At 67.8% G+C, this 115,343-nt stretch carries 100 protein-coding genes, 1 tRNA gene, 1 rRNA gene and 1 riboswitch (1 of these 103 running past the window's edge); of the genes, 29 read left to right on the top strand and 73 right to left on the bottom strand.

Annotation, left to right across the window (positions count from 1 at the left end):
• Window positions 1-360 carry the final stretch of an epimerase gene (locus tag IMX13_RS16145; protein ID WP_262100238.1) on the top strand. Its footprint begins 573 nt before the window's first position, so 360 of the gene's 933 nt are visible here — the last part of the coding sequence; its start codon lies off the left edge, out of view; it ends in the stop codon at window positions 358-360.
• Here IMX13_RS16145 and IMX13_RS16140 read toward each other — a convergent pair.
• Complete coding sequence (locus IMX13_RS16140; protein ID WP_065174512.1) at window positions 351-1,163, bottom strand: TatD family hydrolase; 813 nt, start codon at window positions 1,161-1,163, stop codon at window positions 351-353. The genes IMX13_RS16145 and IMX13_RS16140 overlap by 10 nt on opposite strands.
• A 67-nt stretch (window positions 1,164-1,230) precedes the next feature.
• Here IMX13_RS16140 and hrpB point away from each other — a divergent pair, with 67 nt between their 5' ends.
• Together hrpB and IMX13_RS16130 are read left to right on the top strand one after the other, a co-directional pair.
• Complete coding sequence (gene hrpB / locus IMX13_RS16135; protein WP_193396726.1) at window positions 1,231-3,735, top strand: ATP-dependent helicase HrpB; 2,505 nt, start codon at window positions 1,231-1,233, stop codon at window positions 3,733-3,735.
• Between the two features lie 118 nt (window positions 3,736-3,853).
• A complete protein-coding gene (locus IMX13_RS16130) occupies window positions 3,854-4,243 on the top strand; it encodes a hypothetical protein (protein ID WP_053519564.1) in 390 nt (129 codons plus the stop codon).
• Window positions 4,244-4,302: 59 nt separating this feature from the next.
• Here IMX13_RS16130 and IMX13_RS16125 read toward each other — a convergent pair whose 3' ends face one another.
• The 3 genes from IMX13_RS16125 to IMX13_RS16115 form a co-directional block, all read right to left on the bottom strand.
• Entirely contained in the window at window positions 4,303-4,842 is a 540-nt protein-coding gene (locus IMX13_RS16125) for a pseudouridine synthase (protein WP_180876512.1), read from the bottom strand.
• A gap of 68 nt (window positions 4,843-4,910) precedes the next feature.
• Window positions 4,911-5,171 (bottom strand): hypothetical protein, encoded by a 261-nt coding sequence (locus IMX13_RS16120; protein ID WP_065174290.1) that lies wholly within the window; start codon window positions 5,169-5,171, stop codon window positions 4,911-4,913.
• 85 nt (window positions 5,172-5,256) lie between these two features.
• Window positions 5,257-6,114: a class I SAM-dependent methyltransferase gene (locus IMX13_RS16115; protein WP_193396725.1), complete on the bottom strand. Its 858-nt coding sequence runs from the start codon at window positions 6,112-6,114 to the stop codon at window positions 5,257-5,259.
• A gap of 170 nt (window positions 6,115-6,284) precedes the next feature.
• On the opposite strand from IMX13_RS16115, the gene IMX13_RS16110 reads away from it, so the two are divergent.
• From IMX13_RS16110 to IMX13_RS16090, 4 genes are all read left to right on the top strand, one after another.
• Window positions 6,285-7,241, top strand: coding sequence for an aldo/keto reductase (locus IMX13_RS16110; protein WP_180876485.1), 957 nt, complete (start codon window positions 6,285-6,287; stop codon window positions 7,239-7,241).
• Window positions 7,242-7,878: 637 nt separating this feature from the next.
• A tRNA-Gln gene (locus IMX13_RS16100) sits at window positions 7,879-7,952 on the top strand.
• Window positions 7,953-8,309: 357 nt separating this feature from the next.
• The gene (locus tag IMX13_RS16095) at window positions 8,310-9,434 is read left to right on the top strand and encodes a slipin family protein (RefSeq protein ID WP_193396724.1); all 1,125 of its coding nucleotides are present in this window, start codon (window positions 8,310-8,312) and stop codon (window positions 9,432-9,434) included.
• A 56-nt stretch (window positions 9,435-9,490) separates the two neighbouring features.
• A complete protein-coding gene (locus IMX13_RS16090; RefSeq protein ID WP_065181439.1) occupies window positions 9,491-10,711 on the top strand; it encodes an RtcB family protein in 1,221 nt (406 codons plus the stop codon).
• A gap of 48 nt (window positions 10,712-10,759) precedes the next feature.
• Here IMX13_RS16090 and IMX13_RS16085 read toward each other — a convergent pair whose 3' ends face one another.
• Window positions 10,760-11,662: an NAD(P)/FAD-dependent oxidoreductase gene (locus tag IMX13_RS16085; protein ID WP_193396723.1), complete on the bottom strand. Its 903-nt coding sequence runs from the start codon at window positions 11,660-11,662 to the stop codon at window positions 10,760-10,762.
• Entirely contained in the window at window positions 11,652-12,107 is a 456-nt protein-coding gene (locus IMX13_RS16080) for an Rrf2 family transcriptional regulator (RefSeq protein WP_053518119.1), read from the bottom strand. Before IMX13_RS16080 ends, IMX13_RS16085 begins: the two co-directional genes overlap by 11 nt.
• 184 nt (window positions 12,108-12,291) lie before the next feature.
• Between IMX13_RS16080 and IMX13_RS16075 the strand changes: the two genes are divergently transcribed.
• Window positions 12,292-14,412, top strand: coding sequence for a methyl-accepting chemotaxis protein (locus tag IMX13_RS16075; RefSeq protein ID WP_193396722.1), 2,121 nt, complete (start codon window positions 12,292-12,294; stop codon window positions 14,410-14,412).
• A gap of 92 nt (window positions 14,413-14,504) precedes the next feature.
• Here IMX13_RS16075 and IMX13_RS16070 read toward each other — a convergent pair whose 3' ends face one another.
• Window positions 14,505-15,407 (bottom strand): LysR family transcriptional regulator, encoded by a 903-nt coding sequence (locus tag IMX13_RS16070; protein ID WP_053518115.1) that lies wholly within the window; start codon window positions 15,405-15,407, stop codon window positions 14,505-14,507.
• Window positions 15,408-15,511: 104 nt separating this feature from the next.
• On the opposite strand from IMX13_RS16070, the gene IMX13_RS16065 reads away from it, so the two are divergent.
• Window positions 15,512-16,726 (top strand): MFS transporter, encoded by a 1,215-nt coding sequence (locus tag IMX13_RS16065; RefSeq protein ID WP_193396721.1) that lies wholly within the window; start codon window positions 15,512-15,514, stop codon window positions 16,724-16,726.
• Window positions 16,727-16,853: 127 nt separating this feature from the next.
• On the top strand, window positions 16,854-17,663 hold the full coding sequence (gene dkgB / locus IMX13_RS16060) for a 2,5-didehydrogluconate reductase DkgB (RefSeq protein ID WP_128989949.1): 810 nt from the start codon (window positions 16,854-16,856) through the stop codon (window positions 17,661-17,663).
• A gap of 116 nt (window positions 17,664-17,779) precedes the next feature.
• On the opposite strand, the gene IMX13_RS16055 is transcribed toward dkgB, so the two are convergent.
• The 3 genes from IMX13_RS16055 to mgtE all read right to left on the bottom strand — a co-directional run bounded on the left by IMX13_RS16055 (window position 17,780) and on the right by mgtE (window position 22,753).
• Window positions 17,780-18,481 carry an alpha/beta hydrolase gene (locus IMX13_RS16055; RefSeq protein ID WP_053518111.1) on the bottom strand — a complete coding sequence of 234 codons (702 nt, stop codon included), beginning with the start codon at window positions 18,479-18,481 and terminating at the stop codon, window positions 17,780-17,782.
• A gap of 76 nt (window positions 18,482-18,557) precedes the next feature.
• Window positions 18,558-21,284, bottom strand: a complete 2,727-nt coding sequence (locus tag IMX13_RS16050; RefSeq protein WP_053518109.1) for a bifunctional acetate--CoA ligase family protein/GNAT family N-acetyltransferase — start codon at window positions 21,282-21,284, stop codon at window positions 18,558-18,560.
• Window positions 21,285-21,382: 98 nt separating this feature from the next.
• Window positions 21,383-22,753 carry a magnesium transporter gene (mgtE, locus tag IMX13_RS16045; RefSeq protein ID WP_053518107.1) on the bottom strand — a complete coding sequence of 457 codons (1,371 nt, stop codon included), beginning with the start codon at window positions 22,751-22,753 and terminating at the stop codon, window positions 21,383-21,385.
• A gap of 317 nt (window positions 22,754-23,070) precedes the next feature.
• Here mgtE and IMX13_RS16040 point away from each other — a divergent pair, with 317 nt between their 5' ends.
• Window positions 23,071-24,858, top strand: coding sequence for a monovalent cation:proton antiporter-2 (CPA2) family protein (locus IMX13_RS16040; RefSeq protein WP_193396720.1), 1,788 nt, complete (start codon window positions 23,071-23,073; stop codon window positions 24,856-24,858).
• 87 nt (window positions 24,859-24,945) lie between these two features.
• On the opposite strand, the gene IMX13_RS16035 is transcribed toward IMX13_RS16040, so the two are convergent.
• The 26 genes from IMX13_RS16035 to IMX13_RS15910 form a co-directional block, all read right to left on the bottom strand.
• Window positions 24,946-28,290, bottom strand: a complete 3,345-nt coding sequence (locus IMX13_RS16035; protein WP_065174279.1) for an ankyrin repeat domain-containing protein — start codon at window positions 28,288-28,290, stop codon at window positions 24,946-24,948.
• Window positions 28,283-28,543: a YcgL domain-containing protein gene (locus tag IMX13_RS16030; protein WP_053518100.1), complete on the bottom strand. Its 261-nt coding sequence runs from the start codon at window positions 28,541-28,543 to the stop codon at window positions 28,283-28,285. Before IMX13_RS16030 ends, IMX13_RS16035 begins: the two co-directional genes overlap by 8 nt.
• Before the next feature lie 160 nt (window positions 28,544-28,703).
• The gene (locus tag IMX13_RS16025; RefSeq protein WP_053518098.1) at window positions 28,704-29,144 is read right to left on the bottom strand and encodes a hypothetical protein; all 441 of its coding nucleotides are present in this window, start codon (window positions 29,142-29,144) and stop codon (window positions 28,704-28,706) included.
• A gap of 55 nt (window positions 29,145-29,199) precedes the next feature.
• Window positions 29,200-30,438: a beta-ketoacyl-ACP synthase gene (locus tag IMX13_RS16020; RefSeq protein ID WP_065174278.1), complete on the bottom strand. Its 1,239-nt coding sequence runs from the start codon at window positions 30,436-30,438 to the stop codon at window positions 29,200-29,202.
• Window positions 30,438-31,169, bottom strand: a complete 732-nt coding sequence (locus IMX13_RS16015) for a 3-ketoacyl-ACP reductase FabG2 (protein WP_053518094.1) — start codon at window positions 31,167-31,169, stop codon at window positions 30,438-30,440. The genes IMX13_RS16020 and IMX13_RS16015 overlap by 1 nt, the downstream gene beginning before the upstream one ends.
• Entirely contained in the window at window positions 31,166-31,621 is a 456-nt protein-coding gene (locus IMX13_RS16010) for a hotdog family protein (RefSeq protein WP_053518092.1), read from the bottom strand. The genes IMX13_RS16015 and IMX13_RS16010 overlap by 4 nt, the downstream gene beginning before the upstream one ends.
• On the bottom strand, window positions 31,618-32,802 hold the full coding sequence (locus tag IMX13_RS16005) for a beta-ketoacyl-[acyl-carrier-protein] synthase family protein (RefSeq protein WP_065174276.1): 1,185 nt from the start codon (window positions 32,800-32,802) through the stop codon (window positions 31,618-31,620). Before IMX13_RS16005 ends, IMX13_RS16010 begins: the two co-directional genes overlap by 4 nt.
• Window positions 32,799-33,356, bottom strand: a complete 558-nt coding sequence (locus IMX13_RS16000) for a DUF3261 domain-containing protein (protein ID WP_053518088.1) — start codon at window positions 33,354-33,356, stop codon at window positions 32,799-32,801. The genes IMX13_RS16005 and IMX13_RS16000 overlap by 4 nt, the downstream gene beginning before the upstream one ends.
• Window positions 33,344-34,594, bottom strand: a complete 1,251-nt coding sequence (locus IMX13_RS15995) for an NAD(P)/FAD-dependent oxidoreductase (RefSeq protein WP_065181428.1) — start codon at window positions 34,592-34,594, stop codon at window positions 33,344-33,346. Before IMX13_RS15995 ends, IMX13_RS16000 begins: the two co-directional genes overlap by 13 nt.
• Before the next feature lie 52 nt (window positions 34,595-34,646).
• A complete protein-coding gene (locus IMX13_RS15990; protein ID WP_193396719.1) occupies window positions 34,647-37,001 on the bottom strand; it encodes an MMPL family transporter in 2,355 nt (784 codons plus the stop codon).
• Window positions 36,994-37,623, bottom strand: a complete 630-nt coding sequence (locus tag IMX13_RS15985) for an outer membrane lipoprotein carrier protein LolA (protein WP_065174273.1) — start codon at window positions 37,621-37,623, stop codon at window positions 36,994-36,996. The genes IMX13_RS15990 and IMX13_RS15985 overlap by 8 nt, the downstream gene beginning before the upstream one ends.
• Window positions 37,620-38,042 (bottom strand): acyl-CoA thioesterase, encoded by a 423-nt coding sequence (locus tag IMX13_RS15980; protein WP_053518130.1) that lies wholly within the window; start codon window positions 38,040-38,042, stop codon window positions 37,620-37,622. Before IMX13_RS15980 ends, IMX13_RS15985 begins: the two co-directional genes overlap by 4 nt.
• A complete protein-coding gene (locus IMX13_RS15975) occupies window positions 38,029-39,579 on the bottom strand; it encodes an aromatic amino acid ammonia-lyase (RefSeq protein ID WP_065181425.1) in 1,551 nt (516 codons plus the stop codon). Before IMX13_RS15975 ends, IMX13_RS15980 begins: the two co-directional genes overlap by 14 nt.
• Window positions 39,569-40,510, bottom strand: coding sequence for an acyltransferase (locus IMX13_RS15970; RefSeq protein WP_180876472.1), 942 nt, complete (start codon window positions 40,508-40,510; stop codon window positions 39,569-39,571). Before IMX13_RS15970 ends, IMX13_RS15975 begins: the two co-directional genes overlap by 11 nt.
• A 1-nt stretch (window position 40,511) precedes the next feature.
• Window positions 40,512-41,282, bottom strand: coding sequence for a glycosyltransferase family 2 protein (locus IMX13_RS15965; RefSeq protein WP_053518077.1), 771 nt, complete (start codon window positions 41,280-41,282; stop codon window positions 40,512-40,514).
• The gene (locus tag IMX13_RS15960) at window positions 41,272-42,957 is read right to left on the bottom strand and encodes an AMP-binding protein (RefSeq protein WP_193396718.1); all 1,686 of its coding nucleotides are present in this window, start codon (window positions 42,955-42,957) and stop codon (window positions 41,272-41,274) included. Before IMX13_RS15960 ends, IMX13_RS15965 begins: the two co-directional genes overlap by 11 nt.
• Entirely contained in the window at window positions 42,950-43,501 is a 552-nt protein-coding gene (locus tag IMX13_RS15955) for a hypothetical protein (RefSeq protein WP_053518075.1), read from the bottom strand. Before IMX13_RS15955 ends, IMX13_RS15960 begins: the two co-directional genes overlap by 8 nt.
• 22 nt (window positions 43,502-43,523) lie before the next feature.
• Complete coding sequence (locus tag IMX13_RS15950; protein WP_053518073.1) at window positions 43,524-43,781, bottom strand: acyl carrier protein; 258 nt, start codon at window positions 43,779-43,781, stop codon at window positions 43,524-43,526.
• Between the two features lie 17 nt (window positions 43,782-43,798).
• Window positions 43,799-44,056 (bottom strand): phosphopantetheine-binding protein, encoded by a 258-nt coding sequence (locus IMX13_RS15945; protein WP_053518072.1) that lies wholly within the window; start codon window positions 44,054-44,056, stop codon window positions 43,799-43,801.
• On the bottom strand, window positions 44,043-44,840 hold the full coding sequence (locus IMX13_RS15940) for a lysophospholipid acyltransferase family protein (RefSeq protein ID WP_053518128.1): 798 nt from the start codon (window positions 44,838-44,840) through the stop codon (window positions 44,043-44,045). The genes IMX13_RS15945 and IMX13_RS15940 overlap by 14 nt, the downstream gene beginning before the upstream one ends.
• Window positions 44,833-45,576, bottom strand: coding sequence for a beta-ketoacyl synthase chain length factor (locus tag IMX13_RS15935; protein ID WP_053518071.1), 744 nt, complete (start codon window positions 45,574-45,576; stop codon window positions 44,833-44,835). Before IMX13_RS15935 ends, IMX13_RS15940 begins: the two co-directional genes overlap by 8 nt.
• A 214-nt stretch (window positions 45,577-45,790) precedes the next feature.
• Window positions 45,791-46,804 (bottom strand): cytochrome d ubiquinol oxidase subunit II, encoded by a 1,014-nt coding sequence (cydB, locus tag IMX13_RS15930; RefSeq protein ID WP_065174269.1) that lies wholly within the window; start codon window positions 46,802-46,804, stop codon window positions 45,791-45,793.
• Window position 46,805: 1 nt separating this feature from the next.
• On the bottom strand, window positions 46,806-48,203 hold the full coding sequence (locus tag IMX13_RS15925) for a cytochrome ubiquinol oxidase subunit I (RefSeq protein ID WP_053518068.1): 1,398 nt from the start codon (window positions 48,201-48,203) through the stop codon (window positions 46,806-46,808).
• 175 nt (window positions 48,204-48,378) lie between these two features.
• The gene (locus tag IMX13_RS15920) at window positions 48,379-48,594 is read right to left on the bottom strand and encodes a hypothetical protein (RefSeq protein ID WP_053519921.1); all 216 of its coding nucleotides are present in this window, start codon (window positions 48,592-48,594) and stop codon (window positions 48,379-48,381) included.
• Complete coding sequence (locus tag IMX13_RS15915) at window positions 48,591-49,232, bottom strand: sigma-70 family RNA polymerase sigma factor (RefSeq protein WP_053519922.1); 642 nt, start codon at window positions 49,230-49,232, stop codon at window positions 48,591-48,593. Before IMX13_RS15915 ends, IMX13_RS15920 begins: the two co-directional genes overlap by 4 nt.
• A 37-nt stretch (window positions 49,233-49,269) precedes the next feature.
• On the bottom strand, window positions 49,270-49,599 hold the full coding sequence (locus IMX13_RS15910) for a hypothetical protein (RefSeq protein WP_053519923.1): 330 nt from the start codon (window positions 49,597-49,599) through the stop codon (window positions 49,270-49,272).
• 167 nt (window positions 49,600-49,766) lie between these two features.
• On the opposite strand from IMX13_RS15910, the gene IMX13_RS15905 reads away from it, so the two are divergent.
• Genes IMX13_RS15905 through hemF form a run of 4 tightly spaced genes read left to right on the top strand, consistent with a single transcriptional unit; the run spans window position 49,767 to window position 54,083 of the window.
• Entirely contained in the window at window positions 49,767-52,133 is a 2,367-nt protein-coding gene (locus IMX13_RS15905) for a S9 family peptidase (RefSeq protein WP_065181421.1), read from the top strand.
• Window positions 52,130-52,549 (top strand): NUDIX domain-containing protein, encoded by a 420-nt coding sequence (locus tag IMX13_RS15900; protein ID WP_164150441.1) that lies wholly within the window; start codon window positions 52,130-52,132, stop codon window positions 52,547-52,549. The genes IMX13_RS15905 and IMX13_RS15900 overlap by 4 nt, the downstream gene beginning before the upstream one ends.
• A gap of 27 nt (window positions 52,550-52,576) precedes the next feature.
• Window positions 52,577-53,137 carry a hypothetical protein gene (locus IMX13_RS15895; RefSeq protein ID WP_065174265.1) on the top strand — a complete coding sequence of 187 codons (561 nt, stop codon included), beginning with the start codon at window positions 52,577-52,579 and terminating at the stop codon, window positions 53,135-53,137.
• 49 nt (window positions 53,138-53,186) lie between these two features.
• On the top strand, window positions 53,187-54,083 hold the full coding sequence (gene hemF / locus IMX13_RS15890) for an oxygen-dependent coproporphyrinogen oxidase (RefSeq protein ID WP_053519927.1): 897 nt from the start codon (window positions 53,187-53,189) through the stop codon (window positions 54,081-54,083).
• Window positions 54,084-54,131: 48 nt separating this feature from the next.
• On the opposite strand, the gene IMX13_RS15885 is transcribed toward hemF, so the two are convergent.
• Together IMX13_RS15885 and polA are read right to left on the bottom strand one after the other, a co-directional pair.
• Window positions 54,132-54,614 (bottom strand): YetF domain-containing protein, encoded by a 483-nt coding sequence (locus tag IMX13_RS15885; protein ID WP_053519928.1) that lies wholly within the window; start codon window positions 54,612-54,614, stop codon window positions 54,132-54,134.
• A gap of 326 nt (window positions 54,615-54,940) precedes the next feature.
• Window positions 54,941-57,715, bottom strand: coding sequence for a DNA polymerase I (gene polA / locus IMX13_RS15880; RefSeq protein ID WP_193396717.1), 2,775 nt, complete (start codon window positions 57,713-57,715; stop codon window positions 54,941-54,943).
• 99 nt (window positions 57,716-57,814) lie between these two features.
• On the opposite strand from polA, the gene IMX13_RS15875 reads away from it, so the two are divergent.
• Window positions 57,815-58,099, top strand: coding sequence for a DUF2782 domain-containing protein (locus IMX13_RS15875; protein WP_053519930.1), 285 nt, complete (start codon window positions 57,815-57,817; stop codon window positions 58,097-58,099).
• 121 nt (window positions 58,100-58,220) lie between these two features.
• On the opposite strand, the gene IMX13_RS15870 is transcribed toward IMX13_RS15875, so the two are convergent.
• The 9 genes from IMX13_RS15870 to IMX13_RS15830 all read right to left on the bottom strand — a co-directional run bounded on the left by IMX13_RS15870 (window position 58,221) and on the right by IMX13_RS15830 (window position 67,022).
• The gene (locus IMX13_RS15870; protein WP_053519931.1) at window positions 58,221-58,667 is read right to left on the bottom strand and encodes a universal stress protein; all 447 of its coding nucleotides are present in this window, start codon (window positions 58,665-58,667) and stop codon (window positions 58,221-58,223) included.
• A 162-nt stretch (window positions 58,668-58,829) separates the two neighbouring features.
• Window positions 58,830-59,384, bottom strand: coding sequence for a hypothetical protein (locus tag IMX13_RS15865; protein WP_049433087.1), 555 nt, complete (start codon window positions 59,382-59,384; stop codon window positions 58,830-58,832).
• A 125-nt stretch (window positions 59,385-59,509) separates the two neighbouring features.
• Window positions 59,510-61,702, bottom strand: coding sequence for a DNA helicase II (gene uvrD / locus IMX13_RS15860; RefSeq protein WP_053519932.1), 2,193 nt, complete (start codon window positions 61,700-61,702; stop codon window positions 59,510-59,512).
• Between the two features lie 9 nt (window positions 61,703-61,711).
• Window positions 61,712-63,133 (bottom strand): FAD/NAD(P)-binding protein, encoded by a 1,422-nt coding sequence (locus IMX13_RS15855; protein WP_193396716.1) that lies wholly within the window; start codon window positions 63,131-63,133, stop codon window positions 61,712-61,714.
• 69 nt (window positions 63,134-63,202) lie between these two features.
• Window positions 63,203-64,621 (bottom strand): cardiolipin synthase, encoded by a 1,419-nt coding sequence (gene cls / locus IMX13_RS15850; RefSeq protein ID WP_053519935.1) that lies wholly within the window; start codon window positions 64,619-64,621, stop codon window positions 63,203-63,205.
• A gap of 118 nt (window positions 64,622-64,739) precedes the next feature.
• Window positions 64,740-64,988, bottom strand: a complete 249-nt coding sequence (locus IMX13_RS15845) for a hypothetical protein (RefSeq protein WP_128987629.1) — start codon at window positions 64,986-64,988, stop codon at window positions 64,740-64,742.
• Window positions 64,989-65,471: 483 nt separating this feature from the next.
• A complete protein-coding gene (gene rpmG / locus IMX13_RS15840; RefSeq protein WP_169411268.1) occupies window positions 65,472-65,639 on the bottom strand; it encodes a 50S ribosomal protein L33 in 168 nt (55 codons plus the stop codon).
• Between the two features lie 10 nt (window positions 65,640-65,649).
• Window positions 65,650-65,886, bottom strand: a complete 237-nt coding sequence (gene rpmB, locus IMX13_RS15835) for a 50S ribosomal protein L28 (protein WP_005411638.1) — start codon at window positions 65,884-65,886, stop codon at window positions 65,650-65,652.
• Between the two features lie 242 nt (window positions 65,887-66,128).
• Window positions 66,129-67,022 (bottom strand): LysR family transcriptional regulator, encoded by an 894-nt coding sequence (locus tag IMX13_RS15830; RefSeq protein WP_053517725.1) that lies wholly within the window; start codon window positions 67,020-67,022, stop codon window positions 66,129-66,131.
• A 107-nt stretch (window positions 67,023-67,129) separates the two neighbouring features.
• Here IMX13_RS15830 and IMX13_RS15825 point away from each other — a divergent pair, with 107 nt between their 5' ends.
• Window positions 67,130-67,519, top strand: coding sequence for a RidA family protein (locus IMX13_RS15825; RefSeq protein ID WP_065181415.1), 390 nt, complete (start codon window positions 67,130-67,132; stop codon window positions 67,517-67,519).
• A 34-nt stretch (window positions 67,520-67,553) separates the two neighbouring features.
• Here IMX13_RS15825 and IMX13_RS18935 read toward each other — a convergent pair whose 3' ends face one another.
• On the bottom strand, window positions 67,554-68,240 hold the full coding sequence (locus IMX13_RS18935) for a hypothetical protein (RefSeq protein WP_227255474.1): 687 nt from the start codon (window positions 68,238-68,240) through the stop codon (window positions 67,554-67,556).
• Window positions 68,241-68,383: 143 nt separating this feature from the next.
• On the opposite strand from IMX13_RS18935, the gene IMX13_RS15815 reads away from it, so the two are divergent.
• From IMX13_RS15815 to IMX13_RS15800, 4 genes are read left to right on the top strand one after another with little or no spacing between them, the layout of a single operon-like run.
• Window positions 68,384-68,719 (top strand): hypothetical protein, encoded by a 336-nt coding sequence (locus tag IMX13_RS15815; RefSeq protein ID WP_053517722.1) that lies wholly within the window; start codon window positions 68,384-68,386, stop codon window positions 68,717-68,719.
• Between the two features lie 56 nt (window positions 68,720-68,775).
• Window positions 68,776-70,029, top strand: coding sequence for a TolC family protein (locus IMX13_RS15810; protein ID WP_053517721.1), 1,254 nt, complete (start codon window positions 68,776-68,778; stop codon window positions 70,027-70,029).
• A complete protein-coding gene (locus IMX13_RS15805; protein ID WP_111187182.1) occupies window positions 70,026-71,231 on the top strand; it encodes an efflux RND transporter periplasmic adaptor subunit in 1,206 nt (401 codons plus the stop codon). The genes IMX13_RS15810 and IMX13_RS15805 overlap by 4 nt, the downstream gene beginning before the upstream one ends.
• Window positions 71,232-71,241: 10 nt before the next feature.
• Window positions 71,242-74,451, top strand: a complete 3,210-nt coding sequence (locus IMX13_RS15800; protein WP_193396715.1) for a CusA/CzcA family heavy metal efflux RND transporter — start codon at window positions 71,242-71,244, stop codon at window positions 74,449-74,451.
• A 123-nt stretch (window positions 74,452-74,574) separates the two neighbouring features.
• On the opposite strand, the gene IMX13_RS15795 is transcribed toward IMX13_RS15800, so the two are convergent.
• From IMX13_RS15795 to IMX13_RS15760, 8 genes are all read right to left on the bottom strand, one after another.
• Window positions 74,575-76,347 carry a DUF885 family protein gene (locus IMX13_RS15795; RefSeq protein ID WP_065174509.1) on the bottom strand — a complete coding sequence of 591 codons (1,773 nt, stop codon included), beginning with the start codon at window positions 76,345-76,347 and terminating at the stop codon, window positions 74,575-74,577.
• 158 nt (window positions 76,348-76,505) lie between these two features.
• Window positions 76,506-76,847 (bottom strand): lipid-A-disaccharide synthase N-terminal domain-containing protein, encoded by a 342-nt coding sequence (locus tag IMX13_RS15790; RefSeq protein ID WP_193396714.1) that lies wholly within the window; start codon window positions 76,845-76,847, stop codon window positions 76,506-76,508.
• Complete coding sequence (locus tag IMX13_RS15785; RefSeq protein WP_193396713.1) at window positions 76,847-77,569, bottom strand: glycosyltransferase family 2 protein; 723 nt, start codon at window positions 77,567-77,569, stop codon at window positions 76,847-76,849. Before IMX13_RS15785 ends, IMX13_RS15790 begins: the two co-directional genes overlap by 1 nt.
• A gap of 89 nt (window positions 77,570-77,658) precedes the next feature.
• The gene (locus IMX13_RS15780; RefSeq protein ID WP_180876449.1) at window positions 77,659-78,624 is read right to left on the bottom strand and encodes an NAD-dependent epimerase/dehydratase family protein; all 966 of its coding nucleotides are present in this window, start codon (window positions 78,622-78,624) and stop codon (window positions 77,659-77,661) included.
• Window positions 78,625-78,653: 29 nt separating this feature from the next.
• Window positions 78,654-79,577, bottom strand: a complete 924-nt coding sequence (locus tag IMX13_RS15775; protein WP_065174254.1) for a ParB/RepB/Spo0J family partition protein — start codon at window positions 79,575-79,577, stop codon at window positions 78,654-78,656.
• A complete protein-coding gene (locus IMX13_RS15770) occupies window positions 79,577-80,374 on the bottom strand; it encodes a ParA family protein (protein WP_053517712.1) in 798 nt (265 codons plus the stop codon). Before IMX13_RS15770 ends, IMX13_RS15775 begins: the two co-directional genes overlap by 1 nt.
• Window positions 80,375-80,485: 111 nt before the next feature.
• On the bottom strand, window positions 80,486-81,124 hold the full coding sequence (gene rsmG, locus IMX13_RS15765; protein WP_053517711.1) for a 16S rRNA (guanine(527)-N(7))-methyltransferase RsmG: 639 nt from the start codon (window positions 81,122-81,124) through the stop codon (window positions 80,486-80,488).
• 39 nt (window positions 81,125-81,163) lie between these two features.
• Entirely contained in the window at window positions 81,164-81,763 is a 600-nt protein-coding gene (locus IMX13_RS15760) for a 4'-phosphopantetheinyl transferase superfamily protein (RefSeq protein ID WP_111187180.1), read from the bottom strand.
• Window positions 81,764-81,847: 84 nt separating this feature from the next.
• On the opposite strand from IMX13_RS15760, the gene IMX13_RS15755 reads away from it, so the two are divergent.
• Complete coding sequence (locus IMX13_RS15755) at window positions 81,848-82,099, top strand: GlsB/YeaQ/YmgE family stress response membrane protein (RefSeq protein WP_005411656.1); 252 nt, start codon at window positions 81,848-81,850, stop codon at window positions 82,097-82,099.
• A gap of 36 nt (window positions 82,100-82,135) precedes the next feature.
• Here IMX13_RS15755 and xth read toward each other — a convergent pair whose 3' ends face one another.
• The 4 genes from xth to IMX13_RS15735 form a co-directional block, all read right to left on the bottom strand.
• A complete protein-coding gene (xth, locus tag IMX13_RS15750; RefSeq protein ID WP_193396712.1) occupies window positions 82,136-82,903 on the bottom strand; it encodes an exodeoxyribonuclease III in 768 nt (255 codons plus the stop codon).
• A gap of 80 nt (window positions 82,904-82,983) precedes the next feature.
• Window positions 82,984-84,393, bottom strand: a complete 1,410-nt coding sequence (locus IMX13_RS15745) for a coniferyl aldehyde dehydrogenase (protein WP_193396710.1) — start codon at window positions 84,391-84,393, stop codon at window positions 82,984-82,986.
• Window positions 84,394-84,653: 260 nt separating this feature from the next.
• Complete coding sequence (locus tag IMX13_RS15740) at window positions 84,654-86,318, bottom strand: MFS transporter (RefSeq protein ID WP_053517700.1); 1,665 nt, start codon at window positions 86,316-86,318, stop codon at window positions 84,654-84,656.
• A 94-nt stretch (window positions 86,319-86,412) separates the two neighbouring features.
• Window positions 86,413-87,834, bottom strand: a complete 1,422-nt coding sequence (locus tag IMX13_RS15735; RefSeq protein WP_053517699.1) for a DcaP family trimeric outer membrane transporter — start codon at window positions 87,832-87,834, stop codon at window positions 86,413-86,415.
• Between the two features lie 245 nt (window positions 87,835-88,079).
• Between IMX13_RS15735 and acs the strand changes: the two genes are divergently transcribed.
• A complete protein-coding gene (gene acs, locus IMX13_RS15730; RefSeq protein ID WP_065181408.1) occupies window positions 88,080-90,023 on the top strand; it encodes an acetate--CoA ligase in 1,944 nt (647 codons plus the stop codon).
• Between the two features lie 94 nt (window positions 90,024-90,117).
• Window positions 90,118-90,783 carry a response regulator transcription factor gene (locus tag IMX13_RS15725; RefSeq protein ID WP_005411662.1) on the top strand — a complete coding sequence of 222 codons (666 nt, stop codon included), beginning with the start codon at window positions 90,118-90,120 and terminating at the stop codon, window positions 90,781-90,783.
• An 89-nt stretch (window positions 90,784-90,872) separates the two neighbouring features.
• Here IMX13_RS15725 and IMX13_RS15720 read toward each other — a convergent pair whose 3' ends face one another.
• From IMX13_RS15720 to glyQ, 8 genes are all read right to left on the bottom strand, one after another.
• Window positions 90,873-91,328, bottom strand: coding sequence for a transposase (locus tag IMX13_RS15720; protein WP_193396709.1), 456 nt, complete (start codon window positions 91,326-91,328; stop codon window positions 90,873-90,875).
• A gap of 148 nt (window positions 91,329-91,476) precedes the next feature.
• Window positions 91,477-92,052, bottom strand: coding sequence for a manganese efflux pump MntP family protein (locus tag IMX13_RS15715; protein WP_065174245.1), 576 nt, complete (start codon window positions 92,050-92,052; stop codon window positions 91,477-91,479).
• Window positions 92,053-92,140: 88 nt separating this feature from the next.
• A riboswitch (yybP-ykoY riboswitch) is annotated at window positions 92,141-92,230 on the bottom strand.
• A gap of 138 nt (window positions 92,231-92,368) precedes the next feature.
• Window positions 92,369-95,827, bottom strand: coding sequence for a PAS domain-containing hybrid sensor histidine kinase/response regulator (locus tag IMX13_RS15710; protein ID WP_053517694.1), 3,459 nt, complete (start codon window positions 95,825-95,827; stop codon window positions 92,369-92,371).
• A gap of 137 nt (window positions 95,828-95,964) precedes the next feature.
• Window positions 95,965-98,112 (bottom strand): S46 family peptidase, encoded by a 2,148-nt coding sequence (locus IMX13_RS15705; RefSeq protein ID WP_193396708.1) that lies wholly within the window; start codon window positions 98,110-98,112, stop codon window positions 95,965-95,967.
• 115 nt (window positions 98,113-98,227) lie between these two features.
• Window positions 98,228-102,085 (bottom strand): translocation/assembly module TamB domain-containing protein, encoded by a 3,858-nt coding sequence (locus tag IMX13_RS15700; protein ID WP_193396707.1) that lies wholly within the window; start codon window positions 102,083-102,085, stop codon window positions 98,228-98,230.
• A complete protein-coding gene (locus IMX13_RS15695) occupies window positions 102,082-103,878 on the bottom strand; it encodes an autotransporter assembly complex family protein (protein ID WP_053517726.1) in 1,797 nt (598 codons plus the stop codon). The genes IMX13_RS15700 and IMX13_RS15695 overlap by 4 nt, the downstream gene beginning before the upstream one ends.
• Before the next feature lie 176 nt (window positions 103,879-104,054).
• Window positions 104,055-106,130, bottom strand: coding sequence for a glycine--tRNA ligase subunit beta (gene glyS / locus IMX13_RS15690; RefSeq protein ID WP_111187174.1), 2,076 nt, complete (start codon window positions 106,128-106,130; stop codon window positions 104,055-104,057).
• 84 nt (window positions 106,131-106,214) lie between these two features.
• The gene (glyQ, locus tag IMX13_RS15685; protein ID WP_053517689.1) at window positions 106,215-107,126 is read right to left on the bottom strand and encodes a glycine--tRNA ligase subunit alpha; all 912 of its coding nucleotides are present in this window, start codon (window positions 107,124-107,126) and stop codon (window positions 106,215-106,217) included.
• A gap of 83 nt (window positions 107,127-107,209) precedes the next feature.
• Between glyQ and IMX13_RS15680 the strand changes: the two genes are divergently transcribed.
• From IMX13_RS15680 to IMX13_RS15670, 3 genes are read left to right on the top strand one after another with little or no spacing between them, the layout of a single operon-like run.
• Window positions 107,210-109,045, top strand: a complete 1,836-nt coding sequence (locus IMX13_RS15680) for a GspE/PulE family protein (protein ID WP_053517687.1) — start codon at window positions 107,210-107,212, stop codon at window positions 109,043-109,045.
• A complete protein-coding gene (locus IMX13_RS15675) occupies window positions 109,017-109,763 on the top strand; it encodes a glutamine amidotransferase (protein ID WP_053517686.1) in 747 nt (248 codons plus the stop codon). Before IMX13_RS15680 ends, IMX13_RS15675 begins: the two co-directional genes overlap by 29 nt.
• A gap of 49 nt (window positions 109,764-109,812) precedes the next feature.
• Entirely contained in the window at window positions 109,813-110,724 is a 912-nt protein-coding gene (locus IMX13_RS15670; protein ID WP_053517685.1) for a BPSS1780 family membrane protein, read from the top strand.
• 43 nt (window positions 110,725-110,767) lie between these two features.
• Here IMX13_RS15670 and tatC read toward each other — a convergent pair whose 3' ends face one another.
• The 4 genes from tatC to IMX13_RS15650 form a co-directional block, all read right to left on the bottom strand.
• Complete coding sequence (tatC, locus tag IMX13_RS15665) at window positions 110,768-111,517, bottom strand: twin-arginine translocase subunit TatC (RefSeq protein WP_010482410.1); 750 nt, start codon at window positions 111,515-111,517, stop codon at window positions 110,768-110,770.
• The gene (gene tatB / locus IMX13_RS15660; protein WP_319637196.1) at window positions 111,514-111,999 is read right to left on the bottom strand and encodes a Sec-independent protein translocase protein TatB; all 486 of its coding nucleotides are present in this window, start codon (window positions 111,997-111,999) and stop codon (window positions 111,514-111,516) included. The genes tatC and tatB overlap by 4 nt, the downstream gene beginning before the upstream one ends.
• A 15-nt stretch (window positions 112,000-112,014) precedes the next feature.
• Window positions 112,015-112,242, bottom strand: a complete 228-nt coding sequence (gene tatA / locus IMX13_RS15655) for a Sec-independent protein translocase subunit TatA (RefSeq protein WP_053517682.1) — start codon at window positions 112,240-112,242, stop codon at window positions 112,015-112,017.
• A gap of 75 nt (window positions 112,243-112,317) precedes the next feature.
• On the bottom strand, window positions 112,318-113,211 hold the full coding sequence (locus IMX13_RS15650; protein ID WP_193396706.1) for a YSC84-related protein: 894 nt from the start codon (window positions 113,209-113,211) through the stop codon (window positions 112,318-112,320).
• A gap of 166 nt (window positions 113,212-113,377) precedes the next feature.
• Between IMX13_RS15650 and hemH the strand changes: the two genes are divergently transcribed.
• Together hemH and IMX13_RS15640 are read left to right on the top strand one after the other, a co-directional pair.
• Entirely contained in the window at window positions 113,378-114,340 is a 963-nt protein-coding gene (gene hemH, locus IMX13_RS15645) for a ferrochelatase (protein WP_164150559.1), read from the top strand.
• Window positions 114,337-115,191, top strand: coding sequence for an alpha/beta hydrolase (locus IMX13_RS15640; protein WP_193396704.1), 855 nt, complete (start codon window positions 114,337-114,339; stop codon window positions 115,189-115,191). The genes hemH and IMX13_RS15640 overlap by 4 nt, the downstream gene beginning before the upstream one ends.
• Window positions 115,192-115,257: 66 nt before the next feature.
• Here the strand turns inward: IMX13_RS15640 and rrf are convergent.
• Window positions 115,258-115,343, bottom strand: a 5S ribosomal RNA gene (rrf, locus tag IMX13_RS15635); the annotation flags it as partial.

The following is a 115,343-nucleotide window of genomic DNA, read 5'->3' as shown; positions in this document are numbered from 1 at the left end:
TTCAACCGCCTGCATGTACAGGACCTGGTGGCGGTGATCATCGCGGCGATGCGGCGACCCACCCTGCAGGCGCTGTACCTGCCCAGCGACGATGAGCCCGCACCGCCACAGGACGTGCTGGCCTTCGCCGCGCAGCTGGGAGGCTTTGCGATGCCACCGGCAATGGCGTGGGACGACCCGGCGCTGAGCCCGGCCCTGCGCCGCTTCTACGAAGGCAGCAAGCGCATCGACAGCCTCGGTACGCGCGAAGCGCTGGGGTGGGCGCCGCAGTTTCCGACGTATCGGGAAGGGCTGACGGATCTTGCCGCTTCACTCGCCGGGCATGGCCGAGCGTCACCGGATCCGGGCATTCACGGCTGACGTGTCGTGTCGGCGTCGGGCAGCCGGAAGAAGGCACGGGCTGCCGCCGTGGCATGGGCTGCGGTCAGCACGACATCCTCGCCACGATCACGGGCCAACTCCTCGACGATGTGAGAAAGGAACATCGGTTCGTTGCGGCGATCCTTCGGCATCGGCTTGAGCGTGCGCGGCAGCAGGTACGGCGCATCGGTCTCGATCATCAGGCGATCGGCTGGAATGCTCTTCACCAGCTCGCGCAGGTGCGCCCCGCGACGCTCGTCGCAGAGCCAGCCGGTGATGCCGATGTACCAGTCCTGGTCGAGGTAATCAAACAACTCCTCCCGTTCACCGGTGAAGCAGTGCACCACCGCCGGCCCAAGGCGACCCTCGAAGTTCTTCATCTGCGCCATGAAGTCGGCGTGCGCGTCGCGCTGGTGCAGGAACAGCGGCTTGCCGTTCTCCGCCGCCAGCTGCAGCTGGCGCTCGAACGCACGGTGCTGGGCAGGTCGCGGCGAGAAGTCACGGAAGTAGTCCAGTCCGCACTCGCCGACCGCCACCACTTCCGGGTGGGCATGCAGGGCGCGCATCTCTGCATCGCATTCTTCGGTGTACTCCACCGCATGATGCGGGTGTACGCCGGCCGTCGCATACAGGAATCCCGGATGCTGCTGGGCCAGCTGCAGCGCCAGCGGAGAGTGCTCGCGGCTGGCCCCCGTGACGACCATCTGCACCACCCCGGCCTGGCGGGCACGCTGCAGCACGGCGTCGCGGTCGCGGTCGAAGGAGTCGTGGGTCAGATTGGCGCCGATGTCGATCAGGTGCATGGTCATCGTGGAGGAAATGTGCCTGCGCATTGTACCCGTGCCCAGCGTGGCCCCTTATCCTTTGCGCATGGACGCCCCGCACTTCCCCATTTCTCCGCTGCTGCCGCAGATCCAGCAGCATCTGGCCGCACAGCCACGGCTCGTGCTGGAAGCACCACCGGGCGCCGGCAAGACCACCCAGGTACCGCTGGCGCTGCTCGATGCACCGTGGCTGCAGGGCCGCAGGATCATCCTGCTGGAGCCGCGCCGGGTGGCCGCGCGCAGCGCAGCGATGTTCATGGCAAGGCAGCTCGGCGAGGAGGTCGGCGATACCGTCGGCTACCGCATCCGCTTCGAGAACCGGGTGTCCGCGCGCACCCGCATCGAGGTGGTGACCGAAGGCATCCTGACCCGCATGCTGCAGGACGACCCGCTGCTGGAACAGGTGGGCGCGATCCTGTTCGACGAGTTCCATGAGCGCCACCTCAGCGGCGACCTGGGATTGGCACTGGCGCTGGACGTACAGGCACAGCTGCGCCACGACCTGCGGCTGGTGGTGATGTCGGCGACCCTGGATGGCGAGCGGCTGGCACGCTTCCTCGACGCACCCCGCTTGAGCAGCGAGGGCCGCAGCTACCCCGTCACGGTCAGCCACTTCCCGGCGCGTCGCGAAGAATCGCTGGAACTGCAGGTCCGCCGCGCAGTGCAGCAGGCGCTGGTCGAGCATCCGGGTGACGTGCTGGTGTTCCTGCCTGGCCAGCGGGAGATCGCCCGCGTGCAGGCCGGTCTGCAGGAATCGATCGGCGGCAACACCGAGGTCCTGGCACTGCATGGCGAACTGCCGGTGGAACAGCAGGCGCGCGTGCTGCAACCTGCAGATGAGGGCCGCCGCCGCGTGGTGCTGGCCACCAACGTGGCCGAATCCTCGGTGACCCTGCCCGGCGTGCGCGTGGTGATCGACAGCGGCCTGGCACGCGAGCCCCGCTATGACCCGAACAGCGGCTTCACCCGCCTGGACGTGGTGGCCATTGCGCAGGCCTCGGCCGACCAGCGTGCCGGTCGTGCCGGCCGCGTGGCCGAGGGCGTGGCCTGGCGCCTGTGGCCGCAGTCGCAGCGGCTGGAGCCTCAGCGGCGTGCCGAGATCGACCAGGTCGAACTGGCAGGACTGGCGCTGGAGCTGGCGGCGTGGGGCAGCAGCGACCTGCGCTTTCTCGATCCGCCCCCAAGCGGACCGATGGGTGCGGCGCGCGAGCTGCTGCACCGCCTGGGCGCGTTGTCGGAGTCGGGCGCGATCACCGCCTTGGGCCGACGCGTGCTGGCGCTGGGTACCCATCCACGCATGGCCGCGATGCTGCTCGCCGCCCCTGACCCGCAGGCACAGGCGCTGGCGGCCGATCTGGCGGCGCTGCTGGAAGCACGCGACCCCCTGCGCCAGGGCGGCGATGCACTGGCGGCACGCTGGCGCGCGCTGGCCGCGTTCCGTGCTGGCCGCGCGCCGGCCGATGCCAGTCGTGGTGGACTGGCTGCCATTGATGCCGCCGCGCGCCAGTGGCGGCGTCGGCTGCGCTGCGATGCCGCGCCCCCTGCCAGCATCGAAGCGCACGCGCTGGGCGATCTGCTGGCGCACGCTTTTCCCGATCGTATCGGCTTCCAGCATCCGGGCGATCCGCTGCGCTACCTGCTCGCCAACGGGCGCAGCGCGCGCCTGCATGAACTGAGCGATCTGCGTGGCGAACCGTGGCTGGTCGCCAGCGAACTGCGTTTCGAGGCCCGCGATGCGCTGCTGCTGCGCGCCGCGCCGGTCGATGAGGACCATCTGCGCAGGATCTACCCGCAGCGCTTCGTCACCGCCGACACCGTGCGCTGGGACGGCGAACGGCGTGCGCTGGTCGCATTGCGCGAAACCCGCTTCGATCGCATCGTGCTGGACAGTCGCTCGGCGGGCCGGGTCGATCCGGAACACGCGGCCAGCGCCTTGACCGAGGCTGTTGCCGAGCTCGGCCTGCAGGCATTGCCGTGGACCGAGGCCCTGCGCCAATGGCAGGCACGGGTGGAGTCGCTGCGTCGCTGGATGCCCGAGCTGGAGCTGCCCGACTGCAGCGATGCCACGCTGCTCGCCACCCGCGCGCAGTGGCTGCAGCCTGCGTTTGCCGGCAAGAGCCGCCTCGATGCGCTGGACGAAGCCAGCTTCGCAGAAGCGCTGAAGTCGCCCCTGGCATGGTCACAGCGGCAGCTCGTGGAGCGGCATGCGCCAACCCGCATCACTGTGCCCTCCGGGCTGGAGCGGCCCATCACCTATGCACTGGACAGCGAGTCCGGCGAACCGCTGCCACCGGTGCTGGCCGTGAAGCTGCAGGAGTTGTTCGGGCTGGCAGACACGCCCCGCATCGCCGATGGGCGCGTGCCACTGACCCTGCACCTGCTGTCACCCGGCGGTCGTCCGCTGCAGGTCACCCAGGACCTGCGCAACTTCTGGGAAAACACCTATGCCGAGGTGAAGAAAGAGATGAAGGGCCGCTATCCCCGCCATCCCTGGCCGGACGACCCGTGGACAGCCACCGCCACCCACCGGGCCAAACCACGCGGAACATAGCAATCCTGCCTGATCCTGAATGGAGCGCGTAGAGTCACGCCGTGTGACTGCCCGACTGACATACCGTTTACGGGCAACGCGCCACACTGGACTTCGACCCGAGGCAAAGGACCCCCGCATGAGCAGACTGACCGTGATTACCGACCGCGCCCTGGAGCGCGCCCTGGACCTGGCCCACACCGCGGGCGACGGCCTGAAGAGTGCCGGCGGCAGCCTGCGCCATCTGGGCCCGCAGGCCAGCGACTGGATCAAGACGGGAGCCGCACTCGGCGCAGTGAAGACCGGTGGCAAGGTTGCCACCAAGTTCGCCCGCCGCAATCCGGCAGTGACCATCGCCGCCGCGGCAGTGGGTGTGGGTCTGCTCGGCTACGCCCTGTATCGCAAGCAGCAGAAGAAGAAGGCGGCCAATGGTCACGTCGTCGATGGCCAGGCGCAGCGCATCAGTGCCCGCGACCGCCGCAACGACACCGTGGTCGACGAGCACAGCGATATCGGCAGCGACGCCTGAGGCAGGCGGCTGCATCCGGGCCGGAGATCGCCTGTGGGTGATCTCCGGCCCATTTCGTTTCAGCCGATCTGCCGCCACTGTCCGGGGCGCAGATCATCCAGCCGGTAAGGACCCATTGCCACCCGCACCAGGCGCAGGGTGGGCAGGTTCACGGCGGCGGTCATCCGCCGTACCTGGCGGTTGCGCCCTTCGCGGATCGTGATCGCCAGCCAGGTATCGGCAACGGTCTTGCGGAAACGCACGGGCGGATCGCGCGTCCACAGCTCCGGCGCGGGATCGAGCCGTTCGACCTTCGCCGGCAGGGTCGGCCCGTCATTGAGGATCACGCCGCTGCGCAGGCGCTGCAGCTGGTCCTCGCCAGGCGTGCCTTCCACCTGCACCCAGTAGGTCTTGTCGGCCTTGTGCTTCGGGTCGGTCAACCTGTGCGCCAAGGGGCCGTTGTCGGTCAGCAGCAGCAGGCCTTCACTGTCATGATCCAGCCGGCCGGCTGCATACACACGCGGCGGCAGGCCGAACCCCGCCAGGGTCGGGCGCGGCGGGACGCTGCGATCGGTGAACTGGCACAGCACATTGAACGGCTTGTTGAAGGCAATCAGCATCGCAGGCACGGCAGGCGGTGGATGCGGCATTGTCCCATCCCGGCGCTGCCATCGCGATCACGGGCGCCTCAGCCGAAGACCTTCCACTTCAGCAGGAACGAAACAAGCACCAGCGCAATGCCACAGGCCGATGCGATCGCCGCCCGCCGCCGCTGGGACGCCAATGGCGGGCTCGCACGGCGCGCGCGTTCATCCTGCAGGATGCCGATCAACAGCACCGCGAACCCCACCGCGCCCAGCAGGTCATAGGTATTGCCGCCATGGAAGGTGAAGTCGAACAGGCGTACCAGCACCAGTACTGCGATCACGATGTACAGGATCTTCTTCAACCGCTCACTCCTTTGACTGTCGCGCCGGGCCAGGCCCGGCGGATACACGTGTGTCCATTGCCGCTTGCGGCTGCGAGGCTTCGACTCAGGGCTTGATGAAGCGCAGGGTCATGCGATCGCTTTCGCCGATGGCCTGGTACTTCGCGGCGTCGGCCTTGTCATGCTGGTTGGTCGGCGGCAGGGTCCACACGCCGTTGGGATGATCCTTGGTGTCGCGCGGGTTGGCATTGATCTCGCTGCGCGCATCCAACCTGAAGCCGGCGGCCTCGGCCAAGGCGATCACCTGCTGCTGGCCGACATAACCAGTGTCATCATCGTCGGCCACATCGGCCTTGGCGCGGTGCTCCACCACGCCCAGCACGCCGCCCGGCTTGAGCACGTTGAAGAAGCCCTGGAACATGCCCTGCGCCTGGCCGGCCTTGCGCCAGTTGTGCACGTTGCGGAAGGTCAGCACCACATCGGCCGAGTTGGCCGGTCCGAACACCGGCGTGGCCGGATCGTAGGCGACCACGACTGCTTTGCCGAACTGTGCCGGCGCACCGGCGAACTTCTTTTCCAGGCCATCGCGGCTGCGCTGCTGGTAGTCGCGGCCACGACCTTCTGCCACCGCCATCGGGTCGACCACGGCTGCCACGTACCGGCCCTTGTCATGCAGCAGCGGCGCGAGGATTTCCGAATACCAACCGTTGCCCGGAGTGATTTCGATGACGGTCTTCTCCGGTGCCACCGAGAAGAAGGCCAGCGACTGTGCCGGATGACGGTAGCCATCACGCTTGACGTTGGCCGGATCACGGGTCGACGCCTTCACCGCAGCGTCGATGGCGGGCGATACCTGGATCTGCGCCGGCGCCACCAAGGTCGGCGCAGCGTACGCGGGCACGGCAGCAAGCAGGGCGGAAGCAAGCAACAGGCGGCAACCACGCAGGGACGAAGCAGGCATCATCGGGGCGACTCCAGCGGAATGATGCGGCGAGACTAGCAGTCACCGCGCGCCAGGTGTTCACAAATCGTTAGCCGCGCGCCCGTCGCGGAACACTGTTTTGTGGTCAGCGCCGCAGCGCGGTAACACAACGCGTTCTATTCTGGAGCACTTCCCCCAAGGAGACCGTGCCCATGACGGCAACCCGTGAACTGGGCCGTTCCGGCCTGCATGTACGTCCGCTCGCCTTCGGAGGCAACGTGTTCGGCTGGAGCGCCGACGAGAAGGCCAGCTTCGCCCTGCTCGATGCCTTCGTCGACGCCGGCTTCAACCTGGTCGACACCGCCGACGTGTACTCGGCCTGGGTGCCCGGCAATGCAGGCGGCGAATCGGAGACGCTGATCGGCAGGTGGTTCGCCCGCAGCGGCAAGCGCGAGAAGGTGGTGCTGGCGACCAAGGTCGGCAAATGGGCCGAGCGCCCGGGGCTGACCCCGGACAACATCAATGCGGCGGTGGAAGACTCGCTGCGTCGCCTGCAGACCGATGTGATCGATCTGTACCAGGCGCACGAGGATGATGAGTCGACACCGCTGGAAGCCACGCTGGCCGCGTTTGGTCGCCTGATCGAAGCCGGCAAGGTGCGCGCCATCGGTGCCTCCAACTACAGCGCCACCCGCCTGGCCGATGCGCTGAAGGTATCCACCGACTACAAGCTGCCGCGTTACGAAACCCTGCAGCCGGAGTACAACCTCTACGACCGCGCCGGCTACGAGACCGCGCTGGAACCGCTGGTGCAGCGCGAACAGATCGGCGTGATCGGCTACTACGCGCTGGCCAGCGGCTTCCTCAGCGGCAAGTACCGCACGGCAGCCGATGCGGGCAAAAGCCCGGCGCGGGGCGAGAACGTGGTGAAGCGTTATCTCAACCCGCGCGGCCTGCGCATCCTGGAAGCGCTGGATGACGTGGCCAGCAAGCACACTGCCAGCCCGGCACAGATCGCACTGGCATGGCAGATCGCACGGCCGTCGATCACCGCGCCGATCGTCAGCGCCACCAGCGTCGAACAGCTGCACGACCTGCTGGCCGCGGCGAATGTATCGCTGAGCGTGCAGGATGTCGCGCAGCTGGACGCGGCAAGCGCGGAAGGCTGAGATTGGCCGGGGGCGGTCGCCGGCATCGGGCAGAAGAAAATAATTCAACAAAATGGTTGCGCACGACTAAATCGTGGTTTATCGTGCGCACCTCGTTTCAACACCCGCCTGGATGTTTCCCTTGAACGCGCATTTCTCCGCCATCGCCACACTGCTGCCATGCCTGCGCATGGATGTGCTGGCGCGCGCGTCCGGCAAGGAAGCACTGCCCACAACGGCCTGATACCCGCCCTGCGGAGATCGGCCACCCCGATCTCCGAGGCTTGACGACGCCCTCGGAACGTATGTCCCGGGGGCGTTTTCGTTTGCGTCGGCACAAGGACCCGCGATGCCAGAACTGCACCCCGCGCGGCATTCCGCCGCACACTGATCGGCCATTACCTGCACGCCGGAGTTTATCTTCGCGCGCGCGGCCGTGCCCGGACATTATCTGCATTGCCTCACAACATTATCGCCCGCCGATAATGTCGATGGCCTGCACCCTCGATTTTCCAACGGTCCCGTTTCAATGGCGGGCTGGTGCGCGCGGCGCTGCCGTAGCGTATGCCGGAGGTCGCGGACATGCCCTCGCCTGGATCGCCTGCAGGTCGCAGGCGCCGGTTCGCCGGCACGCGGTTCGATTCCGCGCGATTCCCAACTGGATAGCTCAGCCTGGTCAGAGCAACGGATCCTGAGTCCGTCTGTCGTGGGTTCAATTCCCACTCCAAACCACATGACCTGTCACGTCATGAGTTGAAGCAACACCCGGGACGCACGTCCCAGCGGCCATCGTCGCCATCCACGGACATCGCCTTCGGGCCAAGAAGTGGAAGGCAACGGACCGCACGCCGGGCCCCGGTCCGCCGCCACTGCCCGCCTTGGTCCACCCCGGTGCTGCCTGCCGGCGACGCCCATGGCAGTACTGCCGGCGCACCGAAGGCTCCGCGCGCGGACCGTCCACCGGTGGCCGCCCTCTTCCGCGGCCTGCACGGGGTGTGCAGGCCGCCTCGCCACGACCTGATCGGCCCGGGTCGTGGTGATGGATTCCCATCGGGTCGAACCACCAGAGCCATACAAGGAGAGACTCCCATGTTCTGGACCATCAAGGTCGTGATCGGCGACGGCGAGCGCGGCCTGGTGTATCGCAACCGTCGTTTCCAGCAGGTGCTGCTGCCGGGCGTGCACCGCCTGCCGCGGTTCGGCGGCTCGCCGCAGGTGACCGTGCACAACGCATCGAAGGGCAGCGCCTACAACGGCAGCGACCAGGACAGCCTGATCGACGCGCTGGGAGCACAGCTGCACGAACACTTCGTGCTGGCCGATATCGGCGCCGCACAGGTGGGTCTGCTGCTGCGCAATGGCCGTATCGACGATGTCCTGCCGCCCGGCAGCCGCCATCTTTACTGGCGGGGTTCGGTCGAGACCGCGGTGCGCGTGATGGCCCTGGATGACGAACCGCGCGTGCCGGCCGACGTGCAGCAGCGCCTGGGCCAGTTGGGCGTACTGCCGCGCGTGGCGGTGATCAGCACCGTGCCGAGCGAGTCGGTCGGCCTGCTGTTCGTCGACGGTACGCTGCGACAGACCCTGGATGCCGGACTGCACGCGTTCTGGAATTTCAACGGCAACGTGTCGGTGGAGCGCGTCGAACTGCGTGCGCGTTCGCTCGACGTGTCCGGCCAGGAGCTGCTCAGCCGCGACAAGGTGACCCTGCGGGTGAACCTGGCCGCGACCGTGCAGGTGGTCGACCCGGTGCGTGCACACCGCACGCTCAGCAACGCCGACGAGTTCATCTACCGGCAGCTGCAGTTCGGGCTGCGCCAGGCAATCGCCACGCGCAGCCTGGATGAGCTGCTGGGCGAGAAGGCGGCGCTGGACGGTGAGATCGCCGCGCACGTGCGCGCCGCGATCGAGGGCCACGGTGTGCAGCTGCTGGGTGTCGGCATCAAGGACGTGATCCTGCCGGGCGAGATGAAGGAGATCCTCAACGGCGTGGTGCTGGCCGAGAAGCAGGCGCAGGCCAGCGTGATCCGCCGCCGCGAGGAGGCCAACGCCACCCGCTCGCAGCTCAATACCGCAAGGCTGATCGAGGACAACCCGGTGCTGATGCGGCTGAAGGAGCTGGAAGCGCTGGAGAAGGTCACCGAGAAGATCGACAAGCTCACCGTGTTCGGCGGCCTGGATGGCGTGCTGAAGCAGCTGGTGACGATGAAGTAGGGGGCTGGGGCGGCGCAGGGACGCGCCGCCGGCCCATCAAGGAGATGGATTGCAACATGGATACTCAACACACCTATCAATGGCTGCATGCCGAGGGCACCACGCCGATCAAGGGCTGGGTGAACGGCGTGCCGCTGGAAGCGCAGGCCCATGAGCAGCTGCGCAACATCGCCGCCATTCCATTCGTCGGGCCCTGGGTGGCCGTGATGCCGGACGTGCACCTGGGAAAGGGCGCGACCGTCGGCTCGGTGATCCCGACCCGCGGGGCGATCATTCCGGCGGCGGTGGGCGTGGACATCGGCTGCGGCATGGCCGCGGTGCGCACGACGCTGCAGGCCAACGACCTGCCCGATGACCTGCGGCAGCTGCGCAACAGCATCGAGCGCAGCATCCCGGTCGGCAACGGTCGCGGTGGCGAGCATCAGCGCATGCCCGACAGCATCCACACGCGGCTGGTGCAGTCCGGCCTGGCCGCTGGCCTGGAGAAGATCAAGGACAGGCATCGCCGGATCCGCACCGACAAGCTCGATCGCCAGCTGGGCACGCTGGGAGGTGGCAACCACTTCATCGAGCTGTGCCTGGATGAAACGGATGCCGTGTGGGTAATGCTGCACAGCGGCTCGCGTGGCACCGGCAACCTGATCGGCACGTACTTCATCGAGCAGGCGCGTCGCGAGCTGGAGCGCCGCGTGCTCGGTTTCCATCTGCCTGACAAGGACCTGGCCTTCTTCATGGAAGGCGAGCCGCTGTTCGACGACTACGTGGAGGCGGTGTCCTGGGCGCAGGACTATGCGCGGCACAATCGCGAGGCGATGATGGCGCGCGTGCTGGCCGAGATGCGGCATCGGTTGCCGCCGTTCCGGCTGGCGGCGATGGCCGTCAACTGCCACCACAACTACGTGCAGAAGGAAACGCACGCCGGGCAGGAACTGCTGGTCACCCGCAAGGGTGCGGTCAGTGCACGCCAGGGCGAGCTGGGCATCATCCCCGGCAGCATGGGCACGCGCAGCTACATCGTACGTGGCAAGGGCAATGCAGACAGTTTCCACAGCTGCAGCCACGGCGCAGGCCGGGTGATGAGCCGCGGCACGGCACGCGAGCGGATCACCCTGGCCCAGCACCGCGAGGCGACCGCGCATGTGGAATGCCGCAAGGACAGCGGCGTGCTGGATGAATCGCCGGCGGCGTACAAGTCGATCGACGATGTGATGGCCGCCCAGCTCGACCTGGTGGACGTGGTCCACACACTGCGCCAGGTGCTGTGCGTCAAAGGCTGATGGGGCGGGCCGGATGACGTTCAAGAGAGCGGAATCCGGCCCTTTCCGTCACCCCATGCTGTCTTCGCTGACCAGCGCGTGATGCACGCCGATCCCGGCACGCACCCCTTCGGCGGCGGCCAGGGTGATGTTGCCAACCGTGGTCGCGTCGCCTGCGGCGTACACATTCGGCACCGAGGTCTGCTTCATCGCGTCCACCTCGATCAGCACGCCGAGCGGGCTTTCGACCAGCGCGCAGCCCAGCTGCTGCACCAGCGGCGTGGCCATCGCCTGGGTGGCTGGAACGAACAGCGCGCGCTGGGCGATGCGACGGCCATCGGCCAGTTCCACTTCCAGCCAGGTCGGCTGGTCGCCCTGCACGGCAATCACCGGCGAGATCTCGATCTGCACGCCACGCTGCTGCATGGCCACGCGTTCCTCCTCACTGATCTCCCCCGCCTGGCTGAAGAAGGTGACATTGCCCCAGTCGGCGAACAGCGGTGCCTTGCCGGCCGACATCGGATGGCCGCCGAGCACGCCGATCGCTCCGCCGCCGACTTCGTAGCCATGGCAGTAGGGACAATGCAGCACGGTGCTGCCCCAGCGCTCGGCCAGGCCGGGCAGGTCCGGCAGCTGGTCACTGATGCCACTGGCCAGCAGCAGCTTGCGTGCGGCCAGCACCTGGCCATCCGCGGTGCGGACCTCGACACCGTCGGGGCTGGCGGTGGCGTGCGCGGCCTCGGCATGGATCCAGCGGACGCTGGGATAGTCCAGCAGCTGCTGGCGCGCCGTCTTCAACAGCTCGGCACCACTGATGCCGTCCAGGCCGAGGACGCCATGCGAATGGCTGGCCGCACGGTTGCGGGGCAGGCCGGCGTCGATGACGGTGACCGCGCGGCGTGCGCGGGCCAGGATCAGGCCCGCGGCGATGCCGGCGTAACTGCCGCCGACGATGATCACTTCAGGATTCATGGTGTCCTTCCAGGGAGCGGTGATGGGCGAGGTGGCGCGCGAACTCCGCGCCGAGCTGGTCGAGCGTGGTGGACTGCAGGCGGTGTTCCAGCAATCGCTGCGCTTCGCGGGCACCATCGAGCAGCGCCGAATCGACCAGTTGCTGGATCGGGCAGCCACGACCTGCGCCGCGTGTGCCGATCTGCACCAGCGGCGGTGCGCCGACCGCCAGGTAGATGTCGTGCAGGGTGATGCGGGTGGCATCGCGCGCCAGCTGGCTGCCACCGCCGTGCCCGCGTGTGCTGCGCACCAACCCGGCCTTGTGCATCTGTGCCAGCAGCCGGCGGATCACCACCGGATGGGTCGGCAGGCACATGGCCAGCTGTTCGGAGGTGCGCGGCCCCTGCTGGCCCACGAGATGGGCCATCACGTGCAGCGCGTCGGAAAGCGGGTTCGAGGATTTCATGTAACAACAATAGTTACATTTATATCCCCTGTCGAGCGTCCTGTTTCGTTCCATATGGACACATCTGTCCTATGAAACATTTCCTTCACCTCGTTGAACGAAACGATAATGTGATCCTTATCGCACTTCAGAGCACGCGAGATCAGGTCGATACCGCATCGCCCCCCTTCCGAGATCTCGCCCCATGAATGCCTCTCCCCATGCGCCGCGACTGCAGACGAAGCTGCTCGGCGCCGTATCCCTTGGCCTCGCCGTCATCCTGCTGTGTGCGTTGGCCGGCCTGGCGTCGGCCTGGCTGAAGCTGTCTGCCGAGGTGCCTGCCGAAGTCGCCCATGGCCGCGATGCCGAACGCCTGCAGCGCGAGTTCCGTGGCCAGGTGCAGGAATGGAAGAACGTGCTGCTGCGGGGCCACGATCCGGTCCTGCGCCAGCGTCATCTGGATGCATTCGACAGCGAAGGCAGAATCGTCGATGGACTGGCACGCGGGCTGGCCAGCAGCCCCGATGCCCGTACGCGCGAGCTCGCCCTCGCCTTCGCTGGCCTGCACGCGCAGCTGCAGAAGGACTATCACGCTGCACTGCAGGCGTTTGCTGCGGCCGGCTACGATGCCACTGCTGGCGATACCCTGGTGCGGGGCAAGGACCGCGCGGTGGCCGCATCGCTGGACGCGCTGAGCACGCAGGCCACCCGGGTGGCCGAGGCCGCGGTGGCCACGCGCGCGCAGCAGGCAAGGCAGATGCTGCTGCTGTGCGCGGTGCTGACCGTGGTCGCCGCTGCGCTGCTGCTGATGGGCCTGGCCTGGTGGCTGCGCCGCGCGGTGGTGCAACCGGTGCTGGCGGTGGAGGCGGCTGCGCGCGCCGTGGCCGCTGGCGACCTGCAGCACGTCGTGCAGGTTCGCAGCCGCGATGAAGTGGGCCGGCTGGCGCAGGCCATGCAGGCCGTGCAGGCCACGGTGGGCGGCGTGCTCGAGGCGCAGGCGGCAATGGCGAAGGCGCATGACGCCGGCTCGATCAGCTACCGCATGGATGCCAGCGCCTTCCCTGGCGCATTCGGAACCATGGTGGCCGACAGCAACGCGCTGGTCGACGCGCACATCCGGGTGAAGATGCGCGCGATCACGATCATGGGCCGCTATGCGGTGGGCGATCTCAGCGAGGACATGGAGCGCCTGCCAGGCGAGAAGGCCGTCATCACCGAAGCGCTGGATACTGCCAAGGCCAACCTTGGCACCATCAACGGCGAGATCCGCCGCCTTGCCGCCGCCGCTGCGGCCGGCGATTTCAGCCAGCGCGGTGACAGCGCGCGCTTCGAGCATGACTTCCGCGCGATGGTGGAGGGCCTGAACCAGCTCATGCAGACCACCGAGCAGAATCTCGGCGAGGTCTCAACGATGCTGCGCGCGATTGCCGATGGCCGGCTTGGCGCGCGCATGCACGGCAGCTTCCAGGGCGTGTTCGCCCGCATCGCTGGCGATGCCAACACGACTGCGGCGCAGCTGGCCACCATCGTCACCGACATCAAGCACACTTCGGGCAGCATCCATGCCGCGGCCGCCGAGATCGCCGCCGGCAACAACGACCTGTCGCGCCGCACCGAGCAGCAGGCTGCCAACCTGGAGGAGACGGCAGCATCGATGGAGGAACTGACCTCCACCGTGCGCCAGAACGCCGAGCACGCACGCCAGGCCAACCAGCTTGCGATCGGCGCGCACGAGGTTGCCTCGCAGGGGGGCGAGGTGGTCACGCAGGTGGTGGCGACGATGGGGGCGATCGAGGCCTCTTCGCGGCAGATCGCCGACATCATCAGCGTGATCGATGGCATCGCCTTCCAGACCAACATCCTGGCATTGAACGCAGCGGTGGAGGCTGCGCGTGCCGGTGAGCAGGGCCGGGGCTTCGCCGTGGTGGCCAGTGAGGTGCGTACGCTGGCGCAGCGTTCAGCCAATGCGGCCAAGGAGATCAAGACGCTGATCGATACCTCGGTGGACCAGGTGGCCGATGGCGCACAACGCGTGCGCCAGGCGGGCATGACCATGGCCGAGATCGTCGCCTCGGTGCAGCGCGTGACCGACATCATGGCCGAGATCTCCGCCGCGTCGCAGGAACAGAGTGCAGGCATCGAACAGGTCAACCAGACCGTGGTGCAGATGGACGGCGCGACCCAGCAGAATGCCGCGCTGGTGGAAGAGGCCAGCGCCGCCGCGCGCAGCCTGGAGCAGCAGGCGGACCGGTTGATGGACGCGGTGGATGTGTTCGATCTGTCGCCCCCCGCGGCGAGCGGCGATGCGCTGGCGCGCGCGGCCTGAAGGACTGCATGGACCCTGTGCAGCCGAGCATGGGTCCGGCTCTGCCGAACGCGCAGGTAACGCCGGGCCATGCCCGGCGAGCGCGGCATGCCTCAGCGCAGGTAATCCGACTGCACCATCGCGTCACCGAGATGGTCCAGGAACGAGCTGATCCGCGCCGAGACCGCCGTGTTGCGGTAGTACACGGCGTGGATCGGCTGGTAGACATCCAGCGTCTGTGCAGCCAGTACCGGCACCAGCGTGCCGGCAGCACGGTCGCGTTCGGTGACGAAGTCCGACAGGCAGGTGATGCCCACCCCTTCCACCGCCAACCGGCGCAGGGTCTCGCCGCTGGATACGGCGATGTCCGGCCGTACCAGCAGCTGGCCGTCGGCGTCGCCCGGCACGGGCCAGCGGTTCAGCGATTCGGGTTCATTGAATCCCAGCAGCGTGTGCTGACCCAGCGCCGCCACGCTGGCCGGTTCACCGTGCTCGGCCAGGTAGCCCGGGCTGGCCAGCAGCTGCAGCCGGCAGCGGCCCAGCGAGCGCGCGTGCAGCGTTGAGTCGGCCAGTGGGCCGATGCGGATGGCCACGTCGGTGCGTCGTTCCAGCAGGTCGATGTAGCGTTCGGAACTGTTCAACTCCAGCTGCACCTCCGGGTATCGCGCGCGGTAGCCCGCCACCAGGGGGACGATCACGTGCAGCACGAACGGCATGGCCGCATCCACCCGCAGGCGTCCAGCCGGGCGCTCGCGGCGCGCCGCCATCTGCTCTTCGGCCGACTCCACCGCGTCGATGATCGCCCGTGCATGGCGCAGGTAGGCCTCGCCTTCGGCGGTCAGGTGCAGCCGGCGCGTGGTACGGGTCAGCAGGGTGGTGCCCAGCTTGTCCTCCAGCCGCCCAAGCGCCCGGCTCACCCCGGAAGGGGTCTGACCCAGCTGCTCGGCGGCGGCACTGATCGAACCGCTGTCGATCACGGCCAGAAAGGCCTGCATTTCATCGAGGGTGGTCTTCATGGCGCCATTATTGACCACCAGGCAAGAGTGATTGGCGTGAAGACCGGTTTTTAGGCAAAGGTGGGCCGCGCACACTGCGCGCCTTCCTTCCTCCGGAGCCCGCCATGATCCGCGGCATTCCTCTCGCCCTGCTGGCGCTGACCCTGGGCGCCTTCGCCATCGGCACCACCGAATTCGTCATCGTCGGCCTGATTCCGACCATTGCCGCCGACCTGCAGGTCAGCCTGCCTTCGGCCGGCCTGCTGGTCTCGCTGTACGCCCTGGGCGTAGCCATCGGCGCGCCGGTGCTGACCGCGCTGACCGGCCGCGTGCCGCGCAAGACCCTGCTGGTGGCACTGATGGCGCTGTTCACGCTGGGCAACGTCATCGCCTGGATGGCACCGGGCTACGCCTCGCTGATTGTCGCCCGCATCCTGACCGGCCTCGCCCATGGCGTGTTCTTCTCGATCGGCTCGATCATCGCCACGGCGGTGGTGCCGAAAGAAAAGGCCGCCAGCGCGATCGCGATCATGTTCACCGGGCTGACCGTCGCACTGGTGACCGGCGTGCCGCTGGGCACCTTCATCGGCCAGCACCTGGGCTGGCGCGCGACCTTCCTGGCCGTGGCCGGCCTGGGCGTGATCGCCCTGGTCGGCGCGGCGCTGTTCGTGCCGCGCACTGTGCCGCAGAGCGCGCCCGCCCGCTTCCGCCAGCAGCTGGCCGTGCTGGCCCAGCCGCGCCTGCTGCTGGTCTACGCGATGACGGCACTGGGCTACGGCGGCACGTTCCTGGCCTTCACCTACCTGGCGCCCATCCTGCAGGACGTCACCGGCTTCTCGGCCAACGCGGTCAGCCTGGTGCTGCTGGTGTATGGCGTGTCGGTGGCGATCGGCAATCTGTGGGGCGGCCGCATGGCCGACCGCATGGGTCCGGTTCCGGCGCTCAGGCGCATCTTCGCCCTGCTGGCCATGGTCCTGTTGGCGCTCACCTTCACCGCCTACAACACGGTGTTGATGTTGCTGACGGTGCTGGCCCTGGGTGCGGTGGCCTTCGGCAACGTGCCCGGACTGCAGGTCTATGTGGTCAAGCAGGCGCAGCGCCATGCGCCGCAGGCCACCGACGTGGCATCCGGACTGAACATCGCTGCATTCAACATCGGCATCGCCCTGGGCGCATCGCTGGGCGGCCTGGTGGTGGAGAACGTCGGCCTGATGCATACGCCGTGGCTGGGCGCGCTGGTGGTGGTGGGTGCCTATGCATTGACCGTGCTCAGCGGCCGCCTGGACCGTCGGGACGGCATCGACGACCGCGCCGAGGGCACCGCGATCACCGCACACTGATACGACGCCGCTCACTACCGACGCATCTCCACGCCTGCGCAATGCACCGTTGCCGGCATGCATGCAGGCCCTGCCCTACCCTTGTGCGGATCTACCGCGCCCTTCCCCCATTAGCTGGAGTTCCCCCATGACTGTCCCCGCTTTCGGTCTCGGCACCTTCCGCCTGAAAGGCCAGACTGTGATCGACTCGGTACGCAACGCACTGGACGTCGGTTACCGCGCCATCGATACCGCGCAGATCTACGACAACGAGGCCGAGGTCGGCCAGGCCATCGCCGAATCCGGCGTGCCGCGTGACGAGATCTACCTGACCACCAAGGTCTGGATCACCGAGTTCAAGCGCGATGCGCTGCTGGCCAGCCTGCACGACAGCCTGAAGAAGCTGCGCACCGACCATGTCGACCTGGCGCTGATCCACTGGCCCTCACCGAACGACAAGGTCGACGTGCCGATGGAGGAGTACCTGCCGGCGCTGGCCGAAGCCAGGGCGCAGGGCCTCACCAGGGAGATCGGCATCTCCAACTTCACCATCGCGCAGACGCGCAAGGCAATCGGCATCCTCGGCGCCGACGCCATCGCCACCAATCAGGTCGAGATCCATCCCTACCTGCAGAATCGCCTGCTGGTGAAGTTCCTGCAGGAGAACGGCATCCCTGTCACCGCGTACATGAGCCTGGCCTATGGCGAAGTCATCAAGGACCCGGTGATCCAGGCCATCGCCGGCCGCCACCAGGCCACGCCGGCGCAGATCGCACTGGCATGGGCACTGCAGCAGGGCTTTGCGGTGATTCCGTCCTCGACCCGGCGCGAGAACCTGGCCTCCAATCTGGAAGCGGCGGCCATCCGTTTGACCGAGGAGGACATGGCACAGATTGCCAGGCTCGACCGCGGGCATCGGCTGGCCAATCCGGAAGGCATCGCGCCGGCCTGGGACTGAGCCGAAGCCGCCGGGCACGGCCCGGCGCTACCGGACGATGACGATGGGGGCCGCCGGGCGCGCTCCGGCGCTACCGGATTGCCACAGGTAGCGCCGGGCCATGCCCGGCGGGCCCTTCAGTCCTGCAGCAGCCACCCGCGCATCGCCGCACTGACCTCATCCGGCTTCTCCATCGGCGCCAGGTGCCCGCAGTCGGGCACCACCACCAGCTGCGAGTGCGGTACCAGCGCGTGCATCTCCTCGCTCACCGCCAATGGCGTGATGCGGTCGTTGGCACCGCACACGATCAGCAGCGGATCGCGATATCCGGCCAGCACATCGTGGCCGTCACGACGTTCCAGCGCGCTCTGTCGCAGGAACACCTCCGCGCCAAGACGCGCCGTCATGTCGCGCACGCGCTGCACCAGTACATAGTCGTCCAGCCGCGAGGCATCGATGTAGCTGCGCATCAGGGCGTCACCGAATCCATGAAACTTCCCGGGCAGGCGCACGCTGGCGCGCTGGCTGCGACGCTGCTCGGCGCGCTCCGGCGAATCGGCGTGGATCGAGGTGTCGATCAGCGCCAGCCGCAGCACCCGCTCCGGTGCGACGCGCAGGATCTGCTGGGCAACGAAGCCTCCCAGCGAGAACCCGGCCAGCGCGAAGCGCGCAGGTGCCTGCGCCAGCACATCCTCGGCCACCGCCTGCAGGGTCGCGCCGCGGGTCTGGTCGCCCACGCTGCACTCGGCGATATCGGCCAGGTCGGCCAGCTGCGCGCGCCACAGCTCGGCATCGTTGAGCAGGCCGGGGAGCAGCAGCAAGGGGATGCGGTCAGTCATGGCCCGCATTGTCGCAACCGCACGGACGGTATGCCACGATCACTTCGGCGTTACGACGCCGCCGATGAGGTGACGCTCACGCCACCGGCGGTACCTCGGGAACGTCCACCTGCTGCACCGGCAGGGTCACCACCATCACCGTCGGGTCGTCCGGGTCCAGCCGGGTCTTGAAACCCAGGCTCTGGCACATCGCCAGCATGGTGCTGTTCTCGCGCAGCACCTGTCCCTCGACCACGTGCAGCCCCAGCCACTTCGCATACTCGATCATGATCGCCATCAGTCGCCAGCCGATGCCATGGCCCTTCAGGTCGGAGCGGATCAGGATGCCGTACTCGCCGCGGTGATAATCCGCATCCGCGTGCAGGCGCACGGCGCCGAGCATCTCGCCGCTGCGCGGTTCGATGGCCACCAGCGCGATCGAGCGCGCATAGTCGAGCTGGGTCAGACGGGCGATGAACTCGTGGCTGAAGTGCTTCACCGACTGGAAGAAGCGCAGGCGCAGATCCTCGTCGCTGACCCGGGCAAAGAACGCGCGGAACAGCGCGTCGTCCTCGGGGCGCACCGGGCGCACGAAGGCGTGACCGCCATCGGACAGCTCGATGGTGCGCTCCCACTCCTTCGGATACGGGAACACCGAGAAGCGCGGATGGCCGCGACCCTTGTGCAGGATGCGCGAAGGCGCGATGGCGACGCGTGCATCGAGAGCGAGAATGCCCTTGCCATCGACCAGCAGCGGATTGATATCCAGCGTGCGCACTTCCGGAATGTCGGCGGCCAGCTGCGCCAGTTTCACCAGCGCCAGGGCCAGTGCGCGCTCATCAGCAGCGGGAACATCGCCATAGGCCTTGAGGATCCGCGACGCACGGGTACGCCCGATCAGCTCGTGGGCCAGGCGCAGATCCAGCGGCGGCAAGGCCAGTGCCTTGTCGTTGATCACCTCCACCGCCGTGCCGCCGCGACCGACCACGATCACCGGGCCGAAGGTCGCGTCATCGGCGATGCCCACGATCAGTTCACGCGCTTTCGGGCGGACGATGGTCGGCTGCACCAGCAGACCGTCGATGCGTGCATCCGGGCGCAGCTGGCGTGCACGCGACAGGATCGCCTTGGCCGCAGCCTGCACCGCCGGCAGCGTCGACAGGTTCAGGCGCACGCCGTCCACTTCGGACTTGTGCGGGATGTCCGGTGACAAGATCTTCAAGGCGACGGTCGCACCCCGCTCCAGCAGCGGCTGCGCCAGATCCATGGCCTCGTGCGCGTCGCGCGCATGCATCACCGGCGCGGAGGGAATGCCATAGGCCTTCAGCAGCTCGTGCGTGGCCAACGGGTCCAGCCACTGCTGGCCGTTGGCCAGCGCGGCCTCGACCAGCGTGCGCGCCGCGGCCGCATCCACGCTGAAGTCCTGCGGCAGGCTCGGCGGGGTTTCCATCAGTGCGTTCTGCGCTTCCCGATAGCGCACCAGATGCTGGAAGCCACGTACCGCTTCGGCTTCGGTGGGATAGGTCGGCACGCGCGCCGCATTGAGCGTGGCGGTGGCCTGGTCATCGTTGCCCAGCCACACGGCGAACACCGGCTTGTCACGATGGTGGCGCGGGCGCAGGCCGAGCGTGCGGGTCAGCGCCTGCGCGGCGTCGGCCGACGAGGTGAACGCCGTCGGTACGTTGACCACCATCACCGCATCGTTCTCGTTGTCGGCCAGCAGGGCCTCGATGGCCGCGGCATAGCGCTCGCCATCGGCATCCACCACGATATCCACCGGATTGCTGCGCGACCAGCCCTGCGGCAGCACCGCATCGAGCTTTTCGACCGTGCTGTCGGACAGGTTCGCCAGGGTTCCGCGCAGCGCGGCCAGCTGGTCCACGGCCAGCCGGCCGACGCCGCCCCCATTGCTGAGGATGGCCAGCCGACGGCCCGGGAAGGTACCCAGCCGGCCCAGGGTCTCTGCGGCGGTGAACAGCTCGTCCAGGGCACCCACGCGCAGCAGGCCGGCGCGGTTGAACGCAGCGCCGTAGACATCATCGGCTCGTGCAAGCGCCTGCACATGGGTATCGCGGCTGCCAGGCTGCACGCGCTCGCTGCGGCCGGACTTCACCACCACCACGGGCTTGGCGCGTGCGGCCGCACGCGCCGCCGACATGAATTTGCGCGCGTCCTTGATCTGTTCGACGTAGAGCAGGATGGCGCGCGTGCGGTAATCGGTGGCGAAATAGTCCAGCAGATCGCCGAAGTCGACGTCCAGCGTATCGCCCAGCGAGACCACGGCGGAGAATCCCACCGAACGCGCCACGCCCCATTCCACCAGCGCCGCGGCGATCGCCGAGGACTCGGAGATCAACGCAAGATCGCCAGCCTGCGGGAAGTGTGCGGCGATGCTGGCGTTGAGCCGTGCATGCGGCGCGATCACACCCAGGCAATGCGGGCCCAGGATGCGCAGACCGTGCCGGCGGGCCACGGCCTCCACCTGCGCCGACAGTGAACCCGGGCCATCCCCCAGATGCGCGGTGAGGATGATCGCCGCCTGCACGCCCCGCTCGGCCGCGGTACGCACCACCTGCGGCACGATGGCGGCTGGCGCGGTGATCACCACGAGATCCGGCACCCAGTCCAGATCCTTCAGCCGCTTCACCGTGCGGATGCCATCGATTTCGGCGTGGCGCGGGTTGATCCACGCCACCTTGCCGGGGAAGCCCGTACCGCGCAGGTTGCGCATCACCGCGCGGCCGGCCGAGCGCTCGCGCGGACTGCCGCCGATCACTGCGACCGACTGCGGGCGGAACACTGACTGCAGGTGGTAGGTGCTCATGCGCCTACGGTACACGCACCCGCGCAACAGGCGCATGATCCAGCGCAACAAAGCAGGCGGCGGATGCGGCGCCCCGCCGCATGCGGGGGCGACAGGCCCTACAGCAGCGTGCCGCGCAGGATCATCGCGGCGATGCTGAAATAGATCACCAGCCCGGTCACGTCGACCAGCGTGGCCACGAACGGGGCGGATGCGCTGGCCGGGTCGAATCCCAGCCGCTTGAGCACGAACGGCAGCATCGAACCCGACAATGACCCGAAGGTGACGATGCCCACCAGCGCCGCACCGATTGTGATCGCCAGCAGCACCCAGTGCTCGCCGTAGTCGTGCAGGCCACCCAGCTGCCAGATGACGATGCGGACGATCGCCAGGGCACCGAGAATGGCACCCAGCACCATACCGGTCGGAATCTCGCGCAGGGCCACCTTCCACCAGTCGCGCAGGCGCAGCTCGCGCAGCGCCAGGCTGCGGATCAGCAGCGAGGTGGCCTGCGAGCCGGAGTTGCCGCCGGAACTCATGATCAACGGGATGAACAACGTCAGCACCACCGCGCGTGCCAGTTCGTCCTCGTAGTGCTGCATGGCGCTGGCCGTCAGCATCTCGCCCAGGAACAGCACGCTCAGCCAGCCGGCGCGCTTGCGCAGCATCTCCAGGAAGCCGATCTGCATGTACGGCTTGTCCAGCGCTTCCATGCCGCCGAACTTGTGCGCGTCTTCGGTGGATTCCTCGATCAGCGCATCAAGCACGTCGTCCACGGTGACGATGCCCAGCATCCGCTGGCTGGCATCGACCACCGGAATGGCCAGCAGGTCGTGGCGACGGATCAGCCGCGCCACCTCTTCCTGGTCCATCAACGCGTCCACGGTTACTGGCGGATTGACCTGGGCCACCTCGAGGATCGACTCCTCGGGCAGGCCGGTGATCAGGCGGCGCATGGTCACCACCTGCTGCAGACGCTGGCTGGCCGGGTCCAGGACGTAGATCGCGTACACCGTCTCGCGCGTGCGCTCGACCTGGCGGATGTGCTGCAGCGTCTGCGCCACCGTCCAGCTGGCCGGCACGGCGACATACTCGGTGGTCATCAGCGCACCGGCCGTGTTCGGCGGGTAGCCGAGCAGCGTCTGGATGGCCTGGCGGGCATCGGCGCCCAGCAACGGGATCAGCCGCGCGCGCTCGTCCTCATCCAGTTCGTGAACAATGTCGGTGGCGCGGTCGTCGGCCATCAGCCCGAGCAGCGCAGCGGCCCGCGCCGGTGGCAGCGCGGCCACCAGCTCGCCGCTGCGATGCAGTTCGGGGGCTTCCAGCATCTTCACTGCACGCGGCAGCGGCAGCGCCGCCAGCGTGTCGGCAGCGCGCTGCAGCTCCAGCGTGTTGAGGAACTCCACCGCGTCGGCAGTGTTGTAGTCCGCCAGCGGTGCCGCCAATGCAGCGGCATCGGCCACTGGACGCAGCAATTGCTTCTGGTTCATCGGTTTGCCTTGTGGGGTGCGACCTCGCGCAACGCCAACGCAGGCGAACCGTCCCGATGTCAGGCGGTGGCCATCGCTGGCGTCGAACGAGGTCGACTTCTACTGTCGCTGGACATGGGTTGGGAACTCCGGGATGCGTGTGCCGGCGGCAGGCCGCCAGCGGCGGGCAGTCTGGACCTGCCGGCCGCGCAGGTCAACCCGCAGCGGCCATTGCCGCGCGTGCACGATGCGGCGCGCATAATGTCGCAGCGGCGTCCGCCGCCCCTCTCCTCCCCGCACCCACGTACGGCAGGCCTCTGCGATGACCAGGTATTCCCATGCATAGCGGCGGTCTGGAACTGGCCCTGGTCCTGCTGCTGGCGGCCGTCATCGCGGTGCCGGTGTTCAAGCGCTTCGGCTTCGGCGCGGTACTGGGCTACCTGGCCGCGGGGGTGGTGCTGGGGCCGGATGGGCTGGGCTTCGTGCAGGACGCCGACCGCATCCTCGGTGCGGCCGAGATCGGCGTGGTGATGCTGCTGTTCGTGATCGGGCTGGAACTGTCGCCGGCCCGCCTGAAGGTGATGCGGCGCTCGGTGTTCGGCGCCGGTGCCGCGCAGGTGGCGCTGTCCGGCCTGGTACTGGGCGGCCTGCTGCTGCTCGATCACTTCCAGTGGAAGAGCGCGCTGGTGGTGGGCGTGGCGCTGGCGCTGTCCTCCACGGCCGTGGGCCTGCAGCTGCTGTCCGAGCACAAGGCGATCAACAGCGACCACGGCCGGCTCGGCTTTGCCATCCTGCTGTTCCAGGACCTGATCGCGATCCCGCTGCTGGCGGCCATCCCGCTGCTGGGCGGCGTCAAGAACCAGACGCTGCGTTGGGAGGATGCCGCAGTGGCGCTGGGCGCGCTGGCCGTGGTGATCCTGTGCGGGCGGCCGGTCCTGCGCCGGCTGTTCGGTGTCATCGCCCGTACCCGCAGCCCGGAGGTATTCACCGCCACCGCCCTGCTGGTCGTGCTGGGCACGGCGTGGTTCATGCAGGAGGCCGGCCTGAGCCCCAGCCTGGGTGCGTTCCTGGCCGGCGTGCTGCTGTCCGATTCCGAGTTCCGGCACGAGCTGGAAGCGCAGATCGAGCCGTTCAAGGGCCTGCTGCTGGGCCTGTTCTTCATCGCCGTCGGCATGGGCATCGATCTCGACCGAATCGCCGCCGAGCCGTGGCTGATCGCCGCAGGCGTGGCCATCCTGCTGGTGGTCAAGTTCAGTCTGCTGTATGCCATTGGCCGCATCGCCCGGCTGGATTCGCGGCAATCGCTGCTGCTGGGCAGCGTGCTGTGGCTGGGCGGCGAGTTCGCCTTCGTGGTGTTCAACGAGGCGCAGCGCGCGCATCTGCTGGGCAACGCCAACCACGACCGGCTGGTAGCCATTGTCGGCCTGTCGATGGCGATCACGCCGCTGCTGATGATCGCCCTGATGCGGCTGCTCGGGCAGGAGAAGGTGGCCCCGCGCGCCGCGGCCGACGCCGACAAGGTCGCGCCGGACAACCGGCCGAAAGTCCTGATTGCCGGCATGGGCCGCGTCGGCCAGGTGATCGCGCGCCTGCTGACCGCACAGAAGGTGCCGTTCGTGGCACTGGAAGCGAACCCGGACACGGTGGCCGACCTGCGTCGCTTCGGCAACCAGCTCTACTATGGCGATCCGACGCGCCCGGAGATGCTGCGCGCCGCCGGTGGTGAACATATCGATGTGTTCGTGATCACCGTGGACGACCCGGAGACCAATCTGCGTGCGGTACGGATGGTGCGGCGCCTGTATCCGGAGGCGAAGGTGCTGGCACGTGCGCGCAACCGCCAGCATGCATGGCGACTGATGGACATGTCGGCCGAACCGTTCCGCGAAGTGTTCGCTACCAGCCTGGAAATGAGCGGTCGCGTGCTGACCGCGCTGGGGGTGGCACCCGATGTTGCCCAACGCCATGTGCAGCGCTTCCGCGAACACGACGAACAGCTGCTGCGCGACCAGTACCTGGTGTACGACGACGAGGCGGCCGTGATCCAGACCTCGCGCGATGCCCGCAACGACCTGATGCATCTGTTCGAGGCCGACGCGGAAAGCGACGGCGACACGCAGCGGTGACGGCGAAAGGGCTGCCGAGCATCGTCGGCATTCCGCATGATCGGGGTCAGAGCCCTTTCCAACGGAAAGGGTTCTGACCCCCGATTCTCAGCCGTTGTCGCGCAGGAACCGGGCCATCGAAGACACGCCCGGTACGCGCGGCTCGAACTCGCCGGCAACGTCGATGAAGCCACGCATCACGGCGATCTCGCGCGGACTGCGGTTCAGGCTGTCCCGCACGTCTGGGTCGGCGCCGGCACGCAGCAGGCGCTGTACCAGCAGCGGCAGGCCGTGCAGCGCCGCCAGGTGCAGCGGGCCGAAACCACGCGGATCGCGCACGTCCAGGCTGACATCCTCTTCCAGCAGACGCTCCACCGCGGCCATCACCACCTGCTCGTCGCAGGCCGTACCCGGCTCGGCGCGCGCTCCCAGCAGCAGCAGCAGCGGTGTGACCGAACCGGCGGCGGCCTGGTCCGGTTCGGCACCGGCCAGCAGCAGCGTGTCCAGCAACGCCAGCAACCGCGGGCGGTCACGTGCGCTGAAGCCGTACAGGGCCGCGCAGTGCAGCGGGCCCAGTTGCTGCGCGTCTCCGGCGTGTACATCGGCACCTGCGGTCAGCAGGCGCGCGACGATGTCCGGCAGGCCCAGCGCGGAGGCCAGCATCAGCACGGTCACTCCCCCCGGCAGCCGGTGTTCGAGCTTGGCACCGGCATCGAGCAGGGCCGACACGATCTCGACCTGGCGCATGCTGACCGCGGCCGACAACGGCGTTGCGCCGCTGGCCGCTGCGTGCTGCGGATCGGCGCCCCGTGCCAGCAGCAGGTCGGTCACCGCCAGGTGGCCGCCGCCGGCGGCACGCAGCAGCGCCGTGCAGCCCTGCGCATCCACGGCATCAACGGCGAACCCCAGATCGATCAGGCGACGCACCGCATCGACATCGCCGGCCATCGCCGCAGAGGGCAGGTCGGCATCGCGCAGGGTACGGCGTGGCAGTGGCCACACCCGCCAGTCCAGCCAGTCGGCCAGATCACGACGACCACTCGACAGCGCCACACCCAGGGGGGTCTGGCCATCGGCGGCGCGTGCCTCCGGCGATGCGCCGTGCTGTACCAGCAGCTTCAGCGCACCTTCCCGGGCCAGCGCGGTCGCCAGGTGCAGGGCGGTCATGCCATGGCTGTCGCGCGCCTCACGGTCGACACCAGTCTTGAGCAGGGCCTGCTGCAGGCGCAGCCAGCCCAGGCGCACCGCCAACGACAGCGGCGGATCGCCTGCCGGCGATGCGGCGAACGGATCAGCACCCCGCTCCAGCAGTTCCAGCGCCAGCTGTTCCAGTCCGCGGGCCGCCTGATCGTGCTGCGCGCAGGCGGCCAGGAAACGGGCCAAGCCGCCGCGGCCGGCCGGCGACAGACCATGCTGCAGCATGACCTGCAGCGCCGGCACCGCATCGACGCCGCGCGACAGCAGCGCGAACATCGGCGTGTCGGCACAGGCATCACGCACATAGGGGTCGGCACCATGGGCCAGCAGCCAATCCACGGCACGCGGCTCCAGCGCCAGCTCCGGATCCAGCAGCAGGCTGCCCAGCTCCTGCGGCTGGCACAGCCTGGCCAGGGCGGCCATGCCGTCGGTGTTGCCGAAGCCCAGTGCTTCGCGCAGCAGGGTCAGCGGCGGTCGATCAGGCAGCAGGCCACTGGCGCTGGCGGCCTCACCGCGCTCGGCCAGGCCATCGCTGACCGCCGCAGGCAGCGGATAGGACGGATCAAGCAGCGCGACGATGGCCCAGCGACCGGCTTCGGCCGCGTAGTCGACCGCACGCCGACCGACCGGATCGGCCGCATCGGCGGTGATGCCCAGTTCGACCAGGCGCTTGACCAGCAGGGGCGAAACCGTATCGGCCATGGCCGCCAGCTGCACCGCGTTGCGGCCCTCGCCATCGACAGCCACCAGGTCAGGCTTGTGCGGCAGGAGGTGTTCGATGACGGCGGCGCGACCGGCACGCGCGGCCTCCAGCCACGGCGTGCGACCGAGCGCGTCGCGTGCTTCCAGGTTTGCACCGGCAGCGAGCAGCACGCCGATGATTTCAACGTGGCCGGCCAGGGCCGCTTCGTGCAGTGCGCTGCGACGCTGGCGGTCGCGCGCATCCGCACGCGCCTTGTGCTTGAGCAGCAGCTGCACGCCGGCCGGATCATCGTCTTCGGTGGCGGCTGCGGCGAGCAGGACCGGCGTGCCGTCCGCCGGCTCGGTGCGGGCACCGCGTTCGAGCAGGAAGCGGGCCAGGCGCCAGTTGCCTACCTGGCAGGCCACGGCCAGCGGGGACCAGCCCTCGTGGTTGAGTGCATCCACTTCGGCCGCGGCATCGCGGAGCAGCGCGGCAACGCCGGGGTCAGAGCTTCGAGCCGCGTGGTGCAGCGGCGTGTTGCCCTCGCTGTCGGTAGCGCGAGAATCGGCGCCATTGGCCAGCAGGGTCATCACGGCTTCGGGGCGACCATGCCAGCTGTCGCGGGTGGCCGCCAGCAGCGGCGTCATGCCCCGGTGCGGCGCGTTCACATCGACCCCGCGGGCAATCAGTTCACGCAGCAGGCGCAGGTCCGGCAACACCGCCGCCAGTACCGCCAGGCTGCGCTGATCACGCCAGTTCGGGTCCGGCAACGCGTGCGGGTCCGCGCCGGCCTGCAGCAGCTGCAGCGCCCGGTCGATGCGACCGTGGCGCGCCGCTTCATGCAGCGCAGGCGTCAGTTCCTGCGGGGCCATCGCCTCCAGCGGCGTGGTCTCGCTGGCAGCGGGGAACAGCGGCGCGTGTGCCGCACCGGCATCGGCCAGCGGGCCCGGGTTCACGCGCAGCGACACCAGTGGCGCCGGTGCGACCCGCTGCAGCAGCAGATGCAGCAACGGCGACCCCAGCAGCACGGTCAACGTGGCGGGCCAGCGCGCGCTTTCCGGCAGCAGCCCTGGCCATGCCGGCAACACCACCAGTGCGGCCAGCGCGATCACCAGCGCGGCCACGACAAGGCCACGCCAGGCGGTGAGGTCACGGCCGGCCAACGCCTGCCAGTGCTGCGCCAGGCTGCCATCCAGCCGCTCGACATCATTCCACAGCGGCCACGTACGCCAGGCCGCCAGCAAACCGGCACTGACCAGCACGCTCAGCCCGAGCACCGCCGCCAGGCTGCCGCTGTCGCGCAGTGCCGCCAGCGGCCAGGCCAGCAGCAGGGCCAGCAGTACCGGCGCGGCGGTCCACAGCGCCAGCAGGGCCGGCAGGTCCTGCTGCGCGATCAACTTCGGCGGCAGTACCGCACGGCTGCGCCGCCACCACGAAATGCCCAGGGCATACGCCGGCTGCGCCAGCGCAGCAAGCACCGCCCCCGGCAGGCCGCCGACGGCGGCACCCAGCGCCAGCAGGGCACCCAGGACGAAGGCGATCGACAGGGCGCGCGGACGGGAAAGCTCAGTCATTGTGGCGCGGCATCATGCTGGTCACCGACGGCGGCACCTGCAGGTAGAACCCGCGTTCGCTCATTTCGCTGCGCACCTTGGCCGGATCGGCCTGGGCGAGGCGGCGCTGCGGCTCCAGGGCCACGTCCAGGACGAAGGTGAGCGTGCCCAGCGACGCCACCAGCGGCGCAGGCAGCGCGCTGAAGTCATCGCGTCGGGGAACGTAGACGAAGGTGTCCGGCTTGAGTTGGCTTTTATAGACGTAGGCGTGCATGTCCACGGGACGATAACCCGGGAAGAGCCCTGATTGTGTCGGAAAGCCGACACCGGGGAAAGCCGTCGGCCGACGATGCCGGCAGGATCGACGGCGTTTCCCCGGCGGGGTTCAGCAATGTGGCGGCGGCGTTCAGCCTCGGCCGCCGCCACACGGATGCTTACTTGACCTTGGCGTAGGTGCCCTTCAGGGCGACGCCGGCCACGAACGTGCCCGCCCAGCACTCGTAGTTGCTCGCGCTCCTGAACTCGTTCTTCTTGTAGTAGCTGACGATGTCGACCACCGCATTGGCGCCACGCGAGCGGGCGCCGTCCTGCAGTGCGCGCAGCGCCGACAGCGCCACCCAGCGGCAGGCTTCGGCATCGCTCTTGTTGGCGGCGTTGGTCTTCCGGTTGGTGACGTCTTCACCCAGACGCTGCTGCACGCTGACCGGCTGACCGGCCAGATAGAAGCGCACGCTGCCATCGATGCCGGCATCGCGGGCGGCCTGCGAGCTGACAAGTTCCTGCAGGGACTGCTCCACTCGGGTGTCACGGGCGGAGGCCGTGGCGGTCACAGCCAGCAGAAGGGTGGCACTGGCGATCATCAGGGTGCGGCGCATCGAAACATCTCCTTGTCCGGGGTGCGTTGGGGGTGGTGCGGATGGGGTGCGGGGGTCATTCGCTCCAACGGCGGAATACCAGCGAGGTATTGATGCCGCCGAAGGCGAAGTTGTTGCTCATCACGTACTCGGCCTGCAGATCGCGGCCGTGCCCGGTGATGAAGTCCAGCTGGCCGCAGCGCGGATCGACCTCGGCCAGGTTGAGGGTCGGCGCGAACCAGCCGGCACGCATCATCTCGATGCTCAGCCAGGCTTCGAACGCTCCGCACGCGCCGAGCATGTGCCCGACGTAGCTCTTCAGCGAGCTGATCGGCACGCGGCTGCCGAACACCTGCGCGGTGGCCTGTGTCTCGGCGATGTCGCCGTGATCGGTGGCGGTGCCGTGGGCGTTGACGTAGTCGATCCGCGCCGCGTCGAGCCCGGCGTCCTCCAGGGCCAGGCGCATGGCCTGGGCCATGGTGTCGGCGCTGGGCTGGGTGACGTGCTGGCCGTCGCTGTTGGTTCCGTAGCCGACCACCTCGGCAAGGATGGACGCACCGCGTGCGAGGGCGTGCTCCATGTCCTCCAGGATCAGCGTGCAGGCGCCCTCGCCCAGTACCAGGCCGTCGCGGCCTGCATCGAAGGGCCGCGGCGTCGACTGCGGCGCATCGTTGCGCACGCTGGTGGCGAACAGGGTGTCGAACACCGCTGCAGCGGTGGCGTCGAGCTGCTCGGCACCGCCGGCCACCATCACCGTCTGCTTGCCGCTGCGGATGGCTTCATACGCCGCTCCGACGCCCTGGCTGCCTGACGTGCAGGCGCTGGAGGTGGTGTAGACACGCCCGGACAGGCCGAAGAACACGCCGATGTTGACCGGCGCGGTATGGCTCATCATTTTCAGGTACGTGGTGGCACTGATGCCATCGGTGGTGAACTCGTTGAGCATGCGGCCGAACTCGCCGGTCGCTTCGTGGCTGCCGGAGGACGAACCGTAGGCCACGCCGGTGCGGCCGCTGCGCAGCACCGGATGCTCATGCAGGCCGGCCTCGCGCAGGGCCATCTCGGTGGCGCGCACCGACATGATCGCGACCTTGCCCATCGAGCGGGTGGTCTTGCGGTTGTAGTTCGGCGGCAGCGTGAAGTCCTGCGCGGGCGCGGCCAGCTTGGTGTTCAGGCCCGCGTAGACGTCCCATTCCGGCATGGTGCGCACTGCGTTGCGGCAGCTGCGCAGGTGCGCGTGGATGGTGGGCCAGTCGTGGCCAAGCGGACTGATGGCAGCGGCACCGGTCACCACCACGCGACGATCAGCGGCCATCAGAGCATGCCCCCGTTGACCGAGATCACCTGCCGGGTGATGTAGCCGGCCGGCTCGGACAGCAGGAACGCGACCGTTGCGGCCACCTCATCGGGATGCCCCACGCGGCCGGCCGGAATCAGCTTCAGGGCGTGTTCGACCACTTCATCGTTGAGCATTTCGGTCTCGATCAGGCCCGGGGCCACGCAGTTGACGGTGATCTGGCGGCTCGCCAGCTCCAGCGCCAGCGCCTTGGTGGCACCGATGATGCCGGCCTTGGCCGCGCTGTAGTTGACCTGGCCGCGGTTGCCGGCCAGCCCGGACACCGACGACAGGGTGACGATGCGACCGGGCCGGCGCCGCCGCACCATCGGCATGATGAGCGGATGCAGCACGTTGTAGAAGCCGTCCAGGTTGGTGTGGATGACCTGGTCCCAGTCTTCGGACGACAACGCAGGAAATGCGCCGTCGCGGGCGATGCCGGCATTGCACACCACGCCGTAGTACGCGCCGTGCGCCTCGACATCGGCCTCCAATGCGCCGCGTGCTGCATCCCGGTCGGCCACATCGAACGCCAGCACGCGGGCCTGCCGGCCCAGTGCCTGGATTTCGTCCACCACTGCCTGCGCCTCGTCCACGCGGCTGCGGCAGTGCACGGCTACGTCGAACCCATCGCGCGCGACGCGCAGCGCGATGGCCCGGCCGATGCCCCGGCTGGCGCCGGTGACCAGCACGCTCCGATTCCCTGTCATGCCTGTCCACTCTCCAGATAGGCCATCGCGTCGGCAGGTTCGTACACCGACACGTTGGCGGTCGCCCATTCTTCGTCGCCTGCCAGGATCCGGCAGGCGAACATCCCCAGTCCATTGTCGCCCAACAGCTCGCAGCGCGCCTGTACGCGAAGGCGGCTGCCCACCGGAAAACCGCTGCGCTGGCTGCCATAACGGCGACTACCCAGCAGGAATCCGAGCTGCGGCCGGTTGCCGGCAGCGCGTGCACGGCAGCCGGCCCAGGCCGCGATGGCCTGCGCCATGTATTCGATGCCGATCCAGGCCGGCACCTGCCCATCCTCGACGAACAGCCCGCTCGCCGGCACGACCAGCTCGGCCTCGATGCCGTCCTCGTCCCAGTGCATGATGCGCTCCAGCAGGCACATGTCCTGCCGGTGGGGCACCACGTCTTCAATGGCATACACCGTATTCACCCGCACTCCAGTGCCAGCACGGCGTTGCTGCCGCCGAAGGCGAACGAGTTGCTCAGCACGCGCCGGGGCGGCTGCGCCAGGAAGGTGGCCGGCGCCACCAGCGGCAGCGGCGGCAGAGCCGGATCAGCGATGCCATCCCACCAGTGCGGTGGCAACTGCTGCCGGCAGTTCTCGGCAAGCACGATCCAGCACAGCGCCGCCTCGATCGCCCCCGACGCACCCAGGGTGTGGCCGGTGAGTGGCTTGGTGGAACTACAGGGAACGTCATTGCCCAGTACCTGCGCCACCGCCAGGCTTTCCATCGCATCGTTGTGGCCGGTGGCAGTGCCGTGCAGGTTCACGTAGTCGACATCGGCGGGCGACCAGCCGGCACGATGCAGCGCCTGCTGCAGGGCGTCGATGGCGCCAAGGGCCTGCGGATCCGGCGCCGACATGTGATGCGCATCGGCGGACTCGCCCCATCCGGCCAGGCATACCGGGCCAGGTTCGCGGGTCAGCAGGAACAGCGCAGCGCCCTCGCCGATGTTGATGCCGGCACGATGCTGCGAGAAGGGATTGCAGCGCACTGCCGAGACCGATTCGAGCGCATTGAAGCCTGCCACGGTGAAGCGGCACAGCGAGTCGGCACCCCCGGCGATGACCGCATCGACGGTGCCGGCACGCAGCATTCGCGCGGCCGACATCAGCGCCTTGGCACTGGACGAACAGGCGGTGGACAGGGTCCACGCCGGGCCCTGCGCGCCGCTGCGCTGACGCACGAACTGCGCGGTGGTGCCCATTTCCTGCTGTGCGTAATCGAAACCTTCAGGCCAGCAGCCCTGCTCCGCATGAGTCCGCAGTGCCTGCTCCGATTCGCCGATGCCGGAGGTGCTGGTGCCCAGCACCACGGCCACCCGATCAGCGCCATGGCGTGCAATGGCCGCGCTCACCGCAGGCGCGATCTGCGCCAGCGCGACCTCCAGCAATGCATTGTTGCGCCCGCGCAGGGATACCGGCAGGTCTTCCAGCGTCGGCAGTGGCGTGCGCACTTCACCCAGCGCCAGGGTACGCCCCGGCAGCAGGCGGTCGTTGTCGCTCAGGCCGCCCGGAGCATCGGCGAACATCGCCGATGCCACGGCGCCGCGGCCTTCGCCCAGCGCGCAGACCAGGCCGAGGTCGTTCAGGTAGATCGGTGTATTCATCGCGCCTGCCCGGCCATGTCGATCGATTCGATGCGCAGGGCGTAACCCTCGGCACGGTTCTCCAGCTGGACGCTGCCATCGTCCAGGCGCCGCAGCTGCAGCCAGACCGTACCGCTGCGGGACAGGCTGCGCTGGCGGCCGTCATCGCTGACCTCCCAGCCCGCCGGCAATGCCGCAGCGATCGCCGCGGTCGGCCACAACGCGAACTGCAGGTCATCCAGTACGCGTTCGGCACGCACCTGCGGCGGCAACCACGGCGCACGCTGCTGGGTCAGTTGCCGGCCATCCCACTGCAGGCGCACGCCGGTCTGGCCCATGGCCTGCACCGCCAGCCGCACCTGCTGGGCGTCGGCTTCGAGCAGCGCATCGAGATCGCGCTCATGGCTGCCGAACCGGAAATGCAGCTGCTGCTGCAGTGCCAGCGGCGCTGGCAGGCTGGCCGGCGACAGCCGCAGCGGTGGCAGCTGCACCTGCGGGCGTGGCATGCGCCCGGCACAGGCGACCAGCAGCAGGCACAGCAGCACTGCAGCGGAAAGGGCCATCAGGCGCCGCACAGTTCCTCCAGCACGCGCATGCGACGGCCGCTGGGGTCGGCCACGTAGGGGTTGTTGGTGTCCCAGGCGTATCCGGCCAGGATGGAACTGATCATGTCGCGCACGTCCGGCTGCGGGTCGGGGTGGTAGATGATCTTCTGGAAGCCGCCCTGGTACCAGCTTTCGACGAAACGACGGAAGGTTTTCACGCCGGCACGCAGCGGAACGGAGAACTCGGCCTCCCAGTCCACAGCCTGCCCGGCATAACGGCGCGCCAGGCACTCACTGGCCAGCTGCGCCGATTTGAAGGCAATGGTCACGCCCGAGGAGAACACCGGGTCGAGGAACTCGCCAGCGTTGCCAAGCAGCGCATAGCCCGGGCCCCACAGCGAACGGACATTGGCCGAATAGCCCGTGATGCGGCGTACCGGCAGCACCGCCCATTCGGCATTGGCCAGCAGGCGGGTCAGGTTCGGATCCTCGCCGACGATGGCCTGCAGCTTCTGCAGGTCGTCGCCTTCGTAGCGATCAAAGAACGAGGGCTCGGCCACCACGCCCAGCGAGCAGCAGCCGTTGGAGAACGGGATCGTCCAGTACCAGACGTCGATGTGCTCGGGGTGGGTCGTGATGAGGATCTTGTTGCGGTCGAAGTCCGCTTCGGCCGGAATGTTGTCACGCACGTGGCAGAAGATCGCGCCACGCACCGGGAAGTTGGAGGGTGACTCCAGATCCAGCAGGCGCGGCAGCAACCGCGCGAAGCCGGAGGCGTCGAGGATGAAATCGGCCTCGATGCGGTACTCACTGCCATCGGGACGGCGCACGTTGACGGCAGGCTGCTCGCCCGGCTCGACCGACAGCACCTCGTCGCCGAAACGCAGCGTGGTACCCATCCGCTCGGCGCCCCGCGCCAGCACGTTGTCGAAGTCGGCGCGCTGCACCTGGTAGGTGGTGCCCCAGCCGGGCGAGAACTTCTTCCTGAAGTCGAATGCGGTACGCGCCTGGCCATGCACGAAGGCCGCGCCATTTTTGTGCTGGAAGCCGGCTTCGACCACATCCTGCAACAGGCCTGCCGCTTCGATGTACTCCATGCTCTGCGGCAGCAGGCTTTCACCGATCGAGAAACGCGGGAACTGCTGGCGTTCGATCATCAACACCTGGCGACCCTGCCGGCGCAGCATCGCAGCAGCAACGGAACCGGCCGGTCCGGCGCCGATGATCAGGATTTCGGTGCGTTCCACAGCATCCACAGCAGTACTCATCGGGGCGTCCTTGTTGCTCGATAGAGGGAGAGAAGAAGAGCCGAAGGCGGACTCAGGCCGCCGGCAGATCATGCGGCGGCGGCCGGAACAGCGGCGAGATCAGCCAGACCAGCCCGATACCGAACAGCAGGGTCAGGCCGAACGCGCGCAGCGCCGGAGTCTGCGACAGGCCCAGCAGGCCGAACGACAGCCAGGTACTGGCCGCACCCACGCACACCGCCAGCCATGCACTGGCGTCGCCACGATGCTCGATCAGGAAGATGCCATAGTCGATGCCCATGCCCAGCAGCAGCATCAGCGCCAGCACGTTGAACAGCTGCAGCGGCTGGCCGAACAGGCCCAGCAGGCCCAGGGTCAGCGCACCGGCGATCAGGGTCGGGGCGAACACGCGCCAGGCCTGGCGGCGATAGCGCAGCCACAGCGCGCCGAACACCAGTGCGATGCCGACCAGCAGCAGCCCGCCCATCAGCTTGCGGTAGTGGCCCAGCAGCGTGGAGAAATCGGAGGTTCGGTCTACCCAGCGCACGCCGGGCAGACCTTCGGCGGCACGTTCCAGCGTGGCCAGAGCATCGGCACGCGACAGGTCATCGACCATCACCACGCTGATCATCTGCCCACCGACCTTACCCACCCACAGGTGGCGGAACGGCTGCGAGGCTGGCGAGGCCAGGAAGGCGTCGGCGGTGAGCGGCGCTGCGGCAAACTGCGGTCGCAGCAGCGGCTCGCCCACGGCTTCGGACACAGCCGACAGCACGCCGGGCTCCACCTTCGCGGTCAGCGCAGCATCGGCCTGCTGCCGGGCCGGTGATGGCAGCCAGTCACTGATCGCGCGGTAGCCACCAATGCGCTTGTCATCGGCCAGTACACGCAAGCGTTCGGTCAACGCCTCTTCGCGCTGCAACAGCTGGGCGGCATCGCTGCCCTGCACCAGGTAGAACTGTGCCGGGCTGGGCATGCCCAGCAGCTGGCTCAGGCGGATCTGCTGGGCCATCAGCGCCGGTGGAGACGACTGCAGGCTGCGCAGGTCGTCGTTGCTCTGCAGGCGCGCGATGCCCACCGCGGACAACGCCAGCGCCGCCACCACGAAGATCGCCACCGGGCGCCGGCCGTGCAGGCGCGGGAAACGTTCCAGCGTATTGCCCAGCCAGTGCGAGAAGCGGGTCTGGCGGATCTCGCCACCGTCGAGCCACGGGAACCAGAAGATCACCGTGAGGAACGCTGCTGCCAGGCCCACCACCGAGAACAGCGCCATCTGGCGAAGGCCCGGGAACGGAGCCAGGCCCAACGCGAGGTAGGCCAGCGCACTGGTCAACAGCGCCAGCCACAGGCCGGGCAGCAGATGCCGCAGCAGCTTCCAGCGACGGTCGGCCGGTTCGGCCTGGCGCGACGCAAACCAGTGGATGCCGTAGTCCTCCGCTACACCCACCAGCGATGCACCGAACACCAGGGTCAGCACGTGCACTTTGCCGAACACCAGCACGGTCACCGCCAGCGCCACGCCGCAACCGATCAGCAGCGACGCGGCCACCAGCAGGATCGGCCGCAGCGAACGGAACGCCAGCCACACCAGCAGCAGTACCGCGGCCAGCGAGCCCCAACCGATGGTGTTGATCTCGCGGTTGGCCTGCACCGCAGCGGCTTCGGCGTGCAGCGGCACGCCGGCATGCAGGATTTCCAGCTCAGGCGCTGCGGCCCTGGCCGCCTTCCCGGCCCGCTCCAGCAGGCCATCAAGATGGCGCTCGCCATCGAGCTGGAACGCCGAACCCGGCGTATCGAACTGCAGCGCCGCCCAATGCTTGCCCTCGGCTTCAAGCAGGCCATCATCACCCAGCCGCAAGCCCGAACCCTGCGCCTGCTGCTGCCACCATTGCGGCCACAATGACAGCGGATCCTGCCGCCATTCGGTGAGCCGCGGAGCACCCATCGGCCCGTACAGCGCGGCGAGTGCCTGTTCGGCCAGCGCACCGGTTTCCGTGCTCTGCAGCTGGTCACGCTGTGCCGGGGTCAGCAGGCGGTCGCGATACGGCACGTAGAACGCACGCGCCTCGTCGAACCAGCCTTCAATGGACCCACTGGGCACCAGCAAAGCGCTCTCGGCATCTCCAGCCATGGCCGCAGCGAACGCGGCCTGCGCCCGCTTGGCGGCGGCGCCGTCCTGGCTGCCGAGCAGCACCACCACCTGCCGCGAACTGCCATCGGCGATGCGCCGGGTGACATCGCTCAACAGGCGGTCATGCGCATCCTGCGGCAACAGCGCGAGGATGTCGGTATCGATCCGCGGCTCCTGGCTCCACAGGCGCCACTGCTGCACGCCCAGTACCAGCAGCAACACCAGCCAGGCGATGCCCAGCCAGTGCCACCAACGCCGCAACCGGTCCGGTGCGTTCAACGCCACGGCGTCACTCAAAGCGGCGCGCCTCGTCGGGGTTCAGCGTGGCGGGGGCTTCACTCAACGCGCTGAACTGGATCTGCGTGCGGTCCTTGTTCGCCTCGACGATCTCGACCTGGCGCACATAGCGGTCACCCTGCAGCGTCAGCGACTCGAAGGCCTTGGCCAGCATCGCCGACTTCGGTGTCAAACGTAGGCGCCAGCCCTGCCCTTCACGGCTGGCCGCCACGTTGAACTGGCCGGAGAGTGCCTGCACGTCGCCACTCATCAGCGCGAACATGATCGCATTCACCGAGCGCATCGCCGGCTGCTGCCGTGCATCGAGTTCAACGCGGGTGCTGCCATCGCGCTGGCGGCTGAGGATGCGGTCGGCGGTGACCACCACCTCGGAGGGGAACGGCGTGAGCGTGGTCCAGATCACACCGTGCTGGCGCGCGACCACGAACCGGCCGTGCGAGCGCAGCGGATTCCTGAAGCCACTGACCTGCTTTTCCTGGCTGAACTGGCCACGCAGCACCTCCGGACGCGCCACCGCCTGGGTGATCGCGTCGACGGCAGGATCGGCCGCCTGTACACGCGGTGCGGCCACCAGCAGCAGCGCGCACAGCAGCACGCCTGGAAGACGGGCGAGCATGTTCATGGCGCGGGCACTCCCAGACGTTCCCACAGTACCGGCGGGCATTGGTACAGCATCTCCTTGCTGGCGGCATCCACCGCGACCTGGATGGTCATGGCCCGGGTGGCCACCTGGCCGCTCTCCGCATCCAGGATCTCGTAGTCGATCTTCAGCCGGTTCTCCCATTCGACGATGCGTGCACGCACCAGCAGCCGCTGGTTGAACAGCAGCGGCCGCACGTATTTCACGCGCGCATCGACCACCGGCCACAGGTAGCCCGATGCGAGCATCTGCGGGTAGTCGTAGTCGTGGCGCTGCAGCAGCGCACACCGGGCAATCTCCAGATACTTGAAGTAGTTGCCATGCCAGACCACGTTCATCGGATCGCAGTCGTGGAAGGCGGGGCGCAGCTCGATTTCACAGACCAGGTCATTCACCGGAATACAGTTCCCAACGTTGCGCGCGGATCTCCACCAGCAGCTCCCGCAGTTCGCGATCCAGCGCGCGGTCTTCCTCGACCAGCGCGATGCGCTGCCCCAGGTCCACATACATGTCGGCCAGACTGCCATGCAGCTGCGCGTTCAGGCCAACCCGCTCGCGCAGTGCCAGGCCCTGGCGGGCGGCGATCAGCATCGCCGCCACCACCTGTTCAGTCAGTTCGATCACACGCAGGCAGTCGCGCGCGGCGATGGTGCCCATGCTGACCTTGTCCTGGTTGTGGCATTCGGTCGAGCGCGAGAACACACTGGCCGGAAGGGTCTGCTTCAACGCTTCGGCGGTCCACGCCGAGACGCTGATCTGCAGTGCCTTCAGCCCGTGGTTGATTGCTGCCCGCGGGCCGGTAGCCGCCGACAGATTGGCGGGCAGGCCGTGGTTGTATCGCGCATCCACCACCAGCGCCAGCTGCCGGTCGAGCAGGTCGGCAAGGTTGGCCACGGTGTTCTTCAGCGTGTCCATTGCCAGTGCGATATGGCCGCCGTAGAAGTGGCCGCCGTGCAGGATGCGCTCGCCGTCGGCATCGATCAGCGGGTTGTCGTTGGCGCTGTTCAGCTCGGTTTCGATCAGCTGCCGCAGGAAGGGCAGGCTGTCTTCCAGCACGCCGATCACGTGCGGGGCGCACCGCAGCGAGTAACGATCCTGCAGGCGCTGTTCGTTGCGCGGCGGCCGTTCGCTGTGCAGGTCGCGGCGCAGCCGTGCGGCGATGCGGGCCTGGCCCGGATGCGGCTTGGCCGCGAACAGGGTCTCGTCGAAATGGTGCGCGTTGCCGTCGCTGGCCAGCACGTTGAATGCGGTCAGGCGGGTGGCCAGGCGCGCCAGGTAGTCGGCACGCTGCCAGGCCAGGCAGGCCAGGCCGGTCATCACCGCAGTGCCGTTCATGATCGCAAGGCCTTCCTTCGGCCGCAGCTTCAGCGGGACCATGCCGATGCTCGCCAGTACTCCGGCAGCCGGTTGCACGCGGCCATCGTGCAGGACCTCGCGCTCGCCGCACAGCACCGCCGCCACGTATGACAGCGGCGTCAGGTCACCGCTGGCGCCGACCGATCCCTCCGCCGGGATCATCGGCAGCACGTCATGCCGCAACAGTGTGGCCAGGCCTTCCAGCAGGGCTACGCTGACACCGGACATGCCACGCACCAGCGACGCCAGACGGGCAGCCAGCACTGCGCGGGTCTCGGCCGGGTCCAGGTAACGGCCCAGTCCGCAGCCATGGTAGGTGTACAGGTGGTGCGGCAACTCGGCCACCAGCGCCGGCGGGATGTTCACCGTGCACGAATCGCCGTAGCCGGTCGTCACGCCGTAGATCACCCCGTCCTCGCGCAGCAGGCGGTCGAGAAAATCGGCACCGCGCTGGATATGGGCACGGAAGGCCGGGGCCTCGCTCAGTGCGGCCTCGCACTGGCGATGGGCCAGCGCCACCACGTCTTCGATGGTCAACGGTGCGTCGCCAAAGCGGCACACGGGTACGGCGTCAGTCGTCATGCGGAGCCTGATCCCAGAAGGGGAAGAAATTGAACCAGTCCAGCGGGGACTGGATGACCTGCAGTTCGAGCCACTGCGCGAAACGCTGCGCCTGCCCTGTCAGTGCCGCGTCCCGCGAGCCACGCGGCAGCACGATGCGATCGGCGAACTGCTCGAAGGCGACCCGGTACCCCTGGCCTTCATGCAGGCAGGCCATGGTGTACACCGGGCAGCCCAGTGCCGCCGCCAGCACGTAGGCACCGATGGGGAACGGGGCACGGTGGCCGAGAAAATCCGCGGTGACGCTGCGTCCACCCTGCACTGGCGTGCGGTCGCCGACGATGGCCACGAAGCCACCGGCAGCCACGCGCTCGGACAGCATCATCGCCGTGGCCGGCCCCATCGCGGTGACCTGCACCAGTTCCACCGTTGCCAGCGGGTCCAACCGCTGCAGCAGGCGATTGAAGCGCTGCGCGTGCGCGGTGTGCACCAGCACGGTGATGCGGAACCCCGGCACCTGTTCGGCCAGCACCTGGCACAACTCCAGGCAGCCGATGTGGGCGGTCAGGATCAGCCCGCCTTCGCGGCGTGCGATCCTGTCCAGCACCAGATCGCGCCGCAGCTGGATGCGCTCGGGCGGATAGCGTCCGCCCAGGCCGAGGATCTTGTCCAGCAGGGTGTCGGCGAACGCGAAGAAATGGCGCAGGCTGTCGCGCCGCGTCGGCTCGCGGCCCAGCGCGCCACTGTGTGCCTGCAAGCGCTGTAGATACTGCAGTGATGCCTGCCGGGCCACACGGTTGCCCAGCCAGTGGCAGAGCACCACCGGCCACACGCACAGGCGGAACGGCCAGCGCCCGAACCACCGATGCACCCAGCACAGGAACAACACGCCGGCCACCGATGTGGATTCACCGATGTCGGCCCAGTGCGGCGCACCTTGGGGGGCGGCCATCTCAGCCCTGCCCCTGCAGGCGGCGCCAGAGCAGGCGCGGTGCGCGCCGGAGCATGCCAAAGAACAGGCGCGCATGCATGCGGCTGATGCGTACGTTGTCGCGCCACACATCGAAATGCGAGACACCGTCTGCCGGATAGGTCACCCGCGTCGCCAGATGTTCCACCGGCACCTGCCGCCAGTACAGCCGCACCATCACTTCGGTATCGAAATCCATGCGCCGGCCGATGGTCTCTTCGCCCATCAGGCGCAGCACCGGAGGCAGTGGATAGACACGGAAACCGCACATGGTGTCGCGCAGATGCAGCGACAGCGTGTTGATCCAGACCCAGACATGCGTTGCGTAGCGACCGTACAGGCGGGCCTTGGGCACACTGGCGTCGTAGGCGGGAATGCCGCAGATCACCGCGTCCTGCCGCGCACGCGCGGCCGCGATGAAGCGCGGCAGGTCGCCGGTGTCATGCTGGCCGTCGGCATCGATCTGCAGCACGTGGCTGCAGCCCCGCCTTGCGGCCTCGGCGAAGCCCGCCAGCATCGCCCCACCCTTGCCCTGGTTGACCGGCAGACGCAGCAGATCGACCCCTTCACGCTGTGCCAGCGCCTGCAGCACCGAAGCACATGATGCATGCGAGCCATCGTCCACAAGCAGGCAGGGCAGGCCAGCGCGCTGCACGCCATCGACCACCGCGGCGACAGCATGTTCGTGGTCGTAGACGGGAATCACCACCAGTGGCGCGAACGCGGCACCGGCATCGGCCGGATCACTGCGCATCGGCGAAGACCATCCTGCCACTGGCGTGTACGCCATGCACGGAGGCATAGCGGAAGACCAGCACGTTGCGTGCGGTATCCCAGTCCAGATGCAGCGTCAGCTCGTCGCCCGGACGCGCCACATGCTGGAACTTCACCGCATCCATGCGCACGAACCCCTCCGGCATCGCAAAGGCCTGCCGGGCAAAGCGCACCGCCCAGTCCACCTGGGCCACGCCCGGCAGGATCGCGGCCTGCGGGAAATGTCCCTGGAACGGGCGCAGCGCCGGGTCCAGGGTCATGCGCAGGGTAGCGCTGGCCGCCTCGCGCCGATCCCATACCGGCACCGGCATCGACGGCTGGAACAGGGCCACCAGCGCGGCCTGGGTCACCTTGCCCTGCGCATTCACCGGCAGCGTGGGTACCAGCCGCCAGCGGCGCGGACGGGTCACGGCGTCATGGCTCCGTGCAAGGCGCGCGGCCAGCCGCTGGCCCAGCGCGCGGCGCGCGGCATCATCGGCATCAAGCAGTGCCGCATCGGCCGGCACCACCACGGCCGCCAGCTGCTCGCGCTGGCCGGGCAGCACCAGCACGCGCACGTCATCGACGTCCGCGTCGTCGCGCAACGCACGTTCCAGCGCATCGAGCGAAACGCGGCGCTCTTCGATCTTGACGATGCGGTCGGCGCGGCCGAGCAGGCGGAAGCACCCCTCGGCCAGCGCTTCCACCCGATCCTGCGTGCACCACCAGTCGCGGCTCTGCAGATGGGGTGAAGCCACCGCCAGGCAGCCTCCCTCGATTCTCCACTGCACCCCCGGAAGCGGCTGCCAGGGCGGAAGATCGGTATCCCAGCGACGCCAGGCGATGCCGCCGGTCTCGCTGCTGCCGTAGACCTCGGTCGGTGCGACTGCCATCCATTGCCGCACCTGCCGCGCTGCCTCTTCCGGCAGCGGGCCGCCAGAGGAGAACACAGCGCGCAGGTGGCCCTGCAGGCTGGCCCAATCCAGCTGCGCAGGCAGGCGCTTGAGGTGCGCCGGGGTCGCCACCAGCACCGTCTGCGTGCCCGCCAGCGCAGCGACCAGATCCTCATGGAAGAACCGCCGCGGATGGATCAGGCGACCGGCGGCCAGCGGCCACAGCACGCGGAACAGCAGGCCGTAGATGTGCTGGTGCGACACCGTGCCATGCACCTGCGCGCCTTCCAGCTGTGCGCCGAACGCGGCCTGCAACGCATCGACCTCGCGCGCCAGCTGGTCCAGGCGCTTGTCGATCGCAGTGGGTTCGCCGGTGCTGCCCGACGTGAACACGCACAGCTCGCAGGCATGCTCGTCCAACGCATCCAGCTCGACCTGCGCACCGGCGGCCGCCATCATCAGTGGCCGGTAATCACGGGAAACGTCACCGGCAAAACCGCTTACCTGCGGCTGCAGGGCCTGCAGCGTGGCGGGCAGGTTGTCGGCGGCCAGGAACACCCGCTTGCCGGCGTGCCAGGCGCCGAACAGCGCCTCGGCGAACGACACGGCATCATCGAAGTACAGCGCCCAGTCACGGCCGTCAGTGGCGGCAAACGCCGTACGCCAGGCCAGTACGCGCTGACGGAATTGTTGATGGTCGACCACTTCGCCATCGCGGATGCCGACAGCACGCTGCGGCCGCGCATCCCGCAGCAGCCGGTCCAGGGCAATCCACTCAGCCATGGGCGTGCGCCGCCTTCACCCGTCGCCGCACCAGCCATTCGCCTGCGAACAATACGCCCATCATCACGTACGCCAACAATCCGTTGTAGAGCATCCAGACCCGATCCGATGCGTACAGCGCGGTGAGCAGGGCCAGACTGCCGTTGAGAACGAAGAAGCCGCACCACACCTGGGTGACGCGGCGGGTATAGGCCACCGCGAACGGTGGCAGGTCCGGCTCCTGCAGCCGCGCCAGGCGCTCCACCAGCGGCGGCCCGAACCGCAGGCTGATGGCGAACACGCACAGCATCACCACGTTCACCAGCGCTGGGTACAGCTTCAGCGGCAGCGCCTGGTTGAGCACGGTGGCCAGCACCGCCAGCAGTCCGGTACCGGCTGCAGCAGCCCACCACAGCGGCTGGCGCGTGCTCAGGGCACGCAGCAATGCCAGGGTGAACAGCAGCAGTGCCAGCCAGCGCGGCTCGAAGCGGCCCATCGCCAGGTAGACGAGCAGCGGGTAGGCCAGCGAAATCGCCGCCACCACGACCGTACGCGCGCGTGCCAAGGCGGAGCCGCCCGCGCTGCGGTCAGGCTGCTGCCTGGTCCGGCAGCAGCCGGTGCACGACATCCACGATGTCCTGCACGGTGCGCACGGCCTTGAACGCTTCCGGCTGCAGGTTGCGGCCGAGCAGCGGCTTGAGCTGCACGATCAGGTCGACCGCATCGATGCTGTCGATGTCCAGGTCGTCATAGAGACGTGCCTCGGGGGTGATCCGGGCCGGTTCGATCTCGAAGCTGTCGGTCAGGATGTTGACGATGCGTTCGAACAGTTCATTCTTGGTCATGGCAGCTCCTGGCGCCGTTACGACTGGCGGGCGGCGACGAACTCGCCGAGCGCGCGCACGCTGGAGAAATGGCGCCGGGTCTCTTCCGAGTCGGACGACAGGCTCACACCGTACTTCTTCTGCAGCGCCAGGCCCAGTTCCAGAGCGTCGATCGAATCCAGGCCCAGGCCCTCGACGAACAGCGGCGCGGTCGGATCGATGTCCTCCGGCGTGATGTCCTCCAGTGAAAGCGAGGAAATGATCAATTCCTTGATCTCGTGCTCAAGTGCTTGCACGGGTCGAATCTCCAGACAGGTCGAAATAACGAGAAAGGTGCTCGGTGACGCGGCGTGCTGCCAAGGCATCCCCCCTTGGCGCGTCGTCTTCGGCCAGGAATGGCGCGATCGGGATATCTTCGCCGATCTGCAGCCGAACGTGAAAGCGACGTGAGGGCACACGATACCATTTCTGCCCTTTGCTCAGGGTTGGCGGGGTACAGGTGATCCGCACCGGCGTGATGTCCAGCCGGCCGCGGACGGCGATATTGGCGGCCCCACGCTGAAGCCTCGGCGACTGGCCGGGCACGCTGCGGGTCCCTTCCGGGAAGATGACGAGGCTGCCGCCGGCCCGTACCGCGGCCACGCAGTCATCGACCAGGCCGGCCCCGTCGTCATTGGAAATGTAGCCGGCGGCCCGGACCGGGCCCCGCATGAACGGGTTGCGGGCCACCGCCCGTTTGACCACGCAGTCGGCATTGGGCAGCAGCGAGACCAGGCAGACCACGTCGATCAGGGTGGGGTGGTTGGCCAGGACCAGCAGGCCGTCGCGCTGCAGGCGCTCGCGCCCTTCGATCTCATAGGTCATCACCCCGAGCCCGCGCATCAGCCGCAGGTGGCTGGCGAACGCCACCTGCACCACGCGGCGGGCGCGACGGCGGCGGGCCACCGGATCACGCATCAGCAGCAGGACCGGCATCACCACGGCGCCCAGCAGCAGTCCGCCGATGCCGAACGCAGCAAAACTCAGGCCGGTGCCCACCACCCGCCAGGCAAGATCGAGGCGGCGCAGCGCCTCAGCCACGGCGGCTCCAGCGCCAGCGCTGGCCATTGGCAACGTGTTCCAGCGCCGGCGCGCCCGCGAGCAGGAAGCGGTGCAGGTCCAACGCGTGCGGCAACAGGCCGGGCGCGGCGGTAACCGGGGCCGGCGCGCCATCCCACTGCAGCGACAGCGTCGGCAGCGCCTGTGTCGGCGCCACCACACGCCAGCACCAAGCGAAGAACGGGTCGGGTTCGTCGGCGAACGTCGCGTAAACTTCGGGCAACGGCGACTCGTAGACCACCACCCGCACTTCGCGGGCGCCATCGGCCAGCAGACCGGCGGCCTCCAGGCAGGCGGCCTCCACCGTCGCCTGGCCGGCAGCCAGCGCCAGATAGTTGCCGCGATGGCCACGAGCGATCGAGTACAGCGCAGCGATCGCGTTATGGACCGACAGGCCGAATCCGGTGGGCGACAGGGGCTGCTCGTTCACCAGCGCCCCGAGCAGGTCCATCGAGCGCGCTACATCACCATGGCGGCTGGCAAACACCAGCGGTACCTGGCTGTCGGCCCCTTGGCCATCCTCGCACCAGCAGGCCGTCTGGATCGCCATCCGCCCCAGCCGCTCGATGCGGCGGCGCTGCATCGCGGGCACCTCGGACAGCGCCGGCGTGCCCTCGCCCTGTGGCAGGAAGGGTGCGTCAGCCCAGCTCAGCCACTGGCTGCGCTCGCTCAGGCCAGGTGCCCAGGCAGCCCAGTCGACGATGGAGAATTCGATCATCTAGCGATGGTGCTTCATCAGGAGAACGATGGCACGAGCCATTATGGCGACGCGCGGCGGCCCCCCGTCCCTGCAGCCGTGCGTCCGTCCAGGACGTCGCCGGCTGCCCCCCTGGCGGCCGGAAAGGAGCGCACGCTAGCACGTCCTGCGCAGGGTGTGCAGGTTTCACATTGCACAACACGGGGCCGGCACCTGTGGCCCCGCACGCCATTGCTCAGTGGTAACCGGCTCCGGCCTGCACTTTGCCGCGGAATACCCGGTACGACCACGCCGTATAGCCGAGGATGACCGGCAGCAGAATGACCAGCCCGACCAGGGTGAAGCCGAGCGAGGACGCCGGTGCGGCTGCCTGCCACAACGTCATCGAGGGCGGCAGCAGGTACGGCCACATGCCCAGCACCAGGCCCAGGAAGCCGAGAATGAACAGCGCCAGGCTGAGCAGGAACGGCGGCAGGTCGCGGCGTGGATGCGTGGCGCTGCGCCACAACGCAGCGGCCACCGCCAGGGTCAGCAACGGCACCGGTGACAGCCACCAGAAGTTGCCGTCACTGAACCAGCGCGCCATCAACCGCGAGTCCAGGAACGGCAGCCAGCTGCTGACCAGGCCCATCGCTGCGATCACCGCCACCACCAGCGGCCGTGTCAGCTGCCGCGCCAGCGCCTGCACGCGCCCTTCCGTCTTCAGGATCAGCCAGGTGCTGCCCAGCAATGCGTAACCGGCGACCAGCGCCGCGCCGGTGAGCATCGCAAACGGGCTGAACCAGGCAAACGCACCGCCGTGGTAGACCCCGTCCACCAGGGGCAGCCCCTGCACCAGCGCGCCCAGGATCACGCCCTGGGCGAACGTGGCCAGCAGCGAGCCGAGCGCGAACGCCACGCTCCACAGCCTCCGCGAGCGATGCGCCTTGAAACGGAATTCGAAGGCCACGCCGCGGAACACCAGTGCCACCACCAGCAGCAGCACCGGCAGATACAGCGCCGACAACAGCACTGCATAGGCCTTGGGGAACGCCGCCAGCAGGCCGGCGCCGCCCAGCACCAGCCACGTCTCGTTGCCGTCCCAGATGGGCGCAGCCGTGTTCATCATCAGGTCGAGCTGCTCCTCGTCCTCGGCGAACGGCGCAAGGATGCCGATGCCCAGCACGAACCCGTCCAGCACCACGTACATCAGTACGCCGAAGCCGATCACCGCGAACCACGCCACCGGCAGCCAGGTCACCAGGTCCATGTCAGCGCTCCTCCAGCGGTTCGTCGGCGGCGGACAGCGGCCGTGCCGGGGTGTGGCTGCCGTGGTCCAGCGAGGGCCCCTGGTCGTGGGGCTGCGGTCCATGGCGCAGGATCTTCACCAGGTACCAGATGCCCCATCCGAAGACGAAGGCGTAGCCGACGACGTAGACCCCCAGCGACAGCGCGGTCATCCATGCGCTCTGCGGGCCGACCGCATCGGCAGTACGCAGCACGCCGTAGACCACCCACGGCTGCCGCCCCATCTCGGTGACGAACCAGCCGGAGAGCAGCGCGATGAAGCCGCTCGGCAACATCCAGTTCCAGCCGCGCAGCAGCCACGGCGAATCCAGCAGCTTCCTCCGCCACAGCTGGAACGCTGACACCCATGCCAGCAGCAGCATCAGCGTGCCCAGTCCAACCATGATGCGGAAAGCGAAGAACACCGGCGTCACCGGTGGCCGTTCGCTGGCCGGTACCGAAGTCAGCGGATCGAAGGTGCCGTCCAGCGAATGGGTCAGGATCACGCTGCCCAGCTTCGGAATGGCGACTTCGAAGTCGTTGCGCTCTTCCTTTTCGTTGGGCAGCGCGAATACCACCAGCGGCACGCCCTCGCCTTCGCCGGATTCATGCCAGTGCGCTTCCACCGCCGCGATCTTCATCGGCTGGTGCTTGAGGGTGTTCAGGCCATGCATGTCGCCGACGAAGATCTGCACCGGCACGGTCAGCGCGGCAAACGCCACGGCCGCGATCAGCATGCGTCGGCCCGCCTCCACGTGCGTTCCCCTGCGCAGGTACCACGCACCCACGCCGCCGATCACGAAGCAGGTGGTGATGAACGAGCCCAGCGCCATGTGCGCCAGCCGGTACGGGAACGACGGGTTGAACACCACCTGCCACCAGTCCACCGGATGCACGATGCCATTGACCATCTCGTAGCCGGCCGGGGTGTGCAGCCAGCTGTTGGACGACAGGATCCAGAACGTGGAGAACAGCGTGCCCAGCGCCACCATGCAGGTGGACAGGAAATGCAGGCGCGGCGAAACCCGGCCCCAGCCGAACATCATCACGCCCAGGAAGCTGGCTTCCAGGAAGAACGCGGTCAGCACCTCGTAGGTCAGCAGCGGGCCGATGACGGTACCGGCCACCTCGCTCAGGCGCGGCCAGTGGGTGCCGAACTGGAAGGCCATGACGATGCCGCTGACCACGCCCATGCCGAACGATACGGCGAAGATCTTCTGCCAGAAGAAGTACAGCTCCCGCCAGACCGGGAGACGGGTACGCAGCCAGCGCCATTCGACGAAGGCCAGCCAGCTGGCCGTGCCAATGGTGAAGGCCGGGAACAGCACATGGAAACTGATGACGAATCCGAACTGGATCCGGGACAACAACAACGCGTCCAAGGGACGCCTCCTGCCTGCGACCGGTGGGATACCGGACCACTTTAGGAATATTTCGTTACGCCGGGATGCGACCGGGTGACGCGCTGCTTCACTCTGTCGCAGGGGAAGCCGCCGGGCATGGCCGCGCCCCATGACCTGCCGGCGCCGATCCGCCGGGCATGGCCCGGCGAGAGCCTCAAGGCCAGAAGTACCAGGCACCGGCCGCCAGCAGCGCGCCCACCAGCAGCACCTGCACCACCACATAGCCCACGCCACTGTCGCGCGACTCACTGGCAATACGCGTCTGCAACGCCTCGCTCACGTCCGGGGTCTGTTCCTGCCGTGCCTGTTCACGCAACGCCTGCGCCAGCGCGCGCTCGTCGGCATCGCGGGGATCGGTCGGTGGGTTCACAGCAGTTCTCCGGCGGTGGCATGCCGCGTCAGTTCCTGCTTCAGGAGCAGACGCGCGCGGTGCAGGTGGCTCTTGATGGTACCGCGCGCAAGACCGGTCACCTGCTCGATCTCTGCCAGGTCGAAATCCTCCAGGTAATGCAGGCCGACGATCAGGCGCTGCGGCGGGCTCAACCGCTCCAGCGCCGCACCCAGCTGGCGGCCGGCCTGCAGCGCTTGGCTGAGTTCGGCCGGGCCCGGTCCCTCGTCACCGATGCCCAGATCCTCCGGTACCTCCACCGCCACCATCCACTGCGCTTCCAGGCGCCGGCGACGCAGGTGCTGCAATGCGGTGGTGTAGGCCACCCGTGAGATCCAGGTCCGCAGCGAGGATTCGAAGCGGAACCGGTGCAGTTGCCGGAACACCGCCAGGAAGGTCTCCTGCAGCAGGTCAGCGACCTGATCGCGGTCACCCACCATGCGCCCGATCACATGCGCGCACGTGCGCTGATGGGCCTGCACCAGCTGCGCGAACGCCGGTTGCGAGCCATCGATGATGGCCCGCACCAGCGCCGCATCATCTTCGATGACCGCGGCCGCCGCGGCGTCCTGCCGGCGGCGGCCGCGCAGGGCGGACAGGGCTTCGCCCAGCAGGCTCATGCGCACCGCTCCCCCGGGGCGTGTGGCATGCCGGCGCTCAGCTCTTGCGCACGGCGGGGCGGGTGAAGTGCCAGGCCAGCAGCTGGCCCAGGCCGGCACTGCCCACCAGGGCGGCGGCGGCGCCAAAGGTGAGGTCGCGAGCGCCCAGGACTTCCAGCAGGCCCATGGCCAGGGCCAGGCACACCAGGCTGATGCCCCAGCGCAGCGCGCCCTGGCGGCGGCGCTCTTCCTCCAGCACGGCCAGGGAGCGGATCACCTCCTCGGGCACGTGCGGTGCGACCAGCTTGCTGCGCGCGCGCGCATCGGCGATGGCGTGGATGGCGTAGGCGATGCAGATGAAGAGGGTGATCGGGATGAGTTCCTGCATGGTCGTGCTCCTGTGCGGTGAATGATGCGGGTTCAGGAGAATGGATGCGCGATGGGGGGCACCGGTTGCACCGCTTTGCCGATCCCGCTGCCATGACCTGTGGCCCCCTCCTGCGGCGCGAACGGCTGCTACCCTTGCCCGGTTTCCTTTTCTGGTGCCGTCCGCCCATGTCCCGAGTGCTGCCCCTGTCCCTCCTGCTGTCGGCCGTGCTGGCCGCACCGGCCGCCCATGCCGCGCCGACGCCGATCACCATCGAACAGGCCATGGCGGATCCGGACTGGATCGGTCCGCCGGTCGAGAAGGCCTGGTGGTCGTGGAACAGCCAGCAGGTCGAGTACCAGCTCAAGCGCAACGGCAGCCCGGTGCGCGACACCTTCCGCCAGCCCGTGGCCGGTGGTGTTGCGGCCCAGGTGGCAGACGACCAGCGCGGCACCCTGGACGTGGCCGATCCGGTCTACGACCGCACCCGCACCCGCAGCGCCTTCGTCCGCAACGGCGACGTGTTCGTGCGCGACCTGCGCAGCGGCGCGCTGACCCAGCTCACGCGCAGCAACGAGCGCGCCAGCGGGGTGAACTTCGCTGCCGACAACGGCGTGATCTGGCGGGTGGGCCAGAACTGGTTCCACTGGACCGCTGCCGGCGGCGTGCAGCAGGTTGCCAGCCTGAAGGCCGACAAGGACCCCAACAGCGCGCCCAAGGACGACCTGCTGCGCGACCAGCAGCTGCGTACCCTGGAAACCCTGCGTCGCGACCGCGAGCAGCGCGAGGCATTGAAGGACCAGGACCAGCGCTGGCGCCAGGCCGACCCGACCCGCGCGCCGGGCCCGGTATACCTGGGCGCCGACGTGGAGATCGCCGACAGCGTGCTGTCGCCGGACCTGGGCCACCTGATCGTGGTGACCACGCCGAAGGACTTCGACGAGGGCCGCACCAGCAAGATGCCGCTGTACGTGACCGAATCCGGTTACGAGGAAACCGAGGACACCCGCACCCGCGTCGGTCGCAATGGCAACGAGCCGCACACCCTGTGGTACGTGGACGTGCGCAGCGGCAAGGCGCAGAAGCTGTCGCTGTCCGGCCTGCCGGGCATCGCCACCGACCCGCTGGCCGACCTGCGCCGCAAGGCCGGCAAGGAGGCGCTGAAGGGCGAACGCAGCGTGCAGGTGATGAGCGACTTCATGGGCGGCGGCATGCGCTGGAGCGCCGATGGCCAGCAGGCGGCGGTGATGCTGCGCGCCAACGACAACAAGGACCGCTGGATCGTCAGCATCGGCAGCGACGGCCGCGTGCAGAACCGCCACCGGCTGACCGACAACGCGTGGATCAACTGGGGCTTCAACGATTTCGGCTGGATGGCCGATGGCCGCACGCTGTGGCTGCTGTCCGAGGAATCGGGCTTCTCGCACCTGTACACCCAGGCCGGCACTGCCCGGCCGCAGGCGCTGACCAGCGGCAAGTGGGAGACCTCCGCGCCCGTGCTGTCGGCCGACGGCAAGGGCTTCTACTTCCTGTGCAACCAGCAGGCCCCGCACGATTACGAAGTCTGCGCGGTCGACACCGGCAGCCGTCAGGTCCGCGAGCTGACCAGCCTCAACGGCGTGGAAGACTTCTCGCTGTCGCCGGATGGCCAGCAGCTGCTGGTGCGCTACTCCGGTGCCTACCTGCCACCGCAGCTGGCGGTGCTGCCCAGCGCGGGCGGCCAGGCCCGCGTGCTGACCGATACCCGCAGCGCCGACTTCAAGGCGCGCCAGTGGATCCAGCCGAAGCTGGTGGCGGTGCCGTCCAGGCATGGCGCCGGCGTGGTCTGGGCCAAGTACTACGAACCCGAGCACAAGGAGCCGGGCAGGAAGTACCCGATCGTGATGTTCGTGCACGGTGCCGGCTACCTGCAGAACGTGCACCAGCGCTACCCGGCCTACTTCCGCGAGCAGATGTTCCACAACCTGCTGGTGCAGAAGGGCTACATCGTGCTGGACATGGACTACCGCGGCAGCGAGGGCTACGGCCGCGACTGGCGCACGGCCGTCTACCGCAACATGGGCCACCCGGAACTGGAAGACTACAAGGACGGCCTGGACTGGCTGGTGGACACCCAGCAGGGCGACCGTGACCACGCCGGCATCTACGGTGGCTCCTACGGCGGCTTCATGACCTTCATGGCGCTGTTCCGCGCACCGGGCACCTTCAAGGCCGGTGCCGCGCTGCGCCCGGTGGTGGACTGGCACAACTACAACCACGCCTATACCAGCAACATCCTCAACACGCCGGACATCGATCCGGAGGCGTACCGGGTGTCCTCGCCGATCGAGTACGCGCAGAACCTGCAGGACAACCTGCTGATCGCGCACGGCATGATGGATGACAACGTGTTCTTCCAGGACTCGGTGAACCTGACCCAGCGCCTGATCGAGCTGCACAAGGACAACTGGTCGATCGCCCCGTACCCGCTGGAACGCCACGGCTACGTCCGCGCCGACTCCTGGCTGGACCAGTACAAGCGCATCCTCAAGCTGTTCGAGCAGAACCTGAAGTGAGCAGTGCCGCGGCCACGATCCACATCGTGGCCGCGGTCATCGTCGACGACCACGGCCGGGCGCTGGTGGTACGCAAGCACGGCGCCGACCGCTTCATCCAGCCCGGAGGCAAGCCCGAACCGGGCGAAACGCCACTGCAGACGCTCGCCCGCGAACTGGACGAAGAGCTGGGCGTGCGCCTGCTCGCCGACCCTGCCGTGGCGCTGGGCCATTTCCAGGACTGGGCGGTGAACGAGCCTGGTCATCGCGTACAGGCCGAGGCCTGGTGGGTGCAGGTACAGGGCACGCCGCAGGCACGCGCGGAAATCGCCGAGCTGGCGTGGGTGCCGCTGCGCCCGCCCCATGGCCTGCGCTTGGCACCCTTGAGCGAACACCATATCCTGCCGGCCGTTGCCACCCGGGTGGCGACCCGCTGAAGACGCCACTGCAGCCAAGGACATCGGATGTCGCTTCAACCGCCCCGGCACCGCCCTGCCATGCCGCTCAACCCGGAGGATTTCGTGCGGCCGCTCGGCCTGGCGTCGTTGCTGATCTGCGCAGCGTTCGTGGTGGCCATGGCGATTCAGGCGCTGGTGGTCTGGCAGCTGTCCGACGGCCCGTTCTGGCGGTGGATGCTGCTGTCGGCCACTGAACAGCAGTTCCCGCCAAGCCTGCTGTGGATACTGCGCAAACCAGTGGACGCTACCCTGTGGCTGATGCTGTCAGCGATCCCCGCCGTGCTTTCCAGCTGGGGATTCGCCCGGCGACGTCGCTGGGGCCTGTGGAGCTACGTGGCATTGCTGTGGCTCTCGGCCCTGGCAAACTTCGCCGTCGCCGGGTGGCTGGACAGCGTCGTCGCCGACGTCATCGGGCGTATCGTCGATCCAGGCACACTGCGCGAAGCGCGAACCCAGCACATCCTCATGTCGCTGACCTTGTTCGGCGGCGCCTTCGCCCTGCTCGTCGCGCAGGGCTGGCTGGCCTGGCGCCTGCTGCGGCCGGATATCCGCTCCTGCTTCCACTGACCTGCCCTCACCCGCGGCGTGCGGCAGGCCCTGCGGTAAAGTACGCGTCATGAACGAATTCGAGCGCGTGCGCGCCTACCTGACCGACCTGCAGGACCGCATCTGTGCGGCGATCGAAGCGGCCGACGGCCAGGCCCGCTTCCAGGAAGACCTGTGGCAGCGCGCTGAAGGCGGGGGGGGCCGTACCCGCGTGCTGCGCGACGGCGCGGTGTTCGAACAGGCCGGAATCGGCTTCTCGGATGTCTCCGGCAGCCGCTTGCCGCCGTCGGCCTCGGCCAACCGCCCGGAGCTGGCCGGCGCCTCCTGGCGCGCCACCGGCGTATCGCTGGTGTTCCACCCGCTCAACCCCTATGTGCCCACCACCCATGCCAACGTGCGCTTCTTCCAGGCGCAGCGCGACGGCGAAGTGGTGGCCAGCTGGTTCGGGGGTGGTTTCGATCTGACCCCCTTCTATCCCTTCGACGAGGACGTGCGCCATTGGCATCAGGTCGCCCACGACCTGTGCGCGCCGTTCGGTGAAGAGCGCTACAGCGCGCACAAGCGCTGGTGCGACGAGTACTTCTTCCTGCGCCACCGCAACGAAACGCGCGGCATCGGCGGCCTGTTCTTCGACGATCTGCACGGCGATTTCGAACGCGACTTCGATTACCTGCGGGCGGTCGGCGACGGCTTCCTCGATGCCTATCTGCCGATCGTGCAGCAGCGCAAGGACATCGCCCATGGCGAGCGCGAGCGCGAATTCCAGCTGTACCGGCGGGGCCGCTATGTGGAATTCAACCTGGTCTACGACCGCGGCACGCTGTTCGGCCTGCAGAGCGGCGGCCGCAGCGAAAGCATCCTGATGAGCCTGCCGCCGCGGGTGCGCTGGGAATACGGCTTCACCCCCGAGGCGGGCAGTCCGGAAGCCCGGCTGGCCGATTACCTGGTCCCGCGCGACTGGCTCTAAGGCATCTCGCGGGGCGGCGTGGCCGTCCCCGCACGCATGCCGCCGGCCCTACGCGTCCGTGTGCCGGGCGATGATCGTGATGTGGCCGGTGGTTTCCAGCAGCGCCACCTGCACATCATCGATGCGCAGGCAGCCCTGCTGGCGCATGGCGGCATCGAAATCGGCCCGGCTGATCAGTTCGCGGCGCAGAACATCCCGCAACAGGGTGCCGTCACGGGCGATCACCACCGGTTCCCCCTCGATCAGGCGCTCCAGGCGGCGGTTGCGGGTGGTCACCCAGCCCACGCCGTAGTTGAGCAGGATCAGGGTCGCGGCGAGCAGCAGGCCACCGCCCAGGGACGTGTCCTGGCCCAGCAGCGCGTTCTGCACCGCGTTGCCCAGCAGCACGATCAGCAGCACGTCGAACGGGGTGATCTGCCCCAGCGCGCGCTTGCCGCTGAGGCGCACCAGGCCCAGCACGACGGTGTAGACCACCACCGCGCGCAGGATGAACTCCCACCACGGCATCGCCAGTGCGAACAGATCGTGCATTGCGGGCTCCCCTGCTGGGCGGTGGCCCAGCCTAGCAGCCGGCAGCCTGCCGGCGGCGCAAATAAAAAGCCCCGCTGACCAGGGGGAGGTCAACGGGGCCGGGGAACGGGCACTTGGGGAGGAGTCCCCGTTCCGAGATCTGCTCCAGGGGATGGGAGAGATCCACAACAGGCATTGCGCCTGTCGAGAGCTATAGAACCACTCCGAACACTAACGGTTCGTGAAGGGAGCCAATTTAATGAACCGCAATGGGGCGAGTATTCATGGCCGAGTCAGAAACTGTGGCCAGATGAACAAATTCACGTCGTTTCACGACCGAAAGCGACTCAGTGTGCCTCGTCCCAGTTCTTGCCTATGCCGGTGTCGACCACCAGAGGGACACGCAACTGTGCCGATTGCGACATACGCTGCACCACATTTTCCCGCAGCTCCTCGACAAACGCAGTCTCGGTTTCGAACACCAGTTCATCGTGCACCTGCAGGATCATCCGCGCCGGCGCCCCGCTGTCGCGCAGCCAGCGGTCAACATCCACCATCGCGCGCTTGATGATGTCGGCAGCGGTGCCCTGCATCGGCGCGTTGATCGCCGCGCGTTCAGCACCGGCACGCAGGCCCTGGTTGCGTGCATGGATATCGTTCAGATACAGGCGGCGGCCGAACAGCGTCTCCACATAGCCCTGGTCACGGGCCTGCTGGCGCATCCGCTCCATGAAGTCACGCACGCCCGGGTAACGGCTGAAGTACAACGCCACATAATCCTGCGCCTGGCCCCGGTCGATGCCCAGGTTGCGGGCCAGGCCGAAGGCACTCATGCCGTACATCAGGCCGAAATTGATCGCCTTGGCCGCGCGGCGCTCGTTCGGCGTCACCTCGTCCAGGGTGCGGCCGAACACTTCTGCGGCGGTGGCGCGGTGCACGTCGGCGCCCTGCTCGAAGGCGCGCACCAAGCCCGGGTCTTCGGACAGGTGGGCCATGATCCGCAGTTCGATCTGTGAATAGTCGGCGGCCAGCAGCTGGCAGCCCTCCGGTGCGACGAAGGCGCGGCGGATGCGGCGGCCATCTTCGGTGCGGATCGGGATGTTCTGCAGGTTCGGGTCCGAGGAGGACAGGCGGCCGGTGGCAGCGCCGGACTGGTGGTAGCTGGTGTGCACCCTGCCGGTATCCGGGTTGACCATCTCCGGCAGCTTGTCGGTATAGGTGCTGCGCAGCTTGGCCAGGCCACGGTAATCGAGGATCACCCGCGGCAGCTCATGCTGGTCGGCGATCGCCTCCAGCGCCTCTTCATTGGTGCTGGGCTGGCCCTTCGGAGTCTTCACCACCGCCGGCAGCTTCAGCTCGTCGAACAGCACGGCCTGCAGCTGCTTCGGCGAATCCAGGTTGAAACTGCGCCCGGCCAGCTCGGTGGCCTTCTGCTGCGCGGCCAGCATGCGCGAAGACAGGTCCTGGCTCTGCCGGCGCAGCTCGTCGGCATCGATGCGCACGCCGTTGGCCTCGATGCTGGCCAGCACCGGCACCAGGGGCATCTCGATGTCGCGGTACACGCGGTCCAAGGCAGGTTCGGCCAGCAGCTGCGGTTGCAGCGCGCGATGCAGGCGCAGGGTGATGTCGGCGTCCTCGGCCGCATAGCGGCTGGCCTCGTCGATGCCCACCTGCGAGAACGGAATCTGCTTGGCGCCCTTGCCGGCCACGTCCTCGAACTTGATGGTGGTGTAGCCCAGGTAACGCAGGGCCAGCGAATCCATGTCGTGGCGGGTGGCGGTGGAATTGAGCACGAAGCTCTCAAGCATGGTGTCGTCGTGGTAACCCTGCACCTCGACACCGTGGCGCCGCAGCACATGCAGGTCGTACTTGCCGTGCTGGCCCAGCTTCTTCCTTGCCGGGTCCTGCAGCACCGGGCGCAACGCGTCCAGCACCTGCTGCAGCGGCAGCTGCGCCGGTGCGCCGGGGTAGTCATGGCCCACCGGGATGTAGGCCGCCCTGCCCGGCTCGACCGCCAGGCTGACACCGACCAGGCGCGCGCGCATCGCATCCAGCGCGTCGGTCTCGGTATCGAAGCTGATCAGGTCGGCCTGCTGCAGCCGCTCCACCCAGGCCTGCAGCTGTCCGCTGGTAAGCACGGTCTCGTATTCACCTGGCGCGGCCAGTGCCGGATCCAGCGTGCCCTCGGCCGGTGCCTCCGCACTGCCACGGGCGAAGCCGGCCGCCGTGCCACGCAGGCTCGGTGCCGCCTCGCTGGCCACGGCCGGTGCCGGCAGCGGTGCCCCCAGTTCCTTCAGCGCCTGGGTGAACCCGTAGCGCGTGTACAGCTCAGTCAGCGCCGGCACGTCCTGTTCGCGCAGCGCCAGCGTGGTCGGGGTGGCCTCCAGCGCGACGTCGGTGCGGATCGTCACCAGCTCGCGGTTCAGCGGCAGGCGCTCCAGCGCCGCACGCAGGTTCTCGCCGATCTTGCCCTTCATGGACGGCGCGGCGGCCATCACGCCCTCCAGGTGCTGGTACTCGGCCAGCCACTTGGCGGCGGTCTTCGGCCCGCACTTTTCCACGCCCGGCACGTTGTCGACGCTGTCGCCCATCAACGCCAGCAGGTCGACGATCTGGTCGGCGCGCACACCGAACTTCTCCATCACCGCCGCGTCCGAATCCATGCGGCTGCCGGTCATGGTGTTGACCAGTTCGATGCCCGGCCGCACCAGCTGGGCGAAGTCCTTGTCGCCGGTGGAGATCGTCACCTTCAGGTCCTGCGCCTGGCCCTGCAGGGCCAGCGTGCCGATCACATCGTCGGCTTCCACGCCCGGAACGCGCAGGATGCTGATGCCCAGCGCTTCGACGATGCGGCACATCGGCTCGACCTGGCTGCGCAGCTCGTCGGGCATCGGGGGACGGTTGGCCTTGTACTGGTCGTACAGGTCATCACGGAAGGTCTTGCCGGGCGCATCGACGACGAACGCGACGTAGGCCGGCCGCTCCTTCAGCGTCGAGCGCAGCATGTTGACCACGCCGAACAGCGCGCCGGTGGGCTCGCCCTGTGCATTGGACAGGGGCGGCAGCGCGTGGAACGCGCGGTACAGGTAACTGGACCCGTCGATCAGGACTAATCTGCTCATGCAGCGATTCTACGCGCCTGTCCCTGCACAGCGGCGACACGGCGCATGCCCGACGATGGGGCATAATCGAATCTCTTTCCAGGCAAAGGACCACCGCCCATGAAGACTCTGATGCTGGCCTCCCTGCTCCTGCTTGCCGGCTGCGCCAGCATGGGTGGCGCCGGGGCGCCCCCGGTCGACGTCAAGGGCGCCGAGGTCTCCAGCCGCACCATGAGCAACGGCGACACCATCGAGGAGTACCGCGTGGCCGGGCAGCTGCGCATGGTCAAGGTGACGCCGTCGCGGGGTGCCCCGTTCTACATGTACGACAAGAACGGCGATGGCCGCATGGACACCGACAAGGACGGCGTCTCGCCGGTGTACTGGAAGCTCTACAGCTGGTGATGTGACAGGGGTCGGATCCCTTTCCGCAGGATCCGACCCCAGCGAGCCCGGCTGCACAAAAGATGACGCCGGCGCGCATCCTGCGGCCGGCGTCGTTGTCCCCTCCCCGGGAACACGTGCCTCAGCGGATGACCAGCACCGGAAGCGTGCTGCGTGCCAGCACCTCGGCGGTCTGGCTGCCCAGCAGCACGCGGGTCACGCCACGACGGCCATGCGAGGTCATCACGATCAGGTCGCTGTTGCGCTCGGCAGCGGTCTCGATGATGCCGTCGGCCGCGTAGCGGTCCAGTACGTGCACCGGGTTGGCGGTAATGCCCTGTTCGGCGGCCTTGGCCAGCGCCGGCTGCAGCACCTTCTGCGCGCCTTCCTCGCGGTCGGCCTTGTACTCGGGGCTGTTCATGTAGCCCACGCTCCAGCCCATGGCGTCGTACATGCCGACGGCCCACGGCTCGGAAACGGTGACGATATCGACCTCGGCGTTGAGGTCCTTGGCCAGCTCCAGGCCCTTGGCCAGGCCCTTGTCGGCCAGCTCGGACCCGTCGGTGGCGATCAGGATGCGCGTGTACATGGTGGGGCTCCGTGGCAATCCGCCGGATGGGAACGCCACCATTGCACACCCGATGTGCACGTGGCGCTTTGAGCAGGATCAATCCGGCGCCTGTAGAGCCGAGCCCATGCTCGGCTCCGGATGGATGAGCCGAGCGTGGGCTCGGCTCTACAGGTGGCCCTCTCAGGCGATCTGCACCACGCGTGCGTTCTGGCACAGCGGGTAGCTGGCCACGAACCCGGCGATCGCATCACGCATCGCCTCGAACGACTGGCCGTACATGTACAGCGCGGTCTCGGTCGGGCCCTGCCACCAGCTGCAGATCTCACCCAGGCCATCGATGCGTTCGGACAGCTGTTCGAACACATGGTTGGAATCGCATTGTTCGTAGACCTCGTCCGGCAGGTTCTGGCCATCCAGATAGATGCCCAGCCCTTCGGTGACGCCGAAACCGCGGTCGCCGTCCCCGGCGCCCTGCACCTTCGACCCCTTCGGCGCGCCCAGCTGCTCCAGCAGATCGATCAACTTCGGCACACCTGCCGCGTCATGAAGCGCCACCTCGATGTCGCCGTACTCGACCTCGCCGTCATCGGAGAGGGCGGTCCCGCCGCCGGTGATTTCGCCCACTTCGGCGGCCTGCAGCAGCGCGTCCAGCGGATCCTCGAACAGCTCGTGGCGATGCTCAGGCTGCAGCCTGGCGTTCAAGGTCACGGTGACATGCAGCGTGGGCTCGGTCATGGGGGCATTCCTGGAAGAGATGCCGCCTATTGTAGAGCCGAGCCCATGCTCGGCTGCTTTTCCCACCAGAAGCAGCCGAGCATGGGCTCGGCTCTACAGGTATCCCAGCGACCCCTCGACGGGAATCAGATCACCGTCAGGTTGGCGTAGGCCATCACCAGCCACTTGCTGCCGGCGTCGGCGAACTCGACCTGCACGCGGGCGTGGGCGCCGTTGCCTTCGTAATCGGTCACCATGCCTTCGCCGAACTTGGGATGGCTGACCAGCGCGCCGAGCTTGATCGGCGGCAGCTCGATGGCGGCATGCCCCATCACCCGGCTGCTGCCCAGCGACGCGGGACGCGAGACCTGCACCTTCGGCCGCACTTCATGCAGCAGACCGCGTGGAATCTCACGCAGGAATCGCGAAGGCAGGCTGTAGTTGTCCTGGCCATGGATGCGGCGTGATTCGGCGTAGCACAGCACCAGCTTCTGCCGCGCCCGGGTGATGCCCACATACGCCAGGCGCCGCTCTTCCTCCAGCCGGCCGCTTTCTTCCAGCGAACGCGCGCTCGGGAACAGGCCATCCTCCATGCCGGCCAGGAACACCAGGGGGAATTCCAGGCCCTTCGCCGAATGCAGGGTCATCAGCTGCACGCCGTCCTCGCCGGCCTGCGCCTGGCCCTCGCCGGCCTCCAGCGCAGCGTAGGCCAGGAACGCCACCAGCTCGTCCATGTCCTCGCCCACTTCCTCGATGTCATCGGCCCGCCGCACGAAGCGCGAGGCGACCGAGACCAGTTCGTCGAGGTTGTCGGTGCGCGATTCGGAGTCGAGCGAATTGCGGCTTTCCTTGCTCCAGTGCTCACGCAGCTGCGAGCGCGAGAGCACGTGGTCCACGCGCTCGGCCAGGGTCATGTCCCGGGTCTGCGCCTGCAGTTCGTTGACCAGCACCAGGAATCCCGCCAGTGCGTTGCGCGCACGCGCGGCCAGCGCATTGCCCTGGGTGACCAGCATGGTGGCTTCCCACAGCGAAATGCCCTGCGCTCGTGCTTCGCGCCGCACTTCGTCGAGAGTGCGTTCACCGATGCCGCGGGTCGGCGTGTTCACCGCGCGCTCGAAGGCGGCATCGTCATTGCGGTTGGAGAGCAGGCGCAGGTAGGCCAGCGCGTCCTTGATCTCGGCGCGTTCGAAGAAGCGCATGCCGCCGTACACGCGGTACGGCACCTGCTCGCTCAGCAGAGCTTCTTCCAGCGCGCGCGACTGGGCATTGCTGCGGTAGAGCACGGCCACTTCGGTGTAGCTGCCACCATCGCGCACCCACTGGCGGGCACGTTCGACGATGTAGCGGGCCTCGTCCATCTCGTTGTACGCCGCGTACAGGTCGATCGGCTCGCCGTCACCGCTGTCGGTCCACAGCTGCTTGCCGATGCGATCGGGGTTGTGCGCGATCACCGCGTTGGCAGCACCGAGGATGTTGGCCGTGGAGCGGTAGTTCTGTTCCAGGCGGATGGTCTGCGCGCCCGGGAAATCACGCAGGAAGCCCTGCACGTTCTCCACCTTGGCACCGCGCCAGCCGTAGATGGCCTGGTCGTCGTCGCCGACCACGAACACATGGCCGGACTCCCCGGCCAGCACGCGCACGAAGGCGTACTGGATGGCATTGGTGTCCTGGAACTCGTCCACCAGGATCTCGCGGAAGCGGGCGCGGTAGTGCGCCAGCAGGCCGGGATTGTCACGCAGCAGCTCATGCGCGCGCAGCAGCAGTTCGGCGAAGTCGACCAGGCCGGCACGGTCGCAGCGCGCCTGGTACTCGATGTAGGCCTGGCGCATGGTTTCCAGCCACGCATCGTGCGGCTCGGGCTGGATGTGCTGCGGGCGGCGGCCTTCATCCTTCTGTTCGTTGATCCACCACGCGATCTGCTTGGGCGGATGCTTGCCGTCGTCGATCTCCAGCGCCTGCACCACACGCTTGACCAGCCGCAGCTGGTCGTCCGAATCCATCACCTGGAAACCTTCGGGCAGCTTCGCGTCCTGCCAGTGCAGGCGCAGCAGGCGGTTGGCCAGGCCGTGGAAGGTACCGATCCACATGCCACGGCTGCCATGCGGCAGCTGTGCGTCGATGCGGTGGCGCATCTCGCCGGCGGCCTTGTTGGTGAAGGTCACCGCGAAGATGCCATGGGTCGGCACGCCTTCGACTTCATGCAGCCAGGCGATGCGGTGGGTAAGTACGCGGGTCTTGCCGGAACCGGCACCGGCCAGCACCAGGTGGTGGCCGGGGGGAGCGGAGACGGCTTCGCGCTGGGCCGGGTTCAGGCCATCAAGCAGGTGGGAGACATCCATGCCCCCATTTTACGGCATCGCCGTCGCGGCTCCTGCGACCACCTGGGTGGCCAGTGCCTGCGCCTGCTGGCGCAGTTCAGGCACCGCCAGGCTTTCCCACAGGCTGCCGATGCGCAGGCTGCCAAGTACGCCCAGCCGCGCCTGCGGCTGGCCGCCGGCGCTGCGCACGCGGTCGCCGGGCACCGTGCTGTCCAGGCCCAGCCCATGCGGCCCGGGACGGGCCAGGCCATCGGCCTGAAGCTGCTGCAGCAACGGATTGCGCAACGCGGTGGCGCGGGTCTCCACACCGGTGGCGTTGATCACACCCCCGATCGTCCACTGCTGCGGGTGTCCGGCCGCATCGTGGCCCGACAGCTGCAGCGCATCGCCCTCACGCCAGACCCGATCCAGGCGTGCGCGATGCACGCGCAGCTGACCGCTGGCCTGCAATGCGCGCAACTGTGCATCGACCTCTTCGGCGATGCGATGGCGATGTACATCCCAGTAGCGCACCACATGGCGCAGGAACCGCCGCTGGTCGGCCTCGTCGAGGCTGCACCACAGCGCCTGTCCATGCGGACGGAGGCGGTCCATCACGCCCTGCCAGGGCAGGCCATCCGCCTCGGCCCGGCGCACCTGCCGGCGCAGCGTGCGCAGGCGCTGGCGCAGCGTCATCGGCAGCAGGGGGGCAGGGTCGAAATCAGGCAGGCCCGCGTGCGCGTGCGGCAGCGGCAGCAGGCCGTGACGGGAAATCACATGCAGCGGGCCGGTGTGACCGGCCGCGACCAGCGCCAGCACCGTATCAGCCATGCTCAGACCGGAACCGACGATGGCCAGCGCGTGCGCGCCTGCCAACGCGCGCACGCCGTCGTAGTCCCAGGCTTCGACCACGGTGTCGGCAGGCAGTCCATCGGCACCGGCCACCGGCAGCGGACGCATGCTGTTGCCGGTGGCGAGCACCCCCTGCGCGGCATGCCATATGTGGCCATCGCCCAGCTGCAGGCGGTAACCGGAGTCATCCGGGGTGAGGCCCCGCACCGGCTGCGCGATCACCTGCAGCTGCGCCGGGCTGGCCGCAACCGCCTCCTGCAGACGCTGCTGCAGGTACGCGGCGAAATGATGGCGGCCGACATAACGCTCGCCCAGCACCTCGCGCGTCTCGCCCGGGTAGGCGTTGACGGCCATCAGGTAATCGAGGAAGTCAGCCGGCTGCTCGGCGAACGCACTCATTTTCGCCGCCGGCACATTCAGCAGGTGCTCCGGCCACGGCGTGGCATAGGCGATGCCCTGGGCCAGCTGCGAGGCGGGTTCGAAGATGGCCAGCGCCAGTGGCGACCGGGCCTGGCGCAGCACCTGGATCGCCACCAGCACCCCGGCCGCACCACCACCGATGATCGCCAGGTCCAGTTCGCCATTACACGGTGAATCAGTCATGTGCCGATTGTAGGCCATCGGCCATGACGGGCCGGAGTGCCGCCGCGTGCGCAATGATCGAATCCGCTCGATTTCCGGCGCGCCGGTTCACATCAACGCGTCGGCCAGGCGTGCGATGCCTTCGCGGCTGCGGCGCCAGGCAGGACGCTTGCGCCACTGCTGCAGATCGAGCTGGCGCGACTGGCGCAGGTAATCGTCTTCAATGGCACACAGCTGCGTCACCAGCACGCGGTCGTAGCAGACCAGACCGATCTCGGCATTCAGCGCGAACGAGCGGATATCCATGTTGATCGAGCCGAGCACCGCGATGTCTTCATCCACGCTCATGTGCTTGGCGTGCAGGAACTGCGGCTCGTACAGGGCAATGCGCACGCCACAGCGCAGCAGCTCGTCGTAGTAGGCCTCCTGCGCCCAGGCGGTCAGCCGCTGGTTGTTGCTGGCCGACAGGATCAGCTGCACCTGCACCCCGGACAGCGCGGCGATGCGCAGCGCGCTCAGGGTCGCTTCGTCCGGCACGAAGTACGGGGTGACCATCACCAGCCGCCGGCGGGCCAGATGGATCAGTGCGGCGACGGCATCACGCGCGTTGCTGTACGGATAGGCCGGCCCGCTGGGCAGCAGCTGGGTGGCAACATCGTCGCTGCACTCGGGTACGTCGGCAATGACGTCCAGGCGCTGGCCGGTCTCGATGTACCAGTCGCTGGCGAACACGGCTTCCAGGTGTGCCACCGCCGGGCCGCGCACACGCGCCACCAGCTCGCGGTTGGGATGGCCTGGCACGAACTCCGGCCGTGCCAGGTTCTGCGAACCGATGTAGCCCACTTCGTTGTCGATCACCGCAATCTTGCGATGGTTGCGCAGGTCCATGCGGCCGCTGCGGCGCCAGCGCAGCCCGCCGGGCAGCATCGCCCGCACTTCGATATCGCGCGCCTGCAGGCGCTTGCGGTAGGCGCGCAGGCCGCGCTTGGCGCCCACCGCGTCCAGCAGCACCCTGCACTGCACGCCGCGGGCGGCGGCACGCTGCAGCGCCTCGACGATGGCCTCGCCCACCGAATCGTCGAACATCAGGTAGTACAGCAGGTGCACGCGGTCTTCGGCCTGGTCGATGTCGGCGATGAGCGTGTGCAGCGATTCGTCGTAATCGGTGAGCAGATCGACGGCGTTGCCGTGCACCGGCATGAAATCGCCCTGGCGCTGCACCAGCGGCACGATTTCCGCACTGGCCGTATCCGGTTCCGGCTTCCAGCGCAGGCGGCGCTGCAGCGCCTGCTCTTCGCGGATGACCTGCGAGGCCTCGGCCTGGCGGCGGATGCGCTCGCGCGACAGCCACGGGTGGCCGAACAGCAGATACAGCGGCAGGCCCAGCAGCGGCACGAAACCGACCAGCAGCAGCCAGCTGCGGGCCGCGCCCGGCGTGGTGCGGGTCGGAATCCAGCACAGCGCGACCAGCCGGATCAGCCAGTCGATCAGCAGCAGATACGATCCCAGCAACCACTCAACCAGCATCGCGTCGTCCGTCGGCAGGTGATGGGCCATTCTGCCCAGCAGGGTGTGTAGAGTCGAGCTTGCTCGACTGCCTCAGCGCAGCCGGGCACGGGCTCGGCTCTACAAGAGAGGGCGGGCTTCAATGCCGCACCGGCACCTCGCTCAGCTGGCGCACCGATTCGGCGTGGCGGCGGCCGTTGAGCGCCATGCAGGCAATGGCCTGCGCCGCCCGCTCCAGCTGTGCATCCGGCAGCGGCGAGGAGATACCCTTGCTCAGCGCCAGATGGTGGTCGCACAGCAGCAGCGCCATGCCTTCGATGCCTTCCAGCATGCGCTGCAGGCGCAGCCAGCCCAGTTCCAGGTCCTGCCGGTGTGATGGGGTGTTCATGCAGCCTCCTTCAACGGATCTGGCCACCGGTGAAGGTGGCGGACGATGCGTGGTTGCAATACCGGGAAGCAATCAATGAGCAAACGAACCGGCGGGCGCGAGGCCCCCACGCACCGTCCGCCATAGAGGCGGATAGGTCACCAACCGTCGCCGGAGGGATCTCCGGCGACGGCGGGCGAGTCTACTCATGATTGACTTCACGGGATTGCAAGCCCGGCCACTGCAACCGCAGCGGCTTGCCATCATGGGCGCGGCAGGGCCCGTCGTTCCAATCGATTTGAACCGCGCGAACTGCCGGAACCGGTAGGAACAATCACTTATCGCATTCGGCCCATGATTCCGCGCACTGCGCCATAGGCGACAGCCTGCGCAAGGAGTACGGCCGTGCCGGCCAAGGGTCGACACCCACCAGACCAGACGACAGGCAAGAAAAAACCCGCCACAAGGGCGGGTTTCTTCGCGGGGACCAGCAATCCGTGCGGATTACTTGATCTTGCCTTCCTTGTACAGGACGTGCTTGCGCACGACCGGATCGTACTTCAGGAATTCCATCTTCCCCGGGGTGTTCTTCTTGTTCTTGTCCGTGGTGTAGAAGTGGCCGGTACCGGCCGAGGAAATCATACGGACCTTATCGCGCTTGCCTGCCATGATGCTTTACTCCTCAGACCTTTTCGCCGCGCGCACGCAGCTCAGCCAGAACGGAATCGATGCCGTTCTTGTCGATGGTGCGCAGTGCATGCGCGGAAACACGAAGCTTGACCCAGCGGTTCTCGCTGGCCACCCAGAAACGGCGCTCGTGCAGATTCGGCAGGAAACGACGACGGGTCTTGTTGTTGGCGTGCGAGACGTTGTTACCCGTCTGCACTCGCTTGCCGGAAACCTGGCATACGCGGGACATTGCGCACCTCGATAGTAGTTGTTGTCAGCCCGTAGCCCGGGAGACGGCGGCCTCGGTGGTTGCCCACCACACGTCAAGAGAATCAAAGGGTTACGCTGGCGTTGGGCGGCCGGGGACGTGCTCCCGGGGGCGCCGCCCGGCACGAAACCGGACACAGCGAGCCGCGCATTATGCATGCAATCAAGGCCTTGCGCAAGTTACCCACAGGAGCGGCCGGGCGTGGGCTCGGCCCTGCGGGTCCATCACCCCAGCGCTTCCACCACCCAGTCGATGAATACCCGCAGGCGCTGGCTCATGTGCCGGTTCGGCGCAAACATGATGTGCATCGGCATCGACGGCAGCTGCCAGGCCTGCAGCAGCGGCAGCAGTTCACCGCGTGCCACGTGCGGCTCGGCCATGTAGCTGGGCAGGGCGACCACGCCCAGCCCGGCCAGGCCGGCGGCGAGGTAGGCATTGCCGTCATCGAAGCCGACCGTATGGCGGCCCTGCACCTGGACGGTCTCATCGCCGCGCCGCGCGGCGAAGACCCGCGCCCGCCCGCTGCGTGGGCTGAGCAGCCCGACCATGTGGTGCTGCGGTCCCTCCAGCGCGCGCGGATGCTCCGGCAGACCAAAGCGCTGCACGTAGTCCGGGCTGGCGTGGAAGCCGATCGGCAGCTCGCCCAGCGGCCGTGCCACCAGGGCCGGGTCGGCCGGGGTGCCGCCACGGATCACGCAGTCGACGTTGTCGGCGATGACGTCGACCTCGCGGTCGCTGACGCCGATGTCCAGCTGGATCTCGGGGTAGCGCGCCTGGAAGTCCGGCAGTGCCGGCACCAGCCGCAGCCGCGCATAGGGCCCGGGCACGTCGATGCGCAGGCGGCCGCGCGGCTGCACGGCGGCATCGCCCAGGCCACCCTCGACCTCTTCCAGCTCGGCCAGCAGGCGGGCAATGCGGGGGTAGTAGGCCGCACCATCGGCGGTGACGCTGACCCGCCGCGTGGTGCGGTTGAGCAGGCGCAGACGCAGGTGCGCTTCCAGCTGCTGCACCAGCTGGGTCACCGTGGTGCGACTGATCTGCAGGGTCGTCGCGGCACGGGTGAAGCTGCCGGTCTCCACCACACGGGCAAAGGCGCGCATGGCCTCGAAGCGGTCCATCGGCGATCCGATTGTTTGGGTTGTGCGATCAATCTAGTCCGATCATCGCGGTATATCCAGACAACAATCGCGAGCAGGATGGCGGTTCTTCCCATCAGGCCCTTCCCATGTCACACCGCGATGTCGTTTTCCCCGTTGGCCGCCAGGCCCTGTATGACCGCAACCGCTACTCTCCGGCGATCCGCTCCAATGGCTTCCTGTTCGTCTCCGGGCAGGTCGGCAGCCGCGAGGATGGCTCGCCCGAACCGGACTTCGAGGCGCAGGTCCGTCGCGCCTTCGACAATCTCAATGCGGTGCTGGCCGCCGCAGACTGCACGTTCGATGACGTGATCGACGTGACCGTGTTCCTGGTCGATCCGGAGAAGAACTTCGAGAAGGCCTGGGCGATCGTGCCCGAGTACTGGGGAGAGGCGCCCCACCCCACCCTGACCGGTATCGGCGTGACCTGGCTGTACGGCTTCCAGTTCGAGATCAAGGTGATCGCGAAACTGCCGTGAGCGGAACGCCGCCGGCCCGCACCGGCTGCCAGGGCTACTCGGATGCGAACTGCAGCGTGCGGCGCCAGCGCAACGGCTTCGCCTGGCGGGCCGGGTCGGGGCCGAACCGGCTCAACCAGCCTGCCGCAAGCGCACGCTCGCGCAGGCGCTCACCCACGCCCTCGGCATGCTCTACCTCAACGTGGGTCACATTGCCCTCCGCATCCACATCCATCGCCCAGACCAGCGTGCCCACCCACTCGGCCGGCGGAATGGACGCGTCGTAGTTCGGCCGCCCAGCCACGTACGGCTGGTCGTGCCGCAGGTACAGGGGCGACGTTTCGAGCCGGTGGTCCACGCGGATCTGCGCACTGCCACGGCGCCCATCGCCCAGCACGGCGTCGACGGTCCACATCCCTGCGGCACCGGCAGTGCCCAGATTGGCCTCGTAGCATTTCTTGCGGCCACGGTAATCCTCATGGGCCGTGCGCGAGACCCGTCCACCCTTGGCATCGCGGATCTCGATCTGCAGCCCACCCACGTCGGTGTCGTCGAGATCGGCGGCCACGCAGATACGATGGTCATGCTGTCCATCGGCAATGAACAGCTGTGTCTGCGAGCGCGCCAGTGCATCGGCCGGCGTCGGCGACCACAGGAATTCCACATAGACGTCGTCGGCTGCGCGGGCGGCCGGGCTGGCCAGAAGCAGCACCAGGCCTGCGGTGGCAATGCGTGCGTTCATCTTCCTGCCTCGGTGACGGGACTCGATGCGGGGCGGGGGGTGGAAAAGCGCAATCCCCCCCAGCTGAACGGGAGATTCCGACGAATTCCCGAAGTGGCCATTGATATTGTATCCGGCGAAAACCGCTTGCTAGCCTCCCCTCCATGCGCCGGATCGCCCGCCACCTACGCTCGTACCTGCTGATGCTGCTGATGGCGGCATTCGTGGTCGTGCCGGTGGCCGACGCGCTGGCGTGCGCGGTGGAACCGCATGCCAGCGTGGCACATGTGGAGTCGGCGGCCGATGACACCGCAGGCGACAGTGACAGCAAGCACACCGGTGCCTGCACGCATAACCACTGCCACCATTCCACCTCCAGCCTGCCGGCGAACACCTTCGCCGCCTTCGATGCGCCGCTGCCGGCGCGCTGGATGACGGCCGGCGATGCGACGGCCTACGCCGTCGCCCAGGATGAACTGACGCGTCCCCCCCGGGCGTGAGCTGAGCGCGTCCCGCTGCTGCGGGCTCCCGTTTCACTCACAACCGGAATCCCCCTATGTCGATCCTGACACCACGGTCGCCGCGTGCGGCCGGGCTGGTCGTCGCCGTGTTGCTGGGCCTGGCCCCGGCGGCATCGGTGATGGCGCAAGCTGCTCCTTCCTACGACACCCTGCTTGAACGACTGGACCAGCTGCCCGGCGCCCGTGTGGGCTCGGCGCTGGCCGAGGCTGCCGACGCCCGCGCCGACCAGGCCCGTGCGCTGCCCAATCCTTCCCTTTCCTGGTCGGCCGAGAACGCGTGGGGCACCGGCTCCTACGGCGGCATGGGCAAGGCCGACAGTGTGCTCAGCCTGTCCCAGCCGCTGGAGGTCTGGGGCCAGCGCGGCGCGCGCGTACGTGCCGCCCGTGCCGAGGCCCAGGCCGCCAATCTGCGTGGCGCGCAAAGCCGCAGTGATGTTGCCGGCCAGCTGGCCGCGGCCTACGCACAGGCAGAGAGCGCATTGCGCCGCTACACCCTGGCCGAAGAGGCGCTGGCCCTGACCCGCGACGATGCCAAGGCCGTCAATGCCATGGTCAGGCAAGGGCGTGAACCGCAACTGCGTGCGGTGCAGGCGCAGAGCGAGGTGGCCAATGCCAGCGCCGCGCTGGACGAGGCGCAGGCCTTCCGCGACGCCGCGCTGGCGCGCCTGGCCGGCGCCGCGCTGCTGGATTCGCCGGTGCAGTCGATCGACAGCAGCCTGCTCGACCGCGCACCTCCGCTGCCACGCGGCGCCACCGATGCCGCACTCGCGGTGCGTATCGCCGAAGCCGAAGCCGATGCGGCCGGCCGGCTGGTGGACGTCGAGCGCAAACGGGCGCTGCCCGACCTGAGCCTGACCGCCGGACAGACCCGCTTCCGCGAAGGCGGCGAACGCGCTTACACGCTCGGCGTCAGCCTGACCGTGCCGTTGTTCGACCGCAACCGGGGCGGCATCCGTGCCGCCAGTGCCGACCAGCGCGCGGCCGAAGCCCGCCTGGACCAGCAACGCCGCGACAGCGAGGCCGGACGGCTGTCGGCCATTGCCGGGCTGAAGGCCGCCAGCAGCCGCACCCGCGCCGCCGATGAAAGCGTGGTGGCGGCCGAGGAAGCCTATCGGCTGGCCCGCGTCGGCTTCGATGCCGGACGCATCTCGCAGCTGGAACTGCGCAGCACGCGCAGCGCGCTCATTGCCGCCCGCGGCACCGCGGTGGATGCACGCCTGTCGCGCGTCGCCGCTGAAATCGATCTTGCCCGCCTCGAGGGGCGCGCACCCTTTATGGAGGCCCCATGACACTGTCCCGTTCCTTTCCCCTGCTTGGCGGCGTCGTGCTGGCCGTTCTCCTCGCCGGCTGCGCCGGCAACGCACAGACACCGGAAACAGCCGATGCCACTGCAGCCAAAGCCGGCAGCGATGACGGCCACGGCCACGCAGCTGACAGCCCGGACGCCAAGGCCGAGGCGACCAAGGCACCGGCCGACGCCGACGAAGGCGTGGTGCAGCTGACGCCGGAACAGATCAAGGCGTCCGGTATCGAAGTGGTGGCCGTCGGACGCGGTGGTGGCGGCTCCACCCGCCTGTCGGGCCGTGTCGAACCATCGGTGGGCGCACGTGCCTCGGTGGCGTCCACCGTGAGCGGTCGCGTCGAACGCGTGCTGGTGGCACCAGGTACAGCGGTGAAGCAGAACCAGGCCTTGGCGATCGTGGTCAGCGGCGAAGCCGCCGTGTTCCGCGCCAACGCTCTGGCCGCATCGGCCGAAGCCGAGGCGGCACGCCTGGCCTACGGCCGCGACAAGGCGCTGGTCGAACAGGGCGTGGTCGCCCGCCAGGAGCTGGAAGCATCGCGCGCCCGTTCGCTGGCCGCACAGGCGCAGGCGACTGCCGCACAGGCGCAGGCCGCGGCCAACGGTGCGCCCGATGCCAGTGGCCGCGTGCGCATCACCAGCCCGGTGACCGGCATCGTCGGCAACGTCCAGGTCACTCCAGGCGGCGTGGTCGCCGCAGGCAGCGCGGTGGCCGATGTCGCCGATCCGGCGATGAACGAACTGGTGTTCACCGCACCGCCTGCGCTGGCCGCGCAGGTCACCCCGGGCATGACGCTGGACGTCACGGTGCCGGGCGGCAGCTTCACCGCCACGGTCACCGGCTCTGCGGCCGACGTGCGCCAGCAGGGCGGCGTGGCGGTCATCCGCGCGACGCCGGTGGAGGCGGCCTTGCCGCCGGCCGGTTCGCCGGTGTCGGCCAGGGTGGTCACCGAAGGCCGGGACGGTGCACTGAGCGTGCCAGCCGATGCCGTGCAGAACGTCGACGGCAGCAGCGCCGTGTTCGTCGCCGTGGAAGGCGGTTTCAAGGCACAGCCGGTGCTCGCCGGCCGTCGTGCCGGTGATCGCATCGAGATCCTCGGTGGACTGAGCGGCAACGAGCGCATCGTCGGCACCAATGCCTTCCTGCTCAAGGCCGAACTGGCCAAGGGCGAAGCCGAGCACGGCCACTGAGGAGGCGACCATGTTCAAGCTCATCATTGAATCAGCGGTGCGCTTCCGCTGGCTGGTGGTGTTCCTGGCGGCGCTGATCGCGGCCTGGGGCCTGTTCCAGCTGGGCAAGCTGCCGATCGACGCCGTGCCGGACATCACCAACCGCCAGGTGCAGATCAACACGGTGGCACCTGCGCTGACACCGGAACAGATCGAGCGGCAGGTGACCTACCCGCTGGAAACCGCGCTGGCCGGCATTCCCGGCCTGACCACCACCCGTTCGCTGTCGCGCAACGGCTTCTCCCAGGTCACCGCGATCTTCACCGACGCGACCGACATCTACTTCGCCCGCCAGCAGGTGGCCGAGCGCATGCGTGAAGCGGCGGAAGATCTGCCCGATGGCGCGTCGCCGCTGCTGTCGCCGGTCACCACCGGCCTGGGCGAGGTGCTGATGTGGACGGTGGACTTCACCCCGTTCGATCCCGCCCGGCTGGCCAGACCGGGGGATGCGGGCTGGCAGGCCGGCGAGGTCTACCGGACGCCGGAGGGCAGCCTGCTGCGCACGCCGGAAGAACGCGCCACCTACCTGCGTACGGTGCAGGACTGGATCATCGCGCCGCAGATGCGCTCCAGCCCGGGATTGGCCGGCGTCGATACGGTCGGCGGGTACGTGAAGGAGTACGGCGTGCACCCGGACACTGCCAGGCTGGCTGCGCATGGCCTGGGCCTGGCCGACCTGGTCACGGCACTGCAGCGCGCCAACGTGCAGGCGGGTGCCGGTTTCGTGCAGCGTGCCGGCGAAGGCCTGGTGGTACGTGCGGACGGCCTGGCACTGACCACTGATGATCTGGCGCAGGCCCCCGTTGCGACCCGCAACGGCGTGGTGGTGCGCGTGGCCGACGTGGCCGATGTCGATCTCAGCCGTGCACCGCGCCTGGGCGCGGCCAGCCGCAATGGTCACGAGGCCGTGCTCGGTACCGCCCTGATGATCGCCGGTGGCAACAGCCGCACCGTCGCGCAGGCGGCAGCGGCGCGCCTGGAGCAGGTCAACAGGTCGTTGCCGGCCGACATCGTGGCCGTGCCGGTGCTGGACCGCAGCGTGCTGGTGAACTCCACCATCAGAACCGTGGCAAAGAACCTCACCGAAGGTGCGCTGCTGGTGGTGGTGGTGCTGTTCCTGCTGCTGGGCAACCTGCGCGCGGCAACCATCACCGCGCTGGTGATTCCGCTGTCGTTCCTGTTCGCCGTGATCGGCATGAACCGCTTCGGCATCAGCGGCAATCTGATGAGCCTGGGTGCGCTGGATTTCGGCATCCTGGTGGACGGTGCAGTGATCGTGATCGAGTCGACGCTGCTGATGCTGGGCCAGCGCCGCGCCGAACTGGGCCGTGCGCTGACCGCGATGGAACGTCTGCGCGTGGCGGCGGAGTCGGCGCGGAAGATGGCGCGTCCAGCGGCGTTCGGCCAGTTGATCATCCTGCTGGTGTTTGCGCCGATCCTGACCCTGGAAGGCGTGGAAGGAAAAACGTTTCATCCGATGGCCGCCACGTTCATGCTGGCTCTGGTGGGTGCCTTCCTGTTCTCCTTCACCTTCGTGCCGGCCATGGCTGCGCTGCTGGTGCGCGAGCCGAAGCTGAAGGAAAGCGGGGCGCACGCCGATGACGGCGAACACGAAACACGCCTGATCCGCGTGCTGCGCGCACGCATCGAACCGGTGATCCGCAAGGCGGTGGACCACCCGCGCTCGGTGCTGGCCGGCGCGGTGATGATGGTGGTGGTGGGCATCGGTTCGTTCTCGCTGCTGGGCCGCGAATTCATGCCGACGCTGGATGAGGGCAACGTGGCGATGCAGGCGCTGCGCGTACCGTCGACCTCGCTGGAGCAGTCGCTGGCGATGCAGCTGGCGCTGGAAAAGGCGATTGCCGGGCAACCGGAAGTGGAAACCGTGTTTTCGCGCACCGGTACCGCTGAAGCCGCGATCGACCCGATGCCGACCAACATCTCCGACAGCGTGATCGTGCTGAAGCCGCGCAAGGAGTGGCCCGATCCGACGCTGGACAAGGAGGCGCTGGTGGCGCGCTTCGAGGCGCTGGCCGGGCAGCAGCTGGGCAACAGCTTCGAGTTCAGCCAGCCGATCGAGCTGCGCTTCAACGAGCTGATCTCCGGCGTGCGCACCGACCTGGCGGTGATGATCTTCGGCGATGACTTCAGCCAGCTGCAGAAGGTGGCCGACCAGGTCGCGTTGAAGCTGCGTGCGGTGGACGGTGCGGCTGACGTGCGGGTGGAGCAGATTTCCGGCCTGCCGACCCTGAACGTGAAGATCGACCATGTCGCCGCCGCGCAGTACGGGCTGACCGCTGCGGACGTAAGCGATGCACTGGCCACCGGCATCGGTGGCACGGCGGCAGGCAAGATCTTCGAGGGCGACCGACGCTTCGACGTGGTGGTGCGGCTGGACGATGCCGCGCGCAACGATCCGGACCAGCTGTCATCGCTGCCGATCGCCACACCGGCCGGGCTGGTCATTCCGCTGTCCTCGGTGGCCCGCATCACGGTCAGCGAGGGACCGAACCAGATCAGCCGCAACAATGGCAGCCGCCGGGTGGTGGTGCAGGCCAATGTGCGCGGCCGCGACCTGGGCGGCTTCGTCGGCGAAGCGCAGGCAGCGGTGGCCGACGTGGCGCTGCCGCCGGGCGCCTATCTCACCTGGGGTGGCCAGTTTGAGAACCTGCAGCGCGCGGAAAAGCGCCTGGCAACGGTGGTACCGGTCGTGTTCCTGCTGATCGGCAGCCTGCTGTTCATGGCCCTGCGCAGTGGCAAGGAAGCCGTGCTGGTGTTCAGCTGCGTGCCGCTGGCGCTGGTCGGCGGCATTCTCGCCCTGCTGCTGCGTGGCATGCCCTTCTCGGTATCGGCGGCGGTCGGCTTCATCGCCGTGTCCGGCGTGGCCACGCTGAACGGCCTGGTGTTGATGCAGGCCATCCGCGAGCGGCTCGATGCCGGTGACCTGCCCCTGCAGGCGGCAATCAACGGTGCCGCCAGCCGGATCCGCGCGGTGCTGACCACGGCACTGGTGGCGATTGTCGGCTTCATCCCGATGGCGATCGCCAGTGGCTCCGGTGCGGAGGTGCAGAAACCGCTGGCGACGGTGGTGATCGGTGGCCTGATCACGGCGACCGCGCTGACCCTGCTGGTGCTGCCGACCTTCGCGGCGCGCGTGGCCAGACCGCGGCCGGTGCGCTGAAAGACGACGGGGCAGGATCATGTGATCCGGCCCCGTCTGCCGCGCTTCGCGCTCGCCGGGCGTGGCCCGGCGCTACCACCGCGCATTCCGGTAGCGCCGGGCCATGCCCGGCGGCATTTCGGATCAGGCCTGCTTGCGCTGCGCGATATAGGCCTGGATCTGCTGTTCCAGTACCGGCAGCGGCACCGACCCCTGCTTGAGCACGGCGTCATGGAAACCCTTGACGTCGAACTTGTCGCCCAGCTCCTTCTCGGCCTGTGCGCGCAGGCGCACGATGGCGATCTCGCCGAGCTTGTAGCTCAACGCCTGGCCCGGCCAGGAGATGTAGCGATCCACTTCGGTGGTCACTTCGTGCTCGCTCAGCGCGGTATGGTCACGCAGGTAGGCGATGGCCTGTTCCCGTGTCCAGCCCTTGCTGTGTACTCCGGTATCGATCACCAGGCGTGCGGCGCGCCACATCTCGTAGGTGAGGCGACCGAAATCCTCGTAGGGGGTTTCATAGATGCCCATCTCCACGCCCAGCTTCTCGCTGTACAGGCCCCAGCCTTCGCCGTAGGCGGAGATGTAGGCGTTGCGGCGGAACTCGGGCTGTTCGCCCTGTTCGGCGGCGAGCGCGCCCTGCAGGGCATGACCGGGATCGGACTCGTGCAGGGTCAGCGCTGGCAGGTTGTACAGCGGCCGCGCCGGCAGGTTGTAGGTGTTGAGCCAATAGGTGCCCATGCCACCGCGGCCTGCGGTCCAGAACGGCGCGATGTCCGGCGGCACCGGCACGATGGTGAAGCGCGCGCGCGGCAGTGTCATGTACTTGCCGATGACACCATCGATGCGCTTGGAGATCCACGCCGCCCGATACAGCAGCTCGTTCGGGGTCTTGGCGTAGAACTGCGGATCGGTGCGCAGGAAGGTCAGGAATTCGCCGAAACTGCCCTTGAAGCCGACCTGCTGGATGATGTCGTTCATCTCCTTCTGGATGCGCGCGACTTCGCCCAGGCCGATGCGATGGATCTCATCCGGCGACAGGTCCAGCGTGGTGTATTCGTGGATCTGCTGCCTGTAGAACGCCTTGCCCTCCGGCATCGCTTCGGCCGCCAGGGTGGTACGCGCCTGCGGCACGTACTCATTGACGAAGAAGGTACGCAGCTGCTGGAAGGCCGGCACCACCTTGCCGCTGATCGCCGCACGGGCCTGCGCCTGCAGCTGCGCCTGCTCGGCCGCCGGAATGCTGGCCGGCAGCTTCTTGAACGGCGCGTACAGCGGCGACTCGGTAGGGTCCTTCAGCTCGGCGACGGTGGCAATGGAGACCTCGCGCCCGTCAAGCACCGCGCGGGGCACGCTGAAACCCCGCTTGAGTCCGGCGCGCATGTTCTCGGTCTGCTGGCCGAAATAGCGCGGCACATCGTCCAGGCGTGCGATGTAGTTACGGAAGTCCTGCGCGGTCTTCATCTCGCGCCGGGCCATGAACGAGAGATTGGACCAGAACGAGGAATCGGAGTTGAACGGCATCTCGTAGGCCCGCAGACGCACCTCCTCGGCGAGGTTGAACACCTGGTCGCGGTAGATCGCGTAGTTCACCTGGTTGTCGGCGCTGAGTGTCTTCGGGTCGATCTTCTTCAGCTCGGCCAGGGTCTGGTCCCAGACCTTCAGGCGCGCCTGCTGCGCGGCCGCGCCCACATCGGGCAGCCGCGTGGCGTTGGCCGGCGCGTCGCCATCCTCGCTGGCTTCACCGCCCCCGGCCTGGCGCCACTTCCATTCCTTTTCGTACAGCGCGCGGAAGGCGGCATCGGCCGCCGATTCGGTGGTCGCAGGGGCGGACGCCGCGAGCGCGGGCGGAGCCGCCACGACGGCAGCCGGAGCGGACAGGGCGATGAGCAGGGCAACGGCAAGACGGGTTTTCACGAGCACAGGTTCCCGGGAAGGCAGACGCCGATCATGGCACCGCCGGACAGCCGGGGCATGGTTCAAAAGTCCTGCCTGCGCTGCAGGACCGGTAACGCGGGGACCGCACACCTTCGCCGGGCATGGCCCGGCGCTACCGATTCCGCTCCGGCGCTGCCTCAATGGCTGGCTCTGTCCCGCTTCCAGCCGCGATGGCGGATGTCCAGGTGCAGGCTGTACAGCGCGGTGAACGCCGGGAACAGGTTCTGCAGCACGCCTACCGAATCCTGCTTGGCCGAGAACAGGAAGTAGCTCAGCGTCATCAGGCTGCCGATCACGCTCATGTACCAGAACAGGCGCGGGATGACCGGCTTGCCGGCACGCCGGGAGGCGATGAACTGGACCAGCCAGCGGCCGCCGAACATCAGTGCGCCGGTATAGCCGATCAGCTTCCAGCCCGTCACATGCAGGCCGGTCCAGAACAACCAGGTCAGCGGCTGGTCGAGCCAGTGCAGCGCCATCATCGTTCTTCCACCGCGGTACGCCTGCTGCGGGTGATCAGCCAGGCAACGCCCCGCAGGTCGCGGATGCCGACCAGCGCACGGCCGAGGTTGTTGTACTTGGAGACGCCAGCGGTACGGTGACGATGGTTGACCGGCACGCTGGTGGTCTTCCAACCGGCACGCTGCATCAGCGCCGGCAGATAGCGGTGCATGTGGTCGAAATACGGCAGGTCGAGGAAGGCTTCGCGCTCGAACAGCTTGATGCCGCAGCCGGTGTCGGGCGTATCGTCGCGCAGCATGCGCGCCCGGATGCGGTTGGCCCAGCGACTGGCCCAGCGCTTGCTGCCGCTGTCCTGGCGGTTGACGCGCCAGCCGGCAAACAGCTTCACCTGCCCGTCGGCAGCATCGCGGGCCGCCAGCAGCTTGGGGATGTCGGCCGGATCGTTCTGGCCATCACCATCCAGGGTGGCGATCCACGGCGCACGGGCATGCTTGACACCGGTGCGCACCGCTGTGCTCTGCCCGCTCTGCTCGACGTGGTGCAGCACCCGCAGCTCCGGCGTGGTGGCTTTCAGGCCCTGCAGCACCGCCAGGCTGTCATCGCGGGAGTGATCGTCGACATAGACGATCTCGAACAGCAACCGGCCCCGCAGTGCCGCGACGATTTCGGCGATCAGGGGCGCGACATTGTCGCGCTCGTTGAATACGGGGACGACAACGGAAAGCTCGGGTTGGCTCATGGGTCACTCGGCCAAGAGGGGACAAAGACCGCGCATTCTCCGAAGCCGAGGTTATCCGAAGATGAATCCGGCTGTGTGAGGATTGCTCCTCAGGCGCGATCGCCGAAATACTCGCGGCACCACTGGACGACGGGCGGCAGCCCCTGCTCGATCGGGGTCACCGCATCGAAGCCGAATGCGTCATGTGCGCGGCGGGTGTCGGCCATCGTGCGGACCATGTCGCCCGGCTGCATCGGCTTGTAGACCTTCTGCGCAGGGCGGCCGGCGGCCTGCTCGATGACGCTGATGAAGCGCTCCAGCTCGACCGGCGTATGGTTGCCGAGGTTGAATACCCGATGCGGTACCGGACCGTCGGCCGGGTGCGCGAGCGCGCCGAGGATACCCGACACGATGTCGGAGACATGTGTGAAATCGCGCTGCATGCGCCCCTGGTTGAACACCTCGATCGGGCGCCCGGCCAGGACGGCACGAGAAAACAGCAGCGGCGCCATGTCCGGCCGTCCCCACGCGCCGTACACGGTGAAGAAGCGCAGGCCGGTGGCACGCAGGCCATACAGCTGCGCGTAGGTGTGCGCCATCAGCTCGTTGGCAGCCTTGGTGGCCGCGTACAGCGAGCGCGGCTGGTCCACGCGCTGGTCCTCGGAGAACGGCGGCGTGGCCGAATCGCCGTACACCGAACTGCTGGAGGCGTAGACCAGATGCTGCACGCCGCGGTGGCGGCACAGTTCCAGGATATTGACGAAGCCGACCAGGTTGCTGTCGACGTAGGCCTGCGGATTCTCCAGCGAATAGCGCACCCCGGCCTGCGCGGCCAGATGGATCACCGCGCTCGGCTGCAGTTCGTCGAACAGCGCGGCCAGGCCTTCACGGTCGGTCAGGTCAAGCGTGCGCAGATCCAGCGTGGGGCACAGCGCGGCCACGCGGTCCCGCTTGATCTGCGGGTCGTAGTAGTCGTTGAAGTTGTCCAGGCCCACCACCGGCTGGCCCGCCTCCAGCAGCGCGCGGGCGGTGTAGGCACCGATGAAGCCGGCAGCGCCGGTGAGCAGGATGGTCATTGCAGGTCTCTGTCCACGTGCCGAGCGACTCAGCCCTGGCGGGTCCGCAGCTTTTCCAGCACGCCGTCGAGGGTATCCAGATCGGTGTAGTGGATGATCAGCTTGCCCTTGCCGCCGCGGCCGTGGCTGATCGCCACCTTGGTCCCCAGCGACTCGGACAGTTCGGTTTCCAGCGAGGCGATGTCGGCCTGCTGCACCTTCGGCGCGGCCGCCGGGCGGTTGCTCGGCACCTTGCCGGCGGCGAAGGCCTGCGCGCGGCGCTCCACTTCACGCACCGACCAGCCTTCATCGGCCGCTTCCTGCGCCAGCTTGCCGGCCAGTTCCGGGGCCAGGGTCAGCAGCGCGCGGGCGTGGCCCATTTCCAGGCGGCGGGTTTCCAGCAGCAGGCGGATGGCCACCGGCAGTTCCAGCAGGCGCAGCAGGTTGGACACCGCCGCGCGCGAGCGGCCGACGGCCTCGGCCGCCTCGGCATGGGTCAGGGTGAACTCGCTGATCAGGCGCTGCAGCGCCTCGGCTTCTTCCAGCGGGTTGAGGTCTTCGCGCTGGATGTTCTCGATCAGCGCCATCGCGATGACGGTGCGGTCTTCCAGTTCGCGCACCACCACCGGCACTTCGTCCAGACCGGCCAGCTGCGAGGCGCGCCAGCGGCGTTCGCCGGCGACGATCTCGAAGTTGCCCGCCGGCAGCTGACGCACCAGGATCGGCTGGATCACGCCCTGCGACCGGATCGAGTCCGCCAGTTCGGACAGCTTGCCCTCGTCCATTTCGCGACGCGGCTGGTACTTGCCCGGCTGCAGCTGGCCGACCGGCAGCTTGCGCAGCACCTCACCCGGCAACGGTTCGATCACCGCGGTGGTGGCCTGCACCTGGCTGACCGCTCCCTTCGGACCGAGCAGCGCATCCAGGCCACGGCCGAGGCCTCGCTTCTTGGCTGCCGGCTTGCTGCTGGTCATCAGACGGTCTCCACGGCCTTGGTGGCCTTGTTGCGTTCGTTGTTGCGACGGATGATCTCGCCGGCCAGGCCCAGGTAAGCCACGCCACCGCGCGAGGCGCGGTCGTAGCCGACGATGCTCTGGCCGTGGCTGGGCGCTTCAGCCAGGCGCACGTTGCGCGGCACGATGGTACGGAACACGCGGTCGCCGAAGTGTTCGGTCAGTTCGGCCGATACGGCGTTGGCCAGGTTGTTGCGCACATCGAACATGGTACGCAGCACGCCCTCGATCTCCAGCGCCGGGTTCAGGCTGGCGCGCAGCGCCTCGATGGTTTCCACCAGCGCACTCAGGCCTTCCAGCGCGTAGTACTCGCACTGCATCGGCACGATCACCGAATCGGCGGCGGCCAGTGCGTTGAGCGTCAGCAGTGAAAGCGCCGGCGGGCAGTCGATCAGGATGTAGTCGTACTCGTCGCGGATCGGCGCCAGCGCGCGCTTCAGGCGCTGCTCGCGCTCGCCCTGCGCCATCAGCTGGATCTCCGCAGCGGTCAGGTCGATGTTGCCGGGCAGCAGGTCGTAGCCTTCCGCGGTCTGCACGCGCACGTCGGCGGCGGTGTTCTCGCCCAGCAGCAGGTCGCAGGTGGACGCCGCCAGCTCACGCTTGTCCACACCACTGCCCATGGTCGCGTTGCCCTGCGAATCCAGGTCGACCAACAGCACGCGCTTGGGTGCGTTGGCCAGGGAAGCGGCCAGGTTTACGGCGGTCGTGGTCTTGCCGACGCCACCCTTCTGGTTGGCGATGGCGATGATGCGGGCCATGCGGGTGTGCCTCGTCGACGGATGCTGGGACCGGTCATTATGCGTACAACCGGGCCCGGGCGGAAATCGTGGATCGCCAACCCCTTGTCGCGCAAAGGGTTGGCGGCGGGATCAGGGGCCTGTAACGGTGACCAGGTGGCGCTCGCCCGCCAGGCCGGGCACGCTCAACGGGGCCACGTCGCGCACCTGCCAGCCTGCCGGCAGTGCGGCGATCTCTTCATGCGGGTAGACGCCCTTCATCGCCAGCAGCACGCCGCCAGGACGCAGCAGGTGGCCACCGACGCGGATGATGCCGGCCAGCGTGTCCATCGCGCGGGCGGTCAACTGGTCGTAGTGGCCGGCCTCGTCCAGCGCTTCGGCGCGCGACTCAGCCACGCGGGCATTGCCCAGGCCGAGCTGGCGCACGGCCTCGCGCATGAAGCGGGCCTTCTTGCCGTTGCTCTCGACCAGGGTGACCTGCAGACCCGGGCAGGCGATCGCCAGCGGGATACCGGGCAGTCCAGGACCGGTACCGAGGTCGGCCAGGCGGCCATCGGCCACGAACGGCTGCATAGCCAGCGAATCGAGCAGGTGACGGGTGACCATCTCCTGCGGGTCGCGGATGGCGGTGAGGTTGTAGGTGCCGTTCCAGCGGTGCAGCAGGCCCAGGTAGCGCAGCAGCGGCGGCGCCAGTGCGGCGTCCAGGCCCATGCCGGCCAGGCCCTGCTCCAGCGTGGCGGTCACGCCGGCGGGGAGTTCGTGTTCGCTCATGCCGCCATTATCGCCCGTTTCCCGGGCTGATTCGCCGCTTCATTGCGGATACCAGGCCAATGCGGCGCGGAACTGGCCGCTGGCCTGCCATTCGTGCAGATGCCACTGCCGGGCATCACCCAGCGCAGGGTCGCACCAGCGCAGGTGCAGGGCGCCGTCGACACCTGGCGCCAGCTGCAGGCGATGCAGGCCGAACGAAATGCCCTGCCCGTGTGCCTTCAGCAGCGCCTCCTTGGCGCACCAGACACGGAAGAACCAGTGTTCGCGTTCCGTGGCGTCCAGGCCCTGCAGCCAGGCCACCTCTTGCGGATGGAAGAAGCGCTGCACGATCTCCAGCAGGCGTGGGCGCGGGCGCAGCAGTTCCAGGTCCACGCCAAGCCGTACACCTTCACCCAGCGCCACCAGCAGCACGTCGCCACTGTGACTCCAGCCCGTGCCGTGGTCGGCCAGCGCACCGGTCAGCTCGGGTCGGCCCTTGTCGTCGCGGACCAGCGGCAGTGCCTCCGGCGCGAGATCCAGCGCCTGTGCCAGCACCTGCCGGGCCTGCGGCTCACCGCGCTGGCCCGGCACATGTGGCCGCCGCCAGACCGTCACGGGCCCGAAGCGCCAGGGGCCATCCAGGGTGGCTGGCAAGCTCATCCGCACGCAACCGTCACGCGATTGCACGACGGGTTCACAGCCATGCGCGTCAACTGGTCACGGTTTTCCACCGGAGGTTCGATCATGGGCATCATCATCTGGCTGATCGTCGGCGGCATCGTGGGCTGGCTGGCAAGCATCATCATGAAGCGCGATGCGCAGCAGGGCATCATTCTCAACATCGTGGTCGGCATTGTCGGCGCGCTGATTTCCGGCTGGCTGTTCGGCGGCGGCATCAACGAAGCGATCACCATCCGCACCTTCCTGTTCTCGCTGATCGGTGCGGTGATCCTGCTGGCGATCGTCAACCTGTTCACCCGCAAGAGCATACGTTGATCCGACGGGCAGCGCCGGGCACGGCCCGGCGCTACCTCACCCCAACTGCACCCATGCCGGCGCGTGGTCGCTGGGGCGCTCCCAGGTACGTGGCTCGCGGTCGATGCCGGACGCCACGGCGCCGCCCTTGAGCGCATCGGAGACCAGGGTGAGGTCGATGCGCAGGCCCAGATTGCGGCGGAAGCCCGCCGCACGGTAATCCCACCAGCTGAACGTGCCGGCTTCCTCGTTGTGCAGCCGGAAACCGTCGTGCAGGCCCAGCTGCAGCAGCTTGTTCAGCGCGCCGCGCTCGGCGGTGGAGGTGAGGATGTGGTTCTCGTTCCACACCTCCGGATCATGCACGTCGCGGGCGTCCGGGGCGATGTTGAAGTCACCCAGCACGACCAGCTTCGGGTGCCGCTGCAGTTCCTCGCCGATCCAGGCGTGCACGGCCTCCAGCCAGCGCAGCTTGTACGCATACTTGTCGGTGCCGACGTCCTGGCCGTTGACCACATACAGGTTGATCACCCGCAGGTCGCCAAAGGTGCCGGCGATGACGCGCTTCTGCTCGTCCTCGAAACCCGGAATGCCGATCTGCACGTCCCGCGCCGGCTCGCGTGACAGCAGTGCCACGCCGTTGTAGGTCTTCTGGCCGGCGAATACGCTGCGGTAGCCGGCGCCGATCAACGCCGCATCCGGGAACTTGTGGTCCTCCAGCTTGGTTTCCTGGATGCCGACGATGTCCGGGCCGAACTCCTTGAGCCACTGCTCCAGGTGCGGCAGGCGGACGTTGAGCGAATTGACGTTCCACGAGGCGATCTTCATGGGGGCATTCTACCCGGGCCTGCTTTGGTAGGCGCCAACCTTGGTTAGCACCTACCAGCAGAGCCACGCCATGCGTGGCTTCACCGCAGAAGCACCTTCAACATCCCCGCAATCTTCGAATACGGCGGCCGCAGCCTGTCGCTGGCCGCCCAGCGCGACTGCCACAGCACCGGCAACCGCTTGCTCATCGCATCGAACCCGGCGCGGCCGTGGTACGCGCCCATGCCGCTGGCGCCCACCCCGCCGAACGGTAGGCCATCGGCGGCGAAGTGCAGCAGCGTGTCGTTGACCGTCACTCCCCCGGCCACCACGTTGGCGAGAATGCGCTCCACGGTGGCGCGGTCGTGGCTGAAGGGATACAGCGCCAGCGGCCGGTCGCGGGAGAGAACGTCGACCAGCGCCGCATCCAGATCCGGGTAGGCGCGCACCGGCAGGATCGGCCCGAAGATCTCCTCGCGCATCAGGTCCAGATCGTCCGGCGGGTCCAGTACCACGGTCGGTACCAGCAGGCGCTCGCGGCCGGCGCGAGCCTCATCCACGTGCGCGAGCGGAATCACCGGCACCCCGCGTTGCCGCGCCTGTGCCAGATAGCCCTGCAGGCGCTGGTACTGGCCTTCGTTGATGATGCGCGTGTAGTCGCCGGCCTCGCTGAAGTCACCATAGCGCTCGCGTACCTGCTGCTGCAGCGCCTGCACGAACTCGCGCTGACGCGCGCTATCGATCAGCACGTAATCCGGCGCGATGCAGGTCTGGCCCGCGTTGAACCACTTGCCGGTGGCCAGCCGTGCGGCGGCTTTGTCCAGCGGGAAATCACGGCAGACGATGGCCGGCGACTTGCCGCCCAGTTCCAGCGTGACCGGCACCAGATGTTCGGCCGCAGCCGCCATCACCTTGCGGCCCACGGCGGTGGAACCGGTGAACAACAGATGGTCCAGCGGCAAAGAGGAGACCGCTGCGGCTACGTCCGCCCCACCCTGCACCACCGCCACCCGATCGGGCGGGAACACACTGGCCAGCAGATCGGCCAGGAACGCGCTGGTGCGCGGGGTATGTTCGGACGGCTTCAGCAACACATGGTTGCCGGCAGCGATGGCGGTGGCCAGTGGCACCAATGCCAGCGTAACCGGGTAGTTCCACGGCGAGATCACCCCGACCACGCCCAACGGCGTCGGCCGCAGCTGCGCGCGCGCCGGCCACAACTTCCATCCCGCCGATGCCCGCTGCGGCTTCGACCAGCGCCGCAGGTGGCGCCGCAGGTGGTCGATGGCCGACAGCACGCTCATGCCATCGGCCAGTTTCGATTCAACGTGGGCGCGATGGCCGAAGTCCTCGGCGATGGCCTGGGCCATTTCATCCAGACGCGGCTTCAGCGCCTCGCGCAGGCGGCGCAGGTCGGCTTCGCGCTGGTCGAGCGACGGGCGCTGCGACTGCCAGGCGCTGCGCAGGGTGTGCAGGAGGTGGGGGAGGTCGGCTGGGACGGTGGTCGTCATGGGCCGACTATACGGGGTGCGGCACTGTCCGACGGAGTCAGATACCTTTCGCGCGCGAAAGAGATCTGACCCTGGGCGCGAGATGGCGGGTGGCTTCGGATGCTTTTCAACCACGATTACGGCATTGAACGCTGTCTTTTCGCGTCTGCGGAGTTTTGTGCCGCGCGCTGCGCGGTCGCCGAGCATGGCTCGGCGCTACAAGGCAACGAAAAGGCCGTGGTCTGCACCACGGCCTCTCCTTCATCCGGTGAACATCATTCCTACTTGGTGATATCCACGTCCTTGGTTTCACGCAGGAACAGGCCACCGATCACCACCGACATCAGCGCGATCGCGATCGGATACCACAGGCCGTAGTACAGATTGCCGGTACCGGCCACCAGCGCGAAGGAGATCGCCGGCAGGAAGCCACCGAACCAGCCGTTGCCGATGTGATACGGCAGCGACATCGAGGTGTAGCGGATGCGGGTCGGGAACAGCTCGACCAGGTAGGCGGCGATCGGGCCGTAGACCATGGTCACGTACAGCACCAGCAGCCACAGCATGAAGATCGTGCCCGCAATGTTGATGCGCGCGCTGTCCGCCTTGGCCGGGTAGCCGGCGGTGGTCAGGGCGGTCTTCAGTTCGGCACCGAACGCGTCGGCCTTGGCCTTGCCTTCGTCCTTGCTCAGTCCCGCCGCTTCATACGAGGTGACGCTGGCGCTGCCGACGTTGACGATCGCCAGCGAACCCGCCGCTGCCGGCTGCACGTCGTACGGCACGCCCGCCTTGGTCAACGCGGCGGTGGCCACGTCACAGGAGCTGGTGAACTTGCGCAGGCCGACCGGATCGAACTGGAACGAGCAGGTGGACGGATCGGCCACGACCAGGGCCGGCGAGCTGCTGCGGGCCTCTTCGATGGCCGGGTTGGCGAAGTGGGTCAGGCCCTTGAAGATCGGGATGTAAGTCACGGCAGCCAGCAGGCAGCCGGCGAGGATGATCTTCTTGCGGCCGATACGGTCGGACAGCCAGCCGAAGAAGATGAAGAACGGCACACCCAGCGCCAGTGCGGCTGCGATCAGCAGGTAGGAGGTGGTGGCGTCGACCTTCAGCATGCTGCTGAGGAAGAACAGCGCATAGAACTGGCCGCCGTACCAGACCACGGCCTGGCCGGCCGCTGCGCCGAGCAGGACCAGCAGCATCAGCTTCAGGTTGCCGCCCTTCAGGCTGTCACGGAACGGCGTCTTGGAGCCCTTGCCTTCCGACTTCATCTGCTGGAACAGCGGCGACTCACTCAGCTGCAGGCGGATCCACACCGAGATGCCCAGCAGCACGATGGACACCAGGAACGGAATGCGCCAGCCCCAGGCTTCGAATGCTTCATTGCCCAGGAAGTAGCGGCAGGCCAGGATGATCAGCAGCGACATGAACAGGCCCAGCGTGGCGGTGCACTGGATGAAGCTGGTGTACAGGCCACGCTTGTCGTCCGGGGCATGCTCGGCCACGTAGGTCGCCGCGCCGCCGTATTCGCCACCCATCGCCAGGCCCTGGGCCAGACGCAGGATGATCAGGATCACCGGCGCGGCAAAGCCGATCGAAGCGTAGTTGGGCAGCACACCGACCAGGAAGGTCGAGATGCCCATGATCAGGATGGTGACCAGGAAGGTGTACTTGCGGCCGATGCGGTCGCCGAGGCTGCCGAAGAAGGCCGCGCCGAACGGACGCACGAAGAAGCCGGCGGCGAACGCCAGCAGGGCGAAGATCATGCCCGTGGTTTCATTGACACCGCTGAAGAACTGCTTGGCGATGATGGCGGCGAGCGAGCCGTACAGGAAGAAGTCATACCACTCGAAGACCGTACCCAGGCTCGAAGCGAAGATGACTTTCTTGTGGCCCTTGGTTAGGGTGCCCGCGGGATTGTGCGCGGTGCTGGGTGTGCTGGACATGAGACGCTTCCCCTCCGAAGCAATCGTTGTTGGTAGGTGCCGACGGTGGGTCGGCACTCAGTATCGGTAGCGGCCGACCTGGGTCGGCGCGCCGTCAGAAGCTGTACTTCGTGGTGAACTGCAGCCGGGTGATGTCACCCTTGTTGCCGTTCTCGATCTCGCGGCGGCCATACATCAGCTCGGCGCCGACATCGACCTTGGGCAGCGGTGAGTAGAAGATGTTGCCGCGGATGCTCTGCACGCTCTTGGTGACCAGCGGGCCCAGCACGCTGTCGTTGTCGTAGTCGCTGCGCGCATAGATCAGGTTGGTGCGCAGCTTCGGCGAGAACGCATGGCGCCAGCCCACGTAGCCGGCCAGAACGCCGGTCGGATTGAGCTCGTCGCGGGCGATGTCATAGGCCGAGTCGGCGGTGATGCCCAGGCCGATGTAACGCGCGATGCCCTCGCCTCCGGTGAACTGGTAGTGCAGCGAATCGCTGTCGCCCATCACCCACTTGCCGCCCAGGGTCAGGCCGCCGGCAACCTTGTCGGCCTTGGCGCCGGTGGTCTGGTTGTCGACCTTCAGCTGGCGGACGATGCCGCCGACGCCGAAGGTGCCCCAGTCGCCCTTCCAGCCGTAACGCATCGTCAGATCCGGCAGGCTGCCGCGATCGGAGTTGGCGCTGGCGTTGGTCCAGGCGCCGGTGACCGGATTGCGGGTACCGGTAAGCGTGGTGGTTTCCGGGTTTTCCAGGGCAACGCTGAAGCCGCCGCTGGTGTAACGCACCTGTGCCTGGCGTACGAAGATCACACCGTCGGTCGGGCCGACGAAGTCGACCGCTTCCGGCAATGCGGCCGCGTCCATGAAGTTGGACCAGGTCTGGCCGGCGAGCCAGTTGTTCCAGTACATGTAGGCATGGCGCAGGGTGACACCGTAGGTGTTGGTGGCGGTCTGGTTGCCGAGCGAGTTGCCGAAGAAGTCCATCTCGAAGAACGCGCCGGCCTTGTTGCCGGACTCGCTCACGTTGTCGATGCCCAGGTTGAAGCGCGAGAACTTTGCGTGGGCGTTGTAGTCGGTGCCCGAACGCCTGCCGTTTCCGCCGGCGCCTTCCACCGGGGTCTGGCCCGGCAGATACAGCGAACGGCCGGTGGCATCGTCGGCCAGCTGGCCGTCACTGGTCTGGGTCGCCAGGAAGTCAGCCTTGATGAAGCCACCGATCTTGACCGTGGTACCCGGTGCGGCACCCGGAGTGATGGTGGTGACCTGGATCGGCTGCTTGCCGGCCGGCACCGCCGGCTTCTGCTCGGACTGCACGGTGCGGACTTCGGTCACCGCCTGCTGGGTCTGGGCGATCTGGGTCTGCTGCTGTTGCTGCGAAGACAGCAGCAGCTGGACCTGGCGCTCCAGTTCGGCGACGCGTGATTCGAGTGCTTTTTCTTTGGCGGTCTCTGCGAACGCCATGCCCGGTGCGACCAGGGCGACCAGCAGGCAGGCCGCCAAAGGTGTGCGCACGGCTTTCAACGTACGGTGGCTCATGTTGCCCTCTCTCCCAAGTGGCAAGGTGATGCCGCGCGTGGGGCACGGTCGAGCCGAGACTGCGGGGCACATGCGCGCACCGGCTATTCGCCATTGGTCGAAGCCGGGCCCGCAGGGCGCCCACTTTCGACCATGGTCTAAGCACAGTGGTGACGCGGCCGGGGGTGGATGGGGCAAACTGAGGGGGATCGGTCGTTGCGATGCTGCGACCGCACATACAAAGTCAACGTGCAAGTGAGGGTGCCATGGCTGATATCTACCCCGTCGATCCGCAGTTCGCCGCCAAGGCACGCATCGACAAGACGTCCTACCAACAGCAGTACCAGGCTTCTGTGACCGACCCGGAGGGTTTCTGGGGCAAGGCCGCCGAGCGCCTGCAATGGATGCGCACGCCGACGAAGATCAAGAACGTCAGCTACGACCTGGCCGACTTCCACATCAAGTGGTTCGAGGACGGCGAGCTCAACGCCAGCGTCAACTGCCTTGACCGCCAGCTGGACAGCCGTGGCGACAAGACCGCCCTGCTGTTCGAGCCGGACAGCCCGGACGCACCGGCCCAGCACGTGACCTATCGCGAGCTGTACGAGCGCACCTGCCGGCTCGGCAATGCGCTGCGCAACCTGGGCGTCGGCAAGGGGGACCGGGTCACCATCTACCTGCCGATGATCGTCGATGCTGCCGTGGCCATGCTGGCCTGCGCGCGCATCGGTGCGATCCACTCGGTGGTGTTCGGTGGCTTCGCGCCGAACTCGATCGCCGATCGTGTCAGCGACTGCCAGAGCAAGCTCATCATCACCGCCGACGAGGGCCTGCGCGGTGGCCGCAAGGTTCCGCTGAAGGCCAACGTCGATGCAGCGCTGAAACTGCCGGGCACCAACACCGTGGAGACCGTGCTGGTGGTGCGCCACACCGGCGGCGCGGTGGACATGCAGGCCCCGCGCGACCGCTGGTTCCATGACGTCGTGGACAGCCAGCCCTCCACCTGCGAGCCGGAGCGCATGAATGCCGAGGATCCGCTGTTCATCCTCTACACGTCCGGTTCCACCGGCAAGCCGAAGGGCGTGCTCCACACCACCGGCGGTTATCTGCTGTACGCGGCATACACCCACGAAGCGGTGTTCGACCTGCGCGAGGACGACATCTACTGGTGCACCGCCGACGTCGGCTGGGTCACCGGCCACAGCTACATCGTGTACGGCCCGCTGGCCAACGGCGCGACCTCGCTGATGTTCGAGGGCGTGCCGAACTACCCGGACACCTCGCGTTTCTGGAACGTCATCGACAAGCACAAGGTGTCGATCTTCTACACCGCCCCGACCGCCATCCGTGCACTGATGCGCGAAGGCGAGGAGCCGGTGAAGAAGACCTCGCGCGCCTCGCTGCGCCTGCTCGGCAGCGTCGGCGAGCCGATCAATCCCGAGGCCTGGCGCTGGTACTACGAGGTGGTCGGCGACAGCCGCTGCCCGATCGTCGATACCTGGTGGCAGACCGAGACCGGCGGCATCCTGATTTCGCCGCTGGCCGGTGCGATGGACCTCAAGCCGGGGTCGGCCACCCTGCCCTTCTTCGGCGTACAGCCGGCGCTGGTGAATGCCGATGGCGAGATCCAGGACGGCCCGACCGAAGGCAATCTGATCATCCGTGATTCCTGGCCGGGCCAGATGCGCACGGTGTACGGCGACCACCAGCGCTTCATCGACACCTATTTCCGCACGTATCCGGGCAGCTACTTCACCGGCGACGGTTGCCGCCGCGACGAAGACGGCTACTACTGGATCACCGGCCGCGTGGACGATGTGATCAACGTGTCCGGCCACCGCATCGGCACCGCCGAGGTCGAAAGCGCGCTGGTCTCGCACCCGAAGGTGGCAGAAGCCGCCGTCGTCGGCTTCCCGCACGACGTGAAGGGCCAGGGCATCTATGCCTACGTCACCCTGGTGGCCGAGGAAGCGCCGAGCGAAGAGCTGCACAAGGAGCTGATCGCATGGGTGCGCAAGGAAATCGGGCCGATCGCCACCCCGGACCACCTTCAGTGGGCACCGGGCCTGCCGAAGACCCGCTCGGGCAAGATCATGCGCCGCATCCTGCGCAAGATTGCTGAAAACGCGCCGGACCAGCTCGGCGACACCTCGACCCTGGCCGATCCGTCGGTGGTGGCGTCACTGGTGGACGAACGCAAGGTACGCTGACGTACGACCCGGGGTCGGACCCCTTTCCGCAGGGAAAGGGCTCTGACCCCAGGGGCCTGGCCCCCGAACAGTTTCCCCACGGTTCCCCCCGACCATGACCACCCTCCTGATTGCAGATGACCACCCGCTGTTCCGCGAAGCCCTGCGTGGGGCCGTACAGCGGGTCATCCCCGGCGTGCAGCTGTTCGAGGCTGACAGCGTGGAAGCGCTGTATGCGCTTGCCGACCAGCACAACGATGCCGACCTGGTCCTGATGGACCTCAACATGCCGGGTGCACAGGGTTTCAACGCACTGGTGCACATGCGCTCGCTGCATCCTCACCTGCCGGTGGTGGTCGTCTCCGCGCGGGAGGAGGCCACGGTGATGCGCCGTGCGCTCGATCACGGTGCGCTGGGCTTCATTCCCAAGTCCGCCGACTCGGACACCATCGGTCATGCGCTGGGCACCATCCTCGACGGCGAGACGTGGGCCCCGCCGGAGGCACACAACGTGCCACCCACCGAGCGCGAGGAACGCGAGGTCGGCCAGCGCCTGCGCGAGCTGACGCCGCAGCAGTTCCGCGTGCTGCAGATGCTGGGCGCCGGCCGCCTGAACAAGCAGATCGCCTACGACCTCAACGTCTCCGAGGCAACCATCAAGGCACATGTGACCGCGATCCTGCGCAAGCTGGGCGTGACCAACCGCACCCAGGCGGTGCTGATGGCCGGCAAGCTGGCCATCGACGACGACGCGATCGTGCTGCCGCCGGAAGAAGACTGATCGCGGCGTACTGCGGTGCCGTGCACGGGGTCTCGTGAGGCCCTCGTAGAGCCGAGCCCATGCTCGGCTGCTCTTCGCCTCAATGCCAATCATGCCTCAAGCGGCCATCGACTCCAGGCATAGGGGTACTCCGCGATACGGGTAGCCAACCCTGCACGCACGGGATTGGCCGCAATGTATCTCGCCTGCGTGTGCAGGCATTCATCACTGCGCAACGCATGGTCGTAGTACCCCGGCTGCCAGATCGGTACGTTCGCATCAACGCGCGTGGCGATGGATCTTCCACTCCTGGACTTCAGGATCTGCATGCAGCCGGCCAGCGTGCCGGTACGCAACTCCATCAGCCAATGCAGGTGGTCGGGCATGATCACCCAGCCCAGGGAGAAGGTACGACCGGTCCGCTCTACCGTGCGCAGGGCTTCGATCAGCAGCTCAACGTTGGCCTTGTCTATGAACCAGGGACGACGCGCATGCGTTACCGTGGTAAGCGCATAGGCATTGCCGGTATGCGACCAACGACCATAACGAAGTGCGGGACTGGCCATGCGAAGAGGCTATGGCACGCATGACAGCCTCTCCATCAGTGCAACACCGCAATGCCTGTCAGCCAACACCCTGACGTAGAGCCGAGCCCATGCTCGGCTGCTTCATACGCCCGCCGAGCACGGGCTCGGCTCTACAGGTAGCCCCTGCTCAGCCCACGCCGCGCAGGTGTTCGTACAGGATCGTCGCGCCGATGATCACCAGGATCGCGCCGCCAATGATCTCGGCACGCTTGCCAACCATGCTGCCCAGCACGCGGCCGAGCATGATGCCGACGGTGACCATTGTGAGCGTGCACAGGCCGATGACCGCCGCCATCACGCCGATATGGACATCCATGAACGCCAAGCCGATACCCACCGCCATCGCATCGATGCTGGTGGCGAAACCCGTCAGCGCCAGCTTCCAGAAGCCGTGGTGCTGCGAAGGGTCTTCATCTTCTTCACCATCATCCGTACGCAGGCCGTTGTAGATCATGTGGATGCCCAGCGCGCCGAGCAGGCCGAAGGCGATCCAATGGTCGAAGGCTTCGACGTACTGCAGGGCGGCGCGGCCGAGCAGCCAGCCGATGATGGGCGTGATCGCCTCGATGACGCCGAAGATGATGCCGGCACGCAGTGCATCGCGGAACACCGGCTTGCGCATCGCTGCACCCTTGCCGATCGCCGCGGCGAAGGCATCGGTGGACATGGCAAAGCCGATCAGGAGGATCGAAATGGGGGACATGTGTGGCTGCTGAGGTCGGGCTAGGACGGACGCACGGCCTGCGCTCGCGCCCAACCTGACGTTGCGCGCGCGGGCCGCTGGTCTCGCCAACCATCATGGTTGTCCACGCCACGGCGCACTGGCCGAGTATGTTGACGTGGACGATTCCTGCGTAGGAATCCGGCTACTCCCCAAGGGGACGCGAAGCTTAGCATCGCGATTCGCGTGTGGCACATTTCTGGTGAAACGCGCAGGCAGGGCTGGTTTGTATAGCGATGGCTATATCAGCACCGCACTGCGCGCGGAGCCGAGCATAGGCTCGGCTCTACAGTTGCCATCAGGCTTCGTTGCTGCCGGCGTCGCGCAGCGCGCCGAGGAAGGCGCGCAGCGAGGCCGGCTTGATCGGCTTGGTCAGCACCCGATAACCCCGCTCGCGCGCCATCCGCTTCAGCTCATCGCGACCATCGGCAGTGAGCAGGGCACCGGGCAGCGGATATCCCGCCGCCTCGCGCAGTGCCACCAGCGCGTCCAGGCCATCCATGCGGTCATGCAGGTGGTAATCCACCAGCATCACCTGCGGGCGCTCGGCGATCTTCTCCAGCGCCTGATCGACGGTGGCGGCGGTGATCACCTGTACCTGCCAGCGACCCAGCAGCGCACGCATGCCGTCGAGGATTTCCTCGTCATTGTCCACGCACAGCACGCGCAGGCCGGCCAGCGAATCGCTGCGCACCGGCGTGGCGGCCACCTGGACCGCCGTGGCAGGCTCGGTGTAGCCCGGCAGAGGCGCCACGCGCGGCAGGATGATCGAGAACATCGACCCGCTGCCGACGCGGCTGCGTGCGTTGAGCCGATGGTCCAGCAGGCGCGAGATGCGCTGGCAGATCGACAGGCCCAGACCCAGGCCCTGCTCGCCCCAGTCGAAGGGCTGCTGGTAGCGATGGAACTCATCGAAGATCTGCCGCATGTGATGCTCCGGGATGCCGGGGCCGGTATCCCACACCTGCAGTTCCACTTCCTCGCCCCGATGGCGCACGGCCAGCACGATGCGGCCCTGCCGTGTATAGCGCAGCGCGTTGGCCAGGAAGTTCTGCAGCACACGCCGCAGCAGGCGCCGGTCGCTGCGCACCCATGCCGGGCGCGCGAACAGATCCAGGCGCAGGCCACGGCCGGCGGCAACCGGCGTGTACTGCGCGGCCAGCTCGCGCATCAGCGCGCTGACGTCGAACTCGCCGATGACTGGATGCAACCCACCTGCATCCAGCCGCGATACGTCCAGCAGGCCATCCAGCAGTTCCTCGGCCGCACGCAGCGAGGCATCCACGCGCTCGGCCAGATGCTTCTGCTCATCGCTCACATGGACGCTGTCACGCAGCGCCGAAGCAAACAGGCGCGCGGCATTGAGCGGCTGCAGCACGTCATGGCTGATCGCGGCCAGGAAGCGGGTCTTCGACTGCTGGGCGGCTTCAGCTTCGTGGGAGCGCTCGGCGACGCGCTGTTCCAGCGTTTCGTTGGCTTCCAGCAGCGCCTTCTCAGCGTGCTTGTAATCGGTGATGTCGTTGTAGCTGGTCACATAGCCGCCGCCAGGCAAGGCCTGGCCACGCATCTCGATCACCTTGCCGTCGCTGCGCGTGCGCTCGAACACGTGCGGTGAACCGGCGCGCATGTAGCCGATGCGGCGGTTGATCTGCACCTCGATGTCGCCCTCGCCCAGCTCGCCCCGTTCGGCGTTGTAGCGGATCAGGTCGGCCACCGGGCGGCCCACGTACAGCATGCCGTCGGGGTAGCCGAACATGTCCTGGTAGCGGCGGTTCCACGCCGTCAGGCGCATGTCCGGATCGACCACGCTGACACCTGCACTGATGTTTTCCAGCGTGGTGGACAGGATCTCGCGGTTGAAGCGCAGTTCCTGCCCGGCTTCGTCCAGCACCGCTACCACCTCACCCAGGTCCATGCCGGAGCCGCGCAGCAGGCTGGTCAGGAGCAGGCGCGCGGAGGCGGCACCGATCGACGCGGCCAGCAGGCGCTCGGTGAACTGCACCCAGGGCCGGTCGGCCGGCGCGGAAGACTGCAGTTCGCGGCCCAGCGACTGCGCCTGCTCGAAGAACGAACGCCGCGCATGACGCTCGCCCACCACGCGCGAGGCCAGCGCCAGCAGGTCGCCCACATGCACGTGGCCGGGCCAACCGCCGGCGACCGAGGGGCGCTCGGCGTACGGATCGAGGAAGGGCGCAGCACGCAGTCGCTCGTCCACCCCCGGCCGCCAGCGTGCGGACACCAGCATCATCGTTGCTGCATTGACCAGCAACGACCAGAAGGTACCGTGGGTCAGCGGATCCCAGCCGGTCATGCCGAACAGCTGCTGCGGGCGCAGCCATTCGATGCCGAACGGGCCCTGCTGGACCCAGCCGGCGTCGACCCATCCCGCCATGGTCATCGCCGGCAGCAACAGGGTATAGAGCCAGGTGGCGAAGCCGAGCAGCATGCCGGTTTCCACGCCGCGGCGGCTGGCGCCACGCCAATACAGGCCGCCAATCAGGCCCGGTGCGAACTGCGCTACCGCGGCGAACGCCATCAGGCCGTAGGACGCCAGGGTGCTGTCGTTGCTGCTGCTGCGGTAGTAGCTGTACGCCATCAACGCGAGCAGCAGGATCGCCAGGCGGCGGATCCACAGCACGCGTGAAGCCACGTCGGCTGCTTCCTGGTGATCGCCACTGCGGCGCAGCAGCACCGGCATCACCAGATCATTGCTGACCATGGTGGCCAGCGCGATGGATGAGACGATGACCATGCCGGTGGCGGCAGAGAAGCCCCCCACATAGGCGACCAGCGCCAGCGCGTTGCGGCCCTCGGCCAGCGGCAGCGCCAGCACCATCGCATCGTCGGCGACGCTGCCGCCGGTGCCGAACAATGTGACGCCCGCGGTGGCGATGGGCAGCACCATCGCCGAGATCAGCACCAGGTAACCACCGAACATCCAGCGTGCACGGCGCACGTCGCGTACATCGCCACATTCGACCACCGCGACATGGAACTGGCGCGGCAGGCAGACGATGGCGAGGAAACTGAGCAGGGTCTGCGAAATGAATCCCACCGGCGGCAATCCGGTGAACAGCGTATGCACCGACTCGACCACCGCATCGGTGCGGTCGGTCAGCCACACATAGGCGAATACGCCAACGGCGAGCATCGCCAGCAGCTTGATCACCGATTCCAGCGCGATCGCCAGCATCATGCCGTGGTGATGCTCGGTGGCATCCACCTGGCGCGTGCCGAACAGCGTGGCGAACAGGGCCATCAGCAGGGCGACATACAGTGCGGGATCGCTGAAGAAGCCGGTCGGGCCGGTGTTGCCGGTCAGCACCTGCAGGCTCATCGCCACCGCTTTGTACTGCAGGGCCAGGTAGGGAACGATGCCGATCAGGGCGATGATCGCCACCAGCGCGGCCAGGCGCCGCGAGCGGCCGAAGCGCGAGGAGATGAAATCGGCGATGGACACCACGTTCTGGCTGCGGGCGATCAGGGCCAGGCGCTCGATGATGCGCCAGCCGAACAGCAGCAGCAGCAGCGGCCCGATGTAGATCGGCAGGTAGCCGATACCGTTGCGCACGGCGGTGCCCACCGCGCCATAGAAGGTCCAGGACGAGCAGTACACGGCCAGCGCCAGACTGTAGACCACCGGCCGCAGCCAGGGCCGGTCCGGGTACATCGGCCGACGGTCGCCCCACCATGCCACGCCGAACAGCAGTGCGGCATAGGCAACCGAGACCAGCAGCAGGATCCAGCTGGAGACCACGCGCGCGTTTCCGTCAGAGGAACCCGCAGTGTAGGCCAGAGGCGGCCAGACGTACGGGCTCGTTGGGGGCAACACCCCCCCCACCGGCGTGGGGGGCCTACGCGGTGCGGGCCACGACCGGGGTCGTGGCCAGCGTCTTACTGGACCGGAACGCCCATTTCCTTCAACAGTTCCGGCGCCGGGTAGACCTTGGCCAGCAGCCAGCGCAGATAGCGCATGTCCACGTGCACGGCGCGCTTGTAGCGCGGATCGAACCACCAGCTGGCACTGACCGATTCCCAGTTGCTGTCGAAGTTCAGGCCAATCAGTTCACCCTTGGCATTGAGCACGGGCGATCCCGAGTTGCCGCCGGTGGTATCGAGGTTGGTCAGGAAGTTGACGGTCTGTGTCTTCAGGGCCGGATCGGCCGTGCTGCCGAAATCACCCTTGGCGATGGCGGCCAGCAGCGGAGCCGGCGCATCGAAGGGATAGGCGTTGGTGTTCTTCTCGATGATACCGGCCACCGTGGTCACCGGCGAGTAGGTCACGCCGTCACGCGGGTGCAGTGCCTCGACCTTGCCGTAGCTGATGCGCAGGGTACGGTTGGCATCCGGGTACACCGCGCGGCCCTGCTTGGCACGCCAGGCGAACAGCGCCTGCATGTAGGCCGGGCGCAGGCGCAGCTGCTCGCCTTCGCGGGTCTTGCTCTCGTTCTCGATGCGCAGCTGCGCCGCCACCAGCGGCGCGGCCACTGCGATCAGCGGATCGGGTGCCAGGGCCTTGCCATCGCGCGCAGCGGCGAAGCGCGAGAGACGCTGCGCCTCGTCGCCCAGCCGGGTGCTGGCGTAAAGCGTGTCCAGCGCCTGCGCCAGCTGCGCCGGGGTGCGGCCGAAGGCGGCATCGAACTCGGCCACGCGCTGCGCGTCCGGCAACTGCTGGTATCGCGTAAGCAGGGTGGTCAGCAGCGCCTTTTCGACCTCCGCTGCATACCGACGCTGCACCTGCTTGAGTACGCCCTCGATCATCGCCTGGTCGCGCTGCTGGTAACCGCTTTCGCGCTGTGCATCCGGCTTGGCCGACTCGATGCGCAGGCGTTCCAGCAGCAGCGCCGAGCGCAGCAGCTGGCTCTGGTTGGCCATCTGCTCCAGCAGCAGGTCGCGCTCACCCACCGCCGCACCCTGCGAGAGATTGGCCAGCAACGCCTGGATGTCACTCCGGTACCGGCGGTCGGTGGCCGCCAGCATGGCCGACTCGTCGGCAGCGCGCTGCGCCTTGGCATCGCTGCGCAGCAGGCCTTCCAGCTCACCGGCGGCGCGCTTGCGGTTGTTCTTCAGCGACTGCAGCTGCGAAGCGTAACGGGTACGCGCCTGCGCGTCCTTGGCAGTTGCCACCTCGATGGTGTCGATCATCTGCTGGAACACCGATACCCGGCGCGGCAACACCGCATCGACCTGGCTGGCGAACTCGGCCGCGGTGCGGTGGCGGTAGGTGATGCCCGGGTAACCGGCCAGCATCGCGTAATCGCCCTCCTTCGGACCTTCAACGGACATCTTCAGGTGCGCCGGTGGCTGATACGGCACGTTGTCCTTGCTGTACGCGGCCGGCTTGCCATCCTTGCCGACATAGGCACGCAGCAGAGTGAAATCGCCGGTATGGCGCGGCCACATGAAATTGTCGATCTCGTCGCCATAGTTGCCGATCGCACGCGGCGGCGCGTAGACCAGGCGCACATCGCTCAGTTCCAGCTGGGCAATACGATAGAAATCGGTGCCGTAGTACATGTTGGCCACCGAGCAGCGCACGCTGCCGTTCTTCTCGCACTCCGCCACGATCTGCTTGCTGGCCGCATCGACCGCATCGAAGTACGCACGGCCGGTCTTGCCACGGGCATTGGCCAGCACCTGATCGGTCACCTTGTCGAAGCCGACGGTGACCAGCACACGGAAGTCCGGATTGGCCGGCCGCTCGTCGGCGCGCCCCTGGGCGATGAAGCCGTTGTCGATCAGGTTGTGCTCGGGCGAACTGTTGTACTGGATCACGCCCATCGCCACATGGTGGTTGGTCAACAGCAGTCCGTCGGCGGAAACGAACGAACCGGTGCCGCCGCCGGCCCGCACCACGGCGCTCAGCGGTGGTGCGGTGACATTGGCCAGGTCGGCCGGATCGCCCATGAAGCCCGCTGCGCGCAGCGGCTTGGCCAGCTCCGGCAGCTGGGTCGGCATCCACATGCCTTCATCGGCATGGGCGCCCGCAGCGAGGGTGAGGCCCAGGGCCAGGGCGGCAGGAAGGGTTTTGCGTGGCGACATGAGGCGATCCGGTACGACAGAACAGCCCGGGACCATAGCCGCTGGGGCCGGCAGGGGCAACGGCCGATGGTTGGGGGCCGGGCGCGGCCCGGCGCTACCGGTCGATGGCGGCGGGTTACTTCTCCCGCCGCCAGTTGATCGAGCCGCGGTTTTCCACCGTGCTCGACTCCACTTCCACGTCGAAACCGCGGCGCAGCAGATACTTCAGGGTGATCACCGAACCGGCGCCGACCAGCGATACGCCATAGCCCACATACAGCTTGGGCGAGATGTACTTGCCCACGCCGATCACCGATCCGCCCAGCGCGCGCGACTGGCTCACGCCCGCATCGTCCAGGCCCAGCTTGGCCCCCAGCTGCGACGCCAGCAGGCCGCTGCCGGCCGACAGTGCGGCCGAGGCTGCATTGACCTGCTGGGCCTGGTCGCTGCTGGCACCGGTGAGGCTGCGGCCCAGCACCAGATAGGCCAGCGCTTCGGACTGCGACATCGCCGGGTCGGACCACACGTCCGCACGCGGCTGCTGTGCACGGCCGGTCACGTCGATGCCAGCGGTGACATCACCGATCCGGCGCTCGGCACGGATGTTGATGCGCGGGTCGGATACGGCGTTGTAGTTCCAGTTGAGGTTGCCGCGGGTGATGGTCAGGTCCTGGCCATAGGCCTTGTAGCGGCCACTGACCTCCAGCCCGCCATTGGCGGTCATTTCGCGACCGGGCTTGGCCCAGACCTGCATCTTGCCGGTCAGTGCACCCTTCAGGCCGAAGCCGGTCATCTTCACCTTGTCGCCCAGGCTGACGGTCAGGTCCATGTCCAGCGGCGAGGTGCGCGATTCCTCCGGATCGGCCGGGTCCAGCACCACCACGTCCTCGGAAACCGACGTCCCGCGATCCAGCCGCTCAAGATCGATGTCCGCCTCCGGCACATGCACGGTGCCACGCAGCTCCATCGCGGCCTTGGCCAGGGTGAAGTCCAGATTGGGGTTGGCGACGATGCGCAGTTCGCTGGTATTGGACAGCAGCACGTTCTCGCCGTGGATCTTCAGTTGCAGCGGCTGCGCATCACCGAACCAGGACAGGCCGCCATCGACATACAGCGTGCCCTGGCCCGAGTTGGCCTGCGCGGTGATCTTGGCCGAGCCGTCGGGCTGGGCGACGAAGCTACCCTTGCCCTGGTCGAACGTCAGCCCCAGCGCGGGGAATTCGCCCTTGAAATTGCTCAGCTGCGCGTCGCCGCCCAGCGATGGCTGGCCACGGGTACCGCGCAGGCTCACGTGGCCCTCGATCAGGCCGGTCGGGCGCACGATGTCCGGCGAGAACAGCTCCAGCCAGTACAGCCGTGACATGTTGAGGTAGAGCTCACCGTTCAACGGCGCGCTGGCTTCCCAGCCGGTCTGCATCCTGGCATCGACGAAGCCGTTGCCCTGGAAGCCCATGCCCAGATAGCCCTTGATGCTGGCCGGGGTCATGTCCAGCTTCAGCGAGAACTGGTCATAACGCACCAGTTCGCCCCGGGTGCTGTCGCCACCGACGTTGCGGTTCTCGCCCAGGCGCACCCCGCCCTCCAGCGAACGCACTTCGACGTGTCCTTCCCACGCATTGCCGCGCGGCCGGATCTGCGCATCCAGACCGAGCTCGCCGCGCAGGTAGATGCGACGTCCGGACTGCGGCGGCAGCCACGGCTGCACCAGTGCCAGCGGCAACGCATCGCCGCGCACCACCAGGCCCTCGCGCGGCCAGTTCGCCAGCGCACAGAGCGCCCCGCTGCTGGCGGCAGCCAGGCAGGCCTCGGCCAGCGTGTAGCTGCCATTGTTGATGGCGAAGGCGGCCGGCGCGCGCAGCGCCCAGGCATCGCCCTTCACCGGTGCGATACGCAGCGAAGCCAGTTCGCCCCGCCATTGCTGGCCCTGCTGGCGCAGGCTGCCCTGCAGGTCGATCGCGCCCAGTTCGTTGCGGGTCTGTGCCGCCAGGCGCAGGTTCGACACGCTGCCCTGCGCATCGATGTTCAACCGTTCCAGCAGCATGCCGGCGTTGACCTGCTGTCCCTGCACGGCCAGCGTGCCGCTGTCGCCACGCCACGGCAGTCGCCCCTTGATGCTCAGGCTCTCGGCGCCATAGCCATCCCAGTTGAGGTTGTTGCCGACCAGGTCGGCGGTGATGTCCGGTGCGTCACGCGGCCCGGTCACCTGTACCTGCCCGCGCAGGCCGCCATCGGCGCCAGGCAGCAGGTCGCTTAGCTGCAGCGGTTCGAAACGTGCGTCGATGTCCAGGCGGTCGCCCACCTTGCCCGAGGCGGTGACCCGGCTGCTGCCGACGGCCAGCTTCAGCTCGCCCTGGGCCTGTTCGCCCTGCAGCGCGAACTTGCCCTGCGCATCGAGATTGCGCTGACGCAGCACGCCCTTCAGCGACGGCAGATCGACCGTGGCTTCCAGCGTGCCGGCAGTACCCGGCGGGGCATTTGCCGGCGGCGGCAGCTGGCGGCCCTTGGACGCCAAATTGCCCGACAGCCGGCCATTCCATCCAGGCACGAAATAGCCCGGATCGAAGTCCTTCAATGTGGCCTTGGCATCCCAGTCCAGCTGCGGGGCCCATGCCACCTGGCCCTCCACCTGCAACTGCCCGCCGGGCGTCTGCGCCTGCAGCTCGCGGATCGAGGCCGCCTGGTCGTTGCCGCGTACGTCGAAGCGCAGCTGCGCCTTCTGCTGCTCACGCTCCACGTCGGCACGACCGATCGCAGCCCATGCCTTCAACGTCCCTGCCAGGCCGAAGCGGGCTTCCTTCAGTGTCACCGGTACGGGCGGACCACCGGCGGTGTTCGGATCCTCCGCCGGCACCCAGGTCAGATCATGGGCGATGACCGAGAAATCGAGTTTCTGCTGGTCTTCCTGGCTGAAATCAGCGGTACCTTCCAGGCGTGCCTCGCCCCCCAGTCCCTTCACCACCAGCGGCGAGACCTTCAGCACCTGGTCCTGCAGCGAGATGACCGAGGGCGCCAGCTCCAGCGCCTGCTCGCCCTGCTTCACCGTGCCGCGCAGCTGGGCGTTGCCGCCCTTGCCGGTGGCGCTGAAATCCAGCGCGAGTGGCGCGATGGCCGAACCCGCGAGCGCTGGCGACAGCAGAGCCGGGTCCAGTTCGTCGCTGCGCACGGTCGCGCTCCAGCTCGGATCGGTCCGCCCGTCAAACACCAGCATCGCATGCAGCGGTTTGGGCGCGCGCCCGGCCACGGCCACTTCCATGTGCGCCAGATTGCCCCGTGCAACCAGGCCGAGCGTGGCGGCCGTGCGCCCACGCGGCGCCGGCAGCACCGCGGTGACGGTCACGTCGGTGTCGTAGTCCTTGGCCGGGATGTAGCGGCCCTGGGCGGTGAAGTTGCCCATATCGCTGTCCACGACCAGCGCGCGCGCCTGGAATTCGCCGCTGGCGATTTCCACGCCGCCGCGCACGCGGCTGATGTCAATCACCGGTTCACCGGCCTGGGTCACCCGGAAACCGTCGATGGCGATGGCGTCGGCCTGGATGGCCAGCGGCATCTCGATCTGCGGCAGCGAGTCCGGCCACGACGGCAGCTTGAACGGCTCCTCGCTCTTGGCCAGGTTCAGCGAGGCATTGGTCAGTTCCAGCCTGTCGAGCAGCAGTTTGCGGCCCAGCAGCGGGCGCAGGTCCGGCTCCAGGTACGCGCGCTCGGCATGGAAGTGGATGTCGTCATAGCGGAAGTCGACGTTGTAGAGCGTCAGCGGGCCGGCCACCGGTCCGTCCACCTTGTCCCAGGTGAAGCTGGCACCCACCGGCAGGCGCGCGACCACCTGCGCCAGCAGCACGTCACGGCCGGCCACGGTCTGCAGCAGCCAGTACAGCAGCAGCAGGCCGAGCAGGACCAGGCCCAGCACGCCCACGCCAGACCATGCCCAGAAGCGGCGGCGGCGATAGAAGCGCACGCGCGGCGGCGGTGTTCCCGGGGTCTGTGCGGGCGTGCTCACAGGTCCGCTCCGATGTTCAGATACAGCTGGAACTGCGAATCCGGGTTGTTCAGGCCGTGGGCCACGTCGATGCGCACCGGGCCCACCGGCGACTTCCAGCGCACGCCGAAGCCCACACCGGTATGCAGGTCGATGGTGTTGTCGAAGGCACTGCCGGTATCGACGAATACCGCCGCACCCCAGGGGCCACCGTTGAAGTAGTGCTCGTACTCGGCCGAGCCGATCACCAGGTTCTTGGCACCCAGCGCGTACTTGTCCGGCGCGGGCGTGCGCGGGCCCACCTCGCGGTAGGCATAGCCACGGATGCTGCGGTCACCGCCAGCGAAGTAGCGCAGGCTGGGTGGCATCGCCACCAGATCGCTGGTCCAGGTGGTGCCCCCCTCGCCACGCAGGATCAGGCGGTTGCTTTCGCCCACCGGAACGTACCAGCGAAGCACGGCATTGGCCTGCACGAAGCTGGTATCGGAGCCGGCGCCTTCAACGCCCGCGCGCACGGTGGCCGTGCCGCTGATGCCTTTGCGCGGGAACATCTCGTCATCAACATTGACGTAGTCGGCCACCAGCTGCGGATAGACCAGCGTGGAGGTGTTGTAGACCGCGTCGGTGAACTCGGTACCCGATGCATAGCGCCAGCGCTCGCGCAGCGCGTTGACCGACGCGATCGCGGTCCAGTATTCGTTGATCTCGCCGCTGCGGCTGGCGATCAGCTTGAAGTTGCGCAGGTCGATGTAGTCGGTCTGCTCGTCGTAGGCGCTGGCGGCGAAGGTATACCAGCCATCAAGCCAGGCGAACGCGGGAATCCGGTAGCTGGTCACCAGGCTCTTGCGCTTCTGCGCATAGTCCAGCTGGGTGTTCATCTTGTGGCCGCGGTTGTTGAGGAACCGCCGCTCGACACCGCCGCGTACACCGGGACCACTCTCGCTGCCGTAGCTCAGGCCCGCGGTGTAGATCGTGCGCTTGGCACGGGTCAGCTTGACGTCGACCGGCACCTCACCATTGTCGTCGGCCTGGTCCGGCCGCGGCTGGATGTCGATCACGCTGAAGTAGTCGAGCTTGGTCAGCGACTCGCGCAGCCGGTCCAGCTTGCCTTCGTGGTAATAGCTGCCCTGTTCCCAGTACACCAGCGGATCGAACAGCTTGTCGACGAAGTAATCCTGCTCGAACCGGACCGGGCCCATGTTGTAGCGGCGGCCGCTGTCCCAGGTCAGGTCGATGTCCGCGGCGTTGTCGGCACGGGTGATCTGTACCTGGCGCTGGGTGTAATCGGCATCGAAGTAGCCACGCTCGGCCAGGCGGCGGGTGATGGTGATCTTGCTGGCTTCGTACTGGGTATGTTCGAAACGCTGGCCCTTGCGCGGCTTGAAGGCGGTCAGGTCATCCTGCAGGTACTGGTCGTACATGGCCGGGCCGGTGATGTCGATGTGCTCGCGCCGCACCGTCACCGGCGTGCCCTTGTCGACGTGGATCAGCACCTGCACATGCTCGTCCTGGCGCGGCGCCTCCACCGTGATCACCGGGTTGTAGTACCCGAACGGCTCCAACGCCTGCCGGGTCTGCCGCTCGGCCTGTGACAGCAGGTACTCCAGCCGCGATTCACCCTGCTCCTTGCCGATCGTGTCGTACAGCGTGAGCGATTCCTGGATGTTCTCGATGATCGCGGCGTCGTCGCCCTTGTCCAATCCCTTGATGTCCACCTTGTCGATGGTGCCGCGCGCGTGGGCCACGGGGGTGGCGACCAGCGACAGGACCATCAGCGGCAGGGCGTATTTCTTTGGCTGCATGCGGCACAGCATACCGACCCAACGTGACGATGCGAAATGCATCACGCCTTCAGGCATCGGTTGTTAAGTGGCGGTCAAAATACGCGTTACCGACATCATCCGCATGATGTCGGTAACGCCGGGCCATGCCCGGTGGCTCCTTCCGGTACCACACCGCGCACTCGCCGGGCGCGCCCCGGCACGACCACTCAGCTCGACAGATGCTCGATCGCGGCGACCTTGCCCAGTCGCTCGCCCAGCAGGGTCAGCAGCGCCAGGCGATTGCCGCGCAGTGCGGGGTCTTCGGCATTGACCATCACACCATCGAAGAATGCATCGACCTGCGGGCGCAGGCGGGCCAGGCGGGCCAGCACGGCCACGTAGTCCTTCTGATGCAGGCTGGCGCCCGTGTCGTCGATGGCGGCGGTGACGGCTTCGGCCAGCGCGCGCTCGGCCTCCTCCTGCAGCAGCGACGGGTCGATCTGGCCCGGAATGTCGCCTTCAGCCTTACGGAGGATGTTGCGGATGCGCTTGTTCGCGGCGGCCAGGGCCTCGGCCTCGGGCAGCGCTGCAAACGTGCCGATCGCGTCGAGGCGGCGATCGAAGTCGTACAGCGACGCCGGCTTCAGTTCGGCGACCGCGTTGAAGTGGGTGGCCGGCACGCCCTTGTCGGCGTAATAGCCCTTCAGGCGATCCAGGATGAAGTCGTACAGCTCACCCACATCGGCCTGCACGCCACGCGCAGCCAGGCCCTGGTTGGCGCTGGCCAGCAGCGCGCGCAGGTCCAGCTCGAAGCCACTCTCGATGATCGTACGGGCCAGGCCCAGTGCGTTGCGGCGCAGGGCAAAGGGATCCTTGTTGCCGGTCGGCTTCAGGCCCGCCGCGAACCCGCCTGCCAGTGTGTCCACACGCTCGGCGATGGCCAGCACCTTGCCCAGCGGCGACAGCGCGATGTCATCGCCACCGAAGCGCGGCTGGTACGCCTCGTCGAGGGCCAGCGCCACGTCCGGCGATTCTCCGCCCGCCACCGCGTAATGGCGGCCGGCGATGCCCTGCAGTTCCGGGAACTCGTTGACCATGCGCGACTGCAGGTCGTTCTTGGCCAGCTCCGCGCTGCGGCGGGCCTGCACCGGATCGGCACCCACCTGCACGGCAACCGCTTCGGCCAGCGCCGCCACGCGCGCGACCTTGTCCGCCACGCTGCCCAGCTTGGCCTGGTAGGTCACGGTCTTCAGGCCCTCGCCCATCGCGGCCAGCCCCTGCTTCAGGTCTTCATCGAAGAAGAACTTGGCATCGGCGAAGCGCGGGCGGATCACGCGTTCGTAGCCCTTGGCCACTTCGGCCACATCCTTCGACTCGATGTTGGCGATGCCGATGAACTGCTCGGTCAGCGTGCCCGCGTCATCCAGCACCGGGAAGAACTTCTGGTTGATCTCCATCGTTTCGATCAACGCTTCCTGCGGCACGGCCAGGAAGGCGCGCTCGAAGCTGCACAGCACTGCCGAGGGCCACTCGACCAGGTTCACCACCTGCTCAAGGTTGTCCTCGGTGATGCGCGCACTGCCGCCAGCCTTGCCGGCGGCGGCTTCGACCTCGGCGACGATGCGCGCGCGGCGCTCGGCCGGGTCGACCAGCACATGGGCCGCGCGCAGCGATTCGACGTAGTCCTGCGGCTGGGTCAGCCACACGGTCTTGTCATGGTGGAAGCGATGGCCACGGCTCATGCGGTCGGCCTTGAGGCCGAACAACTCGGCCGCGACCACGTCCTTGCCGTGCAGCAGCACCAGCCAATGCACCGGCCGCGCGAAGCCCCACGGGTGGTCGCCCCAGCGCATCGGCTTGGGGATCGGCATGGCGGCGATGGCCTCGCGCAGGATCTCGGGCAGCAGATCGGCGGTGCTCGCGCCCGGCGTCACCGCGCGATGCACGAAACGCTCACCCTTGTTGTCGGTGGTCTTCTCCAGCGCGGTCCAGTCGATGCCGGCCTTGGCGGCGAAGCCCTGCAATGCCTTGGTCGGCTGGCCTTCGGCATCCAGCGCGATGTTCAGGTACGGGCCCAGCACTTCGCTGTGCTGCTCCGGCTGTTCCAGGCCGACGCCCGGCAGCAGCACGGCCAACCGGCGCGGGGTGGACAGCGGACGTGCATCGCCCGTGTCCAGGGCAATGCCGCGCTTGCGCAGGCCTTCGACAACACCGTCGAAAAACGCCTGGGCCAGGCCCGGCAGCGCCTTGACCGGCAACTCCTCGGTGCCCAGTTCGATCAGCAGGGGGGACAATTGGCTCATCGGTTCGATCCTGTGGTGGGGGGCGCAGCGCGCAACGCGTCCGGCGCCCCGGGGTGTGATGAAAAGCAGGGTGGAGAGCGGCCGTCAGGCTTTCTTCGCGCCCGGGAAGCCCAGCTTCTCGCGCTGCTCGTAATAGGCCCGGGCCACCGCCTGGGCCAGCGCACGCACGCGCAGGATGTAGCGTTGGCGTTCGGTCACGCTGATGGCGCGGCGCGCATCCAGCAGGTTGAACGTGTGGCTGGCCTTCATCACCTGCTCGTAGGCCGGCAGCGGCAGGCCCACTTCGACCAGCTTCTGCGCCTCGCGCTCGCAGGCGTCGAAGCGGTGGAACATTTCTTCCACGTCGGCATGCTCGAAGTTGTAGGTGCTCTGCTCCACCTCGTTCTGGTGATAGACGTCACCGTAGGTCACCGGCTGTCCGTCCGGCCCGTAGGTCCACACCAGGTCGTAGACGTTGTCGCAGTTCTGCAGGTACATGCACAGGCGCTCGAGACCGTAGGTGATCTCGCCCAGCACCGGGCGGCACTCCAGGCCACCGGCCTGCTGGAAGTAGGTGAACTGGGTCACTTCCATGCCGTTGAGCCAGACCTCCCAGCCCAGGCCCCAGGCACCCAGGGTCGGCGACTCCCAGTTGTCCTCGACGAAGCGCAGGTCGTGCACCAGCGGGTCGATGCCCAGCGCCTGCAGCGAATCCAGGTACAGCTGCTGGATGTTGTCCGGCGCCGGCTTCATCGCCACCTGGTACTGGTAATAGCGCTGCAGGCGGTTCGGGTTCTCGCCGTAACGGCCGTCGGTGGGACGGCGCGAGGGCTGCACGTAGGCCGCGTTCCAGCCTTCCGGACCGATCGCACGCAGGAAGGTCGCCGGGTGGAACGTACCGGCGCCCACCTCCAGGTCGAGCGGCTGGATGAGCACGCAGCCCTGCTGGGCCCAGAACTGGTTCAGGGTCTGGATCAGGCCCTGGAAGGTGATCGGAACGGTCGGGGTCGCGGACATGCGGACGATTCTTGGCCGGCAAGGGGGTGCGCTAGTATAACGGCCGACCTGCGGGGCATTCCGTACCCGGGAGGAGCAGGCAGATGGAACATCGGCTGCCGGCGGGCACGCCCGGCGAGCCCGGCGCGGTACCGCTGCCGTGGGGCCGCCTGCTGTTTGAACAGGTCTCGGCCGCACTGCTGGCCGATGGCCTGGTGGCCGGGCAGGACCGCGAGCGCGTGCGGTTTTCCGCGCAGGGCGCCCGCAACGCCAGTGAAGTCCATCCGCTGGTACTGCTGTCCAACCTCAAGCTTGCCGCCAGCGACGGCGGCGAACTGACCCTGGAACGCCTCACCGAGTGGCTGGCGCGGCGCACCGGCACCCGCTACCTGCGCATCGACCCGACCCGCGTCGATGTGGCGGCGGTCACGGCCCTGGTTTCGCACGCCTATGCGCGCCGCCATCGCTTCCTGCCACTGGCGGTGGACGCCGAACGCGTGCTGGTGGCCACCAGCGAACCGCTGGTACAGGAATGGCGCCGCGACCTGCAGCACCTGACCCGCCGCCGCATCGAGCTGGCCGTGGTCAATCCGCTGGACCTGCACCGCTACACCATGGAGTTCTACGGCGTCACGCGCTCGGTGCGTGGCGCGCGCGGCGACGTGCGCGGCGAGGTGAACACCGCCCTGCCCAGCTTCGAGCAGCTGGTCGAGCTCGGCCGCACCGGCGACGTCAATGCCGACGACCAGCACATCGTGCACATCGTCGACTGGCTGCTGCAGTACGCCTATGAGCAGCGTGCGTCGGACATCCACCTGGAACCGCGCCGCGAGATGGGCCGCATGCGGTTCCGCATCGATGGCGTGCTGCACAAGGTGTTCGAGGTGCCACCGGCGGTGATGACCGCCGTGGTCAGCCGCATCAAGGTGCTGGGCCGCATGGACCTGGCCGAGCGTCGCCGGCCGCAGGATGGCCGCATCAAGACCCGGTCACCGGGTGGGCGCGAGGTGGAAATGCGCCTGTCGACCATGCCCACAGCGTTCGGCGAGAAGTGCGTGATGCGCATCTTCGACCCGGATGCGGCGTTCAAGAGCATCGACCAGCTGGGTTTCAGCCCGCAGGAGGCTGCCGGCTGGAACGCCCTGGTCGAGCGTCCGCACGGCATCGTGCTGGTGACCGGCCCGACCGGCTCCGGCAAGACCACCACCCTGTACTCCACGCTCAAGCGCCTGGCCACCCCGGACGTGAACGTGTGCACGGTGGAGGATCCGATCGAGATGATCGCGCCGGAGTTCAACCAGATGCAGGTGCAGACCAACATCGACCTGGACTTCGCCAGCGGCGTACGTACCCTGCTGCGGCAGGATCCGGACATCATCATGATCGGCGAGATCCGCGACCTGGAAACCGCGCAGATGGCGGTACAGGCGTCGCTGACGGGCCATCTGGTGCTGTCCACCCTGCACACCAACGACGCCCCCTCGGCCATCACCCGCCTGCTCGACCTGGGCGTGCCGCATTACCTGCTGGCCTCCACCGTCAACGGCATCCTCGCCCAGCGCCTGGTGCGCACCCTGTGCCCGCACTGCAAGCAGCCGCATACGCTCGGTGCCGCCGATTGGGCGGTACTGGCTGATAGCCATGCCGCATATCCAGATGCCGCCACGCCCTGTCGGCCGGTCGGTTGCCTGGAGTGCCGGCGCACCGGTTTCCTCGGCCGCATCGGCCTGTATGAGTTGCTGCCATTGGGTTCGCGGCTTCGCGCGCAGATCCGCGCCGACATGGATCTGGCCGGTTTCAGCCGTGCCGCCCGTGCCGAGGGCCTGCGAACCCTGCGCCAGGCGGGGCTTGAAAAGGTGGCGCAGGGGCTGACTACAATCGAGGAAGTCCTGTCTGTCCTGCCGCCCCCGGATGAACCCAGCGCCCTTCCTGATTCTTGAAACCGGCCGTCCAGTGCCCTCGCTGCGTCGTTATGGGCGTTTCCCGCACTGGATCCGCGTCGCCGCCGGCCTGGAAGAACACGAGACGGTGGTGGTCGATGTCGAACACGGCGGCGTCCTGCCCGACCCGCGCGCGTTCGCCGGGGTGATGGTGACCGGCTCGGCCGCTTTCGTCACCGACCACGCCGACTGGAGCGAGCGCAGCGCGGCGTGGCTGCGGCAGGCCGCCCACGATGACGTGCCGGTGTTCGGCATCTGCTACGGGCACCAGCTGCTGGCGCATGCGCTGGGCGGCGAAGTGGCCTACAACCCGGCCGGACGCGAGTCGGGCACCATTGAACTGGAGCTGCAGCCGCAGGCAGCACAGGACCCCCTGTTCCAAGGGCTGCCGCAGCATTTCGCGGCGCACGCGACCCATCTGCAGACCGTACTGCGTGCCCCCGAGGGGGCCGCCGTGCTGGCACGCTCGCCGCAGGATGGCTGCCATGCCTTCCGCTGGGGCCGGCAGGCGTGGGGCGTGCAGTTCCATCCCGAGTTCGCCACCCACCACATGCGCGGCTACGTGCGTGCGCGGGCCGACTGCATCGGCCGCCATGGTGGCTGCGCCCGCAGCATCGAGCGCGCGGTCAGCGCCGCCCCCCTGGCCCGGCAGCTGCTGCGCCGTTTCGTCCGCCAGGCACGGCAGTCTTCAGCCCAGCCGGCGGCAAAACAGGGATAATCGGCGGCGCGGGTACTGCCCGCTCCCCTTCTGTCCTCTCCGGATGTCCATGAAAGAGATTCGCAAGCTGCCGGCCTCGGCGGGCGCCCAGTGGTTGCTGGATACGTTCTCCCTGTACCGGCGTGCACCGCTGCAGCTGGCGCGGATCGGCCTGACCTGGATGCTGGTCAGCTGGGTGGTCACCCTGCTGTCCACCCTGGTGCCCGGCGCGCTCGGTCTGGCCGTGCAGCTGATGACCCTGGCCGTCTCGCCGATCATGTTCGGCGGCATGCTGTACGCCATGGGCGAGATCGACGACGGCCGGCCCGGTCTGGTCACCCACCTGCTGCAGCCGATCCGTGACCACCGCGTCAGCCACCTGCTGGTGCCGCTGGCGATCCAGGTGCTGGTGGTCCTGCTGCTGGGCGTGCTGCTGTACCTGATGATCGGTCGCGAAGGCTTCGCCGCCTTCAGCGACGTCATGGCACGGATGGAAGAGATCGCCCGCAGCAACCAGCAGGTCAGCCCCGAAGCCGCCGCCGAACTGGTCGCCCAGCTGCCAGCCACGCGCATCGCACTGTGGATGCTGCTGGTGTTCGTGACCGCCATCGCCCTGACCCTGGCGATGTTCACCCAGCCAGCGCTGGTGGTGTTCGACAAGCAGAGCGGCATGCACGCGCTGCGCCTGAGCCTGCAGGGCTGCATCGAGAACATCGCGGCGATGGCGGTGTTCGCTGTGCTCGGCGTGATCGCCGCCTTCTGCGGCTACATCCTGTTCGTGATCGTGATCCAGATCGCGATGCTGCTGGGGGGGCAGATGGTGGCCGTGTTCATCGCACAGCTGCTGCTGACCACCGTGGTGATGCCGCTGTACGTCGGCGCGGTGTATGCCGCCTGGAAGCAGATGTTCGTGCACCGTGGCAGCCGTGGCGCTCCGCCGGTTCCGGCCACGCCGCCGGCGAACGACGTCTTCCACGCCTGAGCACGCCCAACGGTAGCGCCGGGCCATGCCCGGCGCTGCCGCATCACGCGGCGGGCTTCTTCACCACCGAGGACGGCACCAGCCATCGCGCGGCATGGATGCCCAGTTCGTACAGCAGGCACATCGGGATCGCCAGCATCAGCTGCGAGACCACGTCCGGCGGCGTCAGCACGGCCGCCACCACGAAGATGCCCACGATCGCGTAGCCACGGCCCTCCTTGAACTGCTGCGGCGTCACCCATCCCAGCAGTACCAGGATCACCATCGCCACCGGCAGCTCGAAGCTGCCACCGAAGGCGAAGAAGATCGCCAGCACGAAATCCAGGTAGGCGTTGGCATCCGGAGTGATCGCGATCACATCGGGGCTGAAGGTGGTGAGGAAGTGGAACACCGCCGGCAACACCAGGAAGTACGCGAAGGCGCAACCGGTGTAGAACAGCAGCACCGACGACACCAGCAGCGGCACCGCCAGACGCTTTTCGCGGGCATACAGTCCCGGCGCGACGAAGGCCCACAGCTGGTACAGCAGCCACGGCACCGCCACGAACAGCGCGACGAAGAAGGTCAGCTTCAACGGAGCGAAGAAGGCGCCGGCCGGGTTGGTGGCGATCATCGTCTGGCCGTTCGGCAGCTGCGAGACCAGCGGCTCGGCCAGCGCGTTGTACAGCTTCTGGGTAAACGGCAGCAGTGCCAGCAGCACCACGCCCAGGCCCAGCAGCGCACGCACCAGGCGGCCGCGGAGTTCCACCAGATGTTCAACCAGCGAGCTCTCGCCGAAATCCTGTTCGCTCATCGGCCGCGCTCCTCGCTCTGCGACGCTGGCACCGGACGGGTGTCGTCTACATCCGCTGCGGATGCAGCGGACGCCCCGCCGGCATCGGCCGCAGTGCCGTCGCCCATGGACGTGGGAGGTGCAGCCTGCTGTGCCTGGCTGACATGCGGCGGCAGGTCCGCCGGCGCCGGTGCCCGCGTCTCCTGCGCCAGCGCATCACCCTGCTGCTGTGCCTGCGCGGCTTCGCGCCGGATCGCCTCGCCGCTGGCACGCAACTGGTTCTCGGTGTCCTGCATGCCCTGCCGCACGTCCTGCATCTGCCGCTTGATCTCTTCGGCCTGCAGTTCGCGCTCCAGTTCCTGTTTCACCGAGTCCCACTGATTGCGGGCACGACGGACCCACAGGCCGGCAAAACGGGCCGCCTTGGGCAGACGCTCGGGACCGAGCACCACCAGGGCGACCACCGCAATGACCAGCAGTTCGCTGAAGCCGATATCAAACACCGCGACCGCTCCGGATCAGCGTGCGTTGCGGTCGTGCTCGTCCTGCGCGGTGCGCGAGGCGTCCTGGCTGCGCGTCTCATCGCCCAGCTGCGCGTTCGGCTTGTCCTCGTCGCGCATGCCCTTCTTGAATTCCTTGACCGCCGAACCGAGGTCCTTGGCGCCGCTGGTCAGACGCTTGGTGCCGAACACCAGCAGGACGATGGCCAGCACGACCAACCAATGCCAGATGCTGAAACTGCCCATAAAGACGCTCGTTACGTTAGTGATCAGGCTGTCGAGCATAGCGCACCGGCCGTTAGCCGGCGCGCGTGACGAAAGTCAGTTCCCGCCCAGCGTCTCCGTGCGGATTTCGCCTTCATTGACCGGCTGGAAGCCTTGCTGCTGTGGCGGCGGGTTCTGCGGCACGTTCTGCAGGGGCGCGGTGGTGGCTTCCGCCGGGACCGCCGGGGGTGCCTGAACAGGCGGGGGTGCGACCGTCGGCGCCGGAGCCGGGCGCGAGGCCGTGCCACCATTGCCGCTGCGGTTGTTGCGCGCGGCATGGGTCGCCTCCTCCAGGCGATCGCGGAAGGCGACCACATCCATCGACGGCGCACCTGCTGCCCGGCCCTCGAAGATCATCCGCGGCGTGGTGTTGCTGCCATAGGCGTCAAGGTTGGCGGCATCGTCGATCTGCAGCACCGCACCGTCCAGGGCGACGCCGGCGAACAGGCCACGCGCACGCGACCACGACCAGATTTCGGCCTTGAGCTGGCCGTCGGTGGCCGCGGCCGCATTGCGGCCGACCGGACCGGCCGCCACACCGGCATCGGCGCCCAGGGTGAACTTGCCGTTGACCAGGTTGTCCAGACTGCGGTCGTTGCGGAACACCAGCACCACGTCCGACGACTGCACGCCGGCCTGGAAGCCAATGCTGCCGCCGGTGAGCTTGACGAAGACCGGGTTGGACCAGGCGCCGTTCGGCATGCGGACCGACATCAGGCCATGGCCACGGCGGCCACCAATGACCAGGCCTGCCTTGATCGTGTCGGGAATGACGATGACCGCGCGGCCTTCGTCGAGCAATTTGTCGGGAATCCCCTGTTCAGGGATTTCCTGGATTTCAGCCAGCACACGCACCGCGTTGCGGGCGCGCTGGTCTTCCTGTGGCCCGGCCATGGCCTGGCTGGACAGCAGGCTGGCGGCGATCAGCAGGGCTTGGATCGGGCGACGCATGGCAGGCTCCAGAAGTCAGTCCATAGGAAGATATAGCAAGTGACTGAAATTAGTGGTGTTGCGATGAATCGGCAATGAGCGTCAACGGTCCCCCATCGCAGATGACTATGCCTGCGATGCAGATCCTGCATCCCGATACACCGGCAGATCGGCGACAATGAGCCCCATGCTCGACGCACCCGATACCGCCGTGCTGGCGGTCAACCTAGGCACGCCCGAGACGCCGACGGCCCCCGCCGTACGCCGTTACCTGGCCGAGTTCCTGTCCGACCCGCGCGTGGTCTCGATTCCGGCGCTGCTGTGGCAGCCGCTGCTGCGCGGCCTGATCCTGCCATTGCGCAGCGGCCGCTCGGCCGCCAAGTACGCCCAGGTCTGGCTGCCCGAGGGCTCGCCGCTGATGGTCCATACCCGGCGGCTGGCGCAGGCCATGCAGGCACTGCTGCCGACCCTGCGCGTGCGCCATGCGATGCGCTACGGCGAACCCGCATTGACCGCAGAACTGGACCGGCTGGCGGCGGAAGGCGTGCGGCGCATCGTCGTGCTGCCGCTCTATCCCCAGTACTCGACCACCACCACCGCATCGGTGGAGGATCGTGTCGATGCCTGGCAGCGCAGGAATCCGGGCATCACGGTCAGCCTGGTACAGGACTACTCGGTCGACCCGGACTGGGTCGCAGCCGTGGCAGCCTCCATCCAGCGCTACTGGCAGGCGCATGGCCGTGGCCAGATGTTGATGTTCTCCTTCCACGGCATTCCACAGCGCCTGGCCGATGGCGGTGATCCCTATCCGCAGCGCTGCGAAGCCAGTGCGCAGGCGATCGCCAATGCGCTGGGCCTGGAACGGAGCGAGTGGCAGCTCGGCTACCAGTCGCGTTTCGGGCGCGAGCGCTGGTTGCAGCCGTATGCCGAACCCAGCCTGTGGGCGCTGGCCGAGGCCGGCGTGAAGCAGATCGACGTGGTCTGTCCCGGCTTTGCCACCGACTGCCTGGAAACGCTGGAAGAAGTCGAGATGGGATTCACTGAAACCCTCGCCGAACGCGGCGCACGGATGCGTTACATCCCCTGCCTCAACGATGGATCCGAGCACGCGCGTGCCTTGGCACGGCTGGCCGTGGCCTCGCTGGCATGAGCCTGCAGGGGTTCGAACTCGAGGTCGGCGGCGCGCGCGTGGCCGGCCTGCGCAATCACGGGGAGGGCCCGCGTGTGCTGGCCCTGCATGGGTGGTTGGATAACGCCGCCAGCTTCGTGCCACTCGCGCCGCATCTGCCCCATCTGGATCTGGTGGCCATCGACCTGCCTGGCCATGGCCACAGCGCCCATCTCCCGGCCGGCGCCAGCTACACCACCGCTGCCGCGATCTGCCACGTCCTTGACGTGGCCGACGCGCTGGGCTGGGAGCGCTTCAGCCTGCTTGGCCATTCGATGGGTGCGGGCATCGCCAGCCTGACGGCGGCGGTCAGTGACCGCATTGAACGCCTGGTCGCCATCGAAGCGCTGGGTGGCCTGCGGGGACCGGAAGAGGACACCGCGCATCGGCTGCGTGAGCATGTGACTGCCACGCGCGCGCTATCGCGCAAGCAGCTTAGGGTCTTCCCCGATCTTGCCGCGCCAATCCGCGCGCGGATGATGACCAACCAGCTCAGCGAAGGCTGCGCGCGCCTGCTGGTCGAGCGCGGGGTCGAGCCTGTGGAGGGCGGCTATCGCTGGTGCAGCGATCCGCGCCTGATGCTGCCCACCGCCATCCGGCTCAGCGAGGGCCAGATCGACAACCTGCTGCAGGCCATCGCCTGCCCTACGCAGGTGATCTACGCGACTCCCGCGCAGTCGTACTATCCCGAGCCGATGCGCAGCGAGCGACTGCAGCACCTGCGCGACGGGCGCCTGGCCGTGTTTCCGGGCAACCATCACCTGCATATGGAAGCGCCCGCCCAGATCGCGGCAGTGATCCAGCCGTTCCTGGGACACGGCAGCGCCGGCTGAAACATCGGCTGCTGAAACGCATAAAGAAAAACCCCGCTGCGTGAGCAGCGGGGTTTTGGGTATAAACCCTGGCGATGACCTACTCTCGCATGGCTTGAGCCACACTACCATCGGCGCAGCTGCGTTTCACTTCCGAGTTCGGGATGGGATCG

The sequence above is a fragment of the Stenotrophomonas sp. B2 genome, from assembly GCF_014947095.1.
Lineage (GTDB): Bacteria > Pseudomonadota > Gammaproteobacteria > Xanthomonadales > Xanthomonadaceae > Stenotrophomonas > Stenotrophomonas maltophilia_P.
The sequence above is the reverse complement of the archived record's forward strand: the minus strand, read 5'-3'. Positions and strand labels throughout refer to the sequence as shown.

Coding starts and splice junctions, on each gene's coding strand:
- IMX13_RS16140 (WP_065174512.1), bottom strand. CDS start 1,163: ATGCACCTGATCGACATCGGCGCCAATCTGACCCACGACTCCTTCGAC.
- hrpB (WP_193396726.1), top strand. CDS start 1,231: ATGGACGCCCCGCACTTCCCCATTTCTCCGCTGCTGCCGCAGATCCAG.
- IMX13_RS16130 (WP_053519564.1), top strand. CDS start 3,854: ATGAGCAGACTGACCGTGATTACCGACCGCGCCCTGGAGCGCGCCCTG.
- IMX13_RS16125 (WP_180876512.1), bottom strand. CDS start 4,842: ATGCTGATTGCCTTCAACAAGCCGTTCAATGTGCTGTGCCAGTTCACC.
- IMX13_RS16115 (WP_193396725.1), bottom strand. CDS start 6,114: ATGATGCCTGCTTCGTCCCTGCGTGGTTGCCGCCTGTTGCTTGCTTCC.
- IMX13_RS16110 (WP_180876485.1), top strand. CDS start 6,285: ATGACGGCAACCCGTGAACTGGGCCGTTCCGGCCTGCATGTACGTCCG.
- IMX13_RS16095 (WP_193396724.1), top strand. CDS start 8,310: ATGTTCTGGACCATCAAGGTCGTGATCGGCGACGGCGAGCGCGGCCTG.
- IMX13_RS16090 (WP_065181439.1), top strand. CDS start 9,491: ATGGATACTCAACACACCTATCAATGGCTGCATGCCGAGGGCACCACG.
- IMX13_RS16085 (WP_193396723.1), bottom strand. CDS start 11,662: ATGAATCCTGAAGTGATCATCGTCGGCGGCAGTTACGCCGGCATCGCC.
- IMX13_RS16080 (WP_053518119.1), bottom strand. CDS start 12,107: ATGAAATCCTCGAACCCGCTTTCCGACGCGCTGCACGTGATGGCCCAT.
- IMX13_RS16075 (WP_193396722.1), top strand. CDS start 12,292: ATGAATGCCTCTCCCCATGCGCCGCGACTGCAGACGAAGCTGCTCGGC.
- IMX13_RS16070 (WP_053518115.1), bottom strand. CDS start 15,407: ATGAAGACCACCCTCGATGAAATGCAGGCCTTTCTGGCCGTGATCGAC.
- IMX13_RS16065 (WP_193396721.1), top strand. CDS start 15,512: ATGATCCGCGGCATTCCTCTCGCCCTGCTGGCGCTGACCCTGGGCGCC.
- dkgB (WP_128989949.1), top strand. CDS start 16,854: ATGACTGTCCCCGCTTTCGGTCTCGGCACCTTCCGCCTGAAAGGCCAG.
- IMX13_RS16055 (WP_053518111.1), bottom strand. CDS start 18,481: ATGACTGACCGCATCCCCTTGCTGCTGCTCCCCGGCCTGCTCAACGAT.
- IMX13_RS16050 (WP_053518109.1), bottom strand. CDS start 21,284: ATGAGCACCTACCACCTGCAGTCAGTGTTCCGCCCGCAGTCGGTCGCA.
- mgtE (WP_053518107.1), bottom strand. CDS start 22,753: ATGAACCAGAAGCAATTGCTGCGTCCAGTGGCCGATGCCGCTGCATTG.
- IMX13_RS16040 (WP_193396720.1), top strand. CDS start 23,071: ATGCATAGCGGCGGTCTGGAACTGGCCCTGGTCCTGCTGCTGGCGGCC.
- IMX13_RS16035 (WP_065174279.1), bottom strand. CDS start 28,290: ATGACTGAGCTTTCCCGTCCGCGCGCCCTGTCGATCGCCTTCGTCCTG.
- IMX13_RS16030 (WP_053518100.1), bottom strand. CDS start 28,543: ATGCACGCCTACGTCTATAAAAGCCAACTCAAGCCGGACACCTTCGTC.
- IMX13_RS16025 (WP_053518098.1), bottom strand. CDS start 29,144: ATGCGCCGCACCCTGATGATCGCCAGTGCCACCCTTCTGCTGGCTGTG.
- IMX13_RS16020 (WP_065174278.1), bottom strand. CDS start 30,438: ATGGCCGCTGATCGTCGCGTGGTGGTGACCGGTGCCGCTGCCATCAGT.
- IMX13_RS16015 (WP_053518094.1), bottom strand. CDS start 31,169: ATGACAGGGAATCGGAGCGTGCTGGTCACCGGCGCCAGCCGGGGCATC.
- IMX13_RS16005 (WP_065174276.1), bottom strand. CDS start 32,802: ATGAATACACCGATCTACCTGAACGACCTCGGCCTGGTCTGCGCGCTG.
- IMX13_RS15995 (WP_065181428.1), bottom strand. CDS start 34,594: ATGAGTACTGCTGTGGATGCTGTGGAACGCACCGAAATCCTGATCATC.
- IMX13_RS15985 (WP_065174273.1), bottom strand. CDS start 37,623: ATGAACATGCTCGCCCGTCTTCCAGGCGTGCTGCTGTGCGCGCTGCTG.
- IMX13_RS15975 (WP_065181425.1), bottom strand. CDS start 39,579: ATGACGACTGACGCCGTACCCGTGTGCCGCTTTGGCGACGCACCGTTG.
- IMX13_RS15970 (WP_180876472.1), bottom strand. CDS start 40,510: ATGGCCGCCCCCCAAGGTGCGCCGCACTGGGCCGACATCGGTGAATCC.
- IMX13_RS15965 (WP_053518077.1), bottom strand. CDS start 41,282: ATGCGCAGTGATCCGGCCGATGCCGGTGCCGCGTTCGCGCCACTGGTG.
- IMX13_RS15960 (WP_193396718.1), bottom strand. CDS start 42,957: ATGGCTGAGTGGATTGCCCTGGACCGGCTGCTGCGGGATGCGCGGCCG.
- IMX13_RS15950 (WP_053518073.1), bottom strand. CDS start 43,781: ATGACCAAGAATGAACTGTTCGAACGCATCGTCAACATCCTGACCGAC.
- IMX13_RS15935 (WP_053518071.1), bottom strand. CDS start 45,576: ATGATCGAATTCTCCATCGTCGACTGGGCTGCCTGGGCACCTGGCCTG.
- cydB (WP_065174269.1), bottom strand. CDS start 46,804: ATGGACCTGGTGACCTGGCTGCCGGTGGCGTGGTTCGCGGTGATCGGC.
- IMX13_RS15915 (WP_053519922.1), bottom strand. CDS start 49,232: ATGAGCCTGCTGGGCGAAGCCCTGTCCGCCCTGCGCGGCCGCCGCCGG.
- IMX13_RS15910 (WP_053519923.1), bottom strand. CDS start 49,599: ATGCAGGAACTCATCCCGATCACCCTCTTCATCTGCATCGCCTACGCC.
- IMX13_RS15905 (WP_065181421.1), top strand. CDS start 49,767: ATGTCCCGAGTGCTGCCCCTGTCCCTCCTGCTGTCGGCCGTGCTGGCC.
- IMX13_RS15895 (WP_065174265.1), top strand. CDS start 52,577: ATGTCGCTTCAACCGCCCCGGCACCGCCCTGCCATGCCGCTCAACCCG.
- hemF (WP_053519927.1), top strand. CDS start 53,187: ATGAACGAATTCGAGCGCGTGCGCGCCTACCTGACCGACCTGCAGGAC.
- IMX13_RS15885 (WP_053519928.1), bottom strand. CDS start 54,614: ATGCACGATCTGTTCGCACTGGCGATGCCGTGGTGGGAGTTCATCCTG.
- polA (WP_193396717.1), bottom strand. CDS start 57,715: ATGAGCAGATTAGTCCTGATCGACGGGTCCAGTTACCTGTACCGCGCG.
- IMX13_RS15875 (WP_053519930.1), top strand. CDS start 57,815: ATGAAGACTCTGATGCTGGCCTCCCTGCTCCTGCTTGCCGGCTGCGCC.
- IMX13_RS15870 (WP_053519931.1), bottom strand. CDS start 58,667: ATGTACACGCGCATCCTGATCGCCACCGACGGGTCCGAGCTGGCCGAC.
- IMX13_RS15865 (WP_049433087.1), bottom strand. CDS start 59,384: ATGACCGAGCCCACGCTGCATGTCACCGTGACCTTGAACGCCAGGCTG.
- uvrD (WP_053519932.1), bottom strand. CDS start 61,702: ATGGATGTCTCCCACCTGCTTGATGGCCTGAACCCGGCCCAGCGCGAA.
- IMX13_RS15855 (WP_193396716.1), bottom strand. CDS start 63,133: ATGGCCTACAATCGGCACATGACTGATTCACCGTGTAATGGCGAACTG.
- cls (WP_053519935.1), bottom strand. CDS start 64,621: ATGCTGGTTGAGTGGTTGCTGGGATCGTATCTGCTGCTGATCGACTGG.
- IMX13_RS15845 (WP_128987629.1), bottom strand. CDS start 64,988: ATGAACACCCCATCACACCGGCAGGACCTGGAACTGGGCTGGCTGCGC.
- rpmB (WP_005411638.1), bottom strand. CDS start 65,886: ATGTCCCGCGTATGCCAGGTTTCCGGCAAGCGAGTGCAGACGGGTAAC.
- IMX13_RS15830 (WP_053517725.1), bottom strand. CDS start 67,022: ATGGACCGCTTCGAGGCCATGCGCGCCTTTGCCCGTGTGGTGGAGACC.
- IMX13_RS15825 (WP_065181415.1), top strand. CDS start 67,130: ATGTCACACCGCGATGTCGTTTTCCCCGTTGGCCGCCAGGCCCTGTAT.
- IMX13_RS18935 (WP_227255474.1), bottom strand. CDS start 68,240: ATGAACGCACGCATTGCCACCGCAGGCCTGGTGCTGCTTCTGGCCAGC.
- IMX13_RS15815 (WP_053517722.1), top strand. CDS start 68,384: ATGCGCCGGATCGCCCGCCACCTACGCTCGTACCTGCTGATGCTGCTG.
- IMX13_RS15810 (WP_053517721.1), top strand. CDS start 68,776: ATGTCGATCCTGACACCACGGTCGCCGCGTGCGGCCGGGCTGGTCGTC.
- IMX13_RS15805 (WP_111187182.1), top strand. CDS start 70,026: ATGACACTGTCCCGTTCCTTTCCCCTGCTTGGCGGCGTCGTGCTGGCC.
- IMX13_RS15800 (WP_193396715.1), top strand. CDS start 71,242: ATGTTCAAGCTCATCATTGAATCAGCGGTGCGCTTCCGCTGGCTGGTG.
- IMX13_RS15790 (WP_193396714.1), bottom strand. CDS start 76,847: ATGGCGCTGCACTGGCTCGACCAGCCGCTGACCTGGTTGTTCTGGACC.
- IMX13_RS15785 (WP_193396713.1), bottom strand. CDS start 77,569: ATGAGCCAACCCGAGCTTTCCGTTGTCGTCCCCGTATTCAACGAGCGC.
- IMX13_RS15780 (WP_180876449.1), bottom strand. CDS start 78,624: ATGACCATCCTGCTCACCGGCGCTGCCGGCTTCATCGGTGCCTACACC.
- IMX13_RS15775 (WP_065174254.1), bottom strand. CDS start 79,577: ATGACCAGCAGCAAGCCGGCAGCCAAGAAGCGAGGCCTCGGCCGTGGC.
- IMX13_RS15770 (WP_053517712.1), bottom strand. CDS start 80,374: ATGGCCCGCATCATCGCCATCGCCAACCAGAAGGGTGGCGTCGGCAAG.
- rsmG (WP_053517711.1), bottom strand. CDS start 81,124: ATGAGCGAACACGAACTCCCCGCCGGCGTGACCGCCACGCTGGAGCAG.
- IMX13_RS15760 (WP_111187180.1), bottom strand. CDS start 81,763: ATGAGCTTGCCAGCCACCCTGGATGGCCCCTGGCGCTTCGGGCCCGTG.
- IMX13_RS15755 (WP_005411656.1), top strand. CDS start 81,848: ATGGGCATCATCATCTGGCTGATCGTCGGCGGCATCGTGGGCTGGCTG.
- xth (WP_193396712.1), bottom strand. CDS start 82,903: ATGAAGATCGCCTCGTGGAACGTCAATTCGCTCAACGTCCGCCTGCCG.
- IMX13_RS15745 (WP_193396710.1), bottom strand. CDS start 84,393: ATGACGACCACCGTCCCAGCCGACCTCCCCCACCTCCTGCACACCCTG.
- IMX13_RS15740 (WP_053517700.1), bottom strand. CDS start 86,318: ATGTCCAGCACACCCAGCACCGCGCACAATCCCGCGGGCACCCTAACC.
- IMX13_RS15735 (WP_053517699.1), bottom strand. CDS start 87,834: ATGAGCCACCGTACGTTGAAAGCCGTGCGCACACCTTTGGCGGCCTGC.
- acs (WP_065181408.1), top strand. CDS start 88,080: ATGGCTGATATCTACCCCGTCGATCCGCAGTTCGCCGCCAAGGCACGC.
- IMX13_RS15725 (WP_005411662.1), top strand. CDS start 90,118: ATGACCACCCTCCTGATTGCAGATGACCACCCGCTGTTCCGCGAAGCC.
- IMX13_RS15720 (WP_193396709.1), bottom strand. CDS start 91,328: ATGGCCAGTCCCGCACTTCGTTATGGTCGTTGGTCGCATACCGGCAAT.
- IMX13_RS15715 (WP_065174245.1), bottom strand. CDS start 92,052: ATGTCCCCCATTTCGATCCTCCTGATCGGCTTTGCCATGTCCACCGAT.
- IMX13_RS15705 (WP_193396708.1), bottom strand. CDS start 98,112: ATGTCGCCACGCAAAACCCTTCCTGCCGCCCTGGCCCTGGGCCTCACC.
- IMX13_RS15695 (WP_053517726.1), bottom strand. CDS start 103,878: ATGCTGTGCCGCATGCAGCCAAAGAAATACGCCCTGCCGCTGATGGTC.
- glyS (WP_111187174.1), bottom strand. CDS start 106,130: ATGAGCCAATTGTCCCCCCTGCTGATCGAACTGGGCACCGAGGAGTTG.
- glyQ (WP_053517689.1), bottom strand. CDS start 107,126: ATGTCCGCGACCCCGACCGTTCCGATCACCTTCCAGGGCCTGATCCAG.
- IMX13_RS15680 (WP_053517687.1), top strand. CDS start 107,210: ATGGAACATCGGCTGCCGGCGGGCACGCCCGGCGAGCCCGGCGCGGTA.
- IMX13_RS15675 (WP_053517686.1), top strand. CDS start 109,017: ATGAACCCAGCGCCCTTCCTGATTCTTGAAACCGGCCGTCCAGTGCCC.
- IMX13_RS15670 (WP_053517685.1), top strand. CDS start 109,813: ATGAAAGAGATTCGCAAGCTGCCGGCCTCGGCGGGCGCCCAGTGGTTG.
- tatC (WP_010482410.1), bottom strand. CDS start 111,517: ATGAGCGAACAGGATTTCGGCGAGAGCTCGCTGGTTGAACATCTGGTG.
- tatA (WP_053517682.1), bottom strand. CDS start 112,242: ATGGGCAGTTTCAGCATCTGGCATTGGTTGGTCGTGCTGGCCATCGTC.
- IMX13_RS15650 (WP_193396706.1), bottom strand. CDS start 113,211: ATGCGTCGCCCGATCCAAGCCCTGCTGATCGCCGCCAGCCTGCTGTCC.
- hemH (WP_164150559.1), top strand. CDS start 113,378: ATGCTCGACGCACCCGATACCGCCGTGCTGGCGGTCAACCTAGGCACG.
- IMX13_RS15640 (WP_193396704.1), top strand. CDS start 114,337: ATGAGCCTGCAGGGGTTCGAACTCGAGGTCGGCGGCGCGCGCGTGGCC.